The 115,343-nt window shown below is 59.8% G+C and carries 90 protein-coding genes, 9 tRNA genes and 1 pseudogene (2 of these 100 cut by a window edge); 72 read left to right on the top strand and 28 right to left on the bottom strand.

Going from position 1 to position 115,343, the window contains the following annotated elements:
- On the top strand, positions 1 to 1,949 hold the 3' portion of the coding sequence (locus CKW26_RS04750; RefSeq protein ID WP_095047696.1) for a non-ribosomal peptide synthetase. It extends 10,372 nt beyond the left edge of the window; only the last 1,949 of its 12,321 coding nucleotides appear in the window; the start codon falls outside the window, past its left edge; its stop codon occupies positions 1,947 to 1,949.
- Between the two features lie 74 nt (positions 1,950 to 2,023).
- The gene (locus CKW26_RS04745) at positions 2,024 to 2,980 is read left to right on the top strand and encodes an alpha/beta hydrolase (RefSeq protein WP_095047695.1); all 957 of its coding nucleotides are present in this window, start codon (positions 2,024 to 2,026) and stop codon (positions 2,978 to 2,980) included.
- Positions 2,981 to 4,340: 1,360 nt separating this feature from the next.
- On the opposite strand, the gene CKW26_RS04740 is transcribed toward CKW26_RS04745, so the two are convergent.
- From CKW26_RS04740 to pvdM, 5 genes are all read right to left on the bottom strand, one after another.
- Positions 4,341 to 6,821 (bottom strand): TonB-dependent receptor, encoded by a 2,481-nt coding sequence (locus tag CKW26_RS04740; RefSeq protein ID WP_176471252.1) that lies wholly within the window; start codon positions 6,819 to 6,821, stop codon positions 4,341 to 4,343.
- A gap of 114 nt (positions 6,822 to 6,935) precedes the next feature.
- Entirely contained in the window at positions 6,936 to 8,585 is a 1,650-nt protein-coding gene (locus CKW26_RS04735) for a cyclic peptide export ABC transporter (RefSeq protein ID WP_095047693.1), read from the bottom strand.
- A 109-nt stretch (positions 8,586 to 8,694) separates the two neighbouring features.
- Positions 8,695 to 9,582 carry a formylglycine-generating enzyme family protein gene (locus tag CKW26_RS04730; protein WP_095047692.1) on the bottom strand — a complete coding sequence of 296 codons (888 nt, stop codon included), beginning with the start codon at positions 9,580 to 9,582 and terminating at the stop codon, positions 8,695 to 8,697.
- A gap of 38 nt (positions 9,583 to 9,620) precedes the next feature.
- Positions 9,621 to 10,907 (bottom strand): aminotransferase class V-fold PLP-dependent enzyme, encoded by a 1,287-nt coding sequence (locus CKW26_RS04725; protein WP_095047691.1) that lies wholly within the window; start codon positions 10,905 to 10,907, stop codon positions 9,621 to 9,623.
- Complete coding sequence (gene pvdM, locus CKW26_RS04720; protein WP_093431958.1) at positions 10,904 to 12,274, bottom strand: pyoverdine-tailoring dipeptidase-like protein PvdM; 1,371 nt, start codon at positions 12,272 to 12,274, stop codon at positions 10,904 to 10,906. The genes CKW26_RS04725 and pvdM overlap by 4 nt, the downstream gene beginning before the upstream one ends.
- Before the next feature lie 207 nt (positions 12,275 to 12,481).
- On the opposite strand from pvdM, the gene CKW26_RS04715 reads away from it, so the two are divergent.
- Positions 12,482 to 14,107: a PvdJ/PvdD/PvdP-like protein gene (locus CKW26_RS04715; protein ID WP_095047690.1), complete on the top strand. Its 1,626-nt coding sequence runs from the start codon at positions 12,482 to 12,484 to the stop codon at positions 14,105 to 14,107.
- 160 nt (positions 14,108 to 14,267) lie between these two features.
- On the opposite strand, the gene CKW26_RS04710 is transcribed toward CKW26_RS04715, so the two are convergent.
- Genes CKW26_RS04710 through CKW26_RS04700 form a run of 3 tightly spaced genes read right to left on the bottom strand, consistent with a single transcriptional unit; the run spans position 14,268 to position 18,807 of the window.
- Entirely contained in the window at positions 14,268 to 15,662 is a 1,395-nt protein-coding gene (locus CKW26_RS04710; RefSeq protein WP_095047689.1) for an efflux transporter outer membrane subunit, read from the bottom strand.
- A 7-nt stretch (positions 15,663 to 15,669) separates the two neighbouring features.
- Positions 15,670 to 17,643 carry a MacB family efflux pump subunit gene (locus tag CKW26_RS04705; RefSeq protein WP_095047688.1) on the bottom strand — a complete coding sequence of 658 codons (1,974 nt, stop codon included), beginning with the start codon at positions 17,641 to 17,643 and terminating at the stop codon, positions 15,670 to 15,672.
- Positions 17,644 to 18,807 carry an efflux RND transporter periplasmic adaptor subunit gene (locus CKW26_RS04700; RefSeq protein ID WP_095047687.1) on the bottom strand — a complete coding sequence of 388 codons (1,164 nt, stop codon included), beginning with the start codon at positions 18,805 to 18,807 and terminating at the stop codon, positions 17,644 to 17,646. It abuts the gene before it with no gap.
- 322 nt (positions 18,808 to 19,129) lie between these two features.
- On the opposite strand from CKW26_RS04700, the gene CKW26_RS04695 reads away from it, so the two are divergent.
- From CKW26_RS04695 to CKW26_RS04605, 19 genes are all read left to right on the top strand, one after another.
- Positions 19,130 to 19,612, top strand: coding sequence for a sigma-70 family RNA polymerase sigma factor (locus CKW26_RS04695; RefSeq protein WP_042704912.1), 483 nt, complete (start codon positions 19,130 to 19,132; stop codon positions 19,610 to 19,612).
- A 131-nt stretch (positions 19,613 to 19,743) separates the two neighbouring features.
- A complete protein-coding gene (locus CKW26_RS04690) occupies positions 19,744 to 21,078 on the top strand; it encodes a lysine N(6)-hydroxylase/L-ornithine N(5)-oxygenase family protein (protein WP_095047686.1) in 1,335 nt (444 codons plus the stop codon).
- 577 nt (positions 21,079 to 21,655) lie between these two features.
- Entirely contained in the window at positions 21,656 to 24,355 is a 2,700-nt protein-coding gene (gene mgtA / locus CKW26_RS04685) for a magnesium-translocating P-type ATPase (protein WP_095047685.1), read from the top strand.
- 126 nt (positions 24,356 to 24,481) lie between these two features.
- Positions 24,482 to 25,198 carry an MgtC/SapB family protein gene (locus tag CKW26_RS04680; protein WP_007913384.1) on the top strand — a complete coding sequence of 239 codons (717 nt, stop codon included), beginning with the start codon at positions 24,482 to 24,484 and terminating at the stop codon, positions 25,196 to 25,198.
- 312 nt (positions 25,199 to 25,510) lie between these two features.
- A complete protein-coding gene (locus CKW26_RS04675; protein WP_095047684.1) occupies positions 25,511 to 26,044 on the top strand; it encodes a fimbrial protein in 534 nt (177 codons plus the stop codon).
- Positions 26,045 to 26,191: 147 nt separating this feature from the next.
- Positions 26,192 to 28,573: a fimbria/pilus outer membrane usher protein gene (locus CKW26_RS04670; protein ID WP_245398032.1), complete on the top strand. Its 2,382-nt coding sequence runs from the start codon at positions 26,192 to 26,194 to the stop codon at positions 28,571 to 28,573.
- Positions 28,574 to 28,602: 29 nt separating this feature from the next.
- Positions 28,603 to 29,337 carry a molecular chaperone gene (locus tag CKW26_RS04665; protein WP_095047683.1) on the top strand — a complete coding sequence of 245 codons (735 nt, stop codon included), beginning with the start codon at positions 28,603 to 28,605 and terminating at the stop codon, positions 29,335 to 29,337.
- Positions 29,334 to 30,356, top strand: a complete 1,023-nt coding sequence (locus CKW26_RS04660) for a fimbrial protein (protein ID WP_245398033.1) — start codon at positions 29,334 to 29,336, stop codon at positions 30,354 to 30,356. Before CKW26_RS04665 ends, CKW26_RS04660 begins: the two co-directional genes overlap by 4 nt.
- Positions 30,357 to 30,471: 115 nt before the next feature.
- Complete coding sequence (locus CKW26_RS04655; RefSeq protein WP_093431988.1) at positions 30,472 to 31,659, top strand: EAL domain-containing protein; 1,188 nt, start codon at positions 30,472 to 30,474, stop codon at positions 31,657 to 31,659.
- A gap of 150 nt (positions 31,660 to 31,809) precedes the next feature.
- Positions 31,810 to 32,436 carry a response regulator transcription factor gene (locus CKW26_RS04650; protein ID WP_093431991.1) on the top strand — a complete coding sequence of 209 codons (627 nt, stop codon included), beginning with the start codon at positions 31,810 to 31,812 and terminating at the stop codon, positions 32,434 to 32,436.
- Positions 32,437 to 36,072, top strand: coding sequence for a transporter substrate-binding domain-containing protein (locus CKW26_RS04645; RefSeq protein ID WP_256579868.1), 3,636 nt, complete (start codon positions 32,437 to 32,439; stop codon positions 36,070 to 36,072). It begins immediately after the preceding gene.
- A gap of 130 nt (positions 36,073 to 36,202) precedes the next feature.
- The gene (locus CKW26_RS04640) at positions 36,203 to 36,616 is read left to right on the top strand and encodes a DUF4398 domain-containing protein (RefSeq protein ID WP_256579867.1); all 414 of its coding nucleotides are present in this window, start codon (positions 36,203 to 36,205) and stop codon (positions 36,614 to 36,616) included.
- Between the two features lie 10 nt (positions 36,617 to 36,626).
- Positions 36,627 to 37,400 carry an OmpA family protein gene (locus CKW26_RS04635; protein ID WP_095047681.1) on the top strand — a complete coding sequence of 258 codons (774 nt, stop codon included), beginning with the start codon at positions 36,627 to 36,629 and terminating at the stop codon, positions 37,398 to 37,400.
- A 230-nt stretch (positions 37,401 to 37,630) separates the two neighbouring features.
- Positions 37,631 to 39,805 carry an autotransporter outer membrane beta-barrel domain-containing protein gene (locus CKW26_RS04630; protein ID WP_095047680.1) on the top strand — a complete coding sequence of 725 codons (2,175 nt, stop codon included), beginning with the start codon at positions 37,631 to 37,633 and terminating at the stop codon, positions 39,803 to 39,805.
- 167 nt (positions 39,806 to 39,972) lie between these two features.
- Entirely contained in the window at positions 39,973 to 40,383 is a 411-nt protein-coding gene (locus tag CKW26_RS04625; protein WP_095047679.1) for a hypothetical protein, read from the top strand.
- 73 nt (positions 40,384 to 40,456) lie between these two features.
- A complete protein-coding gene (locus tag CKW26_RS04620; protein ID WP_176471256.1) occupies positions 40,457 to 41,665 on the top strand; it encodes an EAL domain-containing protein in 1,209 nt (402 codons plus the stop codon).
- Positions 41,666 to 41,754: 89 nt separating this feature from the next.
- Complete coding sequence (locus CKW26_RS04615; protein WP_095047678.1) at positions 41,755 to 42,198, top strand: chemotaxis protein CheY; 444 nt, start codon at positions 41,755 to 41,757, stop codon at positions 42,196 to 42,198.
- Between the two features lie 135 nt (positions 42,199 to 42,333).
- Positions 42,334 to 42,960, top strand: a complete 627-nt coding sequence (locus CKW26_RS04610) for a response regulator transcription factor (protein ID WP_095047677.1) — start codon at positions 42,334 to 42,336, stop codon at positions 42,958 to 42,960.
- A 10-nt stretch (positions 42,961 to 42,970) separates the two neighbouring features.
- Positions 42,971 to 46,195 (top strand): ATP-binding protein, encoded by a 3,225-nt coding sequence (locus CKW26_RS04605; RefSeq protein ID WP_095047676.1) that lies wholly within the window; start codon positions 42,971 to 42,973, stop codon positions 46,193 to 46,195.
- An 11-nt stretch (positions 46,196 to 46,206) separates the two neighbouring features.
- Here the strand turns inward: CKW26_RS04605 and dkgB are convergent, their stop codons facing one another.
- Entirely contained in the window at positions 46,207 to 47,010 is an 804-nt protein-coding gene (gene dkgB / locus CKW26_RS04600) for a 2,5-didehydrogluconate reductase DkgB (RefSeq protein ID WP_095047675.1), read from the bottom strand.
- A gap of 228 nt (positions 47,011 to 47,238) precedes the next feature.
- Positions 47,239 to 48,147: a LysR substrate-binding domain-containing protein gene (locus tag CKW26_RS04595; protein ID WP_095047674.1), complete on the bottom strand. Its 909-nt coding sequence runs from the start codon at positions 48,145 to 48,147 to the stop codon at positions 47,239 to 47,241.
- Between the two features lie 105 nt (positions 48,148 to 48,252).
- On the opposite strand from CKW26_RS04595, the gene CKW26_RS04590 reads away from it, so the two are divergent.
- The 3 genes and pseudogenes from CKW26_RS04590 (at position 48,253) to CKW26_RS04580 (ending at position 51,245) form a co-directional block, all read left to right on the top strand.
- Positions 48,253 to 49,119, top strand: coding sequence for a pirin family protein (locus CKW26_RS04590; protein WP_095047673.1), 867 nt, complete (start codon positions 48,253 to 48,255; stop codon positions 49,117 to 49,119).
- A gap of 94 nt (positions 49,120 to 49,213) precedes the next feature.
- A pseudogene (locus CKW26_RS04585) lies at positions 49,214 to 49,603 on the top strand (isochorismatase family protein); the annotation flags it as partial.
- Positions 49,604 to 49,802: 199 nt separating this feature from the next.
- The gene (locus CKW26_RS04580; protein ID WP_095047672.1) at positions 49,803 to 51,245 is read left to right on the top strand and encodes a mechanosensitive ion channel family protein; all 1,443 of its coding nucleotides are present in this window, start codon (positions 49,803 to 49,805) and stop codon (positions 51,243 to 51,245) included.
- A gap of 4 nt (positions 51,246 to 51,249) precedes the next feature.
- Here the strand turns inward: CKW26_RS04580 and CKW26_RS04575 are convergent, their stop codons facing one another.
- Entirely contained in the window at positions 51,250 to 51,825 is a 576-nt protein-coding gene (locus CKW26_RS04575) for a GNAT family N-acetyltransferase (protein ID WP_095047671.1), read from the bottom strand.
- Between the two features lie 129 nt (positions 51,826 to 51,954).
- On the opposite strand from CKW26_RS04575, the gene xth reads away from it, so the two are divergent.
- A complete protein-coding gene (gene xth / locus CKW26_RS04570; protein ID WP_095047670.1) occupies positions 51,955 to 52,749 on the top strand; it encodes an exodeoxyribonuclease III in 795 nt (264 codons plus the stop codon).
- A 101-nt stretch (positions 52,750 to 52,850) separates the two neighbouring features.
- Positions 52,851 to 53,693, top strand: coding sequence for an arylamine N-acetyltransferase (locus CKW26_RS04565; RefSeq protein ID WP_095047669.1), 843 nt, complete (start codon positions 52,851 to 52,853; stop codon positions 53,691 to 53,693).
- Here CKW26_RS04565 and CKW26_RS04560 read toward each other — a convergent pair.
- The 3 genes from CKW26_RS04560 to CKW26_RS04550 are packed head-to-tail and all read right to left on the bottom strand — an operon-like array spanning position 53,675 to position 55,393.
- Positions 53,675 to 54,100 (bottom strand): DUF4952 domain-containing protein, encoded by a 426-nt coding sequence (locus CKW26_RS04560; RefSeq protein WP_095047668.1) that lies wholly within the window; start codon positions 54,098 to 54,100, stop codon positions 53,675 to 53,677. The two genes, CKW26_RS04565 and CKW26_RS04560, sit on opposite strands and share 19 nt — an antisense overlap.
- A complete protein-coding gene (locus CKW26_RS04555; RefSeq protein WP_095047667.1) occupies positions 54,101 to 54,850 on the bottom strand; it encodes a hypothetical protein in 750 nt (249 codons plus the stop codon).
- A 48-nt stretch (positions 54,851 to 54,898) separates the two neighbouring features.
- Positions 54,899 to 55,393 (bottom strand): PAAR domain-containing protein, encoded by a 495-nt coding sequence (locus tag CKW26_RS04550; protein ID WP_095047666.1) that lies wholly within the window; start codon positions 55,391 to 55,393, stop codon positions 54,899 to 54,901.
- Between the two features lie 210 nt (positions 55,394 to 55,603).
- Here CKW26_RS04550 and CKW26_RS04545 point away from each other — a divergent pair, with 210 nt between their 5' ends.
- Entirely contained in the window at positions 55,604 to 57,127 is a 1,524-nt protein-coding gene (locus tag CKW26_RS04545) for a nucleobase:cation symporter-2 family protein (protein ID WP_095047665.1), read from the top strand.
- 228 nt (positions 57,128 to 57,355) lie between these two features.
- Here CKW26_RS04545 and CKW26_RS04540 read toward each other — a convergent pair.
- Positions 57,356 to 57,431 (bottom strand) — tRNA-Asn (locus CKW26_RS04540).
- 220 nt (positions 57,432 to 57,651) lie between these two features.
- Between CKW26_RS04540 and CKW26_RS04535 the strand changes: the two genes are divergently transcribed.
- Positions 57,652 to 57,882, top strand: coding sequence for a hypothetical protein (locus CKW26_RS04535; RefSeq protein ID WP_093432041.1), 231 nt, complete (start codon positions 57,652 to 57,654; stop codon positions 57,880 to 57,882).
- On the opposite strand, the gene CKW26_RS04530 is transcribed toward CKW26_RS04535, so the two are convergent.
- A complete protein-coding gene (locus CKW26_RS04530; RefSeq protein WP_095047664.1) occupies positions 57,879 to 58,079 on the bottom strand; it encodes a hypothetical protein in 201 nt (66 codons plus the stop codon). The two genes, CKW26_RS04535 and CKW26_RS04530, sit on opposite strands and share 4 nt — an antisense overlap.
- Positions 58,080 to 58,305: 226 nt before the next feature.
- Complete coding sequence (locus CKW26_RS04525; protein WP_095047663.1) at positions 58,306 to 59,502, bottom strand: amino acid aminotransferase; 1,197 nt, start codon at positions 59,500 to 59,502, stop codon at positions 58,306 to 58,308.
- Positions 59,503 to 59,839: 337 nt separating this feature from the next.
- On the opposite strand from CKW26_RS04525, the gene uvrB reads away from it, so the two are divergent.
- The gene (uvrB, locus tag CKW26_RS04520; RefSeq protein ID WP_007913411.1) at positions 59,840 to 61,855 is read left to right on the top strand and encodes an excinuclease ABC subunit UvrB; all 2,016 of its coding nucleotides are present in this window, start codon (positions 59,840 to 59,842) and stop codon (positions 61,853 to 61,855) included.
- A gap of 116 nt (positions 61,856 to 61,971) precedes the next feature.
- On the opposite strand, the gene CKW26_RS04515 is transcribed toward uvrB, so the two are convergent.
- A complete protein-coding gene (locus tag CKW26_RS04515) occupies positions 61,972 to 63,462 on the bottom strand; it encodes an MDR family MFS transporter (protein WP_176471255.1) in 1,491 nt (496 codons plus the stop codon).
- A gap of 49 nt (positions 63,463 to 63,511) precedes the next feature.
- Positions 63,512 to 64,561 carry an HlyD family secretion protein gene (locus tag CKW26_RS04510; protein WP_095047661.1) on the bottom strand — a complete coding sequence of 350 codons (1,050 nt, stop codon included), beginning with the start codon at positions 64,559 to 64,561 and terminating at the stop codon, positions 63,512 to 63,514.
- Between the two features lie 228 nt (positions 64,562 to 64,789).
- On the opposite strand from CKW26_RS04510, the gene gltX reads away from it, so the two are divergent.
- The 12 genes from gltX to CKW26_RS04450 all read left to right on the top strand — a co-directional run bounded on the left by gltX (position 64,790) and on the right by CKW26_RS04450 (position 74,295).
- Positions 64,790 to 66,271, top strand: coding sequence for a glutamate--tRNA ligase (gene gltX / locus CKW26_RS04505; protein ID WP_007913414.1), 1,482 nt, complete (start codon positions 64,790 to 64,792; stop codon positions 66,269 to 66,271).
- Between the two features lie 202 nt (positions 66,272 to 66,473).
- Positions 66,474 to 66,549 (top strand) — tRNA-Ala (locus CKW26_RS04500).
- 79 nt (positions 66,550 to 66,628) lie between these two features.
- A tRNA-Glu gene (locus CKW26_RS04495) sits at positions 66,629 to 66,704 on the top strand.
- 53 nt (positions 66,705 to 66,757) lie between these two features.
- Positions 66,758 to 66,833 (top strand) — tRNA-Ala (locus CKW26_RS04490).
- Positions 66,834 to 66,911: 78 nt separating this feature from the next.
- Positions 66,912 to 66,987 (top strand) — tRNA-Glu (locus tag CKW26_RS04485).
- Positions 66,988 to 67,169: 182 nt separating this feature from the next.
- Entirely contained in the window at positions 67,170 to 67,709 is a 540-nt protein-coding gene (locus tag CKW26_RS04480) for a TetR/AcrR family transcriptional regulator (protein WP_007913421.1), read from the top strand.
- Positions 67,710 to 67,739: 30 nt separating this feature from the next.
- Positions 67,740 to 68,573, top strand: a complete 834-nt coding sequence (locus CKW26_RS04475) for an alpha/beta fold hydrolase (protein ID WP_095047660.1) — start codon at positions 67,740 to 67,742, stop codon at positions 68,571 to 68,573.
- Between the two features lie 46 nt (positions 68,574 to 68,619).
- Positions 68,620 to 69,057: a thioesterase family protein gene (locus tag CKW26_RS04470; protein WP_095047659.1), complete on the top strand. Its 438-nt coding sequence runs from the start codon at positions 68,620 to 68,622 to the stop codon at positions 69,055 to 69,057.
- Between the two features lie 162 nt (positions 69,058 to 69,219).
- Positions 69,220 to 70,179, top strand: a complete 960-nt coding sequence (locus tag CKW26_RS04465) for a tRNA-dihydrouridine synthase (RefSeq protein WP_038363617.1) — start codon at positions 69,220 to 69,222, stop codon at positions 70,177 to 70,179.
- 121 nt (positions 70,180 to 70,300) lie between these two features.
- Positions 70,301 to 70,747, top strand: a complete 447-nt coding sequence (locus CKW26_RS04460; RefSeq protein WP_093432063.1) for an Hsp20 family protein — start codon at positions 70,301 to 70,303, stop codon at positions 70,745 to 70,747.
- Between the two features lie 189 nt (positions 70,748 to 70,936).
- Entirely contained in the window at positions 70,937 to 71,632 is a 696-nt protein-coding gene (locus CKW26_RS04455) for a DUF1266 domain-containing protein (protein ID WP_095047658.1), read from the top strand.
- Positions 71,629 to 74,295: a DUF805 domain-containing protein gene (locus tag CKW26_RS04450; RefSeq protein ID WP_095047657.1), complete on the top strand. Its 2,667-nt coding sequence runs from the start codon at positions 71,629 to 71,631 to the stop codon at positions 74,293 to 74,295. Before CKW26_RS04455 ends, CKW26_RS04450 begins: the two co-directional genes overlap by 4 nt.
- On the opposite strand, the gene CKW26_RS04445 is transcribed toward CKW26_RS04450, so the two are convergent.
- From CKW26_RS04445 to CKW26_RS04435, 3 genes are all read right to left on the bottom strand, one after another.
- The gene (locus CKW26_RS04445; protein ID WP_095047656.1) at positions 74,292 to 75,983 is read right to left on the bottom strand and encodes a molecular chaperone HscC; all 1,692 of its coding nucleotides are present in this window, start codon (positions 75,981 to 75,983) and stop codon (positions 74,292 to 74,294) included. The genes CKW26_RS04450 and CKW26_RS04445 overlap by 4 nt on opposite strands.
- Before the next feature lie 86 nt (positions 75,984 to 76,069).
- Positions 76,070 to 79,348 carry a PAS domain S-box protein gene (locus CKW26_RS04440; RefSeq protein WP_095047655.1) on the bottom strand — a complete coding sequence of 1,093 codons (3,279 nt, stop codon included), beginning with the start codon at positions 79,346 to 79,348 and terminating at the stop codon, positions 76,070 to 76,072.
- Positions 79,349 to 79,422: 74 nt separating this feature from the next.
- Entirely contained in the window at positions 79,423 to 80,307 is an 885-nt protein-coding gene (locus CKW26_RS04435) for a LysR family transcriptional regulator (protein ID WP_038363629.1), read from the bottom strand.
- A gap of 140 nt (positions 80,308 to 80,447) precedes the next feature.
- Here CKW26_RS04435 and leuC point away from each other — a divergent pair, with 140 nt between their 5' ends.
- The 23 genes from leuC (at position 80,448) to CKW26_RS04315 (ending at position 105,636) form a co-directional block, all read left to right on the top strand.
- Positions 80,448 to 81,866, top strand: a complete 1,419-nt coding sequence (leuC, locus tag CKW26_RS04430; protein WP_095047654.1) for a 3-isopropylmalate dehydratase large subunit — start codon at positions 80,448 to 80,450, stop codon at positions 81,864 to 81,866.
- 11 nt (positions 81,867 to 81,877) lie between these two features.
- Positions 81,878 to 82,522 (top strand): 3-isopropylmalate dehydratase small subunit, encoded by a 645-nt coding sequence (gene leuD / locus CKW26_RS04425; protein ID WP_095047653.1) that lies wholly within the window; start codon positions 81,878 to 81,880, stop codon positions 82,520 to 82,522.
- Between the two features lie 136 nt (positions 82,523 to 82,658).
- On the top strand, positions 82,659 to 83,426 hold the full coding sequence (locus tag CKW26_RS04415; RefSeq protein ID WP_095047652.1) for a class I SAM-dependent methyltransferase: 768 nt from the start codon (positions 82,659 to 82,661) through the stop codon (positions 83,424 to 83,426).
- Positions 83,427 to 83,480: 54 nt separating this feature from the next.
- Complete coding sequence (leuB, locus tag CKW26_RS04410; protein WP_003226430.1) at positions 83,481 to 84,563, top strand: 3-isopropylmalate dehydrogenase; 1,083 nt, start codon at positions 83,481 to 83,483, stop codon at positions 84,561 to 84,563.
- A gap of 66 nt (positions 84,564 to 84,629) precedes the next feature.
- The gene (gene asd, locus CKW26_RS04405; protein ID WP_007913448.1) at positions 84,630 to 85,742 is read left to right on the top strand and encodes an aspartate-semialdehyde dehydrogenase; all 1,113 of its coding nucleotides are present in this window, start codon (positions 84,630 to 84,632) and stop codon (positions 85,740 to 85,742) included.
- A 244-nt stretch (positions 85,743 to 85,986) separates the two neighbouring features.
- Entirely contained in the window at positions 85,987 to 86,997 is a 1,011-nt protein-coding gene (locus CKW26_RS04400; protein ID WP_093432083.1) for an aspartate-semialdehyde dehydrogenase, read from the top strand.
- 208 nt (positions 86,998 to 87,205) lie between these two features.
- Positions 87,206 to 89,854 (top strand): FimV/HubP family polar landmark protein, encoded by a 2,649-nt coding sequence (locus tag CKW26_RS04395; protein ID WP_095047651.1) that lies wholly within the window; start codon positions 87,206 to 87,208, stop codon positions 89,852 to 89,854.
- 269 nt (positions 89,855 to 90,123) lie between these two features.
- Complete coding sequence (gene truA, locus CKW26_RS04390; RefSeq protein WP_034152768.1) at positions 90,124 to 90,948, top strand: tRNA pseudouridine(38-40) synthase TruA; 825 nt, start codon at positions 90,124 to 90,126, stop codon at positions 90,946 to 90,948.
- A gap of 65 nt (positions 90,949 to 91,013) precedes the next feature.
- Positions 91,014 to 91,640 carry a phosphoribosylanthranilate isomerase gene (locus CKW26_RS04385; RefSeq protein WP_095047650.1) on the top strand — a complete coding sequence of 209 codons (627 nt, stop codon included), beginning with the start codon at positions 91,014 to 91,016 and terminating at the stop codon, positions 91,638 to 91,640.
- A 204-nt stretch (positions 91,641 to 91,844) separates the two neighbouring features.
- Complete coding sequence (gene accD / locus CKW26_RS04380) at positions 91,845 to 92,765, top strand: acetyl-CoA carboxylase, carboxyltransferase subunit beta (RefSeq protein ID WP_007913458.1); 921 nt, start codon at positions 91,845 to 91,847, stop codon at positions 92,763 to 92,765.
- Entirely contained in the window at positions 92,762 to 94,069 is a 1,308-nt protein-coding gene (gene folC, locus CKW26_RS04375; protein ID WP_095047649.1) for a bifunctional tetrahydrofolate synthase/dihydrofolate synthase, read from the top strand. The genes accD and folC overlap by 4 nt, the downstream gene beginning before the upstream one ends.
- A complete protein-coding gene (locus CKW26_RS04370; protein ID WP_095047648.1) occupies positions 94,053 to 94,703 on the top strand; it encodes an SPOR domain-containing protein in 651 nt (216 codons plus the stop codon). The genes folC and CKW26_RS04370 overlap by 17 nt, the downstream gene beginning before the upstream one ends.
- A gap of 98 nt (positions 94,704 to 94,801) precedes the next feature.
- Positions 94,802 to 95,362 (top strand): CvpA family protein, encoded by a 561-nt coding sequence (locus CKW26_RS04365; RefSeq protein ID WP_007913461.1) that lies wholly within the window; start codon positions 94,802 to 94,804, stop codon positions 95,360 to 95,362.
- A gap of 41 nt (positions 95,363 to 95,403) precedes the next feature.
- On the top strand, positions 95,404 to 96,909 hold the full coding sequence (purF, locus tag CKW26_RS04360; RefSeq protein ID WP_016984539.1) for an amidophosphoribosyltransferase: 1,506 nt from the start codon (positions 95,404 to 95,406) through the stop codon (positions 96,907 to 96,909).
- 73 nt (positions 96,910 to 96,982) lie between these two features.
- Positions 96,983 to 98,194 (top strand): O-succinylhomoserine sulfhydrylase, encoded by a 1,212-nt coding sequence (locus CKW26_RS04355; RefSeq protein ID WP_095047647.1) that lies wholly within the window; start codon positions 96,983 to 96,985, stop codon positions 98,192 to 98,194.
- Complete coding sequence (locus CKW26_RS04350; RefSeq protein WP_095047646.1) at positions 98,191 to 98,967, top strand: SDR family oxidoreductase; 777 nt, start codon at positions 98,191 to 98,193, stop codon at positions 98,965 to 98,967. Before CKW26_RS04355 ends, CKW26_RS04350 begins: the two co-directional genes overlap by 4 nt.
- Before the next feature lie 216 nt (positions 98,968 to 99,183).
- Positions 99,184 to 99,259: transfer RNA gene (locus tag CKW26_RS04345), tRNA-Val, on the top strand.
- A 56-nt stretch (positions 99,260 to 99,315) separates the two neighbouring features.
- Positions 99,316 to 99,392 (top strand) — tRNA-Asp (locus CKW26_RS04340).
- Positions 99,393 to 99,485: 93 nt separating this feature from the next.
- A tRNA-Asp gene (locus CKW26_RS04335) sits at positions 99,486 to 99,562 on the top strand.
- Positions 99,563 to 100,061: 499 nt separating this feature from the next.
- Entirely contained in the window at positions 100,062 to 102,893 is a 2,832-nt protein-coding gene (locus tag CKW26_RS04330; RefSeq protein ID WP_095047645.1) for a xanthine dehydrogenase family protein molybdopterin-binding subunit, read from the top strand.
- Positions 102,886 to 103,425: a (2Fe-2S)-binding protein gene (locus tag CKW26_RS04325; protein ID WP_038369461.1), complete on the top strand. Its 540-nt coding sequence runs from the start codon at positions 102,886 to 102,888 to the stop codon at positions 103,423 to 103,425. The genes CKW26_RS04330 and CKW26_RS04325 overlap by 8 nt, the downstream gene beginning before the upstream one ends.
- Before the next feature lie 2 nt (positions 103,426 to 103,427).
- Complete coding sequence (locus CKW26_RS04320) at positions 103,428 to 104,663, top strand: cytochrome c (RefSeq protein ID WP_095047644.1); 1,236 nt, start codon at positions 103,428 to 103,430, stop codon at positions 104,661 to 104,663.
- Between the two features lies 1 nt (position 104,664).
- Positions 104,665 to 105,636 carry an XdhC family protein gene (locus CKW26_RS04315; RefSeq protein WP_095047643.1) on the top strand — a complete coding sequence of 324 codons (972 nt, stop codon included), beginning with the start codon at positions 104,665 to 104,667 and terminating at the stop codon, positions 105,634 to 105,636.
- Positions 105,637 to 105,678: 42 nt separating this feature from the next.
- Here CKW26_RS04315 and CKW26_RS04310 read toward each other — a convergent pair whose 3' ends face one another.
- Positions 105,679 to 106,962 (bottom strand): FAD-binding oxidoreductase, encoded by a 1,284-nt coding sequence (locus CKW26_RS04310; RefSeq protein ID WP_093432114.1) that lies wholly within the window; start codon positions 106,960 to 106,962, stop codon positions 105,679 to 105,681.
- 183 nt (positions 106,963 to 107,145) lie between these two features.
- Here CKW26_RS04310 and CKW26_RS04305 point away from each other — a divergent pair.
- A tRNA-Val gene (locus CKW26_RS04305) sits at positions 107,146 to 107,222 on the top strand.
- A 404-nt stretch (positions 107,223 to 107,626) separates the two neighbouring features.
- Here CKW26_RS04305 and CKW26_RS29340 read toward each other — a convergent pair.
- Positions 107,627 to 107,839 carry a hypothetical protein gene (locus CKW26_RS29340; RefSeq protein WP_141231846.1) on the bottom strand — a complete coding sequence of 71 codons (213 nt, stop codon included), beginning with the start codon at positions 107,837 to 107,839 and terminating at the stop codon, positions 107,627 to 107,629.
- Between CKW26_RS29340 and CKW26_RS04300 the strand changes: the two genes are divergently transcribed.
- Complete coding sequence (locus CKW26_RS04300; RefSeq protein WP_095047642.1) at positions 107,828 to 108,283, top strand: DUF2214 family protein; 456 nt, start codon at positions 107,828 to 107,830, stop codon at positions 108,281 to 108,283. The two genes, CKW26_RS29340 and CKW26_RS04300, sit on opposite strands and share 12 nt — an antisense overlap.
- 225 nt (positions 108,284 to 108,508) lie before the next feature.
- Here the strand turns inward: CKW26_RS04300 and csrA are convergent, their stop codons facing one another.
- Positions 108,509 to 108,703, bottom strand: a complete 195-nt coding sequence (gene csrA, locus CKW26_RS04295; protein ID WP_003179932.1) for a carbon storage regulator CsrA — start codon at positions 108,701 to 108,703, stop codon at positions 108,509 to 108,511.
- Between the two features lie 249 nt (positions 108,704 to 108,952).
- On the opposite strand from csrA, the gene CKW26_RS04290 reads away from it, so the two are divergent.
- Both CKW26_RS04290 and CKW26_RS04285 read left to right on the top strand, forming a co-directional pair.
- Positions 108,953 to 109,321, top strand: coding sequence for an SPOR domain-containing protein (locus CKW26_RS04290; RefSeq protein WP_095047641.1), 369 nt, complete (start codon positions 108,953 to 108,955; stop codon positions 109,319 to 109,321).
- Between the two features lie 11 nt (positions 109,322 to 109,332).
- On the top strand, positions 109,333 to 109,524 hold the full coding sequence (locus tag CKW26_RS04285; RefSeq protein WP_371857726.1) for a hypothetical protein: 192 nt from the start codon (positions 109,333 to 109,335) through the stop codon (positions 109,522 to 109,524).
- A 106-nt stretch (positions 109,525 to 109,630) separates the two neighbouring features.
- On the opposite strand, the gene CKW26_RS04280 is transcribed toward CKW26_RS04285, so the two are convergent.
- The 3 genes from CKW26_RS04280 to CKW26_RS04270 all read right to left on the bottom strand — a co-directional run bounded on the left by CKW26_RS04280 (position 109,631) and on the right by CKW26_RS04270 (position 111,879).
- Positions 109,631 to 110,320, bottom strand: a complete 690-nt coding sequence (locus tag CKW26_RS04280) for an endonuclease (protein WP_034152754.1) — start codon at positions 110,318 to 110,320, stop codon at positions 109,631 to 109,633.
- Between the two features lie 4 nt (positions 110,321 to 110,324).
- A complete protein-coding gene (locus CKW26_RS04275; protein WP_371748305.1) occupies positions 110,325 to 110,594 on the bottom strand; it encodes a DUF1654 domain-containing protein in 270 nt (89 codons plus the stop codon).
- 196 nt (positions 110,595 to 110,790) lie between these two features.
- The gene (locus CKW26_RS04270) at positions 110,791 to 111,879 is read right to left on the bottom strand and encodes an asparaginase (protein ID WP_095047640.1); all 1,089 of its coding nucleotides are present in this window, start codon (positions 111,877 to 111,879) and stop codon (positions 110,791 to 110,793) included.
- A 349-nt stretch (positions 111,880 to 112,228) separates the two neighbouring features.
- On the opposite strand from CKW26_RS04270, the gene CKW26_RS04265 reads away from it, so the two are divergent.
- The 3 genes from CKW26_RS04265 to CKW26_RS04255 all read left to right on the top strand — a co-directional run.
- Positions 112,229 to 112,684 carry a hypothetical protein gene (locus CKW26_RS04265; protein WP_095047639.1) on the top strand — a complete coding sequence of 152 codons (456 nt, stop codon included), beginning with the start codon at positions 112,229 to 112,231 and terminating at the stop codon, positions 112,682 to 112,684.
- Positions 112,685 to 112,884: 200 nt separating this feature from the next.
- The gene (locus tag CKW26_RS04260) at positions 112,885 to 113,841 is read left to right on the top strand and encodes a sugar ABC transporter substrate-binding protein (RefSeq protein ID WP_016984936.1); all 957 of its coding nucleotides are present in this window, start codon (positions 112,885 to 112,887) and stop codon (positions 113,839 to 113,841) included.
- A gap of 56 nt (positions 113,842 to 113,897) precedes the next feature.
- Positions 113,898 to 115,343, top strand: partial view of a sugar ABC transporter ATP-binding protein gene (locus CKW26_RS04255; protein ID WP_034152749.1) — the 5' portion only. The gene runs 108 nt beyond the window's last position; 1,446 of the gene's 1,554 nt are visible here — the first part of the coding sequence; the start codon lies at positions 113,898 to 113,900; the stop codon falls past the right edge of the window.

The following is a 115,343-nucleotide window of genomic DNA, read 5'->3' as shown; positions in this document are numbered from 1 at the left end:
TGGTGCGTTTACGCGCCGACGGTGTGGTCGATTACGTCGGCCGTATCGACCATCAGGTCAAGGTGCGCGGCTTCCGCATCGAACTGGGTGAAGTCGAGGCCAGTCTGCGCCAGTTGCCGTCGGTGACTGATGCACTGGTGATCGCCCGGGACAATGCCTCCGGCAAGCAACTGATCGGTTATGTGGTCACCGCGACCGGTGCAGACATCGGCGATGAACTCAAGGCGGGCCTGCGCGCCTCGTTGCCGGAATACATGGTGCCGGCGCAGATCGTCTGCCTGAACGCTTTCCCGGTAACGCCTAACGGCAAGCTGGATCGCAAGGCGCTGCCGGAACCGGAATTCAAAACCGAAGAATACGTCGCCCCGCGCAATGAGCAGGAAAGCCTGCTCGCGGACATCTGGGCGCAGGTGCTGCAGGTCGAACAAGTGGGCATCAGCGACAACTTCTTCGAACTGGGCGGCGATTCGATTTTGAGTTTGCAGGTGATCTCCCGCGTCAGAAACCACCCGACGTTGCAGATGGATCTCAAGCTGCGCGACCTGATGCGTTATCAGACCATCGCCGGCATCGTCGAGCAGGAAGCGGCGAAGGAGGGCACGGCACAACCGCAGACGGACGTCACGCACGTGGCCGCCGAGGGCTTGTTCAATCTCTTGCCGATTCAGGAGTGGTTCTTTGCTGAAGGCATGGCCGAGGCGCATCACTACAACCAGTCATTGCTGTTGAGCGCGCGCCAGCCGCTGGACCTCGATGCGCTCGAGCAGGCACTGGGCTGGATCGAGCAACATCACGACTCGTTGCGCCTGCGTTTCTCCCACGAAGGCGGGCGCTGGATGCAGCGTTACTGCGACCTCAGTGAACAGGGCGAGACGTTGCTCTGGCGCCGCGAGGCGGACAACAGCGAGCAGGTCGAAGCCTTGGCCAACCTTGCCCAGCGCAGCTTGAAACTCGATGACGGGCCGGTCTGGCGGGTGATGCACGTCGCCTTGCCGGATGGCCAGGCGCGCCTGCTCGTGGTGATTCATCACTTGGTGGTCGACACCGTGTCGTGGCGAATTCTGCTCGATGATTTGAAAGTGGCGTATGAGGCGTGCGTGCAGGGGCTGCAACCGAAACTGCCGATTCGCACCAGCAGTTACCGATCGTTCGCCGAAGCCTTGCAGGCGCAGGCGCCGGTGATTGCCGAGCAGGAACTGGGGTATTGGCTGGAGCAACTGGATCAGCCGGGCGTCGACTTGCCGTGCGACAACCTGCGCGGCAAAAACCTCGTGCGTCAGCAGGCGCAGGCGCGGCTCAAATTATCTCGCGAGCACACTGAACAACTGCTCAAACAGGCCCCGGCGGTGTATGGCACGCAGATCAACGACCTGCTGTTGTCGGCGCTCAGCCGTGCCCTGTGCCGCTGGAGTCAACAACCGTCGGCACTGATCCTGCTCGAAGGCCATGGTCGTGAAGATCTGTTCGAGGCCATCGACCTGAGCCGCAGCCTGGGCTGGTTCACCAGCATGTTCCCGGTGCGTTTGCGCCCCGACAGCGACGACATCGGCCAGTCGATCGTCAATGTGCAGGCACAGTTGGCAGCGGTGCCGCAGAAAGGCATCGGCTATGGCGTGCTGCGGCATCTGGCAGGCGCTGAGGTGTCGAGGCAACTGGCCGAGCTGCCGCAAGCGCGGGTCACGTTCAACTACCTGGGGCAATTCGACCAGAGCTTCGACGAGCAGGCCCTGCTGGTGCCGGCGCTGGAAGAAACCGGTGACAACTACAGCCTCAAAGCCAATTTGGGCAACTGGCTGGAAATTGTCGGCCAGGTCTATGACGGTCAGTTGGCCTTGCGTTGCATCTACAGCAGCCAGCGTTATCGCGCCGGCACCATGGATGCCTTGATGAGCGATTACCAGCGTGAGCTGGAAGCGTTGGTCGAGCATTGCATGGCACGCGCGGGCTGATCGCCACACGTTCAGTCATCTTCGGGGGCGCTGCCGCGGCGCGCCCCTTTTTTGCCGATACAAGGATTTAAGCGATGTCGTTACACCCTGATCTGGAAGCCTTCCTCGATCTGGCCCAAGACAGCCAGGACGCCGGCCTGCCGGCCATGCACCAAATGACCCCGAACGAAGCCCGCGCGACTTTCGAACAGACCACTGCGCAACTGCGCTGGCCGGCGCCTGAAGACCTGTTGGTCAGCGCAATCGACACGTCGGCACGTGATGGTGCGCCGTTGGCATTGCGTCTGTATCGCCCCAATGCTGCGGTCTCGCCGATGCCGGTGCTGGTGTATTTCCATGGTGGTGGTTTTGTTGTCGGCAGCCTCGACTCTCACGACGGTGTGTGCCGCGAGTTTTGTCAGCGCACGCCGTGTGCGGTGTTGTCGGTGGGCTATCGACTGGCCCCGGAGCATCGTTTTCCAACGGCATTGGAGGATGGCGAAGACGCTTTGTCGTGGTTAGCGGAAAACGCCGTAAGTCTTGGGCTTGATACCTCGCGCGTGGCGTTTGGTGGCGATAGTGCCGGCGCGACGTTGGCTACGGTGCTGGCGATTCAGGCCGTGGTGCAACCGCATACTGTGGCCATCGCACCCAAGGCGCAGTTGTTGTGCTATCCGGTGACCGATGCTTCGCGTGTGCACGATTCGCGGTTGTTGTTTAGCGAGGGGTATTTGTTGGAGAGCGATACGCTTGACTGGTTTTATCAGCATTACGCCCGCAGTCCGCAAGATTATCTGGACTGGCGTTTTTCGCCGTTGTTGGCGGAGGATCTGCAGGGGGTGGCGCCAGCGATTGTGTTGTTGGCGGGTTTTGATCCGTTGTTTGATGAGGGGCAGGCTTACGCTGATAAGTTGCGGGGGCAGGGGGTGAGTGTTGAGGTTGAGCATTGTCCTGGGCTGACGCATGATTTGCTGCGGATGGCTTCGGTGATGCCTGATGTTTTGCGGGTGCATGAACGCCTGAGCCGGGCGTTGGCGGGGGTGTTGGTTTGATTTTTGGGGGGGTGGTTTTTGGGTGAATATCCGTTGCTGCGGTAATGGCGGCTTAGGGTTCCGCCCTTACGGCGGGTCACTTTTTACAAACGCCTAAAAAGTAACCAAAAACGCTTGCTCCTACGTGCGGCCCGCTCGCTGGGGCTCGGGGTTCCTTCGCTGCGGGATCGATCCGGGCGCAGCGCCTACGGTTTGCTTCGCTGCACCTCCTCTCGCTGTGTTTGGCTGCGCCAAACGGTCGCTGCGCTCCCACGCCCGGATCAATCCCTCCACTCAGCCTTCCGACGTCGCCTTACAGATCAAGAGCGGCAGCCGAGCTAACGCTCATCCTGTTGAGTGGTGAGGAGCAACAGCGTGCTCGGCTTTGGATTGGTGTTGGAGCTGCCCCTCACCCCAGCCCTCTCCCGGAGGGAGAGGGGGCCGATTTTTGGGCTTTTCAAAATCTGAGTTCAACGCGTCATCGCACCTCGGCGTAGCTCGCTCAATCATCTCGATCAGTCCTCTCTCCTTCAGGGATAGGGGGCTGATTTGTGAGCCTTTCAGAATCTGAGTTCAACGCGGTATCGCAAGTCGGCGTAGCTCGCCCAAACACCTCGATCGGCCCACTCTTTTTCTTGGAGGGTGAGGGGGCTGATTTGTTTGCTTTTTAGAGCCTGAGTTCAGCGCGGTATCGCATGTCGGCGTAGCTCGCCCAAACACCTCGATCGGCCCACTCTTTTTCTTGGAGGGTGAGGGGGCTGATTTGTTTGCTTTTTAGAGCCTGAGTTCAGCGCGGTATCGCACGTCGGCGTAGCTCGCCCAATCACCTCGATCAGTCCCCTTTTCCTCATGGCGAGGGGCTGATTTGTTTGCTTTTCAGAGCCTGAGCTCAGCGCGGTATCGCACGTCGGCGTAGCTCTCCCAAACACCTCAATCAGTCCCCTCTCCCTCCGGGAGAGGGCTAGGGTGAGGGGCTTTTGATCTGGCTTTTGATCTGGCTTTGGCTTTTGATCTTTTGCCCCATCGGCAGGCCGAGCGGAGGTGTTCATCCGGGGGTTAGGCGCGCAGCGCCGTGCGGCGTAGCCGCATACATCGAGAGGAGGTGCAGCGCAGCAAACCGTAGGCGATGCCCCCGGATGGACACCGTAGCGAGGGAACACTGAGCCTCAGCGAAGTGCCGTACGCCGGGGCAAAGCCTTTTGGGTTACCTTTTCGGCGTTTGGAAAAGGTGACTCGCTGTAAGAGCGAAACCGCCAGCGGCAACACCCGCAGCAACGGATATGCCCCCAAAACCCAAAGAGCATGGTCGGCCCGAAGGCCGCCAAGACCAACAGGCGAAAAAAAGCCCCGCCAAAGCGGGGCTCTCTCACATCACACCCAATCAGAAATCAGCCTTGACCGACATCACGAAGTTACGCGGATCACCATAGAAGTTACCGAACCCTTCGGTACCAATGGTCGAGTAGTAACGCTTGTCAAACAGGTTGTTCCCGTTAAGCGCCACCGACCAGGTGTCATCGATACGGTAGCCAATGCGACCGTTCCAGACCGCATAACCGGCGCCATCAATGTTGTCACCGCCCAAAGGCGAAGTCCGGTAGTTGCCCGTCTGCGCGTTGACACCCGCACCGATCGTCACGCGATCCAGCGGCCCGCTCAGGCTGTAGTCACCCCAGACACGCAGCAAATGGCGCGGCACGTAGGAGTTGTAGACCACGCCATCCTGCGTGGCGTCGGCATCTTCCAGCACTTTGGTCTGGGTGTAGGTGTAACCGGCGAGCAATTGCAGGCGATCAATCACCTCACCGCTGACTTCCGCTTCGAAGCCCTGCGCGCGAACCTTGCCGGAGTTGATCGAGCAAGAACTGTCTTCGCAACGCGGGTCATCCTGGGCGGCATCTTTCTGAATGGTGCGGAACAGGTTGAAGGAGCTGTTCAGACGACCGTCGAACCACTCACCCTTGATCCCCAGCTCGTAGCTCTGGCCAACCAATGGCTTGAGGGTGCTGCCATCGATGGTCTTGTAAGCGCCTTGCGGGGTGAAGATGTCGGTGTAGCTGGCGTAGGCGGTCAGGTTGTCATTGAGGTCGAACAGCACACCGGCGAACGGCGTGACCTGGCCGGTTTCGGTGGACTTGGTGTCGACCTGGGTGCCTTCGCCACGGAAGTACTGCACCGAATCGGTGTCGGACTTGTACCAGCTGACACGGCTGCCCAGTACCAGGGTCAGCGGATCAGCCAGTTTCAGGCGGGCGATCGAGTAGGCGCCGTATTGCTTGATGTGCATGTCCACCGGGCCGCCACGGGAAGCGTTGGCCAGGTAGTAGCTTTCGTCCGGTTGCGGGATGTGGTGGTTCGGGTCGAGCACGTTCTGCCGTTGTGGCAGCGCGGCGACGGCGTAGAAGTCATCCTTGTGCGAACGGCTGGCGTTGGCGCCGATGGTCAGTTCATGTTGCTGGCCGAAGGCGTCGAATTTGCCGTCGACATAGGCATCGAAGCCGTAATCGCGCTGGTCGTAGTCGTAAATGCTACCCAGCATCAGCGTATTCGAAGCCGTGGCACCGACCGGCACTGCACCGCTCGGGAAGGCGTATTCCATGTCCTGGGTGTTGCGCGAATACACCCCGGCGACTTTCAGCGACCAGTCGTCGTTGAACTGGTGTTTCAGGTCGGCGAAGTAGGTGGCGCGTTTGCTGCGCTGGTTGTTCCACGCGGTGTTCAGGCAGGTGGAGCGCTTGAGGTGCAGGTCGGATCCGTCGGCGTAACGCGGCAGGCCGCCCCAGCATGGCGTAGCGTCGACGTCTTCCCAGGCGAAACCCAGACCCAGGGTGGTGTCGGGGCTGAGGTCGAAGTCCAGGGCGCCGTAGTAGATCTGGTCTTTGCGGCTGGCCACGTCATAGAAATATTGACGGGTCTGTTCGGTGACCACGGCGCGACCACGGATGGTGCCGGAATCGTTCAGCGGGCCGCCGGTATCGACCTGGCCACGATAGTTGTCCCAGGTGCCTGCCGACAGCGAGAGCTGCGTGTGCGCAGTATCCTGGCCGCGTTTGCGTACGAAGTTGACGCCACCGGCGGTGCCGCCTGCGCCTTTCATCATGCCGGCTGCGCCACGCAGAACTTCCACGCGGTCATAAATGGCCATGTCGCTGTTGAAGCTGTCGGCCTGCACGTAGCTGCTGCCGATATCCAGCGGCACGCCGTCGTACTGGTACTGGCCAGTCATACGGAAGCCGCGGGAGTAGAAATACTTGCCGCCCATGGGCGAGTCATACACGGTAATGCCCGGGGTCTTCTCCATCACCTGTTCGATGGTGTTGAGGTTCTGGTCATCGAGCATCTTGCGGGTCATCACCGTGACCGACTGCGGGGTTTCCTTCAGCGAGTGCACGCCCTTGCCAATGGTCACGCCGCCGGTGGTGTAGGAGTTGCTGCCCTCGGTGGTGGCACCGAGGCGGCTGGCGTTGACGTTGGTCGGGGCCAGTTCCATCGCGCTGCCGGTGGCCGGGCCGAGCACGGTCACGGTGTTGCCGTCACGCTGGTAGCGGATGCCGGTGCCGTTAAGCATCGCCTTGAGTGACTCGTCGTCCTGGTAGCGGCCGTTGAGCGCGGTCGAACGCAAACCTTGCAGGCTTTCCGGACTGTAGATGATTTGCAGGCTGGTCTGCTGGCCAAGGGTTTGCAGTGCCTGGGCCAGTGGCTGCGACGGGATGTTCAGGGTCCATTCCTGGGCCTGAACATACGGCGCTGCCGTGAATGTCAGTGCCAGACCAAGGCCAGTGCCGGCCAGTCGAGTGCGTGTCGCGCCGTGCATCAGCAGGGCTCGAGTCAGAGGGCGAAGCATGAAACGGGATGCGGACATGAGGTTAAGACCTTGGCAGGTATAGTTGTTAATGGTTCTTATTCATCTCATTAAGACGAGGAAGCCGCGGCAAACCGGAAAATTATTTTTCCGGCCCGGCCGCGGCCTCGTCGATCAAGCGGTTTGCAGTTCGCTCTTGACCTTGCCGGCCTCCATGCGCACCAGTTGATCGGCGACGTCGAAGTAACGGTCATCGTGGGAAATGACGATGATGGTCTTGCCCAGACGTTTGAGGTCAGGCAGCAACTCGGTGTAGAAAATTCGCCGGAAGGTCGGGTCCTGATCGGCCGCCCATTCATCGAACACCAGCACCGGCCGCTCTTCGAGCCAGGCATTGACCAGGGCCAGGCGCTTGCGCTGGCCGGTGGACAAATCGGTGGTGCTGAACGCGCCGTCGCGCACGCTGACCTTGTGCGCGATCTCCAGACGTTCGAGGTAGCGGGTCGCGTCCTGCGGGACTTCGCGGTCGCCCTGAATCAGATCGTCGAACAGGTAGTAGTCGGCAAAAATCGTCGTGAAATTCTGCCGGTAGTCATCGCGATTAAGCGCGGTGATCGGCTGATCGTTGACGCGGATTTCGCCTTCGGTTGGCGCGTACAAGCCCAGCAGCAGTTTGATCAGCGTGGTTTTGCCGCAGCCGTTTTCACCGACGATAAACACGATGTCGCCCTGTTCGATGCGCAGGTTGACCGGCCCCAGACGGAACGGTTCGCTGCCTTCCACGGGTGGGAAGGCGTAACGCACGTTGTGCAGTTCCAGGCTGTTGACCGCACCGGGTTTCTTGCCCTGATCCTCCAGCAGCAGATGCGGTTCGGGCGAGGAGAATTGCTCGCTCAGTTCGGCGATGCGGCGGAAGGCAATCTGCGCACGGCTGATGATCGGCAAGGTGCTGACCAGGTGCTCCAGCGGCCCCTTCATGTACAGCAGCACCAGGACGAAGCCGCTCATCACTGCTTTGTCGCCGCTGGGCCAGAAGGATTGCAGGGCCAGGGCCATGCCGATGACCACGAAGAACAGCATCGAACCGAAGGACTTGGCGATGACGAAGGTGTTGATGGATTTGATCTGGGTGTCGCAGATCTTCTCGGCAGTTTTTTGAATCCCGGCGACAAACATGCGCTGGCGACGCGGGCGATGAATGCGCAGTTCCTTAGCACCCTCGGCAATCGCGTTGTAATGCTTTTGCAGTTCATCCTCGGAATCGCGTGCAGCGTAGAAACCGCGCATGCCCTTGGCCCGGGCAATCGCCTGAATGGTCGTACCGATCGCAATCGCCACCAGCATCATCAGGAACATCGGCCAGGACAGCAGCGCCAGATAGCCGAGGCAGCCGAGGGTAACGGTCATGGAAATCGCCAGCGGGGCGAAGGCGAAGGCGAAGTCGCTGATGGTGTCGACGTCGTGGGTCAGCACCGGGATCAAGCGATGGCTGCGGTAACGTTCGATCTGGTCGATCGGCGCCGACAGGACTTTCTCCCCCAGCTCTTTGCGCAATTTGGCGATGATGTGCTGGCCGACGTAGTTGGTGCCGATGTCGGACAAAATCGTCGTCAATAAGGCCAACGCACAGAGGCCAGCGAAGATCATTACCACGGTGCGGGTCAGGCCGTCGTCGGAGTGCAGGGCATTGTTGATGGTCGCCAGCAGCACGGTGACGCTCAGGCCGCCGATCATGCCGAGCACGATGGACACAGAGACGATCAGGCGGAAGGGCTTGAGCAAGGCGAACAATTCGTTGATCGCCCCACGCGTAGGCTTGGTCATGGAGGATTCCTGCTTCGGTGCGGAGGGAGTGCCGGTACTTAAGGAAAACGAATGGTCACGGACTTTCTTTAAACGACCGCAGGCGGGGCTGCGGTCGGGATGGGCAGGATCAGAGGTCGCGCACTACGCGAAACCCGAGCCAGTCGCCTTTGCTGGTCGGCCAGCTGCTGTTGCGGTTGCCGGAGCGCGAGAACACCGGCGCCTCGCCCCAATCGTTGCCGCGCATGACCTGACGCTCGCAGTTTTCCTGGGTCCATGGGCGACCGTCGTTGGGTACGCCGGAGTAATCCTTGTGATAGCAGTCGGCGGTCCATTCGTAGACGTTGCCGTGAGCGTCGTAAACGCCGAAGGCATTGGCCGGGAACGTCCCGGCAGGGGAGGTGAAGTTGTAACCGTCGGCGGCGCCATAGGTGTTGGCATGTTTGGAAATCTGGTAGTTGTTGCCTTCATCGAACGGGAAAGGGAAGGGTCCGGTGCTGCCGCCGCGTGCGGCGTACTCGCGGATCGATTCGCTTTGCAAGCGATAGGCATGACCGGTTTTTTTCGACAACCAATCGATGTAGCCCTGGGCTTCGGCGACGTTCATGCACACGGCCGGGTCGCGGGCGGTCTGTTTGAATTCCGGTTTGCCGGCGGTGCAGCGGCGGCCCGGGCGATCATCGAAGTCGTAAGGCTTGTTGCCGGTTTCGCGCACGTACGCGTCCCACTCGCCGACCAGCACCTGGAAGCGGCTGATGGCGAAGGGTTTGCTGAAGGTCACTGCGTGGCGCGGGCCTTCGTCCGGTTCGCGACCGACTTCGTCATCCGGGGTGCCCATGGTGAAGGTGCCGGTCGGCAGCACGACCATTTCCGGGCAGTCCTTGCAGTCCTTGAACACTTTGCCTGGCGCCGGCACTGTCGCCGCTTGAGCTGCGCCGGGCAACAGGCCGGCGCACAGCGCGGTCAGGGCCAGCGCGGGCAAGGCCTTGAAGGTGAAACAGGCATGGGGCTTTTTCATGAGTCGTCTCTGTGAAAAGGAAAACTGGAGTCGAGGGATCAGGCGCGGCGTTTTTTACCGAGCAGGGCCATGAAGCGGTCCACTTCGGCTTCGTTGTTGAGCAGGCCCGGCGCGGTGCGAATCACCGGGCCGACATCGCGGCTGACCGCATCGCAGATCACCCGGTTTTGCATCAGGTAGGCGGCTACTTCATCGCTGTCCTGACCCTTGGCCCGGAAGAAAGTGAAACCGGCAGAAAACTGCGGATCGAGCGGAGTCACCAGCTCGATGTTCGACTGTTCTTGCAGACGCTGCTTCAGGTAGCTGTTGAGCTGATGAATGCGCGCCTGAACGTCAGCCTTGCCCAGTTGCAGGTGCAACTTGAACGCTTCGTCCACCGCCCAGCGATGCTCGAAAGCGTGGTAACCGCCCGGGGTCATGATCGTGGCGAAAGAAGTGGCTTCGGAGAATGTCGGCACACTCGGGCTGACGTATTTCAGCTCTTCGCTGCGGCTGCACACGATGCCGGTGCCGCGCGGACCGAACATCCACTTGTGGGTGCCGGCGATAAAGAAGTCGCAGTTCATCTGCGGGAAACTCAGGTCGTCGACACCGAAACCGTGCACGCCGTCGACCACGTAAATCAGCCGATCCTTGTCGTCGCGTTGACGGTTGTGTTCATCGACCAGCCGCGAGATAGCGCTGATCGGCAATTTCACACCGCTGCCCGAATGCACCCAGGTCATGCCGAGTACGCGGGTCTCAGGGCGAATGTTGCGGTTGATCGTGTCGAGCACCTGATCCAGGGAAATGCTTTGCGGGTTGTCGAACAGCCTGAGTTTGCGCACCCGGGTGCCATCGCGGCGGCTGCGGAAATCGAGAATGTTGCGGGTGGAATAGTGCTCGTGCTCGGTGGTGAGGATTTCCTGATCCGCGCGCACTTGCACGCTGCCATAAATCATCGCCAGACCTTCGGTGGTGCTACCGGTGAGGGCGATCTGGCCGGGCTTGGCTTGCAGGTATTGGCCGGCCCAGACCCGCACGTTGTGCTGCAATTGTTCGTTGCTGCCCTGATCCCAATCCATCGCCAGTCCCGGATTGCGGTCGAGCGTGGCGCGATGGCGTTCGATGGCTTCGCGCACGGGTTTGGGGTGCGAGGTGATCAGGAAGTTAGCGAAGTGAATCGCCTGCGGGTCCTGATCGAACAGCTGGCGCAATTGCGTCCATTTGTTCACGGAGGCCACGGGCGCGGTCGCGGCCATTGCCGGCGCTGTGAGGCTGGCGCCGAACGGCAGAGCGGCCGCCATCACACCGACCTGTTTCAGAAAGGTCCGGCGGTCAGTCATGGCTTGGCAGTGTCCTGACGGGAAATCAGTGCCGGTTTCGCGGATTTCTGTACCTGATCCCAGACGCGCATAAAGTTGCCGCCCCACAGCTTGGCGATGTCCGCTTCGGAGTAGCCGCGCTGTATCAATTCGGCGGTGACGTTGCGGATTTCGCCAACGTTTTCCCAACCCTTGATGCCGCCGCCGTCGTTGAAGTCGGACGAGATGCCGACATGGTCGATACCGATTTTGCGCACGGTGTAATCGATGGCGTCACCGAGATCCTTGAGGGTGGCTTTCGGCTCTTCTTCAAGGATGCCGTAGAGGCCGCTGGCGTACTGGCCGAGTTTCTGTTCCGACCAGGCCGTGATGATCGGGTCGCCCGGCATCAGCGCCATGGCCAGGTTTGGCAGTGGCGGCAGATCGAAGCGTGCGCGCAGGGCATTGAGTTTGTCCTGCGTGCCCTGAGTCAGCGGTTTGAGGTACTGCGAGAAGCCGACCACCTGAACCACGCCGCCGCTGTTCTTGATCAGCTGCAATTCCTTGTCGCTGAGGTTGCGCGGAATATCCACCGCCGCACGCGGCGCCGAGTGTGAGGCCACCAACGGTGTGCGGCTCAGCTGTGCAACCTGTTCCAGGCCTTTGGTCGACATCTGCGAAACGTCGATGATCACGCCCAGATCGTTCAAACGCTGCACTGCTTGCTTGCCGATATCGGAGAGACCGTCGAGGGCGTCCGGCGAGTCATTGAAGAACGGCAGCGGCCGCGAGGAGTCCGCCCAGCTGTTGTTGCCGATGTAGCTGAAGCCGAACATGCGCATGCCGCGTCCGGCCCACAGGTCCAGTTTGCTCAGGTCGTTGCCCAGCGGGTAGGCGTTGAGCATGCTGATGAAAATCGCAAACTTGCCTTCGCCATGCAAGCGGCGGAAATCATCCGGGGTGTAGGCGATGCCGACCTGATTGGGGAAGTCGCGGACCATGCCGGTGATGATCTTGTAACGGACTTCCTGTTGGTTGCGGGCCTCTTCGACAAAACCTTCGGTGGGGCGATGCGGGGCGTTCGGGCCGTTCCACATTTCCGGCCAGCCGAACACCGTCAGCGCAGCGCCCGACAAGCGCCCGCGGTTGGCCTTGATCAGGTCGAACTGGCCGGAGCCGTCCTTGTCGGCTTCGTTGCCGTGGGCGCCGAAACTCAGCGGTACGGTGATGTGGCTGTCGAAGGAGAGAATGCGATCCTGCAACTCGGTCGCCTGTTTCATCACCTTTACCGGGTAGCCAGGGTTGTCCCGAAACCAGTAATCCCAGGCCAGAAACCCTGCGCCGGCGCTGATCGCCAAGGCCAGCGGCAGGCCGATAAATAGAGCCTTTTTCGAACGCGGTTTTGTCATTGCCATCTCATTCAGGTTCGCCGTCGAGGTGCAGGCGCAGGGGCCTTTGCTATCTGGGAGGAACGAGTGGCCGGGCGGGTAATTTAGTCGCGCGCAGGAAAAGCGCTGACGGCGCGTAGCGATCTTTTGCCGGGGCCGTAAATTTCCCCGGCGAGCAAACGTTCTAGCTTGGATAAAGCCTGCTTCATGGCTGACACAGGTAGGGCAATGACGATCTCTCGACGCTGGTTCATGGCGGGCATGGCACTCACGGGCGCCGCGCTGCCTGCCGCTTTTTATGCACATCGTGAGCTGACCCGCGAGGAGTTTCCGATCACCCCGGGCGAGGCTACGGTCGATCTGGCCGATACCGCCGGACAGCAGTTGGCGGACAACCTGCGCGGCGTCTGGGATATCCGTTTCAGCGGATCTGCGGCCGGGCTTGATGGCTTGCCACGCGACGGCCTCGAGTTGTTTCTCGACATTGCCCACCGGGGGCGCGGTTTGCGCGGGTTTCTCGATACCGGTGCCAACCTGCGCTCAGAAGCGCCTGCGCGTTACCAAGTGATCGGCGATCTGGCGCCGGGCAACGGCGCCGAAATGTACTGGCGGCTGATGCGCACCGATGCGCCGCAAGCGCCGCCGGTCTACGAATTCAAAGTCAAACTCGACGAAGTCTGGGCGGCGTTCGGCAATGCCGGCAGCGGCACGTTCACCGGGCAAGTGTTGCGCCTCGATCGGCCGTTGGCGCTGCCTGAACTGGACAATCATTTCATCGCCATCAAGCGACGTTTTCCCGAGGCCCGCGAACGCGCCGGTTTGAACCCGACGCTGTTGGCGTGGCTGGTGGCGCCGGAACATCGCCTGTTCCACCAGCTCTGGCACGCCAGCCGCGACAAGTGGCACAAGCTCTCGGAGAAAAAACGCGACGCCCTGCGCGGTATTGGCTGGCAACCCGGCCCCCGTGACAAAGAGCGCGATGCCCGTGGGCCCAGCAAGGATCGTAACGGCTCTGGTATCGATTTTTTCTTCATGCACCGACACATGCTCGGCAAGGCCCGTTCGATGCAGGATTTGCCGTCATGGCAGGCCTTCCCGATGCCGCAGCCGGAACTGGAGCGTGACCGCCAGGGCTTCGCCCGTTACTTCGACAATCACGACGGCGATGCACTACCACCGACGTGGCTGACTGAAGGTGACGACGAGTACACCAAGTGGGTCAGCGATATTAAAGCGGCCGAGACCTATCACAGTAATTTCCAGGTGTGGGAATCGCAGTACCGCGACCCGCGCTACCTGGCGAAACTCAGCCTCGGCCAGTTCGGTTCGGAAGTCGAATTGGGCCTGCACGACTGGCTGCACATGCGCTGGGCGTCGGTGGCGCGGGATCCGTCCAACGACATTCCGGTGCCGATGGCGCGCGATCAGGCAGATTTTGCCGCGCGCTGGTATGCGCCGGAAAACGACTTTCTCGGCGACCCGTTTTCCTCGCACGTGAACCCGGTGTTCTGGCGTTTCCACGGCTGGATCGATGATCGCATCGAAGACTGGTTCCGCGCCCACGAGCGTTTTCATCCGGGCGAAGTCAGCCGGCTGGAAGTCAACGGTGTGCCGTGGTTTGCGCCGGGTCGCTGGGTTGAGGTCGATGACCCGTGGCTGGGGCCGGACACCCATGGCTGCAGCACCGTGCCGGGGTTGCAGATCGGGCGCTCGGTGGAGATGGATCCTGAGACGATGAAGCTGGCGTTGCGCATCACCTTTGGCGATGAAGACAACATGGCCGACCTGTTCCGCAAAGTGCCGCAGCGACCGTGGTACGCGCGGCATCTGAAAGTGAAAGGGCGGCAACTCTGAGCGCAAAAAAATCGCAGCCCGGTGCTGCGATTTTTTTTGCCTAGGGATCTTGGTTGCCTGACCTGGCGCCTTCGCGAGCAGGGGGGCTTTGTAAACGACGCAGATCCAATGTGGGAGCGAGCCTGCTCGCGAAGGCGTCAGTCCAGTCGATAATTTTCGCTCAGATAACCTGCCAGCCCCCGCCCAGCGCCTTGTACAGGGCAATGCTCGCCTGCAGTCGCGACAAGCGCAATTGCACATTCATATCCTGCGCCGCATACAAGGTGCGCTGGGTTTGCAGCACCGTCAGCAAGTCTTCGGCACCGGCCTGGTAGCGGCTCTGGGCAATGTCGAACGCGGTCTGCGCCTGGCTCAGTTCTTCGCTTTGCCACTGGCGCTGTTCGTCGAGGCCGCGAATGCTGCTCAGGGCTTTTTCCACGTCAGCGAAGCCATTGATGATCGCCCCTCGATAGGTTTCCAGCAGTTCGTCCTGACGCGCCTTGGCCTTGTCGCGCTCGGCGCTCAGGCGGCCGTTGTTGAAGATCGGCGCGGTCAATCCGGAAGACAGGTTGTAGAGCGTGGTGCGCAGCAGGTCCGCCGCCAGATCGGCGCCAGTGCCGAGGCTGGCGGTCAGGGTGATTTTCGGCAGCATGGCGGCGCGGGCCACGCTGACGTCAGCCTGGGCCGCCGCCAGTTTGGCTTCGGCGCTGGCGATGTCCGGACGCCGGCTCAGCAAATCGCTGGGCACACCACTGGCGATGTTCGGCCATTGCAACTGTTCGAATGACTGTTGCGGTGCCGACAATGCCTGCACCGGTTGGCCGAGCAGGGCGGCGAGGGTGATCAAGGCTTCGCGGGCCTGTTGCTGCACCAGTGGCAATTTGCGCTGCTGTTCCGCTACCAGGCTTTTTTGCTGGGCCAGTTCCAGCGCGGTGGCGCTGCCGGCGTCGAAGCGGGTTTGCACCAAGTGCAGGACGTTTTGCGCGTTGGCCAGATTGAGCTCGGCAATGCGTGCCTGTTCGCGCAATGCCAAGGCCTGCGTGTAACTGTTGGCGACGCCGCTTTGCAGGGTCAGTTCGACGGTGGCACGGTCGAATTCGCTGGCCTGTACACCGAACACGGCGCTGTCGCGCGCCGCGCGTTTACCGCCCCAGAAGTCTATTTCGTAACTGGCGCTCAGCTCGGCGTCGTAGTAATCCAGCGAGCGATTATCCGGGCTGACGTCGAGTTGGCTGTAGCCTTTGCCGTGCAACAGTTTCTGCCGGTTGGCATTGAGACCGGCCTTGATTTCCGGGAGCAGCGGGGCGCCGGCAATCGTCGCGCTGGCCTGGGCTTGCCTGACCCGCGCAACAGCGGCGCCGAGGTCATGGCTGCCCAGTCGCGCCTGTTCGACCAGTCGATCCAGCTCGGGGCTGCCGAACTGGGTCCACCATTGGCGGTTGCTCTGCACGGCACCAGGCTGCTCAGGTGATTGCCACGCGGCCGGTGGCAGCACGCCGCTGTCGGGGCGTGGCGCAGGGCTGTTGCAGGCCGCCAGCAACAGGCTGGCGGCAAGAATTGTCAGTGGCGCTTTCATAGGTCGATCATTCACTGGTAAGGGCCGTGACCGGGTCGAGCCGGGCAGCCTTGCGGGCAGGCATGAAGCCGAAGAGGACGCCGGTGGCCAGCGCGCAGGCGAAAGCGCCGATGACGGCCAGCCATTGAAACGCGATCGCCACGCCGCTGAACAACAGCACGCTGCCGACCAGCATCGCCAGGCTGATACCGGCCACGCCGCCGACCACCGAAAGCATCACCGCTTCGGTGAGAAACTGGCGCAGGATGTCGCGCTGACGCGCGCCCGTGGCCATGCGGATACCGATTTCCCGGGTGCGTTCGCGCACGGTCATGAGCATGATGTTCATCACCCCGATACCGCCGACCAGCAACGAGATCGCGGCGATGGCGCCGAGCATCAGCGACAGCGTGCCCTGCGTGCGTGCTTCGGCTTGAATCATTGCGGCGTTGTTGGTCAGTTCGAAATCCTTCTTGCCATTGTGTCGCCGCAGCATCGCCTGTTCGATCGCCTGCTCGGCGTCTTTGACTTTGCGTGCGTCCTTGGCGGCGATCACCACGTATTCCGGATTACGGCTGCCGAACAGGCGCGTGCTGGCCGCCGAGTAGGGCACGGCGATGCGGTTGTCGCTGTCGGAATCGCCGGAGCTCGAGCCCTTTTCCGCCAGAACACCGAGCACCTGAAACGGCACGTTTTCGATCAGGATGTATTGGCCGATCGGATCGGCGACATCCTTGAGCAGCTTGTCGCGCACCTTGGTGCCGATCACCGCCACGGCGGCGGCGCTGTCTTCATCGGCCTGGCTGAAGTAACTGCCCTGAACCACCGGCCAGTTGAAGATGCTCGGGAAATTGGTGTCGTTGCCACCGACGTAACTGCTGTGGTCGGCATTGCCGAAACGCACGCCAGCGGTCGAGCCGTTGACCGGCATGATCCGCTCGACCTGGGGCAGGGCGGCCAGTTCGGCGACGTCGTCGAGGGTGATGATGCCCGGTGGTGTGCGCGGATTGGGTGCGGCGCCGCTGAGGTAGATGATGTTGGAGCCGAAGGCGCCCATTTGCGCCATCACCTGGCGTTTGCTGCCTTCGCCCACCGCGAGCATCACCACCACCGAGGCCACGCCGATGACGATCCCGAGCAGGGTCAGCGCGGTGCGAAAACGATTGATCCACATGACCCGCCACGCCGCTTGCACGGCGTCGACCAGTTCAGCTTTCCAGGCGCCGGTCTGGGTGCTGCCGCTGCTCAGGCGCTGGCGCAGATCCACAGCTTGCAGGGCGCCGGGGTTGGCGCTGCGCGGTGGGGCTGACGGGTGTTCGGCGGTGTCGCTGATGATCAGCCCGTCACGAATTTCAATGATGCGCTTGGCTCGTTGTGCGACTTCGCGGTCGTGGGTGATGAGAATCACCACATGGCCCTGACTGGCGAGCTCATCGAGCAGGGTCATGACCTCGGCGCCGCTGTGGCTGTCGAGGGCGCCGGTGGGTTCGTCGGCGAGGATAATGTGGCCGCCGTTCATCAACGCCCGGGCAATCGACACCCGCTGTTGCTGACCGCCGGAAAGCTGATGCGGACGGTTGCCGGTGCGGCTGCCCAGGCCGAGCCGCTCCAGCAAGGCGCTGGCGCGCGCGTGGCGTTCGGCGGCCGGGGTACCAGCGTAGATGGCCGGCATCTCGACGTTTTCCTGGGCAGAACCGGACGGAATCAGGTGATAACCCTGGAATACAAAACCAAACGCTTCGCGGCGCAGCCAGGCCAGTTCGTCAGTGTCGAGTCGGGCGACGTCTTCCCCGGCGAAGCGATATTCGCCGCTGGTAGGGCGGTCGAGGCAGCCGAGGATATTCATTAATGTCGACTTGCCGGAGCCGGACGCCCCGACGATGGCGACGAACTCACCGGCATGAATCGACAGATCAATGCCGCGTAATACTTCCACCAGCGGGCTGTCATTGCCGCCATAGGATTTGCGGATCTGCCGCAGGTCAATCAGTGGCGTTTGCATTCAGCCTCCGCTGCCGGTGGCCGGCGCGCTGAGAATGTGATCGCCTTCGGCCAGGCCTTCAAGCACTTGGGTGCGCAAGCGGTCGCTGATGCCGGTGCGCACTTCGCGGGGCTGGATTTCGCCATTGGCGGCGACGATCTGCGCCCGTTGCCATTGTGGGCGTGAGCCGGGTTGCAGGGCGGCGCTGGGCACGGTGAGGGTGTCTTGCGCCTGTTGCGCCACAAAGAACACCTGCGCAGTCATGTCGGTCATCAGGCTGTTGTCGGCGTTGTCGACGTCGAGCAATACGGTGTAGAGCACCACGCGTTCGCTGCCGCTGCGACCGCTGGTGGGGCTGCCACCCTGATTCTGTTCGAGCGGGCGCGGCGGCACCGGCAGAATTTGCCGGACGGTGCTGCTCCAGCGCCTACTGCCGCCGCTGAGCGTGGTGAAGTAGGCGGTCATGCCGGGTTTGACGTGGCCGATGTCCGCTTCGGAAACCTCGGCCCACACGGTCATCGGCGAAAGCCGGGCGATGCGCAGAATCAGCGGGGTTTGCTGCTGCGCGTTGAGCGTCTGGCCTTCGCGGGCGCCGACGGCGACGACGGTGCCGCTCATCGGCGCATAAATACGCGTGTAGCCGAGCTCCGCTTCGTCACTGCGCAGGCTGGCTTGAGCCTGGCGGATCTGCGCCTGGAACATGTCGATGCGTGCCTGCGTGGCGCGGACTTCGGCGCGGGCGGTCTGCACGTCTTCCTCACGGGTGGCGCCACCGGCGGCGAGTTTCTGCTGGCGCTGGTATTTCTGTTGCGCGAGGTCGTGCTGGGCGCGTTGCTCCTGCAACTGTGCCTTGAGGTTTTCGATGGAAAACCGCCCGGCATCCAGTTTGGCCTTTTGCGTGGAGGGGTCGATCTCTACCAGTAACTGGCCTTCCTTGACCGTGTCGCCAGCCTCGACATGAATCTTCTGGATCTGCCCGGATGCCTGCGCACCGACGTCCACATAACGACGTGGCTGCAACGTACCCAGTGCGGTCACGCTGTTTTCGATACTGCTACGCGTCACCTGCACCGTGGCGAGGGCGTCGCGCCCGGGCGGCAGGACTTGCCACGCGGCAACGGCGATCACGGGAATCAGGCAAAGGGCGGCGAACAGGGCGCGTCGGGCGGGGCGGGGACGTTTCATGCAGGGTTCCGGCCAGTGGAATCGGCCCGTCATTCGGCCAGTACACAGGCGTGCAGGGGCGCTGAACGCTGTCGCATGGCACGACAGATACGGGGAGCTGTCCTGTAAACGATGAATGCACAAGGGAATTTAAGCGCCGTACACATCAAGTAACAGGTAGCCAGGCGCGACTATTTGGGGCGGATGTGGAAACAACTCTTTAAATCTATATGAGAATTACTATAAATTACGCACCTCACGTTGCCACTATCTTGCTACTGCGTTTGCGGCGGCTGGATCAGTGTGCTCAAGGACAGGAACTGCATCGATGCGGTCGGGAGTCATGTTGGAAAACTACTATCGCGAGCTGGTGTGTTTCCTTAACGCCAAGCTGGGCAACCGTCAGGTGGCCGAAGATGTGGTGCATGACGCTTATGTACGGGTACTGGAGCGTTCCAGCGACACACCGATCGAACAACCGCGGGCCTTCCTTTATCGCACGGCATTGAACCTGGTTATCGATGATCATCGGCGCAACGCCTTGCGCCAGGTCGAATCGCTCGATGTGCTGGACAGCGAAGAGCGCTATTTCACCCCGTCGCCCCACGGCACCCTCGACCACGGTCAACGTCTGGAGATGCTCCAGCGCGCGTTGGCCGAGTTGCCGCCGCGCTGCCGGGAAAGTTTTCTGCTGCGCAAGATCGAAGGTCTGTCCCATCCGGAAATTGCCGAGCATCTAGGGATTTCCAAGGCGTTGGTGGAAAAGCACATCGTCAACGCCATGAAACATTGCCGCTTGCGCATCAAACAATGGGACGCCCATTGATCCTTGCTGGTTAAATTTCCGTTCATCGTCCTCGTTCCTACTCAACAGACGACCTGCTGACCTGATTCAGGCCGGTCAGGCCACCCAGGCTTTATCCCCGCGTTGAGGGGTTCATCCAGAGGACACTGGAAATGACACAGGCAATTGCATCGCCCATCGTTCACGACCTGATCGGCGTCGGTTTCGGCCCTTCGAACCTGGCACTGGCCATCGCTCTGCAAGAGCGCGGCCCGACCCAGGGCGAGCTGGATGTGCTGTTCCTCGACAAACAGGCCAACTACAGCTGGCACGGCAACACCTTGTCGACGCAGAGCGAGTTGCAGATTTCCTTCCTCAAGGATCTGGTGACCCTGCGCAATCCGACCAGCCCGTACTCGTTCGTCAATTACCTCAAGTATCACGGTCGTCTGGTCGACTTTATCAACCTCGGCACCTTCTATCCGTGCCGCATGGAGTACAACGACTACCTGCGCTGGGTCGCCGGGCAGTTCACCGAGCAGAGCCGTTACGGCGAAGAAGTGCTGACCATCGAGCCAGTGCTGCACAACCACCAGGTTGAAGCGCTGCGGGTAATTTCCCGCGATAGCCAGGGCCTGCAACATGTACGCACCACCCGTTCGGTGGTGGTCAGCGCCGGTGGCACACCGCGTATTCCGGAGGCGTTCAAAGCGCTGAAGGGCGATAGCCGCGTGTTCCACCACTCGCAATACCTCTCGCAAATGGCCAGGCAGCCGTGCGTGAACAATCAGCCAATGAGCATCGCGATCATCGGCGGTGGGCAGAGTGCGGCGGAGGCCTTTATCGATCTGAACGATTCGTTCCCGTCGGTGCAGGTCGACATGATCCTGCGCGGCTCAGCCTTGAAGCCTGCTGACGACAGCCCGTTCGTCAACGAAGTGTTCTCGCCGGAGTTCACTGATCTGGTGTTCCAGCAGAACAGCGTCGAGCGTGAGCGTCTGGTCAACGAGTACCACAACACCAACTATTCGGTGGTCGACATCGACCTGATCGAGCGCATCTACGGCATCTTCTATCGGCAGAAAGTCTCGGGTGTTGCCCGCCACGCGTTCCGTACCCTGACCACCGTCGAGAATGCCACCGCCACCGAAAACGGTATCGAACTGGCCGTGCGCAACAACGCCACCGGCGAAGTCACTGTACGCAATTACGACGCGGTTGTTCTGGCCACCGGTTACGAGCGGCAGATGCACCGCAAACTGCTGGCGCCGCTGGAAGAATACCTGGGCGATTTCGAGGTCGATCGCAATTACAAACTGATCACCGACGAACGCTGCCAGGCCGGCATCTACATGCAGGGCTTCTGCCAGGCCAGCCATGGTCTGAGCGACACGTTGCTGTCGGTGCTGCCGATTCGTGCGGACGAGATTGCAGGTTCGTTGTATGAACACGGCAAGAACCGTGGGCATCGGTCGATGGCGGATTTGTTGTTGGCAACTGCCAGCTAACGCCGATTTCCAGGCCAGATCATTCCCACGCTCTGCGTGGGAATGCCTCAACGGACGCTCCGCGTTCGGCCTTCGATAGGGACGCGGAGCGTCCCGGGCTGCATTCCCACGCAGAGCGTGGGAACGATCATCCTGAACCCTTCCTGAACATCCCCCACATTCCCCGACACACTGCCTTTTGCGGGTTTACTCTCCAGACATCGGGGCGTAAGCTTCGCGCGTTTTCATCAATAGCGGAGACCCACAGTGGGTACTTGTTCGAGTGACAGTTGTCGGCCGGTCTCGGTAACCGGCAGATTCTCGGCAAGATAACGCGCAGCCTTTCTCTGCCGTTGTCTCGCCGTAACAGCGAGCAGCGGCATCCCGTGCATGACCCGTCCTGGGCCATGTCTGGACGTTCCTTCTCATCGACGCTGAACAGAGCGTGATTTCGACTACACAGTCGTGATCGCAGCCCTATCGACACGCCTGTCGTTTCTGACCGGCGCGCCAGGCCTTGCCGTGCCGGTTTTTCCGGTGGACGAGGCGCGGCCGTACCTGCTTGACGGTTTCCCGGCTGACCATAGGGGCAACAGCCATGAAACTTACGCTCAAGGAATTCTTCGCAGGTTTTCTGCGGACCCGCCACATCGCCCGGCACTTCCGTCGTCTGGCGCTGCTGGAATCGATCAACGACACCACGGTCAGCCGTGAAGTCCCGCCGACTTTGGCCAACACCCTGGTCGATGCCGCGCATTGCGACAGCGGTGTGTTGCTCTCGTCATTGGGCACGCACTCCGATGGCCTCACCGATTTCGAAGTCGATGCGCTGCGTGCGCAATACGGTCTCAACGAAGTCGAACACGAACAACCGCTGCCATGGTGGATTCACCTGTGGCACTGCTACAAAAACCCGTTCAACTTGCTGCTGACGTTGTTGGCGGTGATCTCGTGGCTGACCGAAGACCTCAAGGCCGCCGTGGTGATTTTCTCCATGGTGGTGCTGTCGACGTTGCTGCGCTTCTGGCAGGAAAGCAAATCCAACCAGGCTGCCGACGCGCTGAAAGCCATGGTCAGCAACACCGCCACGGTGATGCGCCGTGACGCCCCACGCAGCGAATTGCCGATCAAGCAATTGGTGCCGGGCGATCTGATCGTCCTCTCGGCCGGTGACATGATTCCTGCCGATTGCCGCGTGCTTAGCGCCAAGGATCTGTTCGTCAGCCAAGCGGCGATGACCGGCGAATCGATGCCGGTGGAGAAGTTTCCGCGTCAGGCTGATCGCGACACGCGCAATCCTCTGGAGCTGGACAACATCCTGTTCATGGGCACCAACGTTGTCTCCGGCACGGCGGTGGCGGTGATTCTCACCACGGGCAACAGCACCTATTTCGGTGCGCTGGCCCAGCGTGTCGGCGCAACCGATCGCGCGGTGACTTCGTTCCAGCAAGGCGTGAATAAAGTCAGCTGGCTGTTGATCCGTTTCATGTTCGTGATGGCGCCGCTGGTGCTGTTCATCAACGGTTTCACCAAGGGTGACTGGACCGAAGCATTGCTGTTCGCGCTGTCGATTGCCGTCGGCCTGACCCCGGAAATGCTGCCGATGATCGTCACCTCGACGCTGGCCAAAGGCGCGGTGTTCCTGTCGCGTAAAAAAGTCATCGTCAAACGTCTCGATGCGATCCAGAACTTCGGCGCCATGGACGTGCTGTGCACCGACAAGACCGGCACGCTGACCCAGGACAAGATCTTCCTCGCGCGCAATGTCGATGTCTGGGGCGAAGACTCCGATGACGTGCTGGAAATGGCTTACCTGAACAGCTACTACCAGACCGGCCTGAAAAACCTGCTCGATGTCGCGGTGCTGGAACACGTGGAAATCCACCGTGAACTGAAAGTCGGCACGGCGTTTCGCAAGGTCGACGAGATCCCGTTCGACTTCAATCGTCGGCGTATGTCGGTGGTGGTCGAAGGACGTGGCCAGCCACATCAGTTGATTTGCAAAGGTGCCGTGGAAGAAGTCTTGGCGGTGTGCAGCCGCGTGCGTCACGGTGAGGTCGATGAAGCCTTGAGCGATGAATTGCTGACCCGGATTCGTCAGGTCACCGCAGCATTCAACGCTGAAGGCTTGCGCGTGGTGGCGGTGGCCGCCCGCTCGATGCCTGAAGGTCGCGAGATTTATAGCCTGGCCGATGAACAGGAACTGACGCTGATCGGCTATGTGGCGTTCCTCGATCCCCCGAAGGAAAGCACCGCGCCGGCGCTCAAGGCCTTGGCCGAACATGGCGTGGCGGTAAAAGTGCTGACCGGCGACAACGAACTGGTGACCGCGAAAATCTGCCGCGAAGTCGGTCTGGCTCAGCAGGGTTTGCTACTGGGTAACGACGTTGAACGCATGAGCGATGCCGAACTGGCGGTTGCCGTAGAGACCACCAACGTCTTCGCCAAACTGACGCCGTCGCACAAGGAGCGCATCGTGCGCATCCTCAAAGGCAACGGCCATGTGGTCGGCTTCATGGGTGACGGCATCAACGACGCTCCAGCCCTGCGCACCGCCGACATCGGTATATCCGTGGACAGTGCGGTGGACATCGCCAAGGAAGCCGCCGACATCATCCTCCTGGAAAAGAGCCTGATGGTGCTGGAGGAGGGCGTACTCGAAGGGCGGCGCACCTTCGCCAACATGCTCAAGTACATCAAGATGACCGCCAGCTCCAACTTCGGCAATGTGTTCTCGGTGCTGGTCGCCAGTGCGTTCATTCCGTTCCTGCCGATGCTGCCGATGCATCTGCTGGTGCAGAACCTGCTCTACGACATTTCGCAGATCGCCATTCCATTCGATAACGTCGATGAGGACATGCTGAAAAAACCACAACGCTGGCAGCCGGGTGACGTCGGGCGCTTCATGCTGTTCTTCGGCCCGATCAGTTCGATCTTTGACATCACCACGTTCGCCTTGATGTGGTACGTATTCGATGCCAACACCCCGGATCACCAGACCCTGTTTCAGTCCGGCTGGTTCGTGGTCGGGTTGCTGACCCAGACGCTGATCGTGCACATGATCCGCACGCCGAAGATTCCGTTCCTGCAAAGCCGCGCGGCCATGCCGCTGCTGGTCATGACCGGGATCATCATGGCGGTCGGCATCTTCCTGCCGATGGGGCCGCTGGCGCATTACTTCAAACTGCAGGCGTTGCCATCGCTGTACTTCGTGTTCCTGCCGGTGATTCTGCTGGCGTACATGGCGCTGACCCAGGCCGTGAAAGGTTTTTACATCCGCCGGTTCGGCTGGCAGTAATGCTGCCCCCTGTAGGAGTGAGCCTGCTCGCGATAGCAATCGGTCAGTCAACATTGCAATGACTGACACACCGCTATCGCGAGCAGGCTCACTCCTACAAAGGTTATGTGTTTCAAGGACAAGACTATGCAAGCCATCAACAACCTCAACCTCGATTCGCTGCTCGACACCCTCGTCAGCCTCAGTGCCGCCTTCATCCTCGGTGGCCTGATCGGTTTCGAACGTCAGTACCGGCAACGCACCGCCGGCCTGCGCACCAACGTGCTGGTCGCCGTCGGCGCAGCGATTTTCGTCGACATGGCCAACCGTCTCGCTGGCGCCGAAGGTGCGGTGCGCGTGGTTGCTTACGTGGTCTCCGGCATCGGCTTTCTCGGCGCCGGGGTGATCATGCGCGAAGAGGGCAACGTGCGCGGTCTCAATACCGCCGCGACCCTGTGGACCTCCGCAGCAGTCGGTGCCTGTGCCGGGGCCGATCTGCTCGCCGAAGCCGTACTCGGCACGCTATTCATTCTGGCCGCCAACACCTTGCTGCGGCCGATCGTCAACAACATCAACCGCCAGCCACTGGACGTGGTCTCGGCGGAAGTCACCAACATCGTCTACGTCATCGCCCGACGCTCCCAGCAAACCGCCGTGTTCGCCTTGCTTGAGGCCGAGCTTGAACGCAGCAACTACCCGGCCAGCGATGTTGATGTGCATGCCTTCGGCGCCGATGAAATCGAAATCGAAGCGACGCTGGCGACAACGTCGGTCGATGGCGATGAACTGGATGCGCTGGTGGCGCGGATTTCCACATCGGCGCTGGTGGTGCAGGCGTTCTGGAGTCCGAGTACCACGGAATGATCGTTTTCGGTTGCTGAGAATTGTCCTACAAGGCGGCAAGAAAGAACCTACATTTTCACCCTTGGGTCTCGATCACTATTTGTTCCGGAGCAGAGATGCCCGGCGTCCTGATGACTCGATGCGTTATTACGGAAGTGCAATGAATACCTGGAAAGTTCGGCAGGGAATGGCCGGAAAGAGGGGGGAACCATTCGTTGCAGATTCCGTGATGAAGGTTGTTCGCTACAGCGAGCAAGCCTGTTGTCGCTGATGAGTAATTGGGAGAGCCAGGCCGCTGGGCCGAATAAACAACTATCCCAAGAGATGTAAAAAATGAAAAAGATCGTCGCTGTTACCGCCGCTACCGTTGTCATGGGGCTCGCTTCTTTCGCCAATGCTGCGACGCCGGCTTCCGGCAACCCTGGCACCGTACGTTTCATTGGTGAAATCGTATCCGGCGCCTGCGGTATCGACGCCAGCTCTCTGGACCAGACCGTTTCCCTGGGTCAGGTGCCATCGAACCAGTTCAAGGCGATCGGTGATCGTTCGACGCCGACCAAGTTCGACATCATCCTGACCGACTGCGACACCACCACCCAGAAGAACGCCCGCTTCACCTTCAGCGGTGTGCAGGATCCAGCGGTTCCGGGCCTGTTCGCCACTACCGGTCTGGCGCAGAACGTCGGCATCCGTCTGCAGGCCAGCGCTGGCGAAATGCTCGATAACGGCACCGAGCAGGTCGCTCCGGTTGTGCTGCAAAACGGCAACAACACCGTGACCTTCGCCGCCATGTATGAAGCCACCGCTGCGACCGTCACCACCGGTGAAGCAGACAGCGTTGCGAACTTCACCGTGGCCTACAACTGATACCTCGGTATCGCACGTTGTAAGAGAAAGGGGTGAAAACCCCTTTTTTCTTTTCCGTCAAAGTTCTGATAAAGGCTATTTCCCGTGTACGGCCGAAAACTTTTCGTGTCTTGCGTGTTGATCTCCTGTGCGCGTTATTCAAACGCTGTGGAGTTTAATTCGGAGTTCCTGAATATCGATAAAAACGACGATATCAGTCTCGGACAGTTTGCCCACGCCCAATACACTGTGCCCGGTCGTTACTTGCTGGATATCACCGTCAATCAGCGTTATTTCGGTTCACGTTCGATCGAGTTCAAGAGCGGCGCCAACCCGCAAGAAAGTTACGCCTGTCTGCCCGAAGACCTGGTGGCGACCTTTGGTCTCAAGCCTGCGTTGCTCAAAAGCCTGCCGCGTCTGGCTGAGGGGCAATGTGTGGATTTGCGTGGCATTGAAAATGCCTCGATCAAGTACATGAAAAACCTTGGACGTCTGTCGATCAGCCTGCCGCAGGCCTCGTTCGAGTATGACGATCCCAACTACATTCCGCCTGCCGCCTGGAGCGACGGGCTCAACGGCGCGTTGCTTGATTACCGAGTGATCGCCAACAGCCGCGAAACCAATACGCCGTCCGGCGATTCGCGTTCATTGCAAAGCTATGGCACGGCCGGGGTCAACCTCGATGCCTGGCGCATCCGCGCCGATTATCAGGCGCGGCAAGAGTCAGGTAGCCAGAATAATGATCCCCACGGCGAAGCGTTCCAGTTGAACCGCTTGTACGCCTATCGCGCGTTGCCATCGATACGTTCGAAGCTGTCGGTCGGTGAGGACTATCTGAACTCCGATGTGTTCGACACCTTTGCCCTGCGCGGAGCGACCCTGAGCAGCGATGACCGCATGTTGCCGCCGAACCTGCGCGGTTATGCGCCGCTGATCAGTGGCGTGGCGCGTACCAACGCGACCGTCACCGTATCCCAGCAGGGTCGTGTGTTGTACTCGACCACGGTGACACCGGGTGCGTTCAGCCTTCAGGATCTCAACAGCAGCGTGCAAGGCACACTGGATGTGACCGTGCGCGAAGAGGATGGCAGCGAACAAACGTTTACCGTAGCCACCGCCGCAGTTCCGTTTCTGTCCCGTGAAGGCGAGTTGCGTTACAAGGTTTCCGCCGGCCAGCCGCGCCTGACCGGTAACGGCGGCACAGAGCCTGAGTTTGTCGCCTCGGAAGCGGCCTATGGTCTGCCAAGGGACTGGACGATCTACGGTGGCGTGCTGGCTGCCTCGGGTTATCAGTCGAATGCCATCGGTATCGGCAAGGACCTTGGCGTATTCGGCGCAGTGTCTGGTGATGTCACCACGTCTCGGGCGAAGCTGCGCTGGAACGGCGAAACCGTGGCCGGCAACTCTTACAGAATCAACTATTCCAAGCGTTTTGACGCCATTGGCACCGACCTGCGGTTTCTGGGTTATCGCTTTTCCGACAAGACCTTCACCAACTTTTCGCAGTTTGTCGGCGATGCTGATTCCTATGCGATGAACTCGGGCAAGCAACGTTATTCGGTGACCCTGGCCAAGCATTTTTCCTGGTTATCGACGAGTTTTTCCTACGACCATTCGACTTATTGGGACGCGCCGGCAGCCGATCGTTTCGGCATGACCGTGGCGCGCAGTTTTTCCCTTGGCAACGTCAAGAACATCACCGCAAACCTGTCGGCTTACCAGACGCAAAACAGTCGGCAGAATGACTCGCAGATCTACCTCGGTGTGACGGTGCCACTGGGGGGCAATTCGATGGCCTCCAGTAACCTGCAGCGCTCGGGCTCCGGCGATTCGTCCGCCAGTGTCGGCTACAGCCATGACGACGGCGAAGGCGTGAACTATCAGGTGTATGGCGGCGTTGGCGACAACCGCTACGTCAACGCCTATGTCGGTAAACGCGCTTCGAGTTACCGCGCCAACGCGTCGGCCTCCACCGATGGCAGCACCTATCGCTCGCTGACCGGCGAACTCGACAGCTCACTGGTCGCCACCCGTTATGGGGTCTCGGCCCATGGCAATGGCACCAATGGCGATACGCGCCTGCTGGTGTCCACCGATGGCGTACCGGACGTAGCCTTCACCGGGCAGACCCGCACCAACCGGGACGGCTATGCGGTGATGGATGGCTTGCCCTCGTTTCAGGCTTACGAAGCGCGGGTCAACGTCGAAAAACTGCCGCTCAACACCGAAGTGTCCAACCCGATCCAGCGTCTGGCGCTGACCGAGGGGGCCATCGGCTACGTCAATTTCGCCACGGGGCAGGGCCGCAACGCATTTGTCGTATTGACCCGCAACGACGGTAAACCGGTGCCTTTCGGCGCATCGGTGCAGGACAAGAACACCAACCGGGAGGTGGGCATCGTCGGCGAGGCGGGCGTCACTTATCTGTTGGGCATCAAGGTTGGGGCTGAACTGGTAGCGCGTTGGGATGACGCCGGCCAATGCAGTCTGGCCAAACTCCCTGAGGAGGACGTGGTGAGCAATATCGCCAAGCCTGCCCAGTGTCTGTAACCGCGTCTTCCAATGAACCCGGAGTCATCATGTCTCGTTTTGCCTTGTTTACTGCTCACCGTCTGTTTCTGGCCGCGGGCCTTAGTCTGCCGCTGTTGGCCAGCGCCGCTGTGGTGCCGGATCGCACCCGGCTGGTGTTCGAGGAAAGTGCACCATCGGTCAGCGTCACAGTCAGCAACAAAAACCCGCAGCTGCCATTCATTGTGCAGTCGTGGATCGAAAACGAGAGTGGCCAGAAAGTCACCTCACCGTTCATGGTCCTGCCACCGCTGCAGCGCATCGAGCCGAACGAAAGCAGTGTGCTGCGTATCGTGAAATTGCCCGAACTGGCCCTGCCGGCTGACCGCGAGTCAGTGTTCTATTTGAACATTCGCGAGATTCCGCCGAAGAGCCAGGCCGTCAACTCGATGCAGATCGCCTTGCAGTCGAAGATCAAATTGTTCTATCGCCCGGCAGCGGTGAAGCGTGAGCGTGGTGAAGACCTCGCGCTGGGCCTGAACCTGAAAATCGACCCGGCAGCGAAACAGCTGATTGTCGATAACCCGACACCGTTTCACATCACTGTGGTCGGGCTGCTGGCCGGCCCGGAAAAAACCAGAATGCCGATCGATACGGTGATGATCGCGCCACGCGGCAATGCGCGCTTTGCCCTGAGCAACACCGCGTTCAGCACCTTGCGGGTGTCGAACATGAATGACTTCGGTGGCCAGTCCGACACGCTGTTCAACTGCGTGGCGAACGTCTGCAAAGGCGTGAGACCGTGAGCCTGTTCTCTACGCTGACCCGGCTGGCCGCGGCCGCAGTGCTGCTGGGCGCGTCGCAGTTGGCTTCGGCGATGGTCTGCAAGTCGCTGGACGGCGGCAGCTACCTGAGCGAATACATTGGCCCGGTGTCGGTGCCGGACACCGTGCCGGACGGCACGATCATCTGGCGCTCGAAAACCCATGTGGTGCCGGCCGACTGCTGGAAACTCTTCGATCTGCACTTCAGGGAAGACGACCCGATCTACTTCTATGGCAACCCGGCAGGACTCAATGCCACCCCGTGGGGCATCGAATTCGGTCTGGTGTATCGCGGCGTGACAGCCTGGGACGGCGACTGGAGCTCCAACCCGACCCAGGGCGTGAACAGCGGATTCGTATCCCGTGGTTGCCCGGACGCGACCAGCGGCGCTGACATGCTCGCGTGTTCACGGGTGACGCCCAGCATTGCGTTTCAGGTGGTGATCCGCAAACGCGGATTGTTGCCCTTGCAGCGTCCCTCGCAAGACACCTACGACGTGTTCCAGTTCGACGGTCTCTATGGCTTGAATGGCGGGCCGAGCAACCCGGCGGGCAACTTCCGTTTTCAACTCTCCGGGTTGCAGAACATTGTCGGCACTGCGTGCACAGTCGACGTCACGGTGACGCCGGAGCCGGGCATTGTCGACTTTGGCGTGATCCAGAAAACCACCACCGGTTTTTCCCCACCCAATCCGACCGGCCCCTTCAACCTGGCCCTGGAGAAAAAGTGCAGCAGCGCGATCAACATCGGTGCGACGTTTGTGACCACCCACCAACAGGGCCTCTACAACATCTTGCCATCCGCCGATAGTCAGTTCGGCATTCAGGTGCGCGATGCCCACAACAATCTGGTGCAGATCAACGAGCCTTTCCCTCTGGCGAATTTTCCGGCGGACGTCAGCCATATCGATGTGCCGTTCAGCGCGTCGGTGGTGTCGCTGGGCAATCCCGAGGTCGGACCGTTCGAAGCGATCATGGTTGTGCAGATCGTTTACTACTGATGACGCATTAGCTTCTGGGAAATTTCCTACATTGACGCAGGATAAGTCCTGCGTTCAACCCTGCTGGCGCAGGCCACTATCCGGTCTCCCGGGTCAATTGAGTGATTAAAGGAAGATGACCTCCCCACGTATTCTGGTGCTGGAAAATCATGAGTTTGCCCGCAACGTGCTGGTCAGGATGTTGCAACGCCTGAGCGTGCGTGACGTGTTGCAAGCACCGGATGCCGAGCAGGCCATGGTGCAGATGCACCTGCAGGGCGGGGTCGATATCGTGATCTGCGACCTCACTGACCGGGGCCTCGATTGCCTGGAATTCCTCCGTGTTGCCAGCCACAGCGGTATGGTGCGCGCGGTGTTGCTGTGCAGTGAACTCCCCCCGGAGCTGGCGCGTACCTTGGGGCAAATGGCCTCGCTGGGCGGTCTGCAATTGCTCGGAGTGCTGAGCCGGCCGGTGCAGCTGCGTGCGTTGAACCGCCTGTTGTATCGCTATAAACACGGGCGGATCCCGCCAGTGCTGGCGCCACCGAGCAAAGAGTTGCCCCACGAAGATGAAGTGCGCCGCGGGCTGGCGCTGGGTGAGTTTCGGGCGTGGTTTCAGCCGCAGTTTCAATTACACAGCGGTGCGGTGATCGGCGTGGAAGCGCTGGTGCGTTGGCAGCATCCCGCGCGCGGGACGCTGTTGCCTTGCGACTTTCTCTCCGCCGTGCTGGCGTATGACTTGACCGACCAGATGTTCAAACAGTTGCTTGAGCAGGGCCTGAACCTGCTGGGCATTTTGCGTCATCGTGGTGTGGCCTTGCAGTTGGCGTTCAATCTGCATGCCTCGCAACTGACCCATAGTGCTCTGGTGGAACACATCAAACGGGCGCTGGAGCGGCACGGGTTCAACGGATCGGTTCTGATGCTCGAACTGGCGGAGAACGGTTTGCTCGATTGCCCGCCCGGCACGCAGGAGAACTTGTTGCGTTTGCGCCTGCTCGGCTGCGGATTAGCGGTCGACGACTTCGGTGTCGGGTTTTCCTCGTTGAAGCTGATGTGCCAGTTACCGTTCACCCAGATAAAACTCGATGGCCGTTTTGTCCAGCACCTCGACCGTCAACGCAACCGGGCGATGGTCGCCAGTACGAGGGTGCTGGCTCGTTCGTTAGGAATGGATCTGGTGATCGAAGGCATCAGCAGCCCAAAGGTGCTTGAGCATGTGCGCGAGCTGGAGTGCGAAATGGGTCAGGGTTATTACCTGGCCCGTCCCATGAACGGACATGACTTGCTGCAATGGCTGGAGAAGCCAGAGGGCGAGCGCTGATCGTTGTGCGGTGCTGTGCGGTGTTTTCCAAGAATTTTCCTACAATTCTGTGGTGCTCGTGTATGTTCTGCACGTGGAGCATCTGGACTGCTGTCCCATTGTTATTTGTGGCGTTGCCAAGTAGTTGATCAACGTCTTACAGGGGTTTTTATGTTGAAAGCGATCATCGTGGACGATCACCCGTTCATTCGCTCTGCGGTCAAGATGCTGTTGAAACAGGAACATTTCGAAGTCGTCGCGGAAGCGGACAATGGCGCCGATGCTGTGCAGCTGGCCCGCGAACATACCCCCGACCTGATCATTCTGGACATCGCCATGCCCAAGCTCGACGGCCTGGAGGTGATCTCGCGTATCCGCGCGCTGAACCTGTCTTGCAAGGTCCTGGTGCTGACGTCGCAGTCGGCACAGTTCTATTCCATGCGCTGCATGAAGGCTGGCGCAGCCGGATACATGTCGAAAACCAACGACCTCGACGAGTTGGTCAAAGCCATCAAGGTGGTGATGGACGGCTATACCTTCTTCCCCAATCTGGCCAGTAGCTCGGTGCGCCGCAGCGATGCGCAGGCCACCGATCTGGAACTGATTCAAAGTCTGTCTGATCGCGAGTTGACGATCCTGCAGCAACTGGCCAAGGGTTTGAGCAACAAGGAAATCGGCGAAGCCATGCTGTTAAGCAACAAAACCGTCAGCACTTACAAGACGCGGCTGATTGAGAAACTCAACGTCAAGTCGGTGGTGTACCTCGCCGATTTTGCCAAGCGTAACAACCTGCTCTAGATGATTATTTTCGTCAGAAATTGCCTGGCCGGTCTGGCACTGTTCGGCTCAATGTCGTTGCTGCAGGCCATGGCCGCGACGCAGCCCGATACATTGCAATTGCTCGGTCGCTCGGATGTCGACGAGTATGCCGTGCCACTCGATGAGCCGGACTGGAGCTGGTTGCGCCGCAAGGGGCGTCTGTTGCTCGGCGACAGCAGCCCTGATTACGCGCCTTTTGCGATCACCGGCAACGGCAATGATTACGAAGGCCTGACGGCCGATTACGCACAACTGATCGAACAATTGCTGCACGTCACGGTCGAGGTCCGGCGCTACGCCTCGCGCGGCGATCTGCTGACGGCGCTGAAGCACGGCCAGATCGATATGATCGGCACCGCCAACGGTTTTGAGGCGGCGGACCCCGAACTGGCAATCTCTTCGCCTTACGCTGACGATAACCCGACCCTGGTGACGCGCATCGATGAGAGTCACAACCTGCCGGAAGACCTGGCGGGCAAACGGGTGGCGATGCTCTATCACTACCTGCCACCGGAAACGGTCAAGGCGTTTTACCCAAAAGCCGACGTGCAACTGTATCCCTCGACACTGACGGCGATCGGTGCCGTGGCGTTCGGTCAGGCTGACGTCTATCTGGGCGACCTGCTCAGCTCCAATTACCTGGTCAAGAAGAACTACCTCAACAACGTTCAGCTCAGCGATTTTTCGCGCATGGAAACCCAGCCCTTCAGTTTTGCCGTGACCCGGGAAAACACCCGGTTGTTGCACATTCTCGATGCGGCGTTGAAGGTCATTCCTGCGGAAGAGCGTATGAGCATCCGGCGCCGCTGGAGTGTCGGCGGGGTGGCCATTCCCGGCCAGCATCGGCTGCATTTCAGCGTGAACGAACAGCGTTGGCTGGATCACCATCCGCGTATCAAAGTCGCGATCAACGAAAACTTTCTGCCGTTGACCTTTGTCGATCAGGCCGGAAACTTTCGCGGCATCAGCGCTGACGTGCTGGCCAAGATCAGCCTGCGCACGGGTCTGCAATTCGATATGCAGCGCGTAGATTCGGTGGGCGACCTGATCGGCGAGGTGACCAGCGGCAAGGCCGACATGCTCGCCGCCTTCACCCCGAGTACTGAGCGCGAAGGCGAACTGCGCTTTACCCGGCCGTACCTGATCAATCCGTTCGTGTTGGTCATGCGCCGTGGCGACGAGCCGCAGACGCTCGATCAACTGGCCGGCAAACGTCTGGCGCTGATTCGCGGCAATGTCTTGCGTGAATACCTCGTCGAGCAATACCCCAATGTGCAGTTGGTGCCGGCGGACAATGCTGCCGAAGCCATGGAGATGGTCGCGCTGGGAGAGGTCGACGGCGCGATCAACTCACTGGTCAGTGCCCGCTACACGATCTCGCGTCAGTACCGCGACAAATTGCAGGTCACCAGTACCGTCGGCACCCAGCCTGCACGCATCGCACTGGCCACCAGTCGCGGTGCGCTGGAGCTGTACTCGATTCTCGACAAGGCCCTGTTGAGCATCAGCCCGGAGGAAATGGATGAGCTGACCAACCGCTGGCGCAGCGAAGTGGTGGTGAATGACAGTTATTGGCTGCGCAATCGCGGCATGATCATCCAGGGCTTCGTGATCGCCGGCGTGTTGCTGTTGGTGGCGCTGGGCTGGATCGCTTATCTGCGTCTGTTGATGCGCAAGCGCCGTCAGGCGGAAATCGCGCTGAACGATCAGATGGAGTTCATGCGCGTGCTGATCGACGGCACGCCGCATCCGATCTACGTGCGCGATCGCGAAGGTCGCCTGGTGATCTGCAACAGTGGTTATCTGCAAGTGTTTGGCACCGAGCGCGAAGCGGTCATCGGCAAGTTGGTCACGGACGGCGTGCTCAGCGATATGCAGCAAGCACAGACGTTTCAGGATGATTATCTACGGGTGATGGAGGACGGCTTGCCGAGCATCCAGGACCGCAGCCTGAATCTGGCGGACGGCCGCGCGCTGACCATCTATCACTGGATGCTGCCATACCGTGGCAGCGATGGTGCCGTCACCGGCATGATCGCTGGCTGGATCGATGTCAGCGAGCGTCAGCATCTGTTGCAGGAACTGCAAATCGCCAAAGATGTTGCCGATGACGCCAACCGCGCCAAAACCACGTTCCTGGCAACCATGAGCCATGAAATTCGGACGCCGATGAACGCCATCATCGGCATGCTCGAACTGGCGCTGAAAAAGGCCGATCAAGGTGTGCTGGATCGCTTTGCCGTTGAAGTGGCCTCGGGCGCAGCGCGGGGCTTGCTGGACCTGATTGGCGACATTCTCGATATTGCACGGATCGAGTCCGGGCGCCTGTCGCTGGCGCCGGAACGCGCCAATCTGCGTGAACTGATTGAATCGGTTGCGCGCATTTTTGAAGGCCTGGCGCGCCAGAAACAGTTGCGTCTGCAACTGGATCTGGACGCCCTGAGCAACGTCGACGTGTTGATCGATCCGCTGCGTTTCAAGCAAGTGTTGTCGAACCTGTTGAGCAATGCGATCAAGTTCACCGATGTGGGCAAGGTGGTATTGAGCGTGCAGGTCGAGACTGGCAGTGATGATCGACTGCGCCTTTGCTTGCGCGTGACCGACAGTGGGCGCGGCATCTCGCTTGTGGATCAGGCGCAATTGTTCACGCCGTTTTCCCAGGCTGCCAACCATGGTCAGTCGGCCCAGGGCGGCTCCGGGCTGGGGCTGATGATCAGTCGCACCTTGTGCGAAATGATGGGCGGCAGCCTCGCGCTGACCAGCGAGTTGGGGCAGGGCACGCAGATCGAGGTGCGGTTGAATCTACCGACACTCGATCCTCTGGACGCCGCGCCGGTCGAGGAAAACGTGGCACTGCAGGCCAGTCACTGTCTGAATATTCTGGTGATTGACGATTACCCGGCCAACCGTCTGCTGCTGTCGCAGCAGTTGAGTTATTTGGGCCACCGGGTGACGGATGCCGAGGACGGCGCCCATGGTCTGCGTGCCTGGCGCAATCAGACGTTCGACGTGGTCATCACCGACTGCAACATGCCGATCATGAATGGTTACGAACTGGCCCGGGCGATCCGCGATGAAGAGGCGACGCGAGGATTGGCGCGCAGCCTGGTGTTGGGGTTTACCGCCAATGCGCTGGCCGAGGAGAAGGATCGTTGCGCCGAGGCCGGCATGGACGATTGCCTGTTCAAACCGATCAGCCTCAGGGATCTGAATCTGCGTCTGGCCGCAGTCGTTCCACGGCCTCGTTCACCGACTGAAGACGAGCCCGGCGATGTCGGCATCGGTGACATCGATCTGGGCAGCCTCGAACAATTGACCCGTGGCGACCGCGCGTCGATCAACAGTCTGTTGAGCGATCTGGCCACGAGCAATGCGCAGGACATGGCCAAACTGATGCGCCTGTTTACCCAGCACGACATGCCCGGGCTCGCTAATCTGGCCCACCGGGTCAAGGGCGGCGCACGCATTATCAAGGCGCACTCACTGATCCAGGCTTGTGAAGCGCTGGAAGTTGCCAGCGAAGGTCTCGACACGCAGGTTCTGACCGAAGCGGTGGATGCCTTGCAGCAATCGATGGAGCGTTTGGCGGCACAACTGGATGAGCGTCTGGCGTAGCAATCTATTTCCATTTTCCCTGTCGTTCTTGCGAATTTTCCTACATTCGTCACTGGCTCTCTGTCGCTAACGTGCGGTGGTCTCGGCATACAGCCGAGCTCACTTCACTGGTTAACATTTGGAGCTGTTGATGACCCTTCCACGTATGTCTTCCCGTGCACGATTGGCCGTCTCTGGACTGGCCGTCGCTGCGGCGTTGAGTGCCTGCGCCAGCGCGCCGCTTCCAGAGCAACAGATCAGCTTGTCCAAGGACGCGGTCAACCGTGCGGTGTCGGCCGAAGCAACCCAATACGCACCGTTGGAAATGAAGGCAGCGCAAGACAAGATGTTCCAGATGGAACGCGCCCTCGGTGAGAAAAACTACCCGCAAGCCAAGTTGTTGGCCGAACAGATCGAAGCCGATGCCAACCTCGCCGAACGTAAATCGCGCGCTGTGAAATGGCAGAAACAATTGGCTGACGCGCGCAATGGCATTGAGGTGCTCAAGCAGGAAATGCTGCAAGACCCGGTCACCGGTTTCAATCCGCCAGCCAGCGCTCAATAAGGACTTGTTCATGTCGAATTTCAAACTGTTGCCCATCGCTTCGCTGATCGCTCTGACACTGGCCGGTTGCGCCACGCCGCCTGAAAACCCGCAACTGCTGCAAGCCCGCGAACAGTTCGCGGCGCTGCAAAACAAGCCGGAAGCCAACACCCTCGCAGCTATTGAAACCAAGTCTGCCTTTACGGCGTTGAACGCGGCCGACCAGGCGTCGCAGAAGGACCGCCAGGCACCGCAAGTCGATCAATTGGCCTATCTGGCCAGCCAGAAAATCGCCCTGGCCGAGCAGACCATTGCCGGCCGCCAAGCCGAGGCGGGTCTGAAGAAAATCGACGCCGAGCGTACCCAGGTGCAACTCGACGTGCGCACTCAGCAGCTCAAGGCGCTGCAAGCGATGAAAGCGCAGAAAACCCAGCGCGGGGAAGTCGTGACCTTCGGCGATGTGCTGTTCGACACCGGCAAGGCCGATCTCAAGTACGGCAGCCAGCGCAACTTCGAACAACTGGCGCAGTATCTGGCGGCCAACCCTGAACGCAAGGTGCGCATCGAAGGGTTTACCGACGATGTCGGCGGTGACGATTTCAATCAGCGTCTGTCGGAGCGGCGCGCAGACGCCGTGGCTTTCGCGCTCAAGCAAATGGGCATCGGCGCTGATCGGCTGATCACCAAAGGCTACGGCAAGCAATTTCCGATTGCCGACAACGGTAATGTCCGCTCCCGTCAGCTCAACCGTCGGGTGGAGGTCATCATCTCTTACGGTTCAAGCGTGGTTGGCGCACGCGGCTGAAGACCAATCAAGCGAGCCTGCAACGGGCTCGCTTTCTTGCATTTGAGCATGGGTCAAAACCGATCAATGCTCTTGGGAAATTTCCTACAAAGACAAGGAAAAATCCTACTCAGAAAATCCCTTCGCTTCTCTAAATTGCCGGTTCCCCGAGTGCGAACCGGTTCCCTCAGAGGTTCGAACTCAACTCGATTTACGCCGTTGCCCAAGAGGGCGCACGTGAGGTTCTGTTGATGAAAACCCGTTCCCCGTTGTTCCAGCGCCACCCTGTCGCCGTGGCCGTCGCCGTTGCGTTTTTGCTGCCACTGCACGCCAGTGCCTATACCCCCTCAGTCAATGGCGGGGCGGTGATTTATGACGAAAGCGTCACCACAGGCCTTCAATCGATCGGAACCAACGGCACAGCCCATCGCACCACGGTCAGCGGTAGTGGTACGCAGAGCGTATTTCAGAACGGTGTGACCTACGACACCGTGGTGGACGGTGCGACACAGAACGTTTCCAGTGGCGTCAGTCATGGCACGGTGGTCAATAACGGCGGCTCACAGATGGTGGGCACCAGCGGTATCGCCAATGACACCGTGCTCAATGCCAGTCAGCAGACCGTCACACGTTCCACGGCCAATCGCACGCTGATCAATGCAGGCAGCGTACAGACGCTGGATGTCATGGCGATTGCCAACGATACTCAGGTCGGTGCTGGCGGCACACAAAACCTGATCAACATGGCGGTGGCCAACGGCAGCGTGATTGACGCCGGCGGTGAGCAAACCCTTCGCCGTGGCTTGATTGGCGGGGCGGTGGCCAACGACACGCGTGTTCAAGGCGGTACGCAAAGCGTGTACGACACCGGCACGGCCAACAACAGCACGGTCAGCAATGGCGGTCAGGTCAATCTCTACACGGGCGCCCAAGCCAATGGTCTGGTGGCAGACGCCGGTGGCACGGTGAATGTCATGGAGAACGGCGTGAAAACGCTGGACTCGCTGACCCTCAATGGCGGTCGTCTGGCGTTTACGCCCAGCAACGACGGTACGTTCAAGACGCTTACGGTCAATGCCCTGTCCGGCAGCGGCAGCATTTTGATGAATTCCGATATCGCCAATCAGCGTGATGATCTGCTGATCGTGCAAGGCGTCGGCATGGCCAGCGGTGATCACACGCTGATCGTCGGCGATACCGGTCATGAACCGACGACCTCCGATGGCCGCTTGCTGTTGGTCGATACGAACGGCGGCAGCGCGAAATTCGCCCTGTATGGCGGCCACGTCGATGCGGGTGCATTCCGCTATACCTTGCGCCAACAGGGTGATGACTGGGTACTGGCGAGCGGGGGAGCGATTCCGGTTGATCCGGTAACGCCGGTGGATCCAGAGACGCCAGTAGACCCCGGCAATCCGGTGGAGCCAGTGACGCCAGTTGATCCGGTCAATCCAGTGGATCCGGTGGGCCCTGTGACGCCACCGCCGCGCCCGATCGACCCGGCGCCGGAAAACCTGTCCAAAGGGGCCAACGCCGCCATCGCCGCGCACACCGCCGGCGCCAGCCTGTGGAACGCGCAGATGAACGCTCTGGTCAAGCGCCTCGGCGAGTTGCGCATGGGCGAGGATGACGGGGGGCTCTGGACCCGCGCCATCGGCAAGCGTTTCGATGTGAGCGAGCATTCCAGCCGCGCCTATTCCCAGGACGTCAGCGGTCTGGAAATCGGTGCCGACAAGGCTTTCGCAGTGGACAGCGGCAAGATTTATGTCGGTGGCATGGTCGGTACTGCGCGTTCCGATCTGGATTTCGGTGAAGGGGCGTCGGGCGATATCGACAGCCGCATGTTCGGCATTTACGCCACTTACCTCAATGACAATGGCGTCTACGTTGACAGCGTCCTGAAGTACAGCCGTTTCGATACGGACATCAAAACGCCGAACAATCTGGGGCAAGCGGTAAAAGGTTCCTACAGCACTAATGGTGTCGGTGCTGATATCGAGGTTGGCAAGCGCATCAATCTGAAGGATGGCTGGTTCGTCGAGCCGCAACTGGAAATCACTGCGACCCGCACCCAAGGGGCCAGTTACACCGCTAGCAACGGCCTGCGCGTCAAGTCCGATGATCTGGATTCACTGCAAAGCCGTGTCGGTTCGCTGTTCGGTCGCAGCCTGGAGCTGAGCAATGGCATGAAGGCCCAACCGTATGTCAAAGCGTCGTACATCACCGAGCATGCCGGCAGCAGCAAGGTCAGCGTCAATGGCAACAAACTCGATGCCGAGCTGCCGGGCAACCGCGTCGAACTCGGCTTCGGCGGCGTATTGCAGGTCAGTGAGAAAAGCAAGATCTCGCTGGATGCCGAGTACGCCAAGGGCAATGGCATCGAACAGCCATTCGGAGTGAGCCTGGGGTATCGCTACCTTTGGTGAGGCGGGTTGCCACGTCGGATCCTTCCGACGTGGCGTTGTTCTTCAAAGGGTATCGGAGATTTCTTGGTGTTTTTTCAGACTCGTCCTACATGCTTTGACGACTGTTTTGCCTAGTGTGTCGCCTCTTACGCCGCGAGCGGCGACCTTTTCTACCTCTGTCGAAACCAATGTCCTACAAAAGCTGGCGAATTCTGATTGCCGACGAGGAGCCTGCGTTGCACGCCCGAATCGGCAAGACCTTTAAAGAACTGGGCTGTCGCGAACTGACGCGGGTGCACTCGTTTCGTGAGTTGTTGGGCGTGACCCATTACTCCAGCGAGCCCTTCCAGCACTTTGACCTGATGATCATCAACGCGGGGTTGATCGCCGCCACTGGCGTGGATTGGGTGCGGTTCTTTGCAAGCAATGCACAGATTCGCCACGGCGTGATTCATGACACCGTTCGCGGCCAGCCGCAGGCTCAGACGATTTATGCCAACCACCGACGACAGTTGATGCTGATCCGTACCCCGGACCGGCAAACCCTTGGCCCTTTGCTGGAGCACCTCGATGTTCATGAACAATCCCACAACCGTTGAGATCTCTGCTGGCGAGTCGAATACGCGATTGGCCACGACACACCATGCTCCCGGCATCGACGACTCAATCGCCGTGCCTGCTCTGCCGCTGCGTGTGTTGGTGTTGGAAGACCATGCGTTCCAGCGCTCGGTGGCGGTCAACATGCTGCGTACGCTGGGTTGTCGCGAAATCTTCGAGGCCAGTGACGGAGCTCAGGCGCTGGCGCTCTTGCAGGAAGTCGGTACCGTCGATGTCGCCCTGTGCGATTTGCAGATGGAGGGGATGGACGGGCTGGAGTTTCTGCAGCGGGTGGGGGCCTCGGGGCAGGTCAAGTCGGTGATCATCAGTAGTTCGCTGTCGGCAGACCTACGTCGTGCGGTGCATCAGATGGTGGCGTTGCTTGGCCTGGAACTGCTGGGCGATGTAGGCAAGCCTTTGCATGTGCAAGTGCTGGCGAATCTGCTGAGCAAATCCCTCGACAGGCCTGCTCTGGCGCAACCCACGGCCGCTGCCGTGACGCTGGCCAGTGAGGCATCGGTTCGTCAGGCGTTGGCGCAGCAGCAATTGCAGGCCTGGTATCAGCCCAAATTCAACCTGCAGACCGGTGAGGTCTGTGGTGTAGAGGTGCTATGCCGCTGGCTCCATCCGACCCACGGCATCCTTTCGCCCGCTTTGTTCATGCCTGTACTGGAGCGTTGCGGGTTGCTCGACGAGCTACTGTTTGCGCAGATCGAGCAGGCACTGGGCGTGCAACGAAGTGCCCGTGCACAGGGAGTTTTCCTGAATGTTGCGTTCAATCTGCACGCTGTGCAGTTGGCCAATGCGCAGCTCACGACCACGTTGAAGAACCTTCTGGCGCACCACGGCGCTTGCGGTGCAGGCCTGACTTTCGAACTGACCGAAAGCGGTCTGCTAGAAGCGCCGGCCACCAGCCTGGAAAGCCTCGTCCGCCTGCGAATGATGGGCTGTCGTCTATCGATCGATGACTTCGGCGCCGGCTTCTCATCTTTGCAGCGCTTGTGTCAGTTGCCGTTCAACGAGATCAAGCTCGACGCCGAATTCATCCGCAATCTTGAGCACGAACCGCGATGCCGGGCGGCGATCAGCAGCACACTGGCGTTGGGTGAAACCCTCGGCATGAGCGTGGTGATCGAAGGGATCGAGACCGATGCACAGCGCCGTGAACTGTTGGCATTGGGGTGTTCCCAAGGGCAGGGCTATTGGTATGCGCGGCCGATGTCCGGGGCTGATCTGTTGCTTTGGTTGCAGCAGCACAGTGATCGGCGTGACTTGGATGAGTGAACCTTCTTTTAGGAAAAGTCCTACAGATCCTGTCGTGTGGCTTGCGTAGTCTTGCCGCACCCAGAAACCGTGACACCGGGAGATTGAGCATGATCAATAAAGCCCTGCGCATCCTGATAGCAGATTCGCAGCATTTCCACCGGATGAAAATCGAGCGTCTGTTCAACAGCCTCGATTACTACCGCGTGGCCCCGGTGCAAAGCCTCACTGAGCTGTTGACGCTGGTGGACTACGGTTGTGAGCCGTTCGATGTGGTGGTCATCAATGCCGAACTGGCGGCGCGTTCGCTGGATCTGCTGGGGTTTTTCCTTGATAACCCGCAGATTCGTCAGGCGTTGATCTATAACGAAGGCACGGCGCCGTTGCAACAGACCTCGGGGTTCGCTCAGGAGAATGTGCAGATCAGTCATTTGACGTTGCCTTCAAAACAGTCGATCAGTCAGTTGATGGCGCTGGTCGATGTGCCCGCAAAGCCAGGTAAACCGGCCGCTCACAAGCCACACCCGCTGATGCAGTACGTTGCGCATGCATAAAAAGTCCCCGGCCGCAACTGTCAGACCTGACAGGTGCTTTGCTCCCCGTTCCATGCAACAGTCCCTGTGCAGCCACTGAGTCTGGATCAGCCCCCATCGGTGGCCTGACCGTCAGTCTTTGCACCGGGAGTGGCCATGAAGTTAGCGCTGATCGTCGACGATCATCCGGTGGTGCGTGCCGCCATCCGGATCGTGTTGCAAGCCGAAGGATTCAAGCAGATATACGAGGCGTCCCAAGGCAACGAGGTGATCTCGCTTATTCGTGAACACAAGCCTCAATTGGTGATCCTCGACCTGAATCTGCCAGTGCTCGGCGGGCTGGAGGTGCTGGCCCGGATCAAGGCCAATGATCTTCATTGTCGAGTGCTGGTGTTCAGTACACACGAGCCGATGTTCTATCAGGAACGCTGTGTGCGCGCCGGGGCCATGGCCTACGTGACCAAAACCAATCAGTTGGAGCAGTTGCGCAATGCCATCCGGGCGGTGGTGTCGGGGCATACCTTTTTCTCTGCGCTCCCGGACCATTTCAGTACGCTGAATGCCGTGCAGATCACGGAAAAACAGATGATCGAGCAGCTCTCCGACCGTGAGTTGAGCATTTTCGCGCAACTGGGGCGGGGCAAGTCCAACAAGGCGATTGCTGAGGACATGCACCTGAGTCACAAAACCGTCAGCACCTATAAGACCCGTCTGATGAAAAAACTCGGGGTGAACTCAGCGGTACACTTGCGCGATTTCGCCAAGCGTAATCATGTGATCTGAGCGGACAGACATGAGGCAGGGGCGCCGGATTGTCTGGCTGTGGCTGTGGCTGACGCTGATGGCCACCTGTTGGGCAAGCGACACGCCGCAGGTGCTGCAAGTGCTGACCCGTACCGGACTGGAAAATGTCCAGCTGCGCCTGGATGAACAGGACCGGCAATGGCTGCGTCAGCATCCGGTGTTGCGCATGGGCATTTCCGGGCCGGATTACCCGCCGTTCGAGATCACCCGTAATCAACAGGAACTCGAAGGTCTGACCGCCGATTACGCCGACCTGCTGGGGCAGTTGCTCGGCGTGCGCATCGAAGTCCGCCGTTTCGCCAACCGCGATGCCGTGATGGCGGCACTCAAACGCGGCGATCTCGATCTGCTGGGGACCTCCAACAGTTTTGAAGCCGCCGACCCGGCCTTCATCCTGTCCCGTGCCTACGCCGAAGATCAGCCGATGCTGGTGACTCGACTCGATGAGCAATTGCCCACCGATCTGGCCGGCAAGCGCCTGGCCATGGTCGAGGACTATCTGCCTCTGGCCAGCGTGCAGGCGTTTTATCCCCGGGCAAGTGTGCAGCGTTACCCGTCGGCGATGGATGCGCTCGGTGCGGTGGCCTTCGGCGCGGACGATGTTTATCTGGGCGACTTCATCAGTGCCAACTACCTGATCAACACCAATTATCGTAACGACCTGCAATTGGCCGGTCCGGCCGGGCTGGACGCCAATTCGTTCGGCTTCGCGCTGTTGCGCAGCGATGGGCGCTTCAAACGCATCGTCGACAAGGCATTGACGGCCATCCCCATGGAGCGGCGCCAGCGCATCGAGCTACGCTGGAGCGTCGGCCTCGCCGATATGGCTGAACAGTCGCGGGTGCAGCTCAGTGCGAATGAGCAGGAATGGCTGGACCAGCATCCAGTTGTCCGGGTTGGAGCCATCGAAGATTTCGCGCCGCTGACATTTTTTGATGCCGATGGCCGTTTCAGCGGACTGTCGGCGCAACTGCTGAGTCTGATCAGCCAGCGCAGCGGGTTGAACTTCGAGATCGTGCGCGGGAGGTCGCTGGATCGGCAGATCGAACAGCTCAAGGCCGGTGAACTGGATGTATTGCCGGTGGTGACACCGAGCAGCGAGCGCGAAGCCGAACTGCAATTTACCCGTGCCTACCTGAATAATCCGTTTGTGCTGGTCAGCGTAATCACCGCGCAGGGACCGCTCAACCTCGATGATCTGGCCGATAAACGGCTGGCGATTTATCGCGGCCATCCGTTACGTGCTTACCTGTTAAGCCGCGTGCCGCGCATCCGTCTGGTCGAAGTCAAAAGCCCCGCTGAAGGCGTGGCGTTGATTGCCAAGGGTCAGGTCGATGCCACGGTGAGTTCATTGCTGGTGGCGCGCTTTCTGATCGCACGTCACTACCGTGAGCGTCTGCGCATTACCGGCACCATCGGCGATCAACCGGCGCGCATTGCGTTGGCGACGGCACCGCAGATGACGGCATTGCATTCGATCCTGAACAAGGCGTTGTTGAGCATCGCCCCGCCACAGATGGACGAACTGGTAGAGCGCTGGAGCCACGATGTGGTGGTGGAAGACAGTTATTGGTTACGCCATCGTCGCGAGATTCTCCTCGGTTTTGCCGGTGCGGCGGTGTTGCTGGCGCTTGCGCTGGCCTGGATCGTTTTTCAACGCCAACAGATTCGCCGGCGCCAGCAATGGTTGCAGCAATTGCAGGAAGCCAAGGACGTGGCAGATGATGCCAATCGCGCCAAGACCACGTTTCTGGCGACCATGAGCCATGAAATTCGCACGCCGATGAACGCCTTGATCGGCATGCTCGAACTGGCCTTGAAGCGCGCCGAGGAAGGCGTGACCGATCGCTTGGCGATTCAGGTGGCATCCAACGCCGGGCAACAGTTGCTGGCGTTGATCGGCGACATCCTCGACATCGCGCGGATCGAGACCGGGCATTTGTCCCTCGTGCCTGAGCGTGCCAACCTGCGTGAGCAGGTGGTGTCGGTGTGTCGAGTGTTTGAAGGGCTGGCGCGGCAGAAGCGCTTGTTGTGGCACATCGAACTTGATGCCCGCAGCAACATTGACGTGCTGATTGATCCGACGCGCTTCAAACAAGTGCTGTCGAATCTGTTGAGCAACGCGATCAAGTTCACCGAGGAGGGCGAGGTCAGTCTACGGCTGACGGTGACCACCGCGACGGCGGAACGCCTGAGTGTGAAAGTGCTTATTGAAGACAGCGGGGTGGGGATTAACGCCGACGACCGACGACGGCTGTTCAACCCTTTCGTGCAGGCGAGCCATGACTCGCAATCAGCCCGCAGTGGTTCCGGGCTGGGGCTGGTCATCAGTCGCAACCTCTGTGAAATGATGGGCGGTACGCTGCGGCTTGACAGTGCACCGGGTGAAGGCACACGCGTCGAAGTCAGTCTTGAACTGCCGTTGTTGGCTGCTCTGGCTCGCGCGCCAAGTGCTCCGCAAGCAGCGCTTGCGGTAACGGCTTCACTGAGTGTTCTGGTGGTGGACGATCATCCGGTGAACCGATTGCTGTTGTGCTGGCAGTTGAGTGAACTCGGCCATCGCACCGTCGACACCGAGAACGGTGATGAAGGCCTGAAGCAGTGGCGGGCGCAGGCGTTCGATGTGGTGATCACCGATTGCAACATGCCGCGGCGCAACGGTTACCAACTGGCGCGGGCCATCCGCGATGCCGAGTCGCATGCCGGCCGCAAGCCTTGTCTGATCCTCGGCTTTACCGCCAATGCGCAAGCTGAGGAAAGGACGCGCTGCCTGAATGCCGGCATGGACGAATGCCTGTTCAAACCGATCCGCTTGCACGACCTGGCGCAGGCGTTGACGGCTGCCAGTCATTGCGAGAAGACGGTGGACCCCGGCGAGGTGGCCGCGCTGACGGAAATCGACCTGAGCACGCTGGAGCAAATGGCTGGGGATGATCGTGCCTTGATCGAACAGTTGCGCAAGGAAGTGTTGAACAGCGTGCGCCTCGATCTGCAACGTCTGGAGCTTTTGCAGCAGGAGCAGGATCGCGCAGGGTTGCGCGAGCTGGCGCATCACATCAAGGGTGGGGCGCAGATGGTCGGCGCGGCGCGGGTGGTGGCGGCATGTGTAGCGCTCGAGCAGGCGTGTCGCGAGACGCACGCGGCGCCGCTGGACGTGGCGAGCGAGACGTTGCGCAAGGCCATGGCCGGACTCGCGCAACGCTTGCAAATCTGACGGGCGCCGGCTCAGTCCCAGTGCGGCGCGATGCCTTTCGGGCTGGTCAGGCGATGGTCGCGATCAAGCGTGGCAATCAGCGCCATATCGGCGTCGCTCAGTGTCAGCGCTGTAGCGGTAAGGTTGCTTTGCAGGTTGGCGCGCTTGGTCGACGACGGAATCACCGCGTAGCCAGACTGCATGGCCCAGGCCAGGGTGATTTGCGCCGGGGTGGCTTGCAGGCGCTGGGCGATCTGCTGGATCAGCGGATCTTGCAGCACTTCGCCGTAGGCGAGGGTCATGTACGAGGTGATGTGGATGCCTTGGCTCTGGGCGAACTCGACCACTTTGCGGTTTTGCAGATACGGGTGCAGTTCAATCTGATTAGTAGCGATGTTGTCGGCACCGACCGCCGCGATCGCCTGTTGCATCAGCTCGATGGTGAAGTTGGAAACACCGATCTGTCGGGTCAGGCCCAGACGCTTGGCTTCGAGCAGGGCGCCCATAAACTCTTCGACCGGCACTTGGTTTTCCGGCGACGGCCAGTGAATCAGCGTCAGGTCGAGGTAGTCGGTCTGCAGTTTTTGCAGGCTTTCCTTGAGGCTGTCGATCAAGCGATCCTGGGCGAAGTTGGCGACCCAGATCTTGCTGGTGATGAACAGCTCTTCGCGCGGTATGCCGCTGGCTGCGATGGCCTCGCCGACGTCGGCTTCGTTTTCGTAGATTTGCGCGGTGTCGATGGCCCGGTAGCCGAGTTCGAGAGCGGTGCTCACCGAATCAATGACGACCTGGCCTTGCAGGCGAAATGTACCCAGACCAAAAGCGGGAACAGACATGAAAAACTCCAGGGTTGCAGTGGGAATGGGTAGGAGTATCGGCGTCTGCATCGTTGAGAAAAACCGCTGGCGGGGCAAAGCACTGTTGATCAGAAGTCATGAATCATTTTCAGGATTTGTGTTGTCCGGGCTGGCCTCTTCGCGAGCAGGCTCGCTTCCACAGGAGATCTGTGGTGTTCACAAAATCCTTGTGGGTGCGAGCCTGCTCGCGAAGGGCGCACCACCGATTCAGGCAATGTCACTGTGGGCAAATTCCTCGCCGAGAAAATCAATCAACGTGCGCACCGACGGCAATAACCCGCGCCGCGAAGGGAAAATCGCATGCACTACGCCGCACTTCGGCGCCCAACCGGGAATCAACTCCACCACACGACCGGCCGCAATGTCCTCACGCACCACCACACTCGGCAAATGCGCCACGCCAACGCCGGCAATCACCGCCTGACGCAGGGCAATCAAATCATCGGTGACCATGCGTGGCGTATGGCGAATCAGTGCCGTGTTGTCATTCGGCCCGAGCAGCTCCCATTGATATTCGCGCTGCGCCGCGCCCCAGTGCAGGCTCGGCAAGCCGTTGAGGTCGGCAGGTGAGGGCGGTGACGACAGGCGTTCGACAAACTGCGGGCTGCCGACCACCGATTGCGTGCTGTTGCCCAGCACCTTCATGACCATGTCGGTGTTCTCCAGCGGCGGAAAACGCACGCGCAAGGCAATGTCGAAGCCTTCGTGCAGCAGATCGACGCGGCGGTTGGTGCTCTCGATAAACAATTCCACTAGCGGGTATTTGAGCATGTAACGGGTGAGCATCGGCCCGACCCACGAGTTGAGCAGCGCTGTCGGGCAACTCAGGCGCACCAGTCCCTGCGGTTCGGAGCGGTTGCGTTCGATCAGCTCGGCGGCGCTTTCGGCTTCGACGCGCATGGCCAGGCAGCGCTGGTAATAGGCCTGACCGATTTCGGTCAACGAACAATGGCGGCTGGTGCGGTGAAGCAAGCGCACGCCAAGGCGTTCTTCCAGTTCGGAAATCCGTCGGCTGAGCTTCGATTTGGGCATGTCCAGTGCGCGCCCGGCGGCGGCGAAACCATGATGTTCGACCACTTGGGTAAAGTAGTAAAGGGTGTTGAGGTCTTCCACCATCGTTCTCCATATAGAACGCTAAGGCTGATTTTTGCAGTCTAGTGCATTAATGGTCATGGATTTAAGCTTGATCCATCGCGTCACTCACCCAAATTGGAGACAACCATGAAAAACATCATCGGTATCTACACCAGCCCGCGCGGCCATTGGGTCGGCGATGGTTTCCCGGTTCGCACGCTGTTTTCCTACGACAACCTGGGCAAACACATCAGCCCGTTCCTGCTGCTCGATCACGCCGGTCCAGCCGATTTCACCCCGACCATCGAACGGCGTGGCGTTGGTCAGCATCCGCACCGTGGTTTCGAAACCGTGACTATTGTTTATGAAGGCGAGGTTCAGCACCGCGATTCGACCGGTAGTGGCGGTGTGATCGGCCCGGGCGATGTGCAATGGATGACTGCGGCTTCCGGGATCCTCCACGAGGAATTCCATTCGGAAAACTTCGCCAAAACCGGCGGCAAACTGGAAATGGTCCAGTTGTGGGTCAACCTGCCGGCCAAAGACAAAATGGCCGCGCCGGGCTACCAGACCATTCTCGACAGCGACATCCCGAGCATTGCGCTCAAGGACAACGCCGGTCGCCTGCGCCTGATCGCCGGTGAGTTCGATGGCCACACTGGCCCGTCGCGGACTTTCACACCGATTGATGTGTGGGATCTGCGCCTGAACGCCGGCAAGTTGCTGACGCTGGATCTGCACGAAGGCCGCAACACCGCGCTGGTGGTGCTCAAAGGTTCGGTGCAGGTCAACGGTGTGGAATCGGTGCGTGAAGGGCAGTTGGCGCTGTTCGAGCGTGACGGCCATCAACTGACACTCGAAGCCAGCCAGGACGCGGTGGTGTTGCTGCTCAGCGGCGAGCCGATCGACGAACCGATCGTCGGCCACGGCCCGTTCGTGATGAACACCGAGCAGGAAATCCACCAGGCCTTCGCCGACTTCCAGTCCGGCCGCTTCGGTCAGATGCACGCTTAACGCACCACCACTGCGCTCTACACAGGACGCGTAGGCCGGTTCGCAGGCCAGGGATGGCTGTTGCCAATAGAAAAGAGGAAACGCCCATGAACACGCCCGTCCGGGCCAGATCAACGCCTGGGACAACGAAGATTTCGTCAAGGCGATCAAGGCCACTGGCAAGAAGCAATTGATCATTGCCGGTGTGGTGACTGAGGTTTGCGTGGCGTTCCCGGCGCTGGAAGAGGGCTTCGATGTGTTCGTGGTGACGGACGCCTCCGGCACATTCAACGAACTGACCCGTGAATCGGCGTGGAACCGCATGTCCAGCGCTGGCGCGCAATTGATGACCTGGTTCGGTCTGGCCTGCGAGCTGCACCGCGACTGGCGCAACGACATCGAAGGGCTGGGCACGTTGTTCTCCAATCACATCCCGGATTACCGCAACCTGATGACCAGCTACAGCACCCGACTAACGGTACATAACTCAAGTCCTATGCAATAAATGTAGGAGTGAGCCTGCTCGCGATGGCGGAGTGTCAGTCGAAGTCTCTTTGACTGATACCCTGCCATCGCGAGCAGGCTCACTCCTACATGGGTTTTGTGGTGTTTTTGCGGGCGTGTTCATCCTCTGAAATCAATTGCTCCTACACTTGCTCAATCTGTGCGATCTTCTCGCGATTGGCCCCCGTCGGAGTTGTTTGATGCTGTCTCTGCTCACCGAACATCCGTTGTTCTGCGCGTTGATCCTGATCCTCCTCGATCTGGGTTTATGGCGTCTGATCAGTTCCCATGGCAGCGAGTGGAAACTGCTGGTGCGGGTGCTGATTTTCAGCCTGTTCAGCGTGCTGCTGTTCAACGAAGGCCTCAATCCCATGGAGCCGGCGCCGTGGGCCGACAACGTGCCGCTGCACCTAGCGGCGACTGGCCTGCAGATTGGCTGGTGGCTGTTCGGTGCGCGCACCCTGACGGTGTTGATCGGCGCGGTGATGATGCAGCGGGTCGGCCACACCGGGCGGTTGTTGCAGGACTTGCTCGGCGCGGTGATTTTCCTCATCGCGATCATCGCGGCGCTGGCCTATGTGCTGGATCTGCCGGTCAAAGGCGTACTGGCGACCTCCGGGGCGTTGGCGATCATTGTCGGTCTGGCCTTGCAGAGCACGCTCAGCGATGTGTTTTCCGGGATAGTCCTCAACACCACCAAGCCTTATCAACTCGATGACTGGATTTCCATCGACGGCACCGAAGGCCGGGTTACCGATATCGACTGGCGCGCCACGCGCCTGCAAACCAGTCAGGGCAGCATGGCGGTGATCCCCAACTCGCTGGCGGCCAAGGCCAAGATCATCAATTTCAGCCGGCCGAGCAATATGTTTGGTGTCGCGGTCAGCGTGCAGGTAAGCCCGCATGCGCGGCCCAATTCGGTGATCGATGCGCTGGAGCGGGCGATGCAGGGCTGTCGCCAGTTGCTCGACATACCTGCGCCGAGCGTCGCACTGAAAAGCTCCGGCAGCAGTGGCGCGGAATACGAGATCAGCGGTTTCGTCGCCTCAATGGGCGAGAAGCGGGTGGTGCGCAATCAGTTGTTCGATCTGGCCTATCGGCACTTGCAGGCCTCCGGGGTCAATCTGCTGTCGAGCGATGAAAGTGCTGCGCCGACCAACCTGTCGCGGCCCCGGGCGTTGCTCGACAGCTCGCCGATTTTCTCAACCCTGCGCCAGGAAGAGAAGGACACCTTCAGCCAGAACATGAGCCTGCAAACCTTCCGCGCCGGCGAAGTCATTCTGGCGGGCGGGGAGGTCAGCGATCACTTGTTCATTATCGAGTCCGGTGTGGTGTCGGTGACGTTGAAGCGCCACGGTACACCGTTCGAGTCCGGGCGCATGGGGCCGGGCGAGGTGATTGGCGAGGCAGGAATCTTGTCCGATACCGCGTTGCCGGCGGACTTTTCGGCGAAGACCTTTTGCGCGTTGTATCGCATCGAGAAGTCGTACCTCAAACCGTGCCTCGATGCGCGTCATGATATCCACGACGCGATGCAGACGCTGCTCGATTTCCGCCTGCACAAGGCGCAATCTCTGACCGAGGAAGCGCCGGCGGTTGTACCCAAAAGAGGCTTTTTGCAGTGGCTGCGTAATCGCGCCTGAAGGGTCAGGTAGCGAGTTTCTGTTCCAGGTGCAGACGCACCTGTGGCCATTCGTCATCGATGATGCTGAAGCGCACCGAGTTGCGCTTGCGCCCGTCCGGCATGATCCGCTCGTGGCGGACAATACCTTCCTGCTGCGCGCCAAGCCGCAGGATCGCGTTGCGCGACTTCTGGTTGTTCTCGTCGGTGGTGAACTGCACGCGCACGCAGTCGAGCACTTCGAAGGCGTGACGCAGCATCAGGTATTTGGCTTCGGTGTTGACGAAGGATTTCTGCCAGCTCGCGGAGATCCAGCTGCTGCCGATTTCCAGTTTGCGATTGAGCGGGTCGATCTTCCAGAAGCGCGTCGAGCCGATGACTTGGCCGCTATCTTTCAACACGATCACGAACGGCATCACCGTGCCGGCGTCACGGCCATCGAGTGCCTTTTTCAGATAACTGTCGACAGTGCTGGGCGAAGGCACCACGGTGACGGTGAGGTTCCACAACTCGCCGTCAGCGGCAGCGTGGAGCAGGGCGTCGGCATCTGAATACTGGAGCGGGCGCAAGAGGATGCGCTGACCTTGCAGCGTGGTTTGCATGGGATTCCGGTCTCGGCAGTGCGGGTAAAAGGCGAGTGCCCATTACGCCGCACGAGACTGATCCGATGCAACCGGCGCGATGATCACGGGGTCACAATTTTTACAGCCCTTGGGCAGGAGCCTCAGCCGATGAAAAACCTGCGAATCGCCACTTACAACGTCAACGGTTTACGCGCGCGTTTGCCGAACCTGCTGGATTGGCTCAAGCGCGAGCAGCCTGATATCGCCTGCCTGCAAGAACTCAAATCCGTCGACACGGCGTTTCCCGCCGCCGAACTGGAAGCCGCCGGTTACGGCGCGATCTGGCAGGGCCAGGCCTCCTGGAACGGTGTAGCGATTCTCGCCCGCGATGCGCAGCCGCTGGAGAGCCGGCGCGGTCTGCCGGGTGATCCCGATGACAAGCACAGTCGTTATCTGGAAGCGGCGGTGCATGGCGTGTTGGTCGGTTGCCTGTACCTGCCCAACGGCAACCCGCAACCGGGGCCGAAATTCGATTACAAACTAGCGTGGTTCGAACGGCTGATCAGCTACGCCAAAGACCTGCAAAGCAGCGATCACCCGGTGGTGCTGGCCGGCGACTACAACGTCGTGCCCACCGACATGGACATCTACAACACCCGTTCCTGGCTCAAGGATGCGCTACTGCAACCCGAGAGCCGCGAGTGTTATCAGCGCTTGCTCGATCAGGGCTGGACCGATTCGCTGCGGCATCTGTATCCCGAGGATCGGCTCTATACGTTTTGGGATTACTTTCGGCAGCATTGGCAAACCAACTCCGGTCTGCGCATCGATCATCTGCTGCTCAACCCGGCGCTTAGTCCTTATCTGCATGAAGCCGGCGTAGACGCCTGGGTGCGCAATGAACCGCACGCCAGCGACCATGCGCCGACGTGGATTCGCATCGGTTCCCGCAAGAAGCGCTAGCGGGCGATTGGCGAAATCAATTGTCGAAAACAGTGCCTGATCCCGTATACATGGCGACCATCAACGCAGTGACCTGCGGCCCCATGCATAAGGATCGAGCAATGAGTGAGCCACGCCTGACGAATCTGAAGCTGTACCTGCAACGTCTGGGTTTTGAAACGCCACCGGAACCGACACTGGTGACCCTGCGCTTGCTGCAACTGCGCCATACCGGCGTGTTCCCTTTCGAGAATCTTGCGACGATTACCGGCGCGCCGGTGTTGATCGATCTGCCGTCCATTGAAGAGAAAGTCCTGCTCGGTGGGCGCGGCGGTTACTGCTATGAACTGAATAACTTGTTCTTTGCCCTGTTGCTGGAACTGGGCTTCGACGCTCGGGCCATCAGCGGGCGCGTGGTAATGAATCAGCCCGAAGGCAGCTGGACAGCGCGCACACACCGTTTGAGTCTGGTGACTATCGACGACGTGCGCTACATCACAGATGTCGGCTTCGGTGGCATGGTGCCGACTGCACCGCTGCTCCTTGACACCGAGACTGAGCAACCAACGCCTCACGAACCTTATCGCATTGAGAAACAGGCCGACGGCTACATGCTGCGTGCCAACGTGGCGGGTGAATGGCGGCCGATGTACCTGTTCGACCTGCAACGCCAGGAAGACATCGATTACACCATTGGCAACTGGTACGTCTCGACCCATCCTGAGTCACCGTTCAGTCAGCGCCTGATGGTTGCGCGCACCGGTGAGGGCTGGCGCAAGACGCTGAACAACGGCAGCTTCGCTGTTCACCGCATGGGCGCCGAGAGCGAGCGGCGTGATATCGCGGACGCCGGGGATCTACTCGGTCTGCTTGAGGTTGAGTTCGGGATTCGGGTCGCGAGCCCGGAGTTGTTGAGGCCGGTGCTAGGACGCCTTATCGAGTCTGGTCAGGGATCTTCAGCGTAAGCATCGACCTGGATCGTGAACAGATTGATCTTGGCCCACGACTCCCGTTGCCTGACCTCTGTCTCCTCTGAGCCAATGCTGATGAGGTAGTTGATGCCTGTTGCCGGGTCTCTGAAACCATTTTGGGTCGAGTCCCAGACACAACAGGCGCGCGTGATCGGCGAAATCCCGAAGTGCTGTTCAAGGTACTGTTCGGCTTTCGAAGCATTGGCCCCGGACACTTCATAGCTGGCGGAAAATGGCTGGCCCATGCGGTCAAGCGCCTGTGTGCAGCCTTTGAATTCAACAAACGATGGCTTGTCTGCGAGCTTCGACAGAAAGTCATCACAGCCAAAGTCGGCACTGGCGCTGTTGGCAACGACCAGCAACAGCGCGGGTATTAATCGGATAAGTAGCAACCGTTTCAATTATTTCTCCACCAGCAATTCACCTACATATTTCCCGCCTTCACCTTTAACTCGCCGGCAGATCAGGTAGTCGTAGATGTCGTTCCATTTGATCAGCTCATAAAAGGTGACACAGCCGTCGGACAAATGACCGACGTGGATGTAACGACTGCTGTTGCCTTTTGTGCCTTGCAGTTCGATTGGAAACCAGACGTCGGTGCAATGCAGATTACCTTGTGCCTTGTAGCCATCCGTGGAGATATTTCCGTGGGAGCGGTCCGGGGCCATGATCCGGTGGCGTCCGGGAGGGATCGGGGTAAATTCGCCGCCCCACTGGCTGTTCAGCGTCACCTTCGCCGTTTTGCCATTGAAACTGACCTGTGCCCATTGCTGCAGGAGTTTGCCTTTGAACTCCGAGACCGCATGAACCGGTGCACCGGTGTACTTGACCTTGACGGTGGCCGGCGCCGTTGGCGGGGTATCCATCAGGTACTTCAAGGCATTTTCGGTTTTCAGGCTGGCCGTCTGCCCGACGAACTCCGAATTGCCGTCGGCAATCCGGAAGTAGGTTCGACCACCGGACTCTTTGGTGAAGGTCACTTTGGTGTATTCGCAGAGGGCGATGAGCGTGCCTTTTGGTTCGAGTTTTACACTCAGCCAGCCGTTTTCGTCGGCTCGTTTGGTGTATTTGGTGACAACGGCTGCGGGATGCGTACTGCCACCCTGTCGATTCGAGGGAGCCCGGTTATTGCTGAGGATTGCCTGCGCCATGCTGGTTACAACTCCTTTCAGGTGAATTCAGCCACTGGTTCTTCCTGTTCAGGCCAGGTCGTCAGGCTCCAGATGCAGCAGTTCGCTCGCTCGGGTCGATACTCTCTGGGTCAGTCCGCGCTCATTGGTGACGCCACGGATTACCTTGCCAGACGCGGTGGTGATTTTGTAAGCGAAGTCGGGGACAGGCTCGCCGTCGGCGTCCAGTAACGTGAACTGTTCATCGAAACCCAAGTTGATCGGCGGAACGGGACTGATCGGCGCGCCACCACCACTCTGGCCAATGATGACGGTGCCGGAACCGCCGACGATAACGTCGCCGTGGCTGCCCTGACTGCCTTGGGTGGCGGCGTTTTTACCGTTGATGAAGACGGTTGCGGAAATGTTGCCGCTGATGGCGCTGCCGCAAGAGGCTGGATCGCCAAGGCGCGCGGCAGGCAGACCATCGAAGAATACGTCGGGAGAACCGGCAACTATTTTCTGCGCCGCATGGGCAGGGCATGTTGTGGCGTCTGTGGCGCGTGCAGCGGGTTTTCCACTCATGGTGACTTCCTTTTCTTGCCCGGCTGGGGGCATCCGTTGGTCCGTACAGCATGGCTTCTGATCGTGCCACGTGATGAGGGGGTACTCAAGACATCAGGCCGTTTGAGTGACGAGTAACCCGTGCCTGATATTTTGTATACAAAACCATGGACACTTGTCGCGAGTTTTGAATACAGTGTGCGCATAACAAAAACCAGGGAACCCCCCACCATGAAAACGCCCCATGTTTCACACCAACGGCCCGAGGACGAAAATCTCGGGGTCGGCGCGAATATGGCTTACGGCCTGCAACATGTTCTGACCATGTACGGCGGTATCGTTGCGGTGCCACTGATCATCGGCCAGGCGGCCGGCCTGTCGCCGGCGGACATTGGTTTGCTGATTGCTGCTTCATTGTTTGCGGGGGGGCTGGCGACGCTGCTGCAAACCCTGGGTCTACCGTTTTTTGGTTGTCAGTTGCCGCTGGTGCAGGGCGTGTCGTTCTCCGGTGTGGCGACCATGGTCGCGATCGTCAGCAGTGGCGGGGAGGGCGGCTTCCAGTCGGTGCTTGGCGCAGTGATTGCCGCGTCCTTGATCGGCTTATTGATTACGCCGGTGTTCTCGCGAATCACCAAGTTCTTCCCGCCGCTGGTCACCGGCATCGTGATCACCACCATCGGCTTGACGCTGATGCCGGTGGCCGCACGCTGGGCCATGGGCGGCAACAGCCATGCGCCGGACTTCGGCAGCATGCAGAACATCGGTTTGGCGGCGGTCACACTGGTGCTGGTGTTGCTGCTGAGCAAGGTCGGCAGCTCGACCATCTCGCGTCTGTCGATCCTGTTGGCCATGGTGATCGGCACGGTGCTGGCGGTGTTCCTTGGCATGGCGGATTTCTCCAGCGTCACCACGGGGCCGATGTTTGGCTTCCCGACGCCGTTCCATTTCGGCATGCCGACCTTCCACTTCGCTGCAATTCTGTCGATGTGCATCGTGGTCATGGTGACCCTGGTGGAAACTTCGGCGGACATTCTTGCGGTCGGTGAAATCATCGGCACCAAGGTCGATTCCAAACGCCTGGGCAATGGCCTGCGGGCAGACATGCTGTCGAGCATGTTTGCGCCGATTTTCGGTTCGTTCACCCAGAGCGCCTTCGCCCAGAACGTCGGGCTGGTGGCGGTTACCGGGATCAAGAGCCGTTACGTGGTCGCTACTGGCGGTATCTTCCTGGTGATTCTTGGTCTGCTGCCGTTCATGGGCCGGGTTATCGCAGCAGTGCCGACGTCGGTACTCGGCGGCGCCGGTATCGTGCTGTTCGGCACGGTGGCAGCGAGCGGTATCCGTACGCTGTCGAAGGTTGATTACCGCAACAACGTCAACCTGATCATCGTCGCTACTTCGATCGGTTTCGGCATGATCCCGATTGCCGCACCGAACTTCTACGATCACTTCCCAAGCTGGTTCGCGACCATTTTCCACTCGGGCATCAGCTCGTCGGCGATCATGGCGATCCTGCTCAACCTGGCTTTCAACCACTTCACCGCCGGTAACTCGGATCAGCAGTCGGTGTTTGCGGCGGCGGAAGAGCGGACCCTGCGCTATCGCGACTTGGCGGCGCTGCGTGAAGGCGATTACTTCAGCGACGGCAAGCTGCATGACTGCGATGGCAAGGAAGTGCCGGTCATTGAGCCTGATGATCACGATCATGGGCAGGGTGCGTCGAAGGTGCAGGTAAAGAGTAGCGAGCACGTCTGACGGCTGTCTCTAAACAAAAAGGGCCGATCTATTACACACAGATCGGCCCTTTTTCATTTCAAGATCAAAAGATCGCAGCCTTCGGCAGCTCCTACACAGATCTCATGCTCCGCCGATTCTGCGGATGAACGCTGAATCTGTAGGAGCTGCCGAAGGCTGCGATCTTCAGATCTTTTCGAGCGCCCACAAAAAAGCCCCTGAATCTTTCGATTCAGGGGCTTTGCTATTTGGCTCCACAACCTGGACTCGAACCAGGGACCCAATGATTAACAGTCATTTGCTCTACCAACTGAGCTATTGCGGAATTGGTGCGTATGTTACTGATTCAAAAAGAGAAGTCAAGCGCAGCTTGTAAAATTAGCTGAATCCTCGGGACGAACGGTGACTTGTCAGCGATTGGCGGTTACCAGAACTGCGGTAGAGGTCTACCATGGGCGCCCGGAAGTGGTCACACGCGCTGCCGGCCATTCGCCGAAAAAGGTCTGCGTCATGAACCATTTATCCCGCAACAGCGAGGTGTTCGCATGAGCATCGCGCAAATCAGCCTACCCAAGGGCGTTGGCCCTCACGCCGAAAAACTCTTCGATGCAATCACCCAGGCCAGCACCGCTGAGGAATTGAACCGCGCCGGTGGCAAGGCCGAAGGCTTCGTCCTGGGTCTTGAAAGCACCAAGGCGATCAAGAGTCAGATCGCCGAATCGCTGTACGTCGTTTATGACGACGCCGCGAGTCAGCGTGCGATCGAACTGGCTTAACTGCCGAAGGTGATGGTGCCCATCATCAGCTTGGCGTAAGCCGCGGTGGCGGCCAGTTGCACCAGCCACAGGACCAGGCCACCCAGGAACACCCCGGCGGCGACTTGCAGTACCAGGCTCTTTTCGCGCTTGGCCGATGCGCGGGGGATGAAATCATCCAGATCGTCACGGTCGGCGCGCAGGTTGTCGTTTTTCATATTGGGTCTCTTCAGAAATCTCGGGTGTACACAAAACCTGTAGGCCTTCGCCTGCTCGCGATAGCGTCGTGTCAGTCGAAGCTTCATTACCTGACACGCCGCTATCGCGAGCAGGCTAACTCCTACATTTTGGATTTGTGTGCAGTCTAGAGGGTATGGGGCGTTATCCGGGACAAATAAAAAACGGGAAGCCCCAAGGCTTCCCGTTTTTCATCACAGTGCGAAATCAGATGACCTGAACAATCGCATCCGTTACCGCCTTGATGTTGCTCTGGTTCAGCGCAGCCACGCAGATGCGGCCGGTGTCCAGGGCGTAGATGCCGAATTCGTTGCGCAGGCGATGCACTTGTTCAGTGGTCAGGCCCGAGTAGGAGAACATCCCGCGCTGACGGCCGACGAAGCTGAAGTCGCGGCCCGGGGCTTTCTCTGCCAGCAGGGCAACCATCTGCTCGCGCATGCCGCGAATGCGCAGACGCATTTCCGCCAGCTCGGCTTCCCATTGTGCTCGCAGTTCTGGGCTGTTCAGTACAGCCGCAACGATGCTCGCACCGTGGGTCGGCGGGTTGGAGTAGTTGGTGCGGATCACGCGTTTGACTTGCGACAGCACGCGCGCGCTTTCTTCTTTCGATTCGCTGATGATCGACAGCGCACCAACGCGCTCGCCGTACAGCGAGAACGATTTGGAGAACGAGCTCGAAACGAAGAAAGTCAGACCGGACTCAGCGAACAGGCGCACGGCCGCGGCGTCTTCATCGATGCCGTCGCCAAAACCTTGATAGGCCATGTCGAGGAACGGCACGTGACCTTTGGCTTTAACCACTTCCAGCACGTTGTTCCAGTCCGCCGGGGTCAGGTCGACGCCGGTCGGGTTGTGGCAGCAGGCGTGCAGGACAACGATCGAGCCGTTCGGCAGGGCGTTGAGGTCGTCGAGCATGCCAGCACGATTCACATCGTGGCTGGCTGCGTCGTAGTAACGGTAGTTCTGCACCGGGAAGCCGGCGGTTTCGAACAGGGCGCGGTGGTTTTCCCAGCTTGGGTCACTGATCGCCACGACGGCGTTCGGCAGCAGTTGCTTGAGGAAGTCGGCACCGATCTTCAGTGCGCCGGTCCCGCCGACGGCCTGAGTGGTGATGACGCGACCGGCGCCGATCAGCGGCGAGTCGTTGCCGAACAGCAGCTTTTGCACGGCCTGGTCGTAGGCGGCGATACCATCGATCGGCAGGTAGCCGCGCGAAGCGTGTTGAGCGGCGCGAACGGTTTCGGCTTCGATCACGGCGCGCAGAAGTGGAATTCGCCCCTCTTCGTTGCAGTAAACACCCACGCCCAGGTTGACCTTGGTGGTCCGGGTATCGGCGTTGAATGCTTCGTTGAGGCCCAGGATTGGATCGCGGGGTGCCATTTCGACAGCGGAGAACAGGCTCATTATTGCGGCGGCTCTGAATGGAGAATGGAGGGACGTGTCGCGCTCCAGCCGGATGCACTAGAGCGGTGCACAAACGGGGAGCTAGTATAGAGGCCATTACTGAATAATGGCGACAGGCGATTCGGCTTTTAGGGTAAGTTTTTCCGATTATTTCTTGACCGTTAGTCGACTGCTCGTGTCAGAGTCTTTACCGGATGTAGGACGTTTGCCTTGAAAGGTGAGGCAATCGCCACCACATTGAGCACAATCCAGGTTTTTTCTTGCGCGACACCGGTCGTTTGCGGTCGTCCCCGTGGTGTTCCGCTTTGCTCGGAATGCCGCGATCCCAGAGGTGTATATGTCCGAATTCCAGCTCGTCACCCGCTTCGAGCCCGCCGGCGACCAGCCAGAAGCCATCCGTCAATTGGTGGAGGGCATCGAGGCCGGGCTGGCGCACCAGACGCTGCTCGGTGTGACCGGCTCGGGCAAGACCTTCAGCATCGCCAATGTCATTTCGCAGATTCAGCGCCCGACCCTGGTGCTGGCGCCGAACAAGACCCTTGCTGCGCAGCTGTACGGTGAGTTCAAGGCGTTCTTCCCGAATAATGCCGTCGAGTATTTCGTTTCCTACTACGACTACTACCAGCCTGAAGCCTATGTGCCGTCGTCCGACACCTTCATCGAGAAGGATGCGTCGATCAACGACCACATCGAGCAGATGCGCCTGTCCGCAACCAAAGCGTTGCTGGAACGTAAAGACGCGATCATCGTCACCACGGTGTCGTGCATCTACGGTCTGGGTAGCCCGGAAACCTATTTGAAGATGGTGCTGCACGTCGATCGCGGCGACAAACTCGATCAGCGTGCGCTGCTGCGGCGGCTGGCCGACTTGCAATACACGCGCAATGACATGGACTTTGCCCGCGCGACTTTCCGTGTGCGCGGCGACGTGATCGACATCTATCCGGCGGAATCCGATCTGGAAGCGATCCGCATCGAGCTGTTCGATGACGAGGTCGAAAGCATTTCCGCGTTCGACCCGCTGACCGGCGAAGTCATCCGCAAGATGCCGCGCTTCACCTTTTACCCGAAGAGCCACTATGTAACGCCACGCGAAACCCTGCTCGACGCCATCGAACACATCAAGGTCGAATTGCAGGAACGCCTCGAATACCTGCGCAGCAACAACAAACTGGTCGAAGCCCAGCGTCTTGAACAGCGCACCCGTTTCGACCTGGAGATGATCCTCGAGTTGGGTTATTGCAACGGCATCGAGAACTACTCGCGCTACCTGTCCGGTCGCCCGGCCGGCGCGGCGCCGCCAACGCTCTACGATTATCTGCCGGCCGACGCCTTGCTGGTGATCGACGAATCCCACGTCAGCGTGCCGCAGGTCGGCGCGATGTATAAGGGCGACCGTTCGCGTAAGGAAACCCTCGTCGAATACGGCTTTCGTTTGCCGTCGGCGCTGGACAACCGGCCGATGCGGTTTGACGAGTGGGAAGGGGTCAGCCCGCAGACCATTTTCGTCTCGGCGACGCCGGGCAACTACGAAGCCGAGCACGCCGGGCGGGTGGTTGAGCAAGTGGTGCGGCCGACTGGCCTGGTCGACCCGCAGGTTGAAGTGCGTCCGGCGCTGACTCAGGTCGACGATCTGCTCTCGGAAATCAGCAAACGCGTGGCGGTCGAGGAGCGGGTGCTGGTCACCACGCTGACCAAACGCATGGCCGAAGACCTTACCGATTACCTCGCCGATCACGGCGTGCGCGTGCGTTATCTGCACTCGGATATCGACACCGTTGAGCGCGTGGAAATCATCCGTGATCTGCGCCTCGGTACCTTTGATGTGCTGGTCGGGATCAACTTGCTGCGTGAAGGCCTGGACATGCCGGAAGTGTCGCTGGTGGCGATCCTCGACGCCGACAAAGAAGGCTTTCTGCGTTCCGAGCGTTCGCTGATTCAGACCATCGGCCGGGCGGCGCGTAACCTCAATGGCCGGGCGATTCTTTACGCCGATCGGATGACTGGTTCGATGGAGCGGGCGATTGGCGAAACCGAGCGGCGTCGCGACAAGCAGATCGCCTTCAACCTGGAAAACGGCATCACTCCGCGCGGGGTGATCAAGGACGTCGCCGACATCATGGAAGGCGCCACCGTGCCGGGTTCGCGCAGCAAGAAGCGCAAAGGCATGGCCAAAGCCGCCGAAGAGAACGCCAAGTACGAAGCAGAACTGCGTTCGCCGAGCGAGATCACCAAGCGTATTCGTGCGCTGGAAGAGAAGATGTATCAGCTGGCGCGGGATCTGGAGTTTGAAGCGGCGGCGCAGATGCGCGACGAGATTGCCAAACTGCGCGAACGGCTTTTGGCTGTGTAAGGAGGATCGTTCCCACGCTCTGCGTGGGAATGCAGCCCCGGACGCTCCGCGTCCGCTGTGACGCAGAGCGTCACCGGAGTCATTCCCACGCGGAGCATGGGAACGATCAGTTGCAGTTAGTGGGACTCCCCAGCCTTCAGCCCTTGCGGCAATTTCTTGGTCAACAAAATCGCCAACATGCTGATCCCCAGCGCAATCCCGACAAAGTGAAACGCATCGTTGTAAGCCATGATCGCCGCCTGCTGATGGACGATCTCGCTCAGCTTGCCCAACGCCGCCGTATCACTGCCAAACCGATCAGTCATCGACGCCAACCGCTCGGCCACCTGCGGATTGGTCGGCACCACCGCCTCGCGCAAATAATCGAAGTAAGTCTTGGTGCGCGCATCCAGAAGCGTCGCCAACAAAGCAATACCGATCGCACCGCCGAGGTTACGCAGAATATTGAACAGACTCGACGCCGACCCCGCATCCTGCGGCAAAATGTAAGCCGTGGCGATCAGCGAAATGGTCACCATGATCAGCGGCTGCCCCAGCGCTCGAATGATCTGGATCTGATTGAACTGCGGCCCGGCAAAATCCGGGTTGAGCACCCCCGATGAAAAACTCGCCAACCCGAACAGCCCAAAGCCGATCGTGCACAGCCATTTCGGCGAAACAAACTTCATCAGTTTGGGCACCAGCGGAATCAGGAACAGCTGCGGCACGCCCATCCACATGATCACTTCGCCGATCTGCAGGGCGTTGTAGTTCTGGATCTGCGCCAGATACAGCGGCAACAGATAGATTGAACCGTACAACCCGACACCCATGCCCAGACTGGAAATACTCGACAGACCGAAATTGCGATTACGCAGGATGCCCAGATTGATCAGCGGATTCGGTTTGGAAATCTGCACGATCACAAAGGTAATCAGGCTGAGCAGGGCAATGCTGCCCAGGGTCACGATCAGGCTCGACTCCAGCCAATCCTTGCGATGGCCTTCTTCAAGGAATACCTGCAGACAACCGAGGCCAATCCCCAGCGTGAGAATGCCGGTGTAGTCGGTGCTTTTCAGCAGTTCCCAGTGCGCTTCTTTCTTCTCCAGCCCGTACATCAGGCCGGCAATCATGATCAGGCCCGGCGGAATGTTGATGTAGAAGATGTATTCCCAACCCCAGTTTTCCGTGAGCCAGCCGCCCAGCGTCGGGCCGATGGATGGGGCGAAGGTCGCGGTCATGGCAAACATCGCCATGCCTTTGGCGCGGTGGTGTTCGGGGAGTTTGATCAAGGTCAGGGTGAACGCCAGCGGGATCAGCGCGCCGCCGGTAAAACCCTGCATGGCGCGGAAGACGATCATGCTCTCCAGGCTCCAGGCCATCGAGCACAGCAGCGATGAAACCAGAAAGCCCAGCGACACCCACACCGCCAGCCGTCGTGCCGACAGCAGTTGCACCAGCCACGCGGTCAGCGGAATCATGATGATTTCCGCGACCAGATACGAGGTGGAAATCCACGAGCCTTCTTCCAGCGTCGCCGACAGTGCACCCTGAATATCTTTCAGTGACGAGTTGGTGATCTGGATGTCGAGCACGGCCATAAAGGCGCCGAGCATCACGCTCATCACCGCAATCCAATCGCGCCGGGTCGGTTCGCCGACCGGGCGGATCAGCGAATCACCGGCCATTGTCCGGGGCGTCTTTGATGTTCACTTTGGCAGTGACGGACATGCCCGGGCGGATCTTGCCGTGCAGCGGGTTGTCGGCCTTGAAGGTCAGTTTCACCGGAATCCGTTGCACGACTTTGGTGAAGTTGCCGGTGGCGTTGTCCGGCGGCAGCAGGCTGAATTGCGCGCCGGACGCGGCGAACAGGCTGTCGACCCGCGCTTCGATCGGCGTGTCGCCATAGGCATCGAAGGTCAGCTCGGCTTTCTGCCCGGGTTGCATGCGGCCGATCTGGGTTTCCTTGAAGTTGGCCTGCACCCAGATATCTTCGTCCGGGACGATCGACAGCAGGTAAGCGCCAGCCTGCACCACTTGGCCGTTACGGGCGGCGCGCTGGCCGACCAGACCACTGATTGGTGCGTGGATTTCGCTGCGGGTCAGGTTGAGTTCGGCTTGCGCCAGATCGGCGCGGGCGTTGGCGATCTGTGCGTCGAGGCGTTTGATTTCTGCGTTCAGGGCGTTGACCTGCTGACGCTGACCTTGCGCATCGGCCTGCGCCTTGGCCACTTGCGAACGGGCGATATGAGCGTCAGCGGAGAGGGTGGTCACGCGTTCTTCGGAAACGTAACCGGGCTTGCGCAGGGTTTCGGCACGCGACAAATCCATCTGCGAGCGCCCGAGCGTTGCTTGGGTGGTTGCCACTTGTGCGTCGCTGGAAGCAATCAGACTGGCTTGCTGAGTCAATTTGCTTTGCGCTTGCAGGCGCTCGGCTTCGCGGCTGGCGAGGGCGGCATTGGCGCGATCGATGGCCAGACGGAAGTCATTCGGTTCGAGGCGCACCAGCAACTGGCCTTTTTCCACGTGTTGATTGTCCTGCACCAGCACTTCATCGATGCGCGCGCTCAACTGGCTCGAGATACGGGTGATTTCGCCCTGGACATAAGCGTTGTCGGTGCTTTCATAAAAGCGTCCCTTGAAGAACCAATGGGCGAAAAAGCCCCCGGCGACCAGCAGGACGAGCAGTAGGAAAATCAACAGGCGACGCTTGAGTTGGGCAGGCATGGGCAAACTGTAGTCGATGAATTGTAAGGAAAGTTATCAGCAGGCGAATCTGGCATACAGCCGATAAACGGTAAATGCCATCCGCTGATATTTGCCCATTCACCACGGCTTACGGGCGTTCCAGACGCAAACTTGGCTTAAATGCCCTGCCCGCTGGAGCGGGGCGGGTGTCGCCTGTTACCATTCGCCGCTTGATTGTTTTGCTTTTCATTCTTTTCGAGACATGCCATGACCACCGTCCGCACTCGCATCGCGCCATCGCCTACCGGGGACCCCCACGTAGGTACCGCTTACATCGCATTGTTCAACTACTGCTTTGCCAAGCAGCATGGCGGTGAGTTCATCCTGCGCATCGAAGACACCGACCAGTTGCGTTCGACCCGCGAGTCCGAACAGCAGATCTTCGACGCCCTGCGCTGGTTGGGTATCGACTGGAGCGAAGGCCCGGACGTTGGTGGCCCGCACGGTCCATACCGTCAGAGCGAGCGCGGCGACATCTATCAGAAGTACTGCCAGCAACTGGTCGACATGGGTCACGCGTTCCCGTGCTTCTGCACCGCTGAAGAGCTGGATCAGATGCGCGCCGAGCAAATGGCTCGCGGCGAGACCCCGCGCTACGACGGCCGCGCACTGTTGCTGTCGAAAGAAGAAGTCGCCGCCCGTCTGGCCGCTGGCGAGCCGCACGTTATCCGCATGAAAGTGCCGAGTGAAGGCGTTTGCGTGGTGCCGGACATGCTCCGTGGCGACGTCGAGATCCCGTGGGATCGCATGGACATGCAAGTGCTGATGAAGACCGACGGCCTGCCGACATACTTCCTCGCCAATGTGGTTGACGACCACCTGATGGGCATCACCCACGTGCTGCGGGGCGAAGAGTGGCTGCCATCGGCACCGAAACTGATTCTGCTTTACGAGTACTTCGGCTGGGAGCAACCAGAGCTGTGCTACATGCCGCTGCTGCGTAACCCGGACAAGAGCAAGCTGTCCAAGCGCAAGAACCCTACCTCGGTGACATTCTACGAGCGCATGGGCTTCATGCCGGAAGCGATGCTCAACTACCTCGGCCGCATGGGCTGGTCGATGCCGGACGAGCGCGAGAAGTTCTCGCTGCAGGAAATGGTCGACAACTTCGATCTCAAGCGTGTCTCGCTGGGCGGGCCGATCTTCGACATCGAGAAGCTGTCGTGGCTCAACGGCCAGTGGCTGCGTGATCTGCCGGTGGAAGAGTTCGCTGCACGCGTGCAGAAGTGGGCGTTCAATTCCGAATACATGATGAAGATCGCGCCGCACGTTCAGGGCCGCGTTGAAACCTTCAGCCAGGTTGCCCCGTTGGGCGGGTTCTTCTTCGCCGGCGGCGTCAATCCGGATGCCAAGCTGTTTGAATCGAAAAAGCTTTCGGGCGATCAGGTTCGCCAGTTGATGCAGTTGATCCTGTGGAAGCTGGAAAGCCTGCGTCAGTGGGAGAAGGACAACATCACCGCGACGATTCAGGCCGTGGTCGAATCGCTGGAGTTGAAACTGCGCGATGCGATGCCGCTGATGTTTGCTGCGATCACCGGTCAGGCGAGTTCCGTCTCGGTGCTCGATGCCATGGAAATCCTTGGCCCGGATCTGACCCGTTATCGTCTGCGGCAGGCGATTGACCTGCTGGGTGGCGTGTCGAAGAAAGAAAACAAAGAGTGGGAAAAGCTGCTGGGCGCTATCGCCTAAGCGCTTGCGGCTTTGTGCAGGAGCTGCCGAAGGCTGCGATCTTTTGATCGTGCCTTCGGCGCTTCTCCCGAATTTACGGGGGGAGGGCGGTAAGTGATTGTTATGCCGACGAAAAATTTTGAAATTTTTCAAAAATAAGTTTGACAGGCTTTCGATACGCCCTTAAGATTCGCCCCGTCCTCAGCGATGACATCAACGATGAGGGGCTATAGCTCAGCTGGGAGAGCGCTTGCATGGCATGCAAGAGGTCGACGGTTCGATCCCGTCTAGCTCCACCAATTTACACTTCGAAGCCTGGCCACACCGGCTCCGAAGCGATCAACACTCAGCGTTGATCAGTTGTATAGAAGGGTTTGCGTCCCCTTCGTCTAGTGGCCTAGGACACCGCCCTTTCACGGCGGTAACAGGGGTTCGAGTCCCCTAGGGGACGCCAGTTTTACAGAAGTGATGTTGCAAAATGTCACTCCGCCGCGAGGCGAAAAATCCGGGGCTATAGCTCAGCTGGGAGAGCGCCTGCATGGCATGCAGGAGGTCAGCGGTTCGATCCCGCTTAGCTCCACCAATTTACAGTTCAAGGTCTGGCCACACCGGCCTTGAATCGATCAGTTCTCAGCGCTGATCAGTTGTATAGAAGGTTTGTGTCCCCTTCGTCTAGTGGCCTAGGACACCGCCCTTTCACGGCGGTAACAGGGGTTCGAGTCCCCTAGGGGACGCCACGATTACCCGCTCTGCGGGATTTTATAAGGGTCATTCAATTATTGAATGGCCCTTTTGTTTGTCTGGCGTTTGGCCAATTCTCCTTTTTCCTTACACTGTGCATCAGACCAGCGGTCATATCCTTGACTTGCGGAATATTATTATGCGAATAATATTCTAGTCGTAATATTCGGAGGCAACGATGAACGATAAAAAAGCTCAAACCCGCGAACGCATCCTCAAGGCTGCCAGCGCCGCACTGATTCAGCGTGGCCCGGCTGACCCTAGCGTGGGCGAAGTGATGGGCGCGGCCGGCCTGACCGTTGGCGGTTTCTATGCGCACTTCGAAAGCAAGGACGCGATGATGCTGGAAGCGTTCAAGCAGCTTCTCGGCCGCCGCCGCGACCTGATTGCCGACATGGATGCCGAACTGACCGGGGAAGAGCGCCGCGCCTTGGTCGCCGCGTTTTACCTGTCGCGCAAGCATCGTGATTCCAGCGACGCGGCATGCCCGATTCCAGCGTCGATCGGCGAGCTGGGGCGTTTGCCGGAATCGTTCCGCATCGCGCTGAACGAGCACCTGGAATTGATGATTGCGCAGTTGGCGTCCAGCCCCGAGGACACCGACAAAGCCCTGGCCGACGTGGCCTTGATGGTGGGTGGTCTGGCACTCGCAAGAGCGCTCGGCCCGGGAGATTTATCCGATCGATTGCTGCGCGCTGCTAAGTCGGCGGTGCGTTGACCTGAAGGCAACACGCCTGAGGAGAGAGCGATGAGCACGTTGAAGTGGGTTCGTGGCGTTAATGGCACCTTGGGCTGGATTGCACCGAAACGCGTGGCGAGCAAAATGCGTCTGGCATTCATGACGCCACGTTCGCTGCCTCTTCGTGATTGGGAGTTGCCGCTGCTGGCCAGTTCCGAACGCATCACTTTGCGCTTTGGCCTCTCGGCGCTGCGCTGGGGCCAAGGCCCGACAGTGCTGCTGATGCACGGCTGGGAAGGGCGGCCAACCCAGTTCGCCGCGCTGATCACTGCGCTGGTCGATGCCGGGTATACCGTCGTCGCGTTGGATGGTCCGGCTCACGGTCGTTCGCCGGGGCGTGAAGCCAATGTCGTGTTGTTCGCTCGGGCAATGCTCGAAGCCGCTGCCGAGTTGCCGCCATTGCAAGCGGTGATCGGTCACTCCATGGGCGGCGCCAGCGCCATGCTCGCCGTGCAGTTGGGCTTGCGCACCGAAACCCTAGTCAGCATCGCCGCACCTGCGCGAATTCTGGGTGTACTGCGCGGTTTCGCCCGCTACGTCGGTATGCCGCCGCGAGCGCGCTCCGCCTTCATCCGTCAGGTCGAGCAAGATGTCGGTATGCGCGCCGCGACGCTCGACGTTGCCCACTATCAACTGGATATGCCCGGCCTGATCGTGCATGCCGAGGACGACAATTTCGTCTCGGTCAAGGAATCGCAACTGATCCACGAATCCTGGTTCGACAGTCGCCTGTTGCGCCTTGAGGGCGGCGGGCACCAGCGCGTGCTGGCCGACCCTCGGGTGATTGATGGCGTGTTATCACTGCTGGCCGGCCGCAGCCTTCAGGCGCGCCAATCGGCCTGAGCTCCGTTACACTGCTCCGGTTGAATACTTTGACCGGGAGTGGGGCATGGGTTGGGATCGGGCAACGCCGTTTACCATTGATCTGCAAGTAGGCGCTGAGGATATCGACGGATTGGGCCACGCGAATAACGCCGTATACGTGACCTGGCTCGAGCGCTGCGCCTGGCGCCACTCGCAGCGTCTGGGCCTGGATCTGGTCGAGTATCGGCGACTGGATCGGGCGATGGCCGTGGTCCGTCACGAGATCGATTATCTCGCCGCCGCCTATGAAGGCGACGAACTGCAATTGGCAACCTGGATTGTCGATTGGGATCAACGCTTGAAGATGACCCGGCATTTCCAGCTCAAGCGCCCGAGCGACAACACCACGTTGTTGCGCGCGCAGACCACGTTTGTCTGTATCGAGCTGTCCACGGGCAAGCCAAAGCGCATGCCGGCCGAGTTCGTCGAGGGCTACGGACCGGCGATCCTGGCACTAGCCTGACCCGATCCCTGTAGGAGCTGCCGAAGGCTGCGATCTTTTGATCTTGATCTGCAAACAGCAAAATCAAAAGATCGCAGCCTTCGGCAGCTCCTACAAGGGATCTGCGGATTTGCGCGATATCCAGTAAACTGCCGCACGTTTTTCTTCAAGTAGTGTTTTCCCATGCAAATTGCTCTGGCGCCCATGGAGGGGTTGGTCGACGACATTCTCCGCGACGTGCTGACCCGCGTTGGCGGCATCGACTGGTGTGTGACCGAGTTCATTCGGGTCAACGACCAGTTGCTCACGCCGGCCTATTTCCACAAGTTCGGCCCGGAGTTGCTCAACGGTGCCCGCACCGCCTCCGGTGTGCCATTGCGCGTGCAATTGCTCGGTTCCGACCCGGTTTGCCTGGCGGAAAACGCTGCACTGGCCTGCGAACTCGGCTCCGAAGTCATCGACCTCAACTTCGGCTGCCCGGCCAAGACCGTGAACAAGTCCCGTGGCGGCGCGGTACTGCTCAAAGAGCCGGAGCTGCTTAACCAGATCGTCGAGCACGTGCGTCGCGCTGTACCCGCGCACATTCCCGTCACCGCAAAAATGCGCCTGGGCTTCGACAGCCCCGACGGTTCGCTGGTCTGCGCCACTGCGCTGGCTGAAGGCGGCGCCGAGCACATTGTGGTTCATGCCCGAACCAAAATGGACGGCTACAAGCCGCCGGCGCATTGGGAGTGGATTCCGCGCGTGCAGGAGGTGGTCAAAGTCCCGGTGTTCGCCAACGGTGATATCTGGAGCGTCGAAGACTGGCGGCGTTGCCGCGAAATCAGTGGCGTGGAAGACATCATGCTCGGTCGCGGTCTGGTCTCGCGCCCGGATCTGGCCAAACAGATCGCTGCCGCTCGCGCTGGTGAAGAAGTTGTTGAGATGACCTGGGCCGAGCTGATGCCGCTGATCCAGGACTTCTGGCTGCAAGCCAAAGCGCAGATGACTGCACGCCAATCGCCAGGCCGCTTGAAGCAATGGCTGGCCATGCTGACGCGCAATTATCCCGAGGCTGCCGAGCTGTTCACCGTTCTGCGTCGTGAAACTGAGCCGGATCATGTCTCGCGTCTGCTCGGTCTGCCAGTGGCTGAAGCGGCCTGAAAAAAATCTGCAAATAATCTCTTGAAATCATTTCAGCGGTCCCTATCTAAGGGGTACGCGATGCCGAATTCGGGTCGCGGAGTCAAAAAACCTTGCTGATTGTTTTCAGGAGATTTGAACCATGAGTACTGCATTTTCCCTCGCGCCACTGTTCCGTTCCTCGGTAGGTTTCGACCGTTTCAACGACCTGTTCGAAACCGCCCTGCGCAACGAGCCAGGCAGCAGCTACCCACCTTACAACGTCGAAAAGCACGGTGATGACCAATACCGCATTGTCGTAGCGGCAGCCGGTTTCCAGGAAGAAGACCTGGAACTGCAAGTCGAGAAAGGTGTGCTGACCATCAGTGGCGGCAAGCGTGATGCCAACGAAGGCGTGACCTTCCTGCACCAGGGCATCGCCCAACGTGCTTTCAAGCTGTCCTTCCGCCTGGCCGATCACATCGAGATCAAGGCTGCGGATCTGAAAAACGGTCTGCTGAGCATCGACCTGTTGCGAGTGATCCCGGAAGAAGCGAAAGCCAAACGCATCCCGATCAACGGGGTGGAGAAGCCGGCGTTGCAGCACTGAGTCATGTGCCGCAACACAATCGTCTGAACCGGCGATGAGCCGCTGAATGAAGGCCCCGATACGTCGGGGCCTTTTTTGTGCGCGCAAAGAAAGCGGACGCAACGTTTGCCGCTGCCTTTGTGGCTCTTTACAATCCGCGCCAACAAGGCCGGCACTCCCTAATTCCCGCTGGCCCCGGAGCCTTTGTTCATGGACGAAATGGAACAGCGCTGGCTATACGCGCTTTCTGCGCCTTTGGTCGCCCTCAATCCCGACGCCGATTACACCGCACCCACCTATTGCTTTGACCTCAAACATGTCGATGTCGAAGGTGGTTGGGGCATCACTACGCGCGAACAACTGTTGGACATGCTGCGTACTGCCGATGACGGCCACGCTACGCAGTTGAACGAAGCCTATCGGCAATGGGAGCGGTGTCTGCCGTCCGAATGGCAGGCCTTGCTCGCAACACTCGACACTCGCCAGCGAGCTTTCTACGAATTCGCCAGTCGCACATTTGGCGAGTGCGGTTCAGGTGGCATCCGTGCCTGGGACCTTGGCCGCATGGGTTTTCTGCTGCGTTCTGCGGTGCTGCACGGCTGGATCGATCTCACCGAAAGCCTTTGGCTGCATGGTCGCATGGCGGCACGCGCGCGCTACTACTACGACAGTTGGACGAGCTACCTTAACGGCTTTGTCTTCGGCAAAGCCTTCTGGCATTGCCTGGGCAACAAGGATGAAGAGCTGGAACACGAATATGACCGGCAAGGCGATTACATAGGCACCACCGTGGTCATCAGCAAGCTTGATCGTGATGCGCGCGCGCTGTTCGCACAATTGCCGTGGGACATGCCCCTGCATCCACCCGAGCGGCCTGATTCGCTAGGGGAGTTCGACTGGTCATGAGCTGCTGGATTCGCTTGGGTATCGAGCCCACCAAAGACAACGACGTCATTCGCGGCGCCTATCGCGCGCGCTTGCCGCAGCACCACCCGGAAACCGATCCGGAAGGTTTTCAGGCGTTGCGTGAGGCCTATGAACTGGCACTACGCTTTGCCCGCGAGGAAGCCGAGGAACCGGATCAACCGGTTGCAGGTGAGGTCAGTCCTGCCGATCAGACGATGGCCGACTTTGAAGCATTGCTGCTTGATCCAGCGCGTCGCTTTCACCCGGTGGCCTGGCAGGCATTCAACCTTGAGCTGGACCGTCTGCCGCTGGAGGTACTGGACGAAGTTTGCTGGCCATTGCTACGTGAGTTGCTCGACGCCGGCCCGATTTCCCATGTCTGCGCCCGTTTGTTGGCCCAGCGCCTGGGATGGGCAAGCCGCATGCTGGATCTGGATTTCGACAACGCACGGCATGTCGACGAGTTTTTGCAGCGGATCAGCGCGGCGGATCCGTTCGACACCTCGTTGATGAGCCATTGGCCCGCTGTCGCGCAACTGGAAACTCTCTGGTATGTGCGCACCCTGAATCACCTGCACCGAGAGGCGTCGCTCGACGACTACCGTCATTTCGCCGGCCTGCACACTTGCATCCCGCTGCCTGCTGATGACGGGTTATTACAACGCCTGGCCATACAGTTCAGTCAGGCTGATATCGCCAACAAAGACTTTCTCGACATTATCAGCGAGCAGCACCGGCTTGCACCTGAAGATGTCGACTGGCTGTATCTGTTGGCCTGTCAGCGCAGTGCGCTGGGAATGGAAGAGTTGGCACTGCAGGCGTGGGTGCGGCTCTGGCGCGAACATCAGCATCCGAAAGCGGCGACGTGGTTACTGGCATTGTGCGCGCGACATCAGCCTCAGCGCCTGCCGCTGCTGATTCAGGCCTTTGATCGTCTGGAAAACTTCCGCGACTGGTCCGAGGATCTGAGCGATGTCAGCCAAGAGTACGGCAGTCCATCGCAGCGCCCGGAGACACTCGGGCGTTGGTTTAGGGCCAGGCAACTCGAGTTGCAGGACATTGCCGGTGCATTTGTCGAATGGCGTATCAGTGGTGACGAGTTGCCGTTGTTGGCGGCGCTGATCATTGACAGTGATGACCGGCCGCTGCAAACGCTTTACCAGCATGCCTGGGCTTTGCACCGTGGTGATGTGCCATTGCTGCGACGCATCATGGAGGCATCCGAGCCGGAGGATGTGCTCGATCAACTGGTGCTGGAAGGCTTGCAGTATCAGGCCGGGCAGCAGATCTGCTGGTTGACCCGGGCGCCGATTCCTCAGGCCCTGGAAGCGTTTCTGGCCAGTGACTCGACACTGCCGCCGGCGCTGGAAAAGGGCGAACCGCTTGAACTCAGCCTGCTGTGGATGCGCCGTTTGCGCACTTACGACGCCCGATCGCTGGCGCGGCTTGCCGAAGCGTTCAGTCTCGACAAACGTGACGAACGGCTTGCGGGGCTCAAGTTGCAAGCGCAACTGGCCGCGCAAGGCATGCTGCTTCCGGCCGTCGATAGCTATTCTGATGTCTGGGAATGGCATCGTCAGGCGATTTACCTGCTGGCCACCCTCGACGATCCGACGCGTTGGCTGGATGCGCAATCGGCACACTGCGTCGACGCCATGAATATTGCGCGTGAACACCCCTTGGCCCGTTTGCAGCCGCTGCTCTGTCGCCTGAATCGCGAGCAGGGCTGTGCCAGTGGCCTGCTCGGCTGGCTGCAAGCGGCGGATCCGGTGCACTCGCTGCTCGCGCGCAAGTTGTTCAGTGTGCATGAGGCGCTCGACAGCACTCGGCTGTTGGGTAATGACCGTTTGTTCGAGTGCATGCGCAGCGACATCGCCAGCTTCAACGAAGATTTGCTCGGGCGCATGCTCTTGGGTGGAGTCCTTTACCACGACCCGTTGCTCACTGCGCAACAGCGCAAATACCTGCTGGAAAGTATCACCGAGGTGGTCAATCCACAGGACTGGTTCGACGGCTTCCGTCACAGTCTGATCAAGGGTGAGCCTGTTCACCCGCCCCGTGAGGCTCTCACGGAGGAGGGTGTCAGCGACGCCTTTTACCTGGCGCTGGATGTGCTGAAGGATCTGGTGCGTTTTGGCAATCTGGGCGTGCCAAGGCAGAAAGTTCTGTTGCGCATGCAGCGGGCCAAGGATGACCCGGAAAATGGACTCGGTCTGCGCTTCGCATTCAGCGCATTGCTGTCGTGGTCTGAGCGTTTGCTGCTGGCCAAGGCAGAGACCCGTCCAACCCCCGCCGGAGCGTTCTGGCGCCTGGGTACCCGGCTGGGGCGCGGGGCGTTTATCTGGCAGGTGATTGGCGCGTTGCTGGTGACGCCCGTGGCGGCGTTGCTCAGCGGTACGCCCGTGTCCGGCATCGTCGTGTTGCTACTGGGTCTGGCGTTTCTGCTCGGTGCGGTCCTGCGCCGTTTGCATGACATGGGGCGGGGCATTCCGATGTTACTGATTTTGGTAATGCTGTCGCCGGTGTTGCCGTTCCTGCCGCTGATACTGTTCGGTTTTCCCGGAGAGAAGCTGCCCAATCGTTATGGCGTGCCACCGGACAGTGGCGGTGAAGACACCTTGTCCGGTGGTTTGCAGGCGACCTTGCGGCGACTTATCGGCTAGAGGCGCAACTCATCCAGTACCTTGTTGAGTTGTGAGCGGTGGCTGGCGATTTCTTCCGATCGCTGGCCGCCCAGCACCGTGGTGAAACTGTCCAGCCAGTCGGCAATCCGCTGGCGTTCTTCGCCCAGACTTTGCGTCCACGCCCGTTCCAGTCGAGCCAGCAGGGTTCGGTTGGGCAGAGTGTCGCGGGGGTGAATTTTCAGTGTACTCAAGCGTTCATGACTGGTTTGCCGCGATTGCGCATCGAGTCCGGTCGGGCTGCGGTCAATGCTGTGGCTGTGGCGTTCGCCCGTCCCTGGCAGGGTGACGTCAACTTCGAGCAAACCGTTGATGTCATAACTGAAGCGCACATCCAGCGCCTGGATATCATCGCTGGGCGTCAGCGTGACATCGAAAGCATCGATAAAAATGTTGTCGCGTACCCACGGACGTTCGCCCTGATAGACCGCAATACGGATGACTTCCTGCCGTGGAGATGTCGTGTGGTAACGCTCCACCCTTGAGGTCGGAATGATGGTATTGCGCTCGATGATCGGCGAAAACGCGCCTTTGATGTCTTCGCCGCGTATGGTCGAAATCCCCAGCGTATACGGGCAGACATCCGTCAGAATCAACTCTTCAACCGCCCCGTCACGCGCCTTGCACGCCGCTTGCGTCGCCGCCCCGAGCGCAACAATGGTATCCGGATCAAGATGCCGGTAAGGTAGGCGCCCGAACAGCGTGGCAACCATTTGCTGCACCGCCGGCATGCGCGTGGCGCCGCCGACCAGCACCAGGCTGTCGAGGTCGCGGGGCTTGAGTCGGGCATCGCGCAGGGCCTGTTCGATCGGCGCGCGCAAACGGGCCAGTAGCGGCTCCCAGATTTTTACCGCCGCCGCTTCGTCCAGTGACCATTCGAAGGTCTTGTCGGCGTGGCGCCAACTCAGTTGTTGAATGCCTTCGCCGAGTTTGCATTTCAGTTGCTCCAGGGCATCACCGAGGCTGGCCATGCTTTGCGCATCGACCATTGCCGGAGTCAGTTGCCAGTGCTTCAGGCAGGCCTGCAACAGCGCGGCAGTGAAGTCTTCGCCGCCGAGAAAGTTGTCGCCGGTGGAGGCGTGCACTTCGATCAGTGGCAACGCGTATTCCAGTACCGTGACGTCGAAGGTGCCGCCGCCCAGATCGAAGATCAGCGTGCGTTCGAATTTCTGTTCATGCAGCCCGTAAGCCATCGCGGCGGCGGTCGGCTCGTTGATCAGGCGTGTCACCGAGAGCCCAGCCAGTTCGGCGGCAAACAGCGTGCGTTTGCGTTGTTCGTCGCTGAAGTACGCCGGCACGGAAATCACTGCTTCCGAAACCGCGTGGCCGAGAAAGGCTTCGGCGTCCTGCTTGAGTGAGCCGAGTACCAGCGCCGACAACTCTTCCGGGCTGAACTGACGTGTACCGAGCTGGACTTGTTTATCGCTGCCCATGAAGCGCTTGAACGCTGCAGCGGTGCGATCAGGGTGCGTGGTCAGGCGCGCGCGCGCGGCTTTACCGACCAGAATCGTGTCGTCTTCATCGAGACTGACTACCGATGGCGTCAGCACATCACCCAGGGCGTTGGGAATCAGTCTGGCCTGACCGTCCTGCCAGACGGCGATCAGACTGTTGGTGGTGCCAAGGTCGATGCCCAGCAGAGCCGGGCGGGGGAGGGATGCATCCTGCATGACAGATCTCGAAACGGCGCAAAAAATGCGACCCTACAGGTTGGCGCAAACCGTGGCAATTGCGCGTCTGTTGCAACGTGCACCGGTTACGGCAGGAGCTTTTTCAGATCCTCGAGCGCAACCGGTCGGCTATGCAGATAGCCTTGATACAAATGGCAGCCCAAACCCTGCAGGAACGCCAGTTGTTCGGGAGTTTCCACGCCCTCGGCAATCACCTCCAGCTCCAGGCTGCGCGCCATGGCGACAATCGCGCGGATGATCTCGGCATCGTTCGGGTCGGTCGTGGCATCGCGGATAAACGACTGATCGATTTTCAGCGTGTCCACCGGCAGGCGCTTGAGGTAGGTCAGCGACGAATAGCCGGTGCCGAAGTCGTCCATTGCGAAACTGACGCCGAGCTTTTTCAGCCGGCGCATTTTGCTGATGGTGTCTTCCAGATTCTGGATGACGATGCCTTCGGTGATCTCCAGTTTCAGCAGTGAGCAGGGCAGGCCATGGCTGCTCATGCTGTGTTCGATGCGTTCGACAAAATCGTTCTGGCGGAACTGCCGTGGACTGATGTTCACGCACAGGCTGAAATTCAGCGGGTCGACCAGTTTCAGCGCAATCAGTTGTTTGAAGGCATTGCAGGCTTCGTCGAGGATCCAGGTACCGACTTCGAGAATCAGGCCGCTGTCCTCCAGCACTTTGATGAACTCGGTAGGAGACTGCGCGCCCAGTTCCGGATGATTCCAGCGCACCAGGGCTTCGGCACCGATGATGCGGTTGTCGCGGGCGTCGACCTGCGGCTGAAAGTGCATGGTGAATTCACCGCGCGACAGCGCCAGACGCAAGTCGGTCTCCATGCGCAGCCGCTCGCTGGCGGCTTTCTGCATGGTGTTGTGATACATCTGCGTGGTGTTGCGCCCGGAATCCTTGGCTCGGTACAGGGCGATGTCGGCGCGTTTGAGCAGGTCGGTCGGCGTCGAGCCATGATCGGGAATCAGCGCCACGCCGATGCTCGGCGTCACCTGCAGGCGCTGGCCGTCGAGGAACATCGGTTCCGAGAGCAATTCGCGCAGGGTGTCGGCCAGATTGCGCACTTGTGCGCTGACTTCATTACGCGAGCCTTCGAGACCGCTGAGCAGCACGACAAATTCGTCGCCGCCGAGGCGCGCGACCGTGTCTTCCATGCGCACACTGGCTTCGAGCCGCGCGGTGATGATCTTCAGCACCGTATCCCCGACCGGATGGCCGAGGGAGTCATTGATGTGCTTGAAGTGATCGAGATCGAGAAACAGCAAGGCACCGCGCAGGTTGTGACGCTTGAGCAAGGCGATCTGCTGGCTCAGGCGATCCATCAGTAGAGCGCGGTTGGGCAGGTTGGTCAGCGGGTCGTGATAGGCCAGATGGCGAATCTGCGCTTCGGCGTTTTTCAGCAGGCTGACGTCCCGCGCGGTCAGCAGCAGGCACGCGGTTTCATTGAGGGTGATCGGCTCGACCGAGACCTCCACCGTCAGCATTTCCCCGCGTTTGTTGCGCCCGAGCATTTCCTGATGGTGTACGCGGCCCTTGATCTGCAACTCGGCGAGTAATGCCGAACGTTGTTTTTCCTCGGCCCAGATACCCACCTGATACACGGTTTTGCCCACGACCTCTTCAGCGCGATAGCCAGTGAGGCGGCAGAAACCGTCGTTGACCTCCAGATAACGTCCGGTGTCGCGCTCGGTGATGGTGATCGCGTCGGGGCTGGAGTGAAACGCCTTGGCGAATTTCTCTTCACTGGCTTTCAGCGCCGCTTCCGAGCGCTGCTGCTGGGTAATGTCGCGCAGGGTCGTAACGATGCAGGGTTGATCGCCGACGCTGATCTGCCGGCTGGAAATCACACAGGTCAGCGACTGGCCGTCCTTGTGTTGCACGATGATCGCGACATTGCTCAGGCCTTGTTCGCGAATCACCCTTTCAATGCGTTGCAGACTTTTTGCCGATGCGTCCCACAGGCCGATTTCTTCGGCGGTGTGGCCAATCACGTCGGCGGCGCTCCAGCCGAAGGTCTGGGTAAAGCTGTTATTGATCTCGATGAACTCGCCACTGTCCTGGCGGGTGACGCAGATCGGGTCCGGGCTGACCTGGAACAGCGTGGCGAATTTCTCTTCCGAGGCCACCAGCCGCTGCTCGCGCTCGACCTGATCAGTGATGTCGAGCAAGGTGCCGGCCATGCGCAGCGGCGCGCCGTTGTCGTCACGGTAGAGGCGGGCGCGGCTTTCCAGATAGCGCGAACTGCCGTCCGGCAGTTGCACGCGATAAGTCAGTTGATAATTGCCCGCCGGGCCTTCACGCAGGCTGCGGTAGGCGTCGCGCATGCTGTCGCGCTCTTCGCCGGGTACGCCTTCAAAAAACTCTTCAAACGATTCATGAAACGGTATCGGTTCGAGCCCGTGCAATTGCGCGGCCCGCGCCGAGCCGTAGAGCATGCCGCTGGGGATGTGCCAGTCCCACGTGCCGAGCTGTGCCGAGTCCAGCGCTAGATCGAGGCGTTCCTGGCTGTCTTTCAAGGCGTGTTCGGCGGCTTTGCGTTCGGTGGTGTCGAGGAAGGTGCTGAGCAGATACGGCTGGCCTTCGAGCTCGACTTTCTGCGCACTGAGAATGCCGTCGTGAATCTGCCCGTTGCTGGCGCGAAATTGCACTTCCATGCTGATCAGTTCGCCCTTGGCCTTGGTCTTCTTCACCAGTTCGCCGCGTTGCTCCGGATGCACCCACAACCCCAGCTCCAGCGTGGTACGACCAATGGCGCTCTGCACCGGCCAGCCAAACAGGCTTTCAAAATACTGATTAGCCTCGCTGATCAGGCCGTCTTCCTGACGGGTCAGCAGGACCATGTTCGGGCACAGGTGAAAAAGTGTCGCGAAACGTTTCTCCGAGCTGCTCAGCGCCTGTTCGCGCTGACGCTGGTGGGTGATTTCACGAATCACCCCGATCATTCGGGGGCGGCCGTTTTTGTCCGGCAGCAGGCTGCCGCTGATCTCGAGCCAGTGCAGGCTGCCGTCAGGCCAGCGGATGCGGTGGTGCATCGCTTGTTCCAGCGGCGCGCCGGCGATCACCGCGTGGAAGGCGCGCACGGTTTTTGCGCGGTCTTCCGGCGGCAGCAAGTCAAGGTATTCAAGATCTTCTGGCAGCGGTTGCCGCGGATCGAAGCCGAACAATGCCTGAGTGCCACGTGACCAACTGATCTGCCCGCGCTCGATGTCCCAATACCACGCGCCGAGCCGCGCGCCGTTGAGCGCCGCCAGCAATTGCGGCGCGCTCTCCCAGCTCTGCTCGGAATGACGCGGGTCAATCGCCTGGATACGCGGCATCGGCGGAATTCGGTCAACAGATTTCGGCATTGTGGACAGGCCTTGAGCTGATGGTGGCGTTAGGCACAGGGGTAGCGGCTCTATAGGAGTAGCACAAGTTGGCCTCAAGTCCCTGGCAGATCGATTTGTGCATCCAGCAACGCCATAAAGGCTCTTGCCGCGTTCGAGAGCGTCCGTTCAGTGTGCAGGATATAGCCTAGCTGGCGACTGAGCTGTATGCCCGGCAATACGATGCTTGCCACCTGCTCATCGAGCATGGTGCGTGGCAAAACGCTCCAGGCCAGACCAATCGACACCATCATCTTGATGGTTTCCAGGTAGTTGGTGCTCATGGCGATGTTCGGCGTCAGGCCCTGGGCCTCGAATAAACGTTGGACAATGTGGTGCGTGAAGGTGTTACCGCCGGGGAAAACTGCCGGATGACCGGCGATGTCCGCCAGACTGACGGCGCCGTTATTGATCAGCGAATGCTCCGGGGCGACCACGAAATCCAGTGGGTCATCCCAGACAGGTGTGGCTTTGACCAGCGTGTGAGGCTCCGGCGCGAGGGTGATGACCGCCAGTTCGGCGCGGCCATGGAGAATTTCTTCGTAGGCCACTTCCGAATCGAGGAACTGAATATCCAGCGCCACCTGTGGGTAACGGCGGGTGAATTCCCTTAACAGCGGCGGCAAGCGGTGCAGGCCGATGTGGTGACTGGTGGCCAGGGTCAGGCGCCCGCTGACTTCACCCGTCAGGTTGGTCAGGGCGCGCCGGGTGTCGTCCAGCACATTGAGAATCTGATAAGCCCGTGGCAACAGGGCGCGGCCGGCCTCGGTCAGGCCGACTTCACGACCCAGCCGATCGAACAGGCGCACCTTCAATTGTTGCTCCAGCCCGGCGATGCGTTTGCTGATCGCCGGCTGCGTCAGGTGTAGCCGTTCGCCGGCGCCGGAGAAGCTGCCGGTCTCGGCAATCGCGATAAAAGCGTTGAGGTTGGCCAGATCCATGTTCGTATTCCAGTTGGTTATCCAAAGCATAAAAAATATGAATTTGAGTTATTTAATCTAACCCCATAGGATCGGCCTCACAAGCCAAAGGGTTATTGATAAGCCCAGGGCATAGAAACAAGCTGATGAGGAACCGTCTGATGGCCGGCAAAACGCTCTACGACAAGCTCTGGGATTCGCATTTGGTCAAACAGCGCGACGATGGCTCGGCGCTGATCTACATCGATCGTCACATCATTCACGAAGTGACCTCGCCGCAAGCCTTTGAAGGCCTGCGTCTGGCCGGGCGCAAGCCTTGGCGCATCGATGCCAACATCGCGACCCCGGACCACAACGTACCGACGACTCCAGAGCGCAAGGGCGGCATCGAAGCCATTGCCGATCAGGTCTCGCGTTTGCAGGTTCAGACCCTCGATGACAACTGTGATGAGTACGGCATCGTCGAGTTCAAGATGAACGACGTGCGCCAAGGCATCGTTCACGTCATCAGCCCGGAGCAGGGCGCGACCTTGCCGGGCATGACCGTGGTCTGCGGCGACTCGCACACCTCGACCCACGGCGCATTCGGCGCTCTGGCTCACGGTATCGGCACTTCCGAGGTCGAGCACGTGCTCGCCACCCAGTGCCTGGTCGCCAAGAAAATGAAGAACATGCTGGTGCGCGTTGAAGGGCAATTGCCGTTCGGCGTGACCGCCAAGGACATCGTCCTCGCGGTGATCGGCAAGATCGGCACCGCCGGCGGTAACGGCCATGCCATCGAATTCGCTGGCAGCGCGATCCGCGACTTGTCCGTTGAAGGCCGCATGACCATCTGCAACATGTCCATCGAAGCCGGCGCCCGCGTCGGTCTGGTGGCGGCGGATCAGAAGACCGTCGATTACGTGAAGGGCCGTCCTTTTGCACCGAAAGGCGCCGAATGGGACATGGCCGTCGAGGCCTGGAAAGACTTGGTCTCCGACTCTGACGCCAAGTTTGACACCGTGGTTGAACTCGACGCCGCGCAGATCAAACCGCAAGTCAGTTGGGGCACTTCGCCGGAAATGGTTTTGGCCGTTGATCAGAACGTGCCGGATCCAGCCAAAGAGATGGATCTGGTCAAGCGCGACTCGATCGTCCGTGCCTTGAAATACATGGGTTTGACCGCCAATCAGGCGATCACCGACATTCAACTGGATCGCGTGTTTATCGGTTCCTGCACCAACTCGCGGATCGAAGATTTGCGCGCTGCAGCCGTCATCGCTAAGGGCCGCAAAGTCGCTTCGACCATCAAGCAAGCGATCGTGGTGCCGGGCTCGGGTCTGGTCAAGGCTCAGGCTGAGGCCGAAGGTCTGGACAAGATTTTCCTCGAAGCCGGTTTCGAATGGCGTGAGCCGGGCTGCTCGATGTGCCTGGCGATGAACCCGGATCGTTTGGAGTCCGGCGAGCATTGCGCCTCGACCTCCAACCGTAACTTCGAAGGCCGTCAGGGTGCCGGTGGCCGTACCCACCTCGTCAGCCCGGCCATGGCTGCTGCGGCAGCGGTGAACGGTCGTTTCATCGACGTCCGTGAATTGATCTAAAGGAGCGCAGCATGAAAGCTTTTACCCAGCACACTGGTCTTGTCGCGCCTCTGGATCGTGCCAACGTCGACACCGATCAGATCATTCCGAAACAGTTTTTGAAGTCGATCAAGCGCACTGGTTTTGGTCCGAACCTGTTCGATGAGTGGCGTTACCTCGACGTTGGCCAGCCGTATCAGGACAACTCCAAGCGCCCTCTGAACAAGGACTTCGTCCTCAACGCCGAGCGTTATCAAGGCGCCAGCGTGTTGCTGGCCCGTGAGAATTTCGGTTGCGGTTCCAGCCGTGAGCACGCGCCGTGGGCGCTGGAAGAATACGGTTTCCGCAGCATCATCGCGCCGAGTTACGCCGACATCTTCTTCAACAACAGCTTCAAGAACGGTTTGTTGCCGATCATCTTGAGCGATGCGGAAGTCGACGAGTTGTTCAAGCAGGTCGAGGCTGAGCCGGGCTATCAATTGCAGGTCGATCTGCAGGCGCAGACTGTGACTCGCCTGGATGGCAAGGTGTACAGCTTTGAGATTGATGCGTTCCGCAAGCACTGCCTGTTGAATGGTCTGGACGATATCGGTTTGACCTTGCAGGACGGTGATGCGATTGCGACGTTTGAGGCCAAGCATCGGGTTAGCCAGCCGTGGTTGTTTCGCGACGCGTGATTAGTCAGGGCCGGCCCCTTCGCGAGCAGGCTCGCTCCCACCTTGGAATGCATTTCAAATGTGGGAGCGACGGTGCGACGATTCGACCTGCTCGCGAAGGCGGCAGCCCAAACAACAAAAATATCAGGATGTGACCATGACCAGCACCGCCCAGCACACTCAGGTCGTACAAAAGCAATTCGGTGAACAGGCCGCCGCCTACCTGAGCAGCGCCGTTCACGCTCAAGGCACCGAGTTCGCACTGCTACAGGCTGAGCTGATAGGGCAGGGCAGCGCCCGGGTGTTGGATCTGGGTTGCGGCGCCGGTCACGTTAGTTTTCACGTCGCACCGCTGGTCAGGGAAGTGGTCGCCTACGACCTGTCGCAGCAGATGCTTGATGTAGTCGCCGCCGCGGCCGTTGATCGCGGTTTCACCAACATTGCCACGGTCAACGGCGCCGCCGAGCGTCTGCCGTTTGCCGATGGCGAGTTCGACTTCGTGTTCAGCCGTTATTCGGCGCATCACTGGAGCGATCTCGGCGTGGCCCTGCGCGAGGTGCGTCGGGTGTTGAAGCCGGGCGGTGTGGCGGCGTTCGTTGATGTGTTGTCACCGGGCAGTCCGTTGTTCGACACTTACCTGCAAAGCGTCGAGGTGCTGCGTGACACCAGCCATGTGCGCGATTATTCCGCCGCCGAATGGCTGCGTCAGGTCAGCGAGGCCGGTTTGCATGTACGCAGTACCACCCGTCAGCGCCTGCGTCTGGAGTACACCAGTTGGGTTGAACGCATGCGCACGCCTGAAGTGATGCGCGCAGCGATCCGCCAGTTGCAGCAGTCGATGGGCAATGAAGTGCGCGAATATTTTGAGATTGATGCCGACGGCTCGTTCAGTACAGATGTAATCGTATTGATGGCCGAGCGATAAGAATTTTTCCGGGCGCGCCGGTAGAGGCGCACCGACTGAAGACACGAGGAAAGCATGAGCAAGCAGATTCTGATTCTCCCAGGTGACGGTATTGGTCCGGAAATCATGGCCGAAGCGGTCAAGGTGCTGGAGCTGGCCAACGACAAATACAGCCTGGGCTTCGAGCTGAGCCATGACGTAATCGGTGGCGCCGCCATCGACAAGCACGGCGTGCCGCTGGCCGACGAAACCCTCGACCGTGCCCGCGCTGCTGACGCCGTGTTGCTGGGCGCCGTCGGCGGCCCGAAATGGGACACCATCGAGCGTGACATCCGCCCTGAGCGTGGCCTGCTGAAAATCCGTGCGCAACTGGGCCTGTTCGGCAACCTGCGTCCGGCGATTCTGTACCCGCAACTGGCCGATGCTTCGAGCCTGAAGCCGGAAATCGTTGCTGGCCTGGACATCCTCATCGTCCGAGAACTGACCGGTGGCATCTACTTCGGTGCGCCACGCGGCACCCGTACCCTGGAAAACGGCGAGCGTCAGTCCTACGACACGCTGCCGTACAGCGAAAGCGAAATCCGCCGCATCGCCCGCGTCGGTTTCGACATGGCCATGGTCCGTGGCAAGAAGCTCTGCTCGGTGGACAAGGCCAACGTGCTGGCGTCCAGCCAACTGTGGCGTGAAGTGGTCGAGCAAGTGGCCAAGGATTACCCGGAAGTCGAACTGAGCCACATGTACGTCGACAACGCCGCCATGCAACTGGTGCGCGCGCCGAAGCAGTTCGACGTGATCGTCACCGACAACATGTTCGGCGACATCCTCTCCGACGAAGCGTCGATGCTCACCGGTTCCATCGGCATGCTGCCGTCGGCCTCGCTGGATTCCAACAACAAGGGCATGTACGAGCCTTGCCACGGTTCAGCCCCGGACATCGCTGGCAAAGGCATCGCCAACCCGTTGGCGACTATTTTGTCGGTGTCGATGATGCTGCGTTACAGCTTCAATCTGCACGACGCGGCCGATGCTATCGAAAAAGCTGTCAGCGTTGTCCTTGATCAAGGGCTGCGTACTGGCGACATCTATTCGGCCGGTTGCACCAAAGTCGGTACGCAGGAAATGGGCGACGCAGTAGTCGCCGCGCTGCGGAATCTGTAATCTCTCGGGCCCGCTGCGAAATTCAATACAAAGCAGCGGCCCACTTTTCAAGAAGGTGTAGTTGCGATGAAACGTGTAGGTCTGATCGGTTGGCGCGGGATGGTCGGTTCCGTGCTCATGCAGCGGATGCTGGAAGAGCAGGATTTCGATCTAATCGAGCCGGTGTTTTTCACCACGTCCAACGTCGGTGGCCAAGGCCCGTCCGTGGGCAAGGACATTGCTCCGCTCAAGGATGCTTACAGCATTGACGAGCTGAAGACCCTCGACGTGATTCTGACCTGCCAGGGCGGCGACTACACCAGCGAAGTGTTCCCCAAGCTGCGCGAAGCCGGCTGGCAGGGTTACTGGATCGACGCGGCCTCGAGCCTGCGCATGAACGATGACGCGGTCATCATTCTCGACCCGGTCAACCGCAAGGTCATCGACCAGCAGCTCGACGCGGGCACCAAGAACTACATCGGCGGCAACTGCACCGTCAGCCTGATGCTGATGGGCCTGGGCGGTCTGTTCGAGGCCGGTCTGGTCGAGTGGATGAGTGCCATGACCTATCAGGCGGCCTCCGGTGCCGGCGCGCAGAACATGCGTGAACTGATCAAGCAAATGGGCGCGACCCACGCCGCTGTCGCCGATCAACTGGCCGATCCGGCCAGCGCGATCCTCGACATCGACCGTCGTGTCGCTGACGCCATGCGCAGCGAAGCGTACCCGACCGAAAACTTCGGCGTACCGCTGGCCGGCAGCCTGATCCCGTGGATCGACAAGGAACTGCCGAACGGCCAGAGCCGCGAAGAGTGGAAGGCCCAAGCCGAGACCAACAAGATCCTCGGCCGCTTCAAGAGCCCGATTCCGGTCGACGGCATCTGCGTGCGCATCGGTGCGATGCGTTGCCACAGCCAGGCGCTGACCATCAAGCTGAACAAAGACGTGCCGATCGCCGATATCGAAGGGCTGATCAGCCAGCACAACCCTTGGGTCAAACTGGTGCCAAACCAGCGCGAGATCAGCATGCAGGAGCTGAGCCCGACCAAGGTTACCGGCACCCTGAATGTGCCGGTGGGTCGTCTGCGCAAGCTGAACATGGGTTCGCAGTTCGTCGGTGCCTTCACCGTCGGCGACCAACTGCTGTGGGGCGCGGCCGAACCGCTGCGTCGCATGCTGCGGATTTTGCTTGAGCGTTGATTGCTTGAAGTAATGAAAGAACCCGTGCCTTGAAAGAGGTGCGGGTTTTTTTATACCGATCGTTCCCACGCTCTGCGTGGGAATGCATCCCGGGACGCTCCGCGTCCCTTTACAAGCCGAACACAGAGCGTCCGATGTGGCATTCCCACGCAGAGCGTGGGAACGATCTGGGTGGGCAGAAATTGCCTGTGCGCCAGTCACCCGGTAAAGTGCCGCTCCCCCCGTTTCGCCAGAGGCTCGCACCATGACCCAGACCCTAGATATTGCCGTGATCGGCGCCACCGGTACTGTCGGCGAAACCCTCGTGCAGATTCTCGAAGAACGCGACTTCCCGGTCGGTACCCTGCACCTGCTGGCGAGCAGCGAATCCGCCGGCAGCTCGGTGCTGTACCGCAACAAGAACGTGCGCGTTCGCGAAGTCGACGAGTTCGATTTCAGCAAGGTCAAACTGGTGTTTTTCGCCGCAGGCCCGGCGATTACCCTGAGCTACGCCGCCCGTGCCCACGCCGCCGGTTGCTCGCTGATCGACTTGTCCGGCGCGCTGCCGGCCGATCAGGCGCCGCAAGTAGTACCCGAAGCCAACGCCGAAGTGCTCGCTGGTTTGAAAGCGCCGTTTCAGATCAGCAGCCCAAGCCCGTCGGCCACTTCGCTCGCCGTGGTATTGGCGCCACTGCTTGATCTGCTTGACCTGCAATATGTCAACGTCACCGCCAATCTGGCCGTTTCCGCCCAGGGACGCGAAGCCGTGACCGAGCTGGCGCGGCAGACCGCCGAGCTGCTGAACATGCGTCCATTGGAGCCGACGTTCTTTGATCGGCAGATGGCGTTCAACTTGCTGGCTCAGGTCGGCACGCCCGACGCGCAGGGCCATACGCTGCTGGAAAAACGTCTGGTGCGCGAGTTGCGTCAGGTGCTGGCCAAGCCTTTATTAAAGATTTCCGCAACTTGCGTTCAAGCCCCGGTGTTTTTTGGCGATAGCCTTAGCGTGACCTTGCAGTCAACGTCGGCTGTCGACCTGGCAAAAGTCAACGCTGCACTCGAAGATGCGCCGGGTATCGAGCTGGTCGAGGCCGGTGATTACCCGACTGCGGTCGGTGACGCGGTAGGGCAGGATGTTGTCTATGTCGGTCGCGTGCGCAGCGGTGTCGACGATCCGGCGGAACTAAATCTGTGGCTGACGTCAGATAACGTACGCAAAGGCGCGGCCCTTAACGCTGTGCAGGTGGCTGAATTGTTGATAAAAGACCTGCTGTAAAAGATACTTGGCAACAATTTGTCGACTGATTCTAGGTGAGCGCTATGCTTGCCCAGATCGCTTGATAACGTGTCACCCTCCGGGACATTCCGGGGCATCAAAGAAATGATCGCGCGCGACATCTGTCGTCGTCGCGCGCAATGCCTTACGGCAGCGGTATTCAACATCTTCTCGCTGGCCGAGGAACGTTCAAACAAAGGATGAGGCTATGGTTCAAGTTCGCAAACTGGTGTTAGCAATAGCGGCCGCCTCGGCGCTGTCCTCCGGTATGGCGCATGCCCTCGGGCTCGGGGAGCTGACCCTGAAGTCGACCCTGAACCAGCCGCTGGTGGCTGAAATCGAGCTGCTCGACGTCAAGGATCTCACTGCTGCCGAAGTGGTGCCGAGCCTGGCGTCACCCGAAGATTTTGCCAAGGCCGGCGTCGACCGCCAGGCCTTCCTCAACGATCTGACCTTTACCCCGGTGCTCAACGCCAGCGGCAAAAGCGTGCTGCGCGTAACGTCGAGCAAGCCGTTGTCCGAGCCGATGGTCAAATTCCTCGTGCAGGTGATGTGGCCGAACGGCCGTCTGCTGCGCGACTACAGCGTGCTGCTGGATCCGTCGAAGTTCTCGCCACAGACCGCTGACGCCGCCGCACAGCCAGCGCCGTCGCAGACCATCGCCGCGCCGACCACTGGCGCCACGCACCCGACGCAATACACCACCACGCCGCGCGATACCCTGTGGGAAATCGCCGCGAAGGCGCGTACCGGCGGCTCGGTGCAGCAGACCATGCTGGCCATTCAAGCGCTGAACCCGGATGCATTCATCGGTGGCAACATCAACCGCCTGAAAACCGGCCAGGTGTTGCGTCTGCCGGATGCGGTGCAAAGCACGGCATTGCCGCAGTCGAAAGCGATTGCCGAAGTCGCTGCGCAGAACGAAGCCTGGCGTCAGGGCCGTCGTTATGTGGCCAAACCGGGCACTGGTCAGCAGCAGCTCGATGCGACCAACCGTGGTCGCGGTAACACCGGTGCAGCACAGAACGCCCAGGACAATCTGAGCCTGGTCTCCGCTGAGAGCGCCAAGGCGCGCGGCAAAGGCCCGGCAGGTGATGCCAAGGCACTGAGCAACAAGCTCGCGGTGACTCAGGAAAGCCTCGACACGACCCGTCGTGACAACGAGGAACTGAAAAGCCGCATGTCTGATCTGCAGAGTCAGCTGGACAAGCTGCAAAAGCTGATCGAGCTGAAGAACAATCAGTTGGCAAAACTGCAAGCTGAAGGCGCGGGCGCTGCGCCGGCCACCAATCCTGCCGCACCGGCGGTGCCTGCAATCACGGCTGAGCTGGCCGCCACCCCGCCAGCTACTCCGGCAGACGCAGCGCCGACGCCAGAGTCCGCCATTGCACCACCGGCTGAAACGCCAGTCGTCGAGCCAGTGGTCGCGCCGAAACCGGTTGCCGAAGACGAGAAAACCTTCAACGAACTGCTGACCAATCCGATCCTGCTGGGTCTGGTGGGTGGCGGTGCTGTGGTTCTGCTGCTCCTGTTGTTGCTGCTGGCGCGTCGCCGCAAAGCACAGCAAGAGGCCGAGAAACACATGCGCATGGCCCGCGCGCTGTCGGAAGAGCAAGATTTCTCCGCCGAGCAGGATCTGCCGGAAAGCAGCTTCGAAGGTCTGGAAACTCCTGCGGCGAGCGTCAAGCTCAACACCCCGGCGCCTGCTCCTGCTCCAGTCGTGGCTCCGGTAGTTGCCCCGATCGTGATGGCTGAGCCGATTGCCGCGCCGCTGGTAGCTCCCGCCGCCGAGCGATCCGATGACGTGCTCGACAAGGCGCAGTCGCATATCAACGCCGGTCGCCTGAATCAGGCTGCCGCGCTGCTCGAAGAGGGCGTCAGCCTGGAGCCGCAGCGCAGTGATCTGCGTCTGAAGCTGATGGAAGTCTACGGTCAGCAGGGCGACCGCGACGCGTTCGTCGGTCAGGAGCGTCAGCTGGTGGCCAACGGCGACAACTTCGCCAAGGTCGAAGAACTGAAAAGCCGCTTCCCGGCCATGGCCGTCGTCGCTGCCAGTGGTCTGGCCGCTGCCGCCGTGGCTGCCGAGTTGGACGCGCAATACGTCAAGGATCTGCTGCTCGATGAGCCTGAAGCACCGGCGCCAGCGCCAGTGGAAGACGACCTCGACAGCGCGTTTGATCTGAGCCTGGACGATCTCGACAACATCACGCCGGTAGAGCCTGCGCCGGTGGTTGAGCCTGAAGCGCCGGTCGAGCTGGACGAATTCCCGGCGGACGACGACCTGAGCTTCGAATCGGTGCTGCAACAGCAGACCGACATCAAAGAGAATCTGGATGATCTGTCGGACTTCGACCTCGATCTGGACCTCGGTGCCGAGCCGGCAGCTCCAGCGGTTGATCTGGCGGACGATGACTTCCTGCTGGACCTGGACGAAGGCGTGAAGGATCTGCCGCCGGTCGAGGCGCCAGTGGTGGCTGACGTGCCACAAGATGATCTGGAGCTGCCGGCCGATTTCGATCTGTCGCTGGCCGACGAAATGGACAGCAATCCAGCGGCCGAACCGGATGCGTTCGCTGCTGAGCTGGATGACGTCAACGCTGAACTGGATCGCCTGTCGCAAAGCATCGCTGAACCGACCTTCACCGAAGCCGATGCAATGAAGGGTGATGATCTGGGCGAAGATGATTTCGACTTCCTCGCCGGCACCGACGAAGCGGCGACCAAGCTCGATCTGGCTCAGGCCTACATCGACATGGGCGACAGCGATGGTGCGCGCGACATCCTCAACGAAGTGTTGACCGAGGGTGACGAGAAGCAACGAGGCGAGGCCAAGGAAATGCTCTCGAACCTGGCTTAAGTTCACAGCGGTAAATCAAAAACGGCAGCCCGGTGAGGCTGCCGTTTTTGTTTCGGTTGGATTATGGGTTGTCTGATTTGCCGTCTTCGCGATCAGGCTCGCTCCCACCTTTGAAATGCATTCCCCTGTGGGAGCGAGCTTGCTCGCGAAGAGGCCGGCACTGCTGATAGAGAACTCTGGCATCCCTGAACCACAGCCTTATAATGCCCGCCTTTGCACAAACAGCAGGCTGTCCCACCTTGGCAAACATAGATAACCCGGTCGCCGAAATGGCCCCCGACGGCTTTTACCGCGTCGCACTGGGCGTTGAGTACAAAGGCTCGCGCTACAGCGGCTGGCAGCGTCAGTTGACGGGTGTGGCGACGGTGCAGGAAGAACTCGAAAAAGCGCTGTCGAAAGTCGCCAATTCACCGGTTTCGCTACAGTGTGCCGGGCGCACCGATGCCGGCGTGCATGCCTGTGGGCAAGTGGTGCACTTTGATACGACCGTCGATCGTTCGCTGAAAGCTTGGGTCATGGGCGCCAATATCAATCTGCCTCACGACATCAGTGTCAGTTGGGCGCGGGTGATGCCGGCGCATTTTCACGCGCGCTTCAAAGCCATCGCCCGGCGCTACCGCTATGTGATCTATAACGACCAGATCCGCCCGGCGCATCTCAACGAAGAAATCACCTGGAACCATCGCCCGCTCGACGTCGAGCGCATGGCCGAAGCCGCGCAGTACCTGATTGGCACCCACGATTTCAGTGCCTTCCGTGCCGGCCAGTGCCAGGCCAAGTCGCCGATCAAAAAAATGCATCACCTGCGCGTGACCCGTCACGGCAAGATGATCGTGCTCGATATACGCGCCAACGCGTTCCTGCATCACATGGTGCGCAACATCGCCGGTGTGCTGATGACCATTGGAGCCGGAGAGCGGCCGGTGGAGTGGATGAAGGAAGTGCTGGAAAGCCGCGAGCGCCGTTCCGGTGGCGTTACGGCGCATCCGTACGGCTTGTATCTGGTGCAGGTCGAGTACCACGACGAATTCCCGTTGCCCGAGCGTTTTATCGGGCCACATTTCCTTACGGGTTTCTCCGAACTTGACGGCTGACGCCCTCGAACGCTTTTGTTACCATCCGGGACTTTCCCGGATTTTACCTCGGAGTTTTTCTCGATATGCCAGCCGTTCGCAGCAAGATCTGCGGGATTACCCGCATAGAAGATGCGCTGGCCGCCGTTGAGGCCGGGGCGGATGCGATCGGGTTCGTGTTCTACGCCAAGAGTCCACGTGCGGTAACCGTGCAGCAGGCGAGGGCGATTATTCAGGCATTGCCGCCGTTCGTGACCACCGTGGGCTTGTTCGTCAACGCCAGCCGCTGCGAGTTGGGGGAAATCCTCGATGCCGTACCGCTGGATCTGTTGCAGTTCCATGGTGACGAGGTCGCTGAAGACTGCGAAGGCTGGCATCGTCCGTACATCAAGGCGTTGCGGGTCAAGGCCGGCGATGACATTGCGGCTGCGGTTGATGCCTATCCGAGCGCCAGTGGCGTGCTGCTCGACACCTACGTCGAGGGCGTGCCCGGCGGAACCGGTGAGGCCTTTGACTGGTCATTGATTCCGCAAGGTTTGAGCAAGCCGTTGATTCTCGCGGGTGGTTTGACCCCGGAGAACGTTGCAGACGCCGTGGCTCGGGTGAAACCGTACGCGGTAGACGTCAGCGGTGGGGTAGAGGCGAGCAAGGGCATCAAGGATCACGCAAAGATTCACGCGTTCATCAACGCGGTACGCAAAGCGCCATATTGATGTGACGGCTGGCAGTCTGCCGCCGTCCATCAATGCACTTGCACAAAGCAGGCGCGGCTGAGGGTTTCTGGATGGCACGCAGGTCATGTTTCGCGCTGATCGTGGCAGTCCGGCAACCATCGCCACACACATGAATTTAGCTGAAGGGCATACGCGGGGCTGCGAACCAGAGCGTTCGGGCCGCCGGTACTGGAGAAAGAAAGCATGAGCAACTGGTTAGTAGACAAACTGATCCCTTCGATCATGCGTTCCGAGGTCAAGAAGAGCTCGGTCCCTGAAGGTCTGTGGCACAAATGCCCGTCTTGCGAGGCGGTGTTGTATCGTCCAGAGCTGGAAAAGACCCTGGACGTTTGCCCTAAATGCAACCATCACATGCGCATCGGCGCACGTGCGCGCATCGACATTTTCCTCGATGCCGAAGGTCGCAACGAACTGGGCGCCGATCTGGAGCCGGTTGACCGTCTGAAATTTCGCGACGGCAAGAAGTACAAGGATCGCCTGACCGCTGCACAGAAGCAGACCGGCGAAAAAGATGCGCTGATCTCGGTCAGCGGTACTTTGCTGGGCATGCCGGTGGTGGTTTCGGCCTTTGAATTCGCCTTCATGGGCGGTTCCATGGGCGCCATCGTCGGTGAGCGCTTCGTTCGCGCCGCCAACTACGCGCTGGAAAACCGCTGCCCGATGATCTGCTTCGCCGCCTCCGGTGGAGCGCGCATGCAGGAAGCGCTGATCTCGCTGATGCAGATGGCCAAGACTTCGGCTGTGCTGGCGCGTCTGCGTGAAGAAGGCATTCCGTTCATCTCCGTACTGACCGACCCGGTCTACGGCGGTGTTTCCGCGAGTCTGGCGATGCTTGGCGACGTGATCGTTGGTGAGCCGAAAGCTCTGATCGGCTTCGCTGGTCCGCGCGTTATCGAACAAACCGTGCGTGAGAAGCTGCCGGAAGGCTTCCAGCGCAGCGAGTTCCTGCTGGAGCACGGCGCGATCGACATGATCATCCACCGTCAGGAACTGCGCCCACGTCTGGGTAACCTGCTGGCACAAATGACTGGCAAGCCGACGCCGAAATTCGTCGCCGCGCCAATCGAGCCGATTGTGGTTCCACCGGTACCTGCTGGCCTATGACCGAGCGCACCCTTGGCGAATGGCTCGCCTACCTTGAGCAGTTGCATCCGTCGGCCATCGACATGGGCCTGGAGCGTTCGCAACAGGTAGCGTCCCGCATGGGGCTGGGCCAGCCGGCGCCTCGGGTGATTACGGTCACCGGCACCAACGGCAAGGGTTCGACCTGCGCTTTCGTGGCTTCATTGCTGCGCGCGCAGGGCCTGAGCGTTGGTGTCTACAATTCTCCGCACCTGCTGCGTTACAACGAGCGGGTGCAGCTCAATGGCGTCGAGGCCACTGACGCGCAGCTGTGCGAAGCCTTTGCAGCAGTCGAGGCCGGCCGCGGCGACACTTCCCTGACTTACTTCGAAATGGGCACCCTCGCGGCGTTCTGGCTGTTTCAGCAAGCCGGGCTTGATGCGGTGGTGCTGGAAGTCGGGCTGGGCGGGCGTCTGGACACGGTCAACGTGGTCGATGCCGATATCGCACTGGTCACCAGCATTGGCGTCGATCACGCCGATTATCTGGGCGACACCCGCGAATCCGTGGCTTTCGAGAAAGCCGGAATTTTCCGTCAGGGCAAACCTGCCTTGTGCGGCGATCTGAATCCTCCGCAACCATTGCTCGACAAGGCGCGTGAACTGGCTTGTCCGTTCTTCCTGCGCGGGCGCGACTTCGATCTCGGCATCACTGATCAGCACTGGCAATGGCGCGGCACCGATGCGCGCGGTCAGGCTGTTGAGCTGCGTGACTTGCCGCTGCTCGATCTGCCGATGGAAAACGCCGCACTGGCGTTGCAGGCGTATCTGCTGCTCGGTTTGCCGTGGGATGCGTCGCAGATTGTCGCTGCGTTGCAGGACACTCGCGTGGTCGGGCGACTGGATCGCCGCTCATTCGAGTGGAACGGCAAACGCCTGAATCTGTTGCTGGATGTGGGGCATAACCCGCATGCCGCCGAGTATCTGGCCCGTCGTCTGGCCTCGCGACCACCGGTCGGCAAGCGCCTGGCGGTGTTTGGTCTGTTGGCCGACAAGGATCTGGATGGTGTTGTCAGCGAATTGAATGCTAGTGTCGAGCATTGGGCGGTGGCGCCGCTGGATTCTCCGCGTGCCCGTCCGGTGGCTGAATTAAACGCTGCATTGCAGAACCTTGGTGCGTCGGTCACGTCTTACGACAGTGTCGCCGCTGCGCTGGAAGGGCAGTGCGCAGTAGCCACCAGTGACGACGAGATTCTGTTGTTCGGATCATTTTATTGTGTCGCCGAGGCCCTTGAATGGCTGGCCCGGCGCTCCACGGAGGAAGCGGCAAATGGCTTTGCTGGATAAAGCGTACAAGCAGCGCATGGTTGGCGCTTTGGTGCTGGTCGCGCTGGCAGTGATTTTCCTGCCGATGCTGTTTTCCCGTCAGGACGAGCAACGTCAGGTGACCGTCGAAGCACCCGCCGCGCCGCAAGCGCCTGTCGTGCCGCAAGTGCAGATGGAAACGGTGGCTGTTCCCGAGCCGCAAGCCTTGCCGCAGGAGCCAGTGCCAACGGATGAAGAGGTCGCCGAAGACGCGGCGTCTGCTGCGCCCGTCGCAGCGACGCCGACGGCTCCCATCATGATCACCAAGCCTGTTGCGCCGCCGGCGGTGGCCAAGCCGATTCCGGCGCCTGCTCAGCCGATCACTGCGGCCTCGACCAAGCCGGACACCACGCAAAGCCGCGTCGATGCCAATGGCCTGTCGGTGAGCTGGTCGGTGCAGTTGGCCAGTCTGTCGAGCCGCGCCAGCGCCGAGAGCTTGCAGAAAACCCTGCGCAGCCAAGGCTACAACGCCTATATTCGTTCGGCCGATGGCAAGAATCGGGTGTTTGTCGGCCCGCTGATCGAGCGTGCCGAGGCTGATCGTCTGCGTGATCTATTGGGGCGTCAGCAGAACCTCAAGGGTTTTGTCGTGCGCTTCCAGCCAGAGCGCGGCTAAAAACTATCGCCTCGATTGAAATGCACTGACAATCGCAGCTTACCGAGAGGCATGCGCTCTGCTAAAATGCGCCGCCTTATCCGTCTGTAGGCTGCACTGTGCCATTTACCTGGGTTGACTGGGCGATCGTTGCAATCATCGCCATCTCCGCTTTGATCAGTTTGAGCCGCGGCTTCGTCAAGGAAGCATTATCGCTGGTGACCTGGATCATCGCAGGAGTCGTCGCCTGGATGTTCGGTGGCTCATTGTCCGAGTACCTCGCCGGATACATCGAAACCCCATCGGCTCGCGTGATCGCGGGCTGTGCCATCATGTTTGTCGCCACACTGATCGTGGGCGCAATGATCAATTATCTTATCGGCGAGTTGGTTCGCGTCACCGGGTTGTCCGGGACCGATCGATTCCTCGGCATGGCCTTCGGCGCTGCGCGTGGCGTGTTGCTGGTGGTCGTGGCGGTCGGGCTGTTGAGCCTGGGGCCGGTACAGCAGGACGGGTGGTGGAAAGAATCACAGCTCGTACCAAAATTTCTATTGGTCGCTGATTGGTCCAAAAACCTGATTCTCGGGTGGAGCAGTCAGTGGCTTGCCAGCGGAATCAGCGTACCCGCTGATATTCCGTTCAAGGAGCAACTCTTGCCGTCGGCGAAAACGCCTCAGTGAGTGTTGTTCAGTTCAGATCCATTAAGTAGGGGTTGCGTCGCATGTGTGGCATCGTCGGTATCGTCGGTAAGTCGAACGTCAATCAGGCGCTGTATGACGCGCTAACCGTGCTCCAGCACCGCGGCCAGGACGCTGCCGGTATCGTGACCAGCCATGATGGCCGGTTGTTCCTGCGCAAGGACAATGGCCTGGTGCGTGACGTGTTTCAACAGCGTCACATGCAGCGTCTGGTCGGTCACATGGGGATCGGCCACGTCCGTTACCCGACTGCGGGTAGCTCGACTTCGGCCGAAGCCCAACCGTTTTACGTCAACTCGCCTTACGGCATCACTTTGGCGCACAACGGTAACCTGACCAACGTTGAGCAGTTGGCCAAAGAGATTTACGAATCCGATCTGCGTCACGTCAACACCAGTTCCGACTCGGAAGTGCTGCTCAACGTGTTCGCCCATGAGCTGGCCCAGCGCGGCAAGCTGCAACCGACCGAAGAAGACGTGTTTGCCGCCGTGACCGACGTGCACAACCGTTGCGTCGGCGGTTACGCGGTAGTCGCCATGGTGACCGGTTACGGCATCGTCGGTTTCCGTGACCCGCACGGCATTCGCCCGATCGTGTTCGGTCAGCGTCACACTGACGAAGGCGTTGAATACATGATCGCCTCCGAAAGCGTTTCGCTGGACGTGCTCGGTTTCACCCTGATTCGCGACCTGGCGCCGGGCGAAGCGGTCTACATCACTGAGGACGGCAAGCTGCACACCCGTCAGTGCGCGACCAATCCGTCCCTGACCCCGTGCATTTTCGAACACGTCTACCTGGCGCGTCCGGACTCGATCATCGACGGCGTGTCGGTCTACAAGGCTCGCCTGCGCATGGGTGAGAAACTCGCCGAGAAGATCCTGCGCGAGCGTCCAGAGCACGACATCGACGTGGTTATCCCAATTCCGGACACCAGCCGTACCGCGGCACTGGAACTGGCCAACCACTTGGGCGTGAAATTCCGCGAAGGTTTCGTCAAGAACCGTTACATCGGTCGTACCTTCATCATGCCGGGCCAGGCGGCGCGCAAGAAGTCGGTTCGCCAGAAGCTTAACGCCATCGAGCTGGAATTCCGCGGCAAGAACGTGATGCTGGTCGACGACTCGATCGTGCGCGGCACCACTTGCAAGCAGATCATCCAGATGGCCCGCGAAGCCGGCGCGAAAAACGTCTACTTCTGCTCGGCAGCGCCAGCGGTACGCTTCCCGAACGTTTATGGTATCGACATGCCAAGCGCGCACGAACTGATCGCACACAACCGTTCGACTCAGGACGTGGCGGATTTGATCGGCGCTGACTGGCTGATCTATCAGGACCTGCCTGACTTGATCGAAGCGGTTGGCGGCGGCAAGATCAAGATCGAGAATTTCGATTGCGCGGTGTTCGACGGCAAGTATGTTACCGGTGACGTCGACGAGGCTTACCTGGACAAGATCGAGCAGGCACGCAACGATGCCTCGAAGGTCAAGACCCAGGCGGTCAGTGCGATCATCGATCTGTACAACAACTGAGTTATCACCGGCCCTGAGGGGCCGGTTTTGTATCTGACTTTCAATTTTCGAGAACAGGGCAAGGAGTGACAGCATGAGTCAGGAATGGGATGCCGGTCGGCTGGACAGCGACCTCGAAGGCGTAGCGTTCGATACCCTGGCCGTACGTGCCGGTCAGCACCGTACGCCGGAAGGCGAGCACGGTGATCCGATGTTCTTCACCTCCAGCTATGTGTTCCGCACCGCTGCCGACGCGGCCGCACGGTTCGCCGGGGAAGTGCCGGGCAACGTTTACTCGCGTTACACCAACCCGACCGTGCGCGCGTTCGAAGAGCGCATCGCTGCGCTGGAAAGCGCCGAGCAGGCCGTGGCGACCGCCACCGGCATGGCCGCGATCATGGCGGTGGTGATGAGTCTGTGCAGCGCTGGCGATCACGTGCTGGTTTCGCGCAGTGTGTTCGGTTCGACCATCAGCCTGTTCGAGAAGTACTTCAAGCGTTTCGGCGTTGAAGTCGATTACGTACCGCTGGCTGACCTTTCGGGTTGGGATGCGGCGATCAAGTCGAACACCAAACTGCTCTTCGTCGAATCTCCGTCCAATCCTTTGGCTGAGCTGGTCGATATCACCGCACTGGCTGAAATCGCCCACGCCAAGGGCGCGATGCTGGTAGTCGACAACTGCTTCTGCACCCCGGCGTTGCAGGAGCCGCTGAAAATGGGTGCTGACATCGTTGTGCATTCGGCGACCAAGTTCATCGACGGCCAGGGGCGTTGCATGGGCGGCGTGGTTGCCGGTCGCAGCGAGCAGATGAAAGAAATCGTCGGCTTCCTGCGCACTGCCGGGCCGACCTTGAGTCCGTTCAACGCGTGGATCTTCCTCAAAGGTCTGGAAACCCTGAACCTGCGGATGAAGGCGCACTGCGCGAATGCTCAGGCGCTAGCTGAATGGCTGGAGCAGCAGGACGGCATTGAGAAGGTGCATTACGCCGGTCTCAAGAGCCATCCGCAGCACGAACTGGCCCAGCGTCAGCAGAAGGGTTTCGGTGCGGTTGTAAGCTTTGAAGTCAAAGGTGGCAAAGAGGGCGCTTGGCGCTTCATCGATGCGACCCGGCTGATTTCGATTACCGCCAACCTCGGCGACAGCAAGACCACGATCACGCACCCAAGCACCACCTCTCACGGCCGTCTGGCGCCGCAAGAGCGTGAAGCGGCGGGCATCCGTGACAGCCTGATTCGCATCGCGGTCGGTCTGGAAGACGTCGCTGACCTGCAAGCCGACCTGGCGCGCGGTCTGGCCGCGTTGTGATCGAGTTGTCTACGCCGACAGCAGGTACCCATGGCCGCGTTGCGCTGGTCACGGGTGCTGCGCGCGGTATCGGTCTGGGCATCGCTGCCTGGCTGATCAGCGAGGGCTGGCAAGTCGTGTTGACCGACCTGGATCGGGCGCGCGGTTCAAAAGTGGCGAAAGTGCTGGGTGAAAACGCCTGGTTTATTGCCATGGACGTTGCCGAGGAAAGTCAGGTGGCGCTCGGCGTGGCTGAAGTGCTGGGTCAGTTTGGTCGTCTCGATGCACTGGTGTGCAACGCGGCGGTCGCTGATCCGCACAACATCACACTGGAAAGCCTAGATCTGGCTTACTGGAATCGGGTGCTGGCGGTGAATCTCAGTGGGCCGATGCTGTTGGCCAAGCACTGTGCGCCGTATCTGCGTGCGCACAACGGTTCGATCGTCAACCTGGCGTCGACCCGTGCCGGGCAATCAGAGCCTGATACCGAGGCTTATGCGGCGAGCAAGGGCGGTTTGCTGGCGCTCACGCATGCGTTGGCGATCAGTCTGGGGCCGGAGATTCGTGTTAACGCCGTCAGTCCGGGCTGGATTGATGCGCGTGATCCTTCTGCGCGTCGCGCTGAGCCATTGGCCGATGCCGACCATGCTCAGCATCCTGCGGGCAGGGTAGGGACGGTCGAGGATGTAGCTGCGATGGTTGCCTGGTTGCTGTCGAGGAATGCCGGGTTTGTTACCGGGCAGGAATTTGTCGTCGACGGCGGCATGACGAAAAAGATGATCTACAGCGAGTAGGTCGTTTTTTTCGCCTGAATTTGCGTTGAATGAACTGACGCCTTCGCGAGCAAGCTCGCTCCCGCATTTGGAATGCAATCCCCTGTGGGAGCGAGCTTGCTCGAGAGGGCGGTCTTGCAGGATCGAAACAATTTCGTCTTTTTCAGAAAAACTTCAATCCTGCTATTGACTTAGGTTCGCTACCTGCGTAAATTTCGCGGCCTCGGAGATGCAAACGGGTGATTAGCTCAGCTGGGAGAGCGTCTGCCTTACAAGCAGAATGTCGGCGGTTCGATCCCGTCATCACCCACCACTCCCCGAGAAACTTGCGTAAGCAAGAGCGTAGGCTGAAAGTGCCTGCACCGACGCGCAGCGGTAGTTCAGTCGGTTAGAATACCGGCCTGTCACGCCGGGGGTCGCGGGTTCGAGTCCCGTCCGCTGCGCCATATTTTACGAATCAGACTTGTCTGGTTCGCGATTGCAAAGCACCGAAGCTTGCAGTCAACACGAGTTACTTGAGCGCAAGCTCAAAGCGATACGCAGCGGTAGTTCAGTCGGTTAGAATACCGGCCTGTCACGCCGGGGGTCGCGGGTTCGAGTCCCGTCCGCTGCGCCATATCTGCTCCAAGGACCACTGAACGCCTTGAAGCACCGAAAGCAACACTTGGTTGATTCGGAATCGATAGCAAAGACCCTGGTCGAAAGACCGGGGTTTTTTGTGTCTGAAATTTGGCTATCCACCTCTTTTTCTCCTGCCTAAATCCTGAATCCAATACAAATCCCTGTAGGAGTGAGCCTGCTCGCGAAAGCGGTGTGTCAGCTAATAATGTGCTGGCTGACACTACGCCTTCGCGAGCAGGCTCGCTCCCACAGGGGGGATATCTATTGGTTTGGTAATCTGCTGCGGTCTCACGTCGCATTGATTTTCTGATCCTTTAGTCAAATTTTTGTAACTGGTTGTTTGCTGCGAGCGCAGAAACCTTTAAAGTTAACCTTTCGGTCAGCTTTGCACTGTCATCACGCCTTTCGTTTAGCCAAGAAAGGCTTCTGCAAGACTCGAGATTCCCCAGTAGATAACCAGAAGGGCGGACACATAACCGCCCAGAGGATGATCCATGTCCAACCGTGAAATATCCCGGCGCTCGTTTCTCCAGGGCGGGCTGGTGGCGGGTGTGAGCGTCACGCTCACGCCGCTCAGCAGTCAGGCGCTGGCTGCCTTGATGGAAAACACTGTCACCGTGCCGTCCGAGAAGTGGCTCGGCAGCAACGGCAAGGCGCGTCAGCGTAACGACGCACTGTCCAAGGTCTGCGGCAGCAAAGTCTTTGCCCGCGACATCCGTTCCAAGGACATGCCGGGCTGGCCCGAGCAGCAAGGCCACGCCATGCTGCTGAAAACCATCAAGGCTGACCGCATCTACGACGGCTACGACCTGTCGTGGCTTGGCGCTGACTTGCAGCCTGACCGCATTGTCACCGCCGCTGATCTGGACAAGGACGGTATCGTCTTCCCCGAAGAGCACGCGCCGGATCCACTGCTGCCAGAAGGCAAAGTGCCGATGTTCATCGGTCACCCGGTGGCAATCCTGATCTGGAACGACTTCGAGCGTTTCCGTCAGGCGAAGAACAAACTCAAATTCAATGACAAAGCGATTCGTTACGGTGCCAAAGTGCCGTTCTACGAAGGCGACCCCTACGGCAGCTTCCGCTACGTGCGCGTCGGCGGCGCGACCTCGGCCGACGAAGACGAATTCGCCAGCCTCAAAGACTCGATCCTGTTCCCGATGCTGAAGAACCGTCGTCCGGTGTGGAATTCCCAGCCGAACCTGCACGGCAATCTGACCGAGCGCGGCTTGTTCTACGCCGACCGCATGAAGCAAGAGATCGACACGCCGTCGGACAACTGGCTGGTGTTCGACGAGCGCTACAAGACCCCGTCGATTGAGCCGGCCGCCATGGAGCCGGACAACGGCAACGGCTGGTACGACCCGAAAACCAAAACCCTGCATTTCGTCGTGGCCACCCAGTGCCCGCTGGAGGCAGCGACCGAAACCGCGAAAATGATCGCGCCGTCGCGCTTTGGCCTCGACAACCTGAACATGCACCCGGGTTACACCGTCGGTTACGGATCCAAAGACCACAACATCTTCGTCTACTACGCAGCCCTGGCGGCGCTGTATGGCGCGGGTGTGCCAGTGCGTCTGGCCAACGACCGCTACGAGCAGTTCCAGAGTGGCATCAAGCGCCACCCATTCGACATCCGCTACCAGTTGGCCGTGGACAAGAATGACTACACCTTCAAGATTTTCCGCGCTGAGATGAGCGTCGACGGTGGCGGCCGAATCAATTACAGCCCATCCGTAGCAGCAGTAGGTGCCACGGCGGCGCAATCGATCTACTACATGCCGCAGAACGACCTGCAAGTCACCGCTTACCACTCGCGTGGCGTTGAGGCCGGTTCGATGCGCGGTTACGGCACCCTGCAAAGCATGGCGGCAACCGAGATGATGGTCGATGAAATCGCCAACCGTCTCGGTGTCGATGCGATCGACCTGCGTCGCAAGAACGCCCTGCGTTCCGGTATGAAAAACACGCAAGGCGCGATCCCGGCCGGTGCCTTGCGCCTGCATGAAATTCTCGACAAGGCCGCGGTGCACGAAGTCTGGAAAAACCGCGACGCGATCAAGAAACAGCGCGAAGCGGCCGACCCGGACAACTGGTACGGCGTTGGTTTTGCCATTTGCCAGAAAGACTTCGGCACCGGTTCCGAAGCGCCGATGGCCAGCATCGAATTCACTGCTGACGGTCGCATCACTCTGCGTCATATCGGCATTGAGATCGGCACTGGCATGTCTACCTCGCAGGCGCTGGTGGTGGCCGATTTCCTCGGTAGCCCGGCGCACGAAGTGAAGACCGGCGAAACCGAATGGAAGGAAATGCAGCTGATCACCAGCGGCAACCCTTACATCATGAGTCAGGCCGAGCAGGACAGCCTGCTGCGCAACCCGCGCTGGGTCGGCAAACTGGCTTCGGCCTCGTCGGCGACCAACTCGGCGTACTACTTCAGTCACGCCACCCGTGAAGCGGCACGCGTGCTGTTCAATAACGGTCTGTGGCCGGCGGCCATGGAAATCTGGCGTCAGGGCCCCTATGGCGGCCAAGCCAACCCTTACGTCGTGCGTCGCGAAGATGCGCATTGGGTCGACGGCAAACTCACAGCCAACGGCATGCAACCGTTGAGCTTCGAAGAACTGGCCAAACACGCTCATGAGCGTGGTCTGGTGACCGGCGCCACAGTTCACGCATTCAACCGCTGGAGCTGGGCCGAGGCCGAATACAGCATCGACGGCGTGCGCGAGCGTCTGCCGCTCGACGGTCTGGCGGTGAAATATGGCGATGGCGCGCCGAAGGCGAAGAAGGCGCTGATGAACACCGCTGGTTTCCACCTGTTGGATCGCCAGAACATCAATTACCCGGTTGTCCAGTTGAACAACGCTGCCGTGACTTACTACAGCCCGGTCGCGACACTGGTTGAACTGAAGGTCAACAAAGGCTCGGCGGAAGTCGAAGTGCTCAACCACCATTCGTGGGTCGAGTGCGGTCGGGTGCTGGTCGAGGAACTGGTCAAGGGCCAGCTCGAAGGTGGTATCGCCATGGGCATCGGCCACGCCTTGATGGAAGAAATGCCGCTGTATGAAGGTGGACCGGGGGAGGGTGACTGGAACTTCAACCGTTACCGTTTGCCGATGGCGCGTCACGTTGCCGTATGGAAACAGACGTCGGAGATTCTGCCGGCGCTGTCGCCAAGTGATCCGTCCAAAGGCATCGCCGAAGTGGTGATGATCCCGATCGTCGGTGCCATCGGTAACGCCGTGGCGCACGCCATCGGTAAACGTGTTCGCGATCTGCCAATCACTGCTGCGCGCATCAAGGAGGCCCTCAATGGCTAACCGTCCGCTTCAACTGACCCTCAATGGTCAATCCGTCGGCCCGGTGGACATCCCTGATGACCTGCCGATGATCGACTACCTGCACGAATACAAGAACCTCACCGGTTCGCGCCTGGGCTGCGGCCAGGGCATCTGCCACGCCTGCGTGGTGATCGTCGATAACCCGGACGGGACCAGTGAAGAAGTACGCACCTGCATCACTGGTGCGCACTACTTCGAAGGCAAGAAAGTCCGCACCATCGAATCTCACGCCAAGCGTGACGAGAGCGGTCAGGTCACCGAGCTGAATCCAATCCAGCAACGCTTCGTCGACGAGTTCGCCTTCCAGTGCAGCTACTGCGCACCAGGCTTCGTCAACGCCGCGACCGTGCTGGTCGAGAAGCTGCAGCGCCAGCCGACCGTGCAAAGCAAGCTCGAACAAGTCATCGAGGACAGCCTCGGCCATCACGTCTGCCGTTGCACCGGGTACGTGCGTTACTACAACGCCACCCGCAACGTGCTGACCGATCTCGGCCTGGTCAAGGAGGGTTAAGCATGAAGCTTTTACTGACCCGCCTGACCTTGGCGGTCGGCCTTGCTGCGCCGCTGTTGTTTGCCCACGCCGATGACCAGGTCAAGCGCGGCGAATACCTCGCCCGCGCCGCTGACTGCATGGCTTGCCACACTGCACCGGGCGGCGCGCCGTTTGCCGGCGGCCTGCCGATCGTCTCGCCGTTCGGCACGATCTACGGCACCAACATTACCCCGAGCAAAGAGCACGGCATCGGTTTGTACAACGATGATGAGTTCTTCGCGGCGCTGACTGAAGGCAAGCGTCGCGATGGCGCGAATTTGTATCCGGCGATGCCGTATACCTCGTATCACCTGATGCCGCGTGAAGACTCGGATGCGATCCATACGTATCTGAAAACCATCGAGCCCATCGAGCGTGCAGCCCCGGTCACCAGCCTGAGCTTCCCGTTTAACGTGCGTCCGGGCCTGATCGGCTGGAACATGATGTACGGCAAAGCCCTGAAACTGGAGCCGGCCGAAGGCAAAAGCGAAGCCTGGAAGCGCGGCCAGTACATGGTCGAAGTGCTCGGTCATTGCGGCGAATGCCACACGCCGCGTAGCCTCCAGGGCGCAATGCAGCTGGACAAGCGTCTGACTGGCGGCATCCTCAATGGTTATCTGGCGCCGAGCCTGCTGGCCACCGATCTGGCCGCTCGCGGCTGGAACGAGCAGGACCTCGGCACGTTCCTCAAGCACGGCATGAGTGCGCAAGGGACGATGTTCAACGAGATGTTCCCGGTGTTCCACAACAGCACTCAAGGCCTGAGCGATGCCGATCTGGCGGCCATGGCGACGTTCCTGCTCGGCGACAAACCGCCGGCAGCCAAAGCCCTCGTTGAAGTGCCAGTCGAGAAACTCAGCGCCAGCGCCCAGCGCGGCCAGCAGGAATACCTGAACGTCTGCGCCGGTTGCCATGCGGTCGGTGGCGAAGGCAAGCCGCATATCGCGGTGGCCATGCGCGGTAATACCACGTTGCGCCTGGAAGACCCACGCAACCTGTTGCGCGTGATCGAGGATGGTATCGGCGAGCAGAAGTTTTCCGGGTTCGAGCACATGCAACCGATGCCGGGCTTCGCTGGCAAGCTCAGTCCTGAGCAACTGACTGATCTGCTCAACTACCTGCGTCAAGGTTGGGGTGGTCAATCCGCTGAGTTGGCGGTGAGTGAAGTGCAGAAGCTGCAAGCCGACGCACCGTCCATCGAGCACAAGGCGCACTGACATGCAGCATCTCGATCTACAAGTGGTGCGGCGAGCGCTGGAGTGGTCGGTGGCGGGGCAGCGCATCTGGCTCTGCACTGTGCTGACCACTTACGGCTCGGCACCGCGTGCGCCGGGTTCGCTGCTGGCAGTGAATGACAGCGGACAGTGGATCGGTTCGCTGTCCGGCGGCTGCGTCGAGGAGGATTTTCTCGAGCGCGTCGCCGAAGGTGCGTTTCTCGATGCGGTGAATGTCGTGCGTTACGGCGAAGGCGACGATCCGCGCTCGCGGGTCAGTCTGCCCTGCGGTGGCATCCTTGATGTATTGGTAGAGAAATTTGACGCCGACTGCGAGGTGCAGGCGCATCTGCGTGAATTGGAGTCGGCGCTGCTCGGTCAGCGCCGTTTGATTCGCGAGGTCGATCTGGCCAGCGGTGCGCGCAGTCTGTTCGCTGATCGCGAGCAGGGTGCGCGGATTGAGCGTGAGATTGATCGGGTGCGCATTCGCGTTGGCGCGGCGCAGCGCTTGTTGCTCGCCGGGTATTCCAGTGTGGCGCAAGCGTGTGCCGAGTTTGCTGTCGGCCTCGGGTTTGAGGTGATTCTCTGTGATCCGCGCGATGAGGTGCTGGAAGGCGTGGCGCTGGATGGCGTGGAAATTCGTCGGCAATTGCCGTCGGTGTTTATTGCTGATGGTGGCTGTCATCGTGATACGGCGGTCGTAGCGCTCACTCACGATCCGCGTATCGATGACCTGGCGATGATGGAGGCGGTGCGCACCGAAGCGTTCTACATTGGCGTGATGGGCTCGCTGCAGACGTCACAGAAGCGCTTCGAGCGTTTGCGTCGGATTGGCGGCTTGGGCGAGGCGGAGTTGGCGCGGATTCATGCGCCGATTGGCCTTAACCTCGGCAGCAAGACGCCAGCGGAAATTGCCTTGGCGGTGCTGGCGGATATCCTGCGGATCCGTAGCGGGATTGCTCGGGATCAGCTCTGAGTGCTGAGTTCAATAAATAGGGCCGCGATCAGCGGCCCTTTTTTACATCCCGAATTTATCGCGTAGCCCGTAATACCACGCACCCAGTGCGGCAAACGGCGTGCGCAACAGTTGTCCGCCGGGGAACGGATAGTGCGGCAAATCGGCAAACGCATCAAAACGCTCGGCCTGGCCGCGCAACGCTTCGGCGAGGACCTTGCCTGCCAAATGCGTGTATGTCACGCCATGGCCGCTGCAGCCTTGCGAGTAATAGATGTTGTCGCCCAGGCGTCCAACCTGAGGCAAGCGCGACAGGGTCAGCAGGAAGTTTCCGGTCCAGGCGTAGTCAATCTTCACATCCTTGAGCTGCGGGAAGGCCTTGAGCATTTTCGGGCGGATGATTGCTTCGATGTTCGCCGGATCGCGCGCGCCATACACCACGCCGCCGCCGAAGATCAGGCGTTTGTCGCCCGTGAGGCGGTAGTAGTCGAGCAGGTAATTGCAGTCTTCGACGCAGTAGTCCTGCGGCAGCAGCGCTTTCGCCAGCTCATCACCCAGTGGCTCGGTGGTGATGACTTGCGTGCCGCACGGCATCGATTTGGCCGCAAGCTCCGGCACCAGATTACCGAGGTAGGCATTGCCCGCGACGATGATGAATTTGGCCCTGACCTTGCCCTGCGGCGTGTGTACAACTGGGTTCGCGCCGCGCTCGATGCGCACGGCGGGTGATTGTTCGTGGATCGTGCCGCCGAGAGACTCGACTGCCGCCGCTTCGCCCAGCGCAAGGTTCAGCGGGTGGATGTGCCCACCGCTCATGTCGAGCATGCCGCCGACGTACTGATCGCACGCAACCACTTCGCGAATGCGGCGCTGATCGAGCAGTTCCAGTTGCGTATGACCGAAGCGCTCCCAGAGGCGCTTCTGCGACTCCAGGTGGCCCATCTGTTTGGCCGTCAGCGCGGCGAACACGCCGCCGTCCTTCAGGTCGCATTGAATGTTGTACTTGGCCACGCGCTCGCGAATGATCCGGCCACCTTCGAATGCCATCTGCCCGAGCAGTTGCGCTTGCTTGGGGCCGACGCTGCGTTCGATCACATCAATGTCACGGCTATAACTGTTAACGATCTGCCCGCCATTACGCCCGGAGGCGCCGAACCCGACCTTGGCCGCCTCCAGCACGGTGACGCGAAAACCGTTCTCCAGCAGGAACAGCGCTGAGGACAATCCGGTATACCCGGCGCCGATCACACAGACGTCCGTCTCCACATCATCCTGCAAGGCAGGGCGGGGCGGTACGGCATTGGCCGACGCAGCGTAATAAGACTCTGGGTAAGGGGTGTTCGCCATCCTGCAGCCTCTGTTTAATATATTTTACGAGTGCGTCGATCCTACCCGAGTTGAAAAACCTCCGCCAGCCACCGGAAAATCTGCGTCGGCGAGCCGAAATTAAATATTTTGCATATTCATAGGGTTAGGTGAAAAAAAGGTGTTGACACCCCTCCGGAATTCCGTAGAATGCCGCCTCACAGCAGGCACGTAGCTCAGTTGGTTAGAGCACCACCTTGACATGGTGGGGGTCGTTGGTTCGAGTCCAATCGCGCCTACCAAACAAAATCCGCTCTGCTGGGCGGTCTAGAAGGGCTCACCGAAAGGTGTGCCCTTTTTTGTTGTCTGCGATTTTCAAAACCCTCCTCAGGGCGCTAGCTGGACTCCGCGTTTAGTCGATCTCAGGGCATTCGAAATTCCATGCGAGGCCTGTTGATCCACTGCGAGTCGTGCTTCACCGTTTAGCGGGCCTTGCTGAATGGCGTGCGCAAGTCTTCGTCGTGCCTCCCACCTATGATCGAATTTCTGCGTCGTCGGGTCAGGCAGTTGGTTGACGATTCACCGTTCGTCGCCAGCGCCCTTTGAAAAAGTGTGGATATTGAACAGGTTACGAGTGTTACTAACCAGCCAGTTATCAAAAAAATGTTGTTACTGTTCGTGGGATTAAGTAACATTCGTCCCGCGTTCACCACCACGGTTTATGCATTTTTAAATCCCAAGCTTCCATCAGCTGCTTGGGATTTTTTTTGCCTGCGATTTGCCTCAACTGGCTGAAATTTCTCCTTTCGATCTTTCCTGAAAGCCTGGTGACACCCCGCAGGCAGATCCTTGTTTTTTCAACTACTACTGACTGGCCGATTTTCAACTCTGCAATGAGGGGGTATCGATGCTGGTTCATTGGTTTCTTGCAGCTGTTCATCTGCTGGCATTTGCCTTGGGTTTTTGGGCGGTGCTGACGCGTGGCACGGCGTTTAATCGCCTTGCTGCCGGTTCAGGCGAGGCCCGGCGAGTTTTGCAGGCCGATAACCTATGGGGCATCTCTGCATTGGTTCTGCTGGTGACAGGCGGGATGCGGGCTTTTGGAGGCTTTGAAAAGGGCACTGACTATTATCTTGATCAGCCACTGTTTCATCTGAAGATGACGCTGTTCGTGCTGATCCTGATTGTAGAACTCGCCCCGATGATCGCGTTGGTCAAGTGGCGGATCGCTTCCGCACGCGGCGCAGCAATCGATACCGGGCGCGCGAAGCTGTACGCACGAATCAGTCATGTCGAGGCGTTGTTGCTGGTGCTGATGGTGATTGCGGCCACAGGCATGGCACGTGGTGTGACATTCGGTTAGAGGGCGAATTCTCTGCGCTCTATCGGAAATGTCCGACAGCCAGCCTCGGGGATGGCAGGTAGTATCGGGCAGCAAGAGCATGCGGGGAGAGGTAGGAAGGGGAGTCGGGTTTTGCGTGTCAGGCGCCGTGCCCAACAGAGTGGGGAGCGGATGGCAATACGGCGCGTGAATCTCTAGCCAGTCATTCCACAAGGTAAACGGACTGGCTACTGACTGCGATCTGGCTCAGGGAGTTTGTGGCTTGTCCGGGGCGGTCAGGCCAGCCTGAATGCGCTGGTAAATCTCTTCACGGTGCACGGCAACGTTTTTCGGAGCGTTGATACCAATGCGGACCTGTTGGCCGCTTACGCCCAGAATGGTGATCGTAATGTCATCACCAATGTTTATGCTTTCACCGACTTTGCGGGTGAGTATCAGCATGGTCTTCTCCTTGATTGCTTTGTAGGGCACCTGATTCAGACAGTGCAGAGGTCGGTGTACGTATAGATTAGTGCGAAGTCTCACGGTTTGGGTGCCTCTTTCTGACGCGCAGAAGCGGCATTAATTCCCAGGGCGTAACTATACAGAGGCTGCAAGCATCAATCTCGTTGTTTTGTGCCCATTTTGCGGGGCTCGCGAAGTATTTATGAATGATAAGATCGCGGCTTTGAGAATTTCGAGGAAAGCGTTGTGCGCAAATTGGTTTGGGTAGTCGCGGCACTGGTATTGGCAGGGTGTGGTGAAGGCAAGAATGTAGAGGCGCCAAAACCACAATCGGCTGCAGTAACCGCGCCGGCGGCGGCTGCAGCACCACAATGGGATCTAGAAGTGCGCGGCGAAACGCCACAGGCTGTCAGCGACCTGAGTGGCTGGCTGATCGAGCACGCCTTCGTGCCTACGGTGATCAAGGACGGCAGCGGAAAAACGCGAATTCTGATTGGTCCGTTCAACTCTCAGGCTGAAGCTGAAGCACGTAAGGTGCAAGTGGATGCGGCGTTGGTGAAGGCCAAGAAGCAGAACGTTGAGTCGGTGCTGGTCGAGCATCCGCTCACGCCGTAAACGAATGGGCGGTGACTTTGCCAGTTGATATGGCAGCGGTGGGGCAAGCGATTGAATTGGCTGACGTCGATATGGAAAAGGACACTTTCTGGGAAATCGCCGACACCGCCACTGAGGGTTTTTACGGCTGGATTGCCGGGGAGTCGGCAGCCGTCATGAAGATTGCGCAGATACCTGATCAAAGAGCGTGGCATACCTCGTGAGTCACTCAATTTGATGGGCTGCTGGCGACACAATAAAGCGGCTAATCAAGCGTAAATGAAAAGGCCTCGAACATCGCGTTCGAGGCCTTTTTTGTCTGCGCTGCAATCAGCCGCAGGCTTTCATGTTCACCGGGCCGACAAACTCATTGCCGCGCCCCATCACGCACGCCACGCTCTGATTACGCTGACGCTCCCAGTCCTGCACCGGGTAAGTCTTGTCCCATGCCTCATACAATTGTCGATCCTGTTTTGACAGGCGCAAGCCGTACTGCTTGCTCATGTAGAAGTACGTGCGGGCAATCATGCCGCGAATCGACGGGCGGGGCATGACCTTCTTCGCCTTGAAGTCGACCTGGGTCAGGCACGAACCGTATTGCCCGGATTGCACTGGCAGCCAGCCGTAGCTGAAATTGCTGCGATCGCCATTGACCTCGCCGATGCTCGGCACCAGGTTATGCAGATCGGCTTCGGCCTTCTGATAGCTTGGGTCGTATCGGGTGCAGTTCTTGCGGCCGCCTTCCTGCCAGCACTGACGCTGATGGCCGAACTGCCAGGCCGGCACAATGTGTTCCCATTCAATACGTGACGCACGCTTGGCATTCTTGCGCGGTACGTAACCGCACGCCTTCAGATCCACCTTGTTGCCGGTGTACTTGCACCCGCAATAGAACTCTGTGGACTGCGGTGCATACAGCTTCCAGGCGACCTTCTTGGCTTCGGTAAATGTGCGGGGTGCGCCAGCCTGGGCACCCATGGCGATGAACAGCAACAGCAGAGCAAAACAGCGGACACTCATTGAATCAATCTTCCTTCGGCACAACCCAAAAAATCTGCACGCCACCGTCGTCGCGATAAGCGAGGGTGACGTTGTCGTTCTCGTCGATTTCCTCAAGCAGGCGCTCCCACTCGTCCATCGGCTCGTCCGGAAGACGAAAGATCAGTGCGGCTTTGGCTTTCTGTGCGGTAGGGGAATTGATGATTTTCTGAACGCGCATGCCTATGCGTTCGTAAGCGTCAGGAGCATCAGGGGAGGTGGCCACGAGGTTATCCTTATTAAGCTGTACGTGCATACAGTATTTAACTGTAAGCATTTTCGCAACTGCTTAAAATTCAAGAAAATCCTCTGACAGCGGTTTTCCGGATTTGGTGTAAGTCGTGTCGAGTTTTTTGTAGGAAAAGTGCGAGAGCTTTGTGAGCGTTGCACCACCCGCCCGTCAGGCGAGTGGTGCAGGGTGCCCAATCAAGAATTGACCGGGCGAAAGTCCATCAGTATTCCCAGAACATCCGTTGCAGCTCTTTGCTGTCATTGGTTTTGGTCAGGGCGACCATTGCCAGGATGCGGGCTTTCTGCGGGTTCAGGTCGTGAGCGACAACCCAGTCGTATTTGTCGTCTGGTTGTTCGGCGTTACGCAGAACGAAGCCGCCAGCGTTGACGTGGGACGAACGAATGATTTGCACGCCATCCTTGCGCAGCGCTTGCAGGGCTGGAACAACGCGGGAGGAGACCGAGCCGTTACCGGTACCGGCATGGATGATCGCCTTGGCACCGGATTGTGCGAGAGCCTTGTAGGCAGTATCGCTGACGTTGCCGTAGGAATAAGCGATTTCTACGTCAGGCAGGCTCTTGATATTTTTGATATCGAATTCCGAATCCATGGTGTGACGCTTGGCTGGCAAGCGGAACCAGTAGGATTTGCCTTCAACCACCATGCCCAGTGGGCCCCAGGCGCTTTTGAACGCTTCGGTCTTGATGTTGATCATCTTGCTGACGTCACGACCGGACTGGATTTCATCGTTCATGGTCACCAGTACGCCTTTGCCTTGCGCTTCTTTGCTGCTGGCCACGGCCACGGCGTTGTACAGGTTGAGCATGCCATCGGCGGACATCGCGGTGCCCGGACGCATTGAGCCGACGACGATGATTGGCTTGTCGGTTTTTTCTACCAGGTTGAGGAAGTAAGCGGTTTCTTCCAGGGTGTCGGTGCCGTGGGTGATGACGATGCCATCGACGTCTTTGCTATCGGCCAGTTCGGCCACGCGACGACCCAGTTGCAGGAGGTTTTCGTTGGTGATGCTTTCCGAGGCAATCTGCATGACTTGTTCGCCACGCACGTTTGCCAGTTTGCTCAGCTCGGGAATGCCGGCGATCAATTGTTCGACGCCAACCTTCGCCGCTTGATAGGTGGCGCTGTTGGCGGCGCTCGCGCCGGCGCCGGCGATGGTGCCGCCGGTGGCAAGGACTACGACGTTAGCGAGCTTGGTCTGGGTTTCGACTTCTTTCGCCTGAAGGGCGGTGGGCAGGAGTAGGAGAAGGGCCAAAGCGCCCGGAACCAAAGTGTTGAAAGCAGATTTCATTATTTTTCTCTCTAGTGGTGAGACGGTGCTGATGCAGGTTCATCTAGATGCGCCCCAAGCCGATCTGAATGCTCGGGGTGCAGGCTAGGGAGCAGGATCTGTACCAGCCCTACTTTGCTTTAGAGAAATGTTTAACTTGATGATTTACATCAATATTTTATGGATTTGCAAATGGTGGGGCGAAGCGTTTATCCGGGTTTCCGAACAATGGAGGCTTTCGCGTTCGGTTCACCGAAAGGGACTACGGCTTCTTTCGAATGAAACCGGTTGCCGGCTCGGGATTCTCTACTAAAGAAATCGGCCTTGAGGCCGATGGTTGTTCTGGGAAACGCTTTTTTAGGGAGTTCACATGTCACTGACGATCGGTTTTTCAAACCCGGGTACAGTCACCATCGGCGGTAAAACCGCAGCGACGATCAATGCGATGAACCAGGCAGAGGCGGACGCTTCCGACGAGGCGCTGGGCGTTGAAAAAGAACCGAGCAAACAAGTCAGGACTGGCGGCCCTGCGCAAGAAGCCAGCCAGGCCGATAGCGCGGACAGCGGCGACAGTCTCAATGTCACCGTGAAAATGCTGCTCAAGCGGATGAAAGAGTTGCAGAAGCAACTGCAGGAGCAGCAACAGCAACTGGCGGCGGCTCAGGCTGCGAGCTATCCGACGCCTGAGGCCAAGTCGCAGGCGGTGATGTCCATTCAGGGTCAGATCGCGCAGACCAGCGGCGCACTCATGGAGGTCGCGGCGGCGTTGCTCAAGGAAATGTCCCAGGGCTCCACCAGCGGCAACGTGGTCAACACCACGGCCTGAGCATTGAAGGGCGAAGCAGCGGATTCGTCCTTTAATCAATACCGATTTCTGATTGTTGACAAATGACGGCGGGATTCGCATAGTTCGGTCTACGCAAACGTTTGCGCGGCTTTCCCGGCGCCTTATGGCCATGGGGAAAGCGAAGTAGCTTACGCCAGCGCAAGCGTTGCTCACAATAATCATAAGATCGGAGTGAACCCATGAAGCTGCCATTCGCTGGACGTCTTCTTGCTGTCGCTATGCTGGCTGCCACAGCCGCCGCACTACCTGTCTCCTCGGCATTCGCCGAATCCGCCGAAAAACCTAAAGTCGCGCTGGTCATGAAGTCTCTGGCCAACGAATTCTTCCTGACCATGGAAGATGGTGCCAAGGCGTACCAGAAAGAACACTCCGCCGATTTCGACCTGATCTCCAATGGCATCAAGGATGAAACCGACACTGCTGGCCAGACCCGCATCGTCGAGCAAATGATCCTGGCCAAGGTCAATGCACTGGTGATCGCGCCTTCTGATTCCAAGGCCATGGTGCCGGTGATCAAGAAAGCCGTCGATGCTGGTATCACCGTGATCAACATCGACAACCAACTTGATCCGGCCATCGTCAAAAGCAAAAACATCAGCGTGCCCTTCGTAGGTCCGGACAATCGCAAAGGCGCCCGTCTGGTCGGCGAATACCTGGCCAAGCAGCTTAAGGCTGGTGACGAAGTCGGCATCATTGAAGGTGTGTCCACCACGACCAACGCTCAGCAACGTACCGCTGGCTTCAAGGATGCGATGGACGCCGCACAGATCAAGATCGTTTCCCTGCAATCAGGTGACTGGGAAATCGACAAGGGCAACAAGGTTGCCGCTTCGATCCTCAGCGAATACCCGGACGTCAAAGCACTGCTGGCCGGTAACGACAGCATGGCCGTCGGCGCCGTTTCCGCAGTACGTGCCGCTGGCAAGGCCGGTCAGGTTCAGGTGGTCGGTTACGACAACATCAACGCTATCAAGCCAATGTTGAAGGATGGCCGCGTGTTGGCCACGGCTGACCAGTTCGCTGCCAAGCAGGCAGTGTTCGGCATCGAAACCGCGCTGAAAATCATCAAGGGCGAGAAAGTCGACAGCGGCGCCAACGGCGTGATCGAAACACCGGTCGAGCTGGTCACCAAGTAAGTCTTCTGGCGACACAACGGCGCTCGTCCGTCCGGGCGAGCGCATGGAGAGTTTTTATGTCAGTTTCCGCCCCGAACGCTGTCCTCTCGGTCAGCGGTATCGGTAAGACCTATGCGCAACCGGTGCTCACCGGCATCGATCTGACGCTGATGCGCGGTGAAGTGCTGGCGCTGACCGGCGAGAATGGTGCCGGCAAAAGTACCCTGTCGAAGATCATTGGCGGACTGGTCACGCCGACGACCGGCCAGATGCAATTCCAGGGCAAGGACTATCGACCGGGCAGTCGTACCCAGGCTGAAGAGCTCGGCGTGCGCATGGTCATGCAAGAACTCAATCTGTTGCCGACACTGTCGGTCGCGGAAAACCTGTTTCTCGACAACCTGCCAAGCAACGGCGGCTGGATCAGCCGCAAGCAACTGCGCAAAGCGGCGATCGAAGCCATGGCGCAAGTCGGTCTCGACGCCATTGACCCGGATACGCTGGTCGGCGAGCTGGGTATCGGGCATCAGCAGATGGTCGAAATTGCCCGCAACCTGATCGGCGATTGTCATGTGCTGATCCTCGACGAACCGACCGCGATGCTCACCGCGCGTGAAGTCGAAATGCTTTTTGAGCAGATCACCCGCTTGCAGGCGCGCGGCGTTTCGATCATCTACATTTCCCACCGTCTCGAAGAACTCGCCCGTGTGGCCCAGCGCATTGCCGTGCTGCGTGACGGCAATCTGGTCTGCGTCGAGCCGATGGCCAATTACAACAGCGAGCAGTTGGTCACGCTGATGGTAGGTCGCGAGCTGGGCGAGCACATCGACATGGGTGCGCGCAATATTGGCGCCCCGGCGCTGACGATCACCGGTTTGACTCGCTCTGACAAAGTGCGCGATGTCTCGTTCGAAGTGCGTGCCGGCGAGATCTTCGGGATTTCCGGGCTGATCGGGGCAGGGCGCACAGAATTACTGCGTTTGATATTCGGTGCAGATACCGCTGACAGCGGCACCATCGCCCTCGGTTCGCCAGCGAAAGTGGTCAGTGTGCGTTCGCCAGTCGATGCTGTACGCAACGGCATCGCGTTGATCACCGAAGACCGCAAGGGCGAAGGTTTGCTGCTCAGCCAGTCGATCAGCGCCAACATCGCGCTGGGCAACATGCCGGAAATTTCCAGTGGCGGTGTCGTCAACAACGGCGACGAAATCGCTTTGGCGCAGCGTCAGATCGACGCCATGCGCATTCGTAGTTCGAGTCCGACACAACTGGTTTCAGAGTTGTCCGGTGGCAACCAGCAGAAGGTTGTGATCGGCCGCTGGCTGGAGCGCGACTGTTCGGTGCTGCTGTTCGATGAGCCGACCCGTGGCATCGACGTCGGCGCCAAGTTCGACATTTATGCCTTGCTCGGCGAACTGACGCGCCAGGGCAAAGCGCTGGTGGTGGTCTCCAGTGACCTGCGTGAACTGATGCTGATCTGCGACCGGATCGGCGTGCTGTCGGCAGGGCGCTTGATCGACACC

Source organism: Pseudomonas sp. Irchel s3h9 (assembly GCF_900187475.1).
In the GTDB taxonomy this organism is placed as follows: Bacteria; Pseudomonadota; Gammaproteobacteria; order Pseudomonadales; family Pseudomonadaceae; genus Aquipseudomonas; species Aquipseudomonas neuropathica.
The sequence above is the reverse complement of the archived record's forward strand: the minus strand, read 5'-3'. Positions and strand labels throughout refer to the sequence as shown.

Coding starts and splice junctions, on each gene's coding strand:
- CKW26_RS04745 (WP_095047695.1), top strand. CDS start 2,024: ATGTCGTTACACCCTGATCTGGAAGCCTTCCTCGATCTGGCCCAAGAC.
- CKW26_RS04740 (WP_176471252.1), bottom strand. CDS start 6,821: ATGTCCGCATCCCGTTTCATGCTTCGCCCTCTGACTCGAGCCCTGCTG.
- CKW26_RS04735 (WP_095047693.1), bottom strand. CDS start 8,585: ATGACCAAGCCTACGCGTGGGGCGATCAACGAATTGTTCGCCTTGCTC.
- CKW26_RS04730 (WP_095047692.1), bottom strand. CDS start 9,582: ATGAAAAAGCCCCATGCCTGTTTCACCTTCAAGGCCTTGCCCGCGCTG.
- CKW26_RS04725 (WP_095047691.1), bottom strand. CDS start 10,907: ATGACTGACCGCCGGACCTTTCTGAAACAGGTCGGTGTGATGGCGGCC.
- pvdM (WP_093431958.1), bottom strand. CDS start 12,274: ATGACAAAACCGCGTTCGAAAAAGGCTCTATTTATCGGCCTGCCGCTG.
- CKW26_RS04715 (WP_095047690.1), top strand. CDS start 12,482: ATGACGATCTCTCGACGCTGGTTCATGGCGGGCATGGCACTCACGGGC.
- CKW26_RS04710 (WP_095047689.1), bottom strand. CDS start 15,662: ATGAAAGCGCCACTGACAATTCTTGCCGCCAGCCTGTTGCTGGCGGCC.
- CKW26_RS04705 (WP_095047688.1), bottom strand. CDS start 17,643: ATGCAAACGCCACTGATTGACCTGCGGCAGATCCGCAAATCCTATGGC.
- CKW26_RS04700 (WP_095047687.1), bottom strand. CDS start 18,807: ATGAAACGTCCCCGCCCCGCCCGACGCGCCCTGTTCGCCGCCCTTTGC.
- CKW26_RS04695 (WP_042704912.1), top strand. CDS start 19,130: ATGTTGGAAAACTACTATCGCGAGCTGGTGTGTTTCCTTAACGCCAAG.
- CKW26_RS04690 (WP_095047686.1), top strand. CDS start 19,744: ATGACACAGGCAATTGCATCGCCCATCGTTCACGACCTGATCGGCGTC.
- mgtA (WP_095047685.1), top strand. CDS start 21,656: ATGAAACTTACGCTCAAGGAATTCTTCGCAGGTTTTCTGCGGACCCGC.
- CKW26_RS04680 (WP_007913384.1), top strand. CDS start 24,482: ATGCAAGCCATCAACAACCTCAACCTCGATTCGCTGCTCGACACCCTC.
- CKW26_RS04675 (WP_095047684.1), top strand. CDS start 25,511: ATGAAAAAGATCGTCGCTGTTACCGCCGCTACCGTTGTCATGGGGCTC.
- CKW26_RS04665 (WP_095047683.1), top strand. CDS start 28,603: ATGTCTCGTTTTGCCTTGTTTACTGCTCACCGTCTGTTTCTGGCCGCG.
- CKW26_RS04655 (WP_093431988.1), top strand. CDS start 30,472: ATGACCTCCCCACGTATTCTGGTGCTGGAAAATCATGAGTTTGCCCGC.
- CKW26_RS04650 (WP_093431991.1), top strand. CDS start 31,810: ATGTTGAAAGCGATCATCGTGGACGATCACCCGTTCATTCGCTCTGCG.
- CKW26_RS04645 (WP_256579868.1), top strand. CDS start 32,437: ATGATTATTTTCGTCAGAAATTGCCTGGCCGGTCTGGCACTGTTCGGC.
- CKW26_RS04640 (WP_256579867.1), top strand. CDS start 36,203: ATGACCCTTCCACGTATGTCTTCCCGTGCACGATTGGCCGTCTCTGGA.
- CKW26_RS04635 (WP_095047681.1), top strand. CDS start 36,627: ATGTCGAATTTCAAACTGTTGCCCATCGCTTCGCTGATCGCTCTGACA.
- CKW26_RS04630 (WP_095047680.1), top strand. CDS start 37,631: ATGAAAACCCGTTCCCCGTTGTTCCAGCGCCACCCTGTCGCCGTGGCC.
- CKW26_RS04625 (WP_095047679.1), top strand. CDS start 39,973: ATGTCCTACAAAAGCTGGCGAATTCTGATTGCCGACGAGGAGCCTGCG.
- CKW26_RS04615 (WP_095047678.1), top strand. CDS start 41,755: ATGATCAATAAAGCCCTGCGCATCCTGATAGCAGATTCGCAGCATTTC.
- CKW26_RS04610 (WP_095047677.1), top strand. CDS start 42,334: ATGAAGTTAGCGCTGATCGTCGACGATCATCCGGTGGTGCGTGCCGCC.
- CKW26_RS04605 (WP_095047676.1), top strand. CDS start 42,971: ATGAGGCAGGGGCGCCGGATTGTCTGGCTGTGGCTGTGGCTGACGCTG.
- dkgB (WP_095047675.1), bottom strand. CDS start 47,010: ATGTCTGTTCCCGCTTTTGGTCTGGGTACATTTCGCCTGCAAGGCCAG.
- CKW26_RS04595 (WP_095047674.1), bottom strand. CDS start 48,147: ATGGTGGAAGACCTCAACACCCTTTACTACTTTACCCAAGTGGTCGAA.
- CKW26_RS04590 (WP_095047673.1), top strand. CDS start 48,253: ATGAAAAACATCATCGGTATCTACACCAGCCCGCGCGGCCATTGGGTC.
- CKW26_RS04580 (WP_095047672.1), top strand. CDS start 49,803: ATGCTGTCTCTGCTCACCGAACATCCGTTGTTCTGCGCGTTGATCCTG.
- CKW26_RS04575 (WP_095047671.1), bottom strand. CDS start 51,825: ATGCAAACCACGCTGCAAGGTCAGCGCATCCTCTTGCGCCCGCTCCAG.
- xth (WP_095047670.1), top strand. CDS start 51,955: ATGAAAAACCTGCGAATCGCCACTTACAACGTCAACGGTTTACGCGCG.
- CKW26_RS04565 (WP_095047669.1), top strand. CDS start 52,851: ATGAGTGAGCCACGCCTGACGAATCTGAAGCTGTACCTGCAACGTCTG.
- CKW26_RS04555 (WP_095047667.1), bottom strand. CDS start 54,850: ATGGCGCAGGCAATCCTCAGCAATAACCGGGCTCCCTCGAATCGACAG.
- CKW26_RS04550 (WP_095047666.1), bottom strand. CDS start 55,393: ATGAGTGGAAAACCCGCTGCACGCGCCACAGACGCCACAACATGCCCT.
- CKW26_RS04545 (WP_095047665.1), top strand. CDS start 55,604: ATGAAAACGCCCCATGTTTCACACCAACGGCCCGAGGACGAAAATCTC.
- CKW26_RS04535 (WP_093432041.1), top strand. CDS start 57,652: ATGAGCATCGCGCAAATCAGCCTACCCAAGGGCGTTGGCCCTCACGCC.
- CKW26_RS04530 (WP_095047664.1), bottom strand. CDS start 58,079: ATGAAAAACGACAACCTGCGCGCCGACCGTGACGATCTGGATGATTTC.
- CKW26_RS04525 (WP_095047663.1), bottom strand. CDS start 59,502: ATGAGCCTGTTCTCCGCTGTCGAAATGGCACCCCGCGATCCAATCCTG.
- uvrB (WP_007913411.1), top strand. CDS start 59,840: ATGTCCGAATTCCAGCTCGTCACCCGCTTCGAGCCCGCCGGCGACCAG.
- CKW26_RS04510 (WP_095047661.1), bottom strand. CDS start 64,561: ATGCCTGCCCAACTCAAGCGTCGCCTGTTGATTTTCCTACTGCTCGTC.
- gltX (WP_007913414.1), top strand. CDS start 64,790: ATGACCACCGTCCGCACTCGCATCGCGCCATCGCCTACCGGGGACCCC.
- CKW26_RS04480 (WP_007913421.1), top strand. CDS start 67,170: ATGAACGATAAAAAAGCTCAAACCCGCGAACGCATCCTCAAGGCTGCC.
- CKW26_RS04475 (WP_095047660.1), top strand. CDS start 67,740: ATGAGCACGTTGAAGTGGGTTCGTGGCGTTAATGGCACCTTGGGCTGG.
- CKW26_RS04470 (WP_095047659.1), top strand. CDS start 68,620: ATGGGTTGGGATCGGGCAACGCCGTTTACCATTGATCTGCAAGTAGGC.
- CKW26_RS04465 (WP_038363617.1), top strand. CDS start 69,220: ATGCAAATTGCTCTGGCGCCCATGGAGGGGTTGGTCGACGACATTCTC.
- CKW26_RS04460 (WP_093432063.1), top strand. CDS start 70,301: ATGAGTACTGCATTTTCCCTCGCGCCACTGTTCCGTTCCTCGGTAGGT.
- CKW26_RS04455 (WP_095047658.1), top strand. CDS start 70,937: ATGGACGAAATGGAACAGCGCTGGCTATACGCGCTTTCTGCGCCTTTG.
- CKW26_RS04450 (WP_095047657.1), top strand. CDS start 71,629: ATGAGCTGCTGGATTCGCTTGGGTATCGAGCCCACCAAAGACAACGAC.
- CKW26_RS04445 (WP_095047656.1), bottom strand. CDS start 75,983: ATGCAGGATGCATCCCTCCCCCGCCCGGCTCTGCTGGGCATCGACCTT.
- CKW26_RS04440 (WP_095047655.1), bottom strand. CDS start 79,348: ATGCCGAAATCTGTTGACCGAATTCCGCCGATGCCGCGTATCCAGGCG.
- CKW26_RS04435 (WP_038363629.1), bottom strand. CDS start 80,307: ATGGATCTGGCCAACCTCAACGCTTTTATCGCGATTGCCGAGACCGGC.
- leuC (WP_095047654.1), top strand. CDS start 80,448: ATGGCCGGCAAAACGCTCTACGACAAGCTCTGGGATTCGCATTTGGTC.
- leuD (WP_095047653.1), top strand. CDS start 81,878: ATGAAAGCTTTTACCCAGCACACTGGTCTTGTCGCGCCTCTGGATCGT.
- CKW26_RS04415 (WP_095047652.1), top strand. CDS start 82,659: ATGACCAGCACCGCCCAGCACACTCAGGTCGTACAAAAGCAATTCGGT.
- leuB (WP_003226430.1), top strand. CDS start 83,481: ATGAGCAAGCAGATTCTGATTCTCCCAGGTGACGGTATTGGTCCGGAA.
- asd (WP_007913448.1), top strand. CDS start 84,630: ATGAAACGTGTAGGTCTGATCGGTTGGCGCGGGATGGTCGGTTCCGTG.
- CKW26_RS04400 (WP_093432083.1), top strand. CDS start 85,987: ATGACCCAGACCCTAGATATTGCCGTGATCGGCGCCACCGGTACTGTC.
- CKW26_RS04395 (WP_095047651.1), top strand. CDS start 87,206: ATGGTTCAAGTTCGCAAACTGGTGTTAGCAATAGCGGCCGCCTCGGCG.
- truA (WP_034152768.1), top strand. CDS start 90,124: ATGGCCCCCGACGGCTTTTACCGCGTCGCACTGGGCGTTGAGTACAAA.
- CKW26_RS04385 (WP_095047650.1), top strand. CDS start 91,014: ATGCCAGCCGTTCGCAGCAAGATCTGCGGGATTACCCGCATAGAAGAT.
- accD (WP_007913458.1), top strand. CDS start 91,845: ATGAGCAACTGGTTAGTAGACAAACTGATCCCTTCGATCATGCGTTCC.
- folC (WP_095047649.1), top strand. CDS start 92,762: ATGACCGAGCGCACCCTTGGCGAATGGCTCGCCTACCTTGAGCAGTTG.
- CKW26_RS04370 (WP_095047648.1), top strand. CDS start 94,053: ATGGCTTTGCTGGATAAAGCGTACAAGCAGCGCATGGTTGGCGCTTTG.
- purF (WP_016984539.1), top strand. CDS start 95,404: ATGTGTGGCATCGTCGGTATCGTCGGTAAGTCGAACGTCAATCAGGCG.
- CKW26_RS04355 (WP_095047647.1), top strand. CDS start 96,983: ATGAGTCAGGAATGGGATGCCGGTCGGCTGGACAGCGACCTCGAAGGC.
- CKW26_RS04330 (WP_095047645.1), top strand. CDS start 100,062: ATGTCCAACCGTGAAATATCCCGGCGCTCGTTTCTCCAGGGCGGGCTG.
- CKW26_RS04325 (WP_038369461.1), top strand. CDS start 102,886: ATGGCTAACCGTCCGCTTCAACTGACCCTCAATGGTCAATCCGTCGGC.
- CKW26_RS04320 (WP_095047644.1), top strand. CDS start 103,428: ATGAAGCTTTTACTGACCCGCCTGACCTTGGCGGTCGGCCTTGCTGCG.
- CKW26_RS04315 (WP_095047643.1), top strand. CDS start 104,665: ATGCAGCATCTCGATCTACAAGTGGTGCGGCGAGCGCTGGAGTGGTCG.
- CKW26_RS04310 (WP_093432114.1), bottom strand. CDS start 106,962: ATGGCGAACACCCCTTACCCAGAGTCTTATTACGCTGCGTCGGCCAAT.
- CKW26_RS04300 (WP_095047642.1), top strand. CDS start 107,828: ATGCTGGTTCATTGGTTTCTTGCAGCTGTTCATCTGCTGGCATTTGCC.
- CKW26_RS29340 (WP_141231846.1), bottom strand. CDS start 107,839: ATGAACCAGCATCGATACCCCCTCATTGCAGAGTTGAAAATCGGCCAG.
- csrA (WP_003179932.1), bottom strand. CDS start 108,703: ATGCTGATACTCACCCGCAAAGTCGGTGAAAGCATAAACATTGGTGAT.
- CKW26_RS04280 (WP_034152754.1), bottom strand. CDS start 110,320: ATGAGTGTCCGCTGTTTTGCTCTGCTGTTGCTGTTCATCGCCATGGGT.
- CKW26_RS04275 (WP_371748305.1), bottom strand. CDS start 110,594: ATGCACGTACAGCTTAATAAGGATAACCTCGTGGCCACCTCCCCTGAT.
- CKW26_RS04270 (WP_095047640.1), bottom strand. CDS start 111,879: ATGAAATCTGCTTTCAACACTTTGGTTCCGGGCGCTTTGGCCCTTCTC.
- CKW26_RS04265 (WP_095047639.1), top strand. CDS start 112,229: ATGTCACTGACGATCGGTTTTTCAAACCCGGGTACAGTCACCATCGGC.
- CKW26_RS04260 (WP_016984936.1), top strand. CDS start 112,885: ATGAAGCTGCCATTCGCTGGACGTCTTCTTGCTGTCGCTATGCTGGCT.